The sequence below is a fragment of the Lysinibacillus sp. NPDC056959 genome (assembly GCF_042674095.1).
GTDB lineage: Bacteria > Bacillota > Bacilli > Bacillales_A > Planococcaceae > Lysinibacillus > Lysinibacillus zambalensis.
Map to the genome: position 1 here is coordinate 176,054 of NZ_JBHURE010000004.1, position 115,343 is coordinate 291,396.

Genomic DNA, 115,343 nt, shown 5'->3' on the forward strand with positions numbered 1-115,343 from the left:
CTGAATAGTGTAAAAGTAAATATAAGTACGATAAAAAAATAAAATAACAGCTTGGATTTCTTAATTTTATTTTTCATCATTCAATCTTTCTCCTATCTCAATCCCTTTCTTCAGTCATTTGTAAGGATGCTGATGAAAAGTTAAGTAGAGTGCTGTAAAAATAGAGTGTTATGTAAATATATCACACTTTATTCTATATTTAGGATTTTTAAGTGCGGAATAAAGGTTTAAAATAAAAAATTACATGAATTGGTACCGAAGGAAGATAGATTGGTTAGGATTCCTTGATTATCAAAGACCATAAGAGCAAGAATGAACACGAAAAATTCAGGAATTCAATGAACTACATTCAGCTGAAGAGCTATTATATATAGGTAATACGTGGGATTTAGTTATGCTGCTAAGCCATTAAAAGCAATTTATTATATATGATTCACTAGCATTCCTTTTGTTTGTAGCCTGCTATGCACTTTGTATAAAACAACGGTTATTGCTAAAAATAAGACCGTCAAAATGAGCGTTTTAATTACAATAAGTATTTGTTGTTTTCTCGCTTGTTATGACAGTTTTTTTGCAATGACGACGCTTTTCATACATGTGAAGAATGAACTTCAAGTGTATAACTGGCTTCGTATTTACAAATAAGGGAGGTGTAAACGTGAGCGTAGTATATAGAGTCGCTCTAGTGTTAGTCATAATTGGAGCAATCAACTGGGGACTTATAGGATTCTTTAGAATTGATTTAGTTGCCTATTTATTCGGTGGACAAACAGCAGTTTTGTCTCGATGGATTTATGCTATTGTCGGGTTAGCAGGGCTAATATCTATTCCGATTCTAATTATGCGATTTGATGAGGATGAAGACCTTGATCCTCATACGCGCATAGACAGGAATCCAAGCTATGGCATGGAGATTGGTGATGAAGAAGATTTTACTGCATTCAAAACAATGGATGTGCTAAAAGAAGAAAAAAAGGATTCACATAGCAAAAATAAACACCATAACAGAAAATAACTCCTAGTTTAATGATATTACTCCAAAAAACTTATGAACAATGTGAACTGCCCGTAAAAGTTAGACATCAATCTAAATTTTACGGGGGTTTTTTGTTCGTGGCTATGAAGGATAGTGAAGTGGATATTAGCTATTACTTAGAAAGGCGAAGGATTGGGCGATGGATTGCTCAAAAAGGAAGTCTTATGCTGACTATTTATTGGTGTGCCAATATATCTTCAATCAAAAATGCGATATAGAGATTTGTTTTTGTAAATGGATTACTTAGGTCCATATCTAAAAGAGTCTCTATTTTTTTTAGTTTATAAAGTACTGTGTTGCGATGAATAAATTGTCGTTCACTTATCCTACGAGTACTACCATTCTCCTCGAGAAAAATGCGTAAAAATTGTACGTAATCTGTGTTATGCAATTCATCATAGCGATAAAGCTGACCTAAAATATCTTGGCTATATGATTTGATCAATGTTTGATTTTGCACAGCCATAATAATTTTATAGGCACCAATTTCTTTATATTTATATAGGAAGCGGTTGTTATGAAGCTTTGCTAATTGGATTACTGTTAATGACTCATCATAGCTTTTGCGAACATTTTCAAGCTCTTTATGAAAATTTCCTTTACCAATAATAATATCTAAGTAACCATTTTTTTGTGTAATTTTGTCGTAAATTTCTTCAACAATTTTTGAGAAGGGAGTATTAGGTGTATTGATTTGTGCTTTGTCGATTAAAAAGATGAGGTGATTTTTATGCTTTAGTTTTAAGAAGCGTTTATATCTATTTTGAAATGCAAATTGGATCATGACCTCGTAACGGTCAATGTTAGCTTGTACACTATGTGTTGTACATGAAATGATGGCTAGTTCTCTACTTTGTGGAAATCCTAGTAGTGCTAATTGATCCTTAATATAGTTGGCGTTTTGTTTGTAGTGAAAAAGTAAGTTATAAAGAACCTTTTCTTCGATAGACAGCTCTTGATGGTGATTGGCAATAAATTGAAATGTTGTTTTTAATAGATCGGCTATTCGATAATTCCATGGCATGAGAAAAATAGGGAAATCATATTCGTTAGCAAAAGAGATGACTGAATCTGGTATTTTTGGAATATATGGACCAGTATTAATGATAAAACCTGCTACCTTTTTAGAGAACGCTAGTTTTACAAGCTGCTCTAAGGAATCTCCTCCAGAAGATAAATTAATACCTGTAGTAACGACTAATTCATTAGGTCTACAAAACATAATTAAATCGATGCTTTCTACTACGTTAATCCCTGTAACTCTTCGATACGTTCCGTTATGTCCAGCTACTAATGTTAGCATTGGGAATTGAACTCCCTCTACAATTTTGCGAATTGTCCCCATTTCTTCCCCCCTTATTATGAACATAACTTACCATATATTATGTGCAGATGCACATATTTTTTTAGTTTGCTAGCTATATCTCATAATTTTTATCTTTTATAGAATGTGAATAACTACTGTGAAAGAGAGGAATTGCATATGTATAAGTGTAATAGTAGACGATTGCAAGAGTTAATTGAACAATTTAGTCAATTTGGAGCTACCGAAAATGGTGGCGTAACTCGTTTGTCTCTTTCGAATGAGGATGTACTCGCAAGAAACTATTTTTGTGAGTGTTGTGATGAATTAGGAATGGACATCAAAGTCGATGATATGGGTAATATTTATGCTATTCTCCCTGGGAAAAAGGATGTCGCTCCAATTGTTATGGGGTCGCATTTAGATTCCGTTGAAAAGGGTGGGAAATTTGATGGTGTATTAGGCGTTTTAACGGCTATAGAAGCCATTAGAACGTTAAAGGAAAACGAGATTGAACTAGATATCCCAATAATGATTGTTAATTTTACGAATGAAGAAGGCGCTCGTTTTGATCCAGCAATGATGAGCTCTGGTGTCATTTCATCTAAATTTGAAAAAGAAAAAATGCTGCAATCTGTCGACAAGAATGGCACTAGTTTCAAAGAAGCGCTGCGAGCGAGTGGGTATGAAGGAGATCAAGAAAATCGTTTAAAGGATGCTCTTGCTTATATCGAATTGCATATTGAGCAAGGACCTGTTCTAGAGGCGAAGCAACTTGAAATAGGAGTTGTTGAAGGTGTATTAGGAATGGTTTGCTATGAAATTACGGTTACAGGGCAGTCCAATCATGCTGGAACGACACCGATGACAATGCGTCAAGATCCGATGATCGTAACTTCAAAAATCATTACGTATTTACATGAAGAACTCGGAAAAATTGATGAACAGTTAGTATTTACTTTTGGTCGAATGAATGTATCTCCAAATATCCATACCGTTATACCGAACAAAGTGACGTTTACGATTGATTCACGTCATCAAAAACCAGAGATTATGCAAAAAGTTGAAGATATACTGAAACATCTTCCTACAGAGGATATGGGCTGTAACATTAAGCCAGTTAAGCTTTGGGGGAGAGATACAGTTTATTTTGATACTCATATTTGTAATGAAGTGGCAATGGCTTGTCAGAGCTTCGGCTATACTGCTCATCGAATGTTTAGCGGAGCGGGACATGATGCGCAATATATGGCAAGTATTGTTCCATCAGCGATGATTTTCGTACCTAGTATTAATGGTAAGAGTCATTGTGAGGAAGAGGAAACAACGTTTGAGGATTGTGCGAAAGGAGCAGATGTATTACTTGAAACAGTGTTGACACTGCAAACAAAGTTCAGTATGGGGGAGACCTACACGTTACATTAAGGTAGGTTTTATGAATTAATTGAGCATTCTCCATTATTTTACGAAGGGTGAGGGGCAGAATGAAAAAAATTATTAAAGGTGGACGAGTAGCAACAGCTGCAGATGTTTTTGAGGCAGATATTTTAATTGAAAACGGAAAAATTGTTCAAATGGGTAAAGATTTATCCGAAGTGGGCGCAGAAATTATTGATGCTACTGGTAAAATCGTGATGCCAGGTGGGATTGATCCTCATACTCATTTAGATATGCCATTTAACAATACTGTGACTGATGATGATTGGAAATCTGGTACCATTGCAGCGGCATTTGGTGGGACGACTACTATTTTGGACTTCTGCTTAACGGCTGGCGAAGAAAAACTTTCAGTTGCAGTTGAAAAGTGGCATGACAAGGCGAAGGGGAAATCAGCTATCGACTATGGATTCCACTTAATGATTGGTGATTTAACTCCTGAAACAGAAGCTGAATTGCCGCAAATTTTAGAGCAGGAGGGCATTACTTCTGTAAAGGTGTTTATGGCTTATGCGAAAGAATTTCAAGCAACCGATCGCACCCTTTTTAAAGCTTTTAAAATAGCAAAGGACCTCGGTGCTGTTGTTATGGTGCACTGTGAAAATGGTTCTGTTATTGATGAGCTTGTGGAAGAGGCGCGACGTGCAGGTCATAAAGAGCCGATTTATCATGCGCTCACTCGCCCAGCAGAATTAGAAGGCGAAGCGACAAAACGTGCAATCGAGTTAGCCCATATTGCTGGCGCTACCCTTTATGTAGTACATGTAACTTGTAAAGAGGCAGTAGATGAGATTATTGCTGCGCGTGAAAAGGGTTATAACGTCTACGGTGAAACATGTCCACCATATTTAACTTTGGATCAATCTGCTTTGGCACAACCTGGTTTTGAGGGGGCAAAATATGTTTGGTCCCCACCACTTCGCCCGAAATACCATCAGGATCATTTATGGAATGCTCTAAAAGCAAAACAACTACAAACAATTGGCTCTGATCAATGCTCGTTTAGTTTCAAAGGTAAAAAACAGTTAGGATTAAATGATTTTTCAAAAATTCCTAACGGAGGGCCTTTTATCGAAGACCGTTTCAGCATTTTATATTCAGAAGGTGTAGTAAAAGGGAAAATTTCTATCAATGAGTTTGTCGATATGATTTCCACAAGTGCAGCAAAAATATTTGGCTTATTCCCACAAAAAGGAACGATTGCAATCGGTTCCGATGCCGATATCGTTATTTTTGATCCAGAGGTAAAACGAGAAATTTCGGCTAAAACCCATCATATGAACGTTGATTACAACCCATATGAAGGATGGGAAGTAACAGGTGAACCAGTAAGTGTACTAGTTCGTGGGGAATATGTCATTAAAAATAAAGAATTTGTTGGTGTACTAGGTAGTGGGCAATATATAAAACGCCCATTAAAAACAACTGCTGCAGAAGCACTTAATATTTAGCTTATGACCGATTGCTTTGGTGGAGAACAGAGCAATCGGTCTCGTAATATCTTCATTTAGCTACTGAAGACTATCTTCCTTTATTAATGGTGGGGTGAATGTTGAATGTAGCTCTTTATTCAATAGTGTAATTAATAAAGCTCATCACCAAAAGTTATGGATGACATATGTTCAAGCTTATGCCATGTATATAGGTTGATTGAAGTGAAGGCTGGCGACTCCTTGGGGATCAGCGAAAGAGGAACAAAGGCTAAAACCATCACGTCCTGTGAAAACGCCTTCGTGACCAACATCGTGCTGTTGCTGTCGCTGCGCTTTCGCACAATCAAAATCCTCTGCTGTCGCTACGTTAGCAATACGCTTTCGCGCAAAAAACATCTGTTGGCCCGAGACCCTGCAGCGCAGCGGATATTTTCTGTGCGAAAGCGTAGCGACAGCAAATGTTTTATCTGTGCGAAAGCGTAGCGACAGCAACAACAACAAAGCGCCTAGCCGGAACAGAAATCAACCACTCGTTTTGGTGACGAGCCATTATATGAAGGAAAAATGAACACATGAGGGGGATGTGGAAATGGTTCTGAATCAAGAAAATACAATGTCCCAACAGTTAAAACGTAATTTTATGGAATTGACTAGCAGGATGACAAAGAATGAGGCAATTGAGGAATCAAATCGCTGCCTTTATTGCTACGATGCACCATGTATTAAAGCTTGTCCAACGAGTATTCAAATACCGAATTTCATAAAAAAAATTGCTTCTGGTAATATGAAGGGCTCTGCTACGACTATATTAGAAGCAAATCCAATTGGTGCAAGCTGTGCAAGGGTTTGTCCAACGGAGGAACTATGTGAAGGGGCGTGTGTGTTAAATTCCTCAACAAAGCCAATTAAAATTGGAGAGCTACAGCGCTATGCAACAGATTGGGCAATGGAAACGAATGCTCAGCTATTTAAGCAAGGGCAAAGTAATGGGCAGAAGGTAGCGATAATTGGTGCAGGTCCCGCTGGTTTATCGGCTGCTCGAGAACTTAGTCGTTTTGGCTATCATGTCACAATCTATGAGGCTGAAGCAAAAGCTGGCGGTTTAGGTAACTATGGTATAGTGTCGTTCCGTTTACCGAATGAAGTCGTTGATTGGGAAATTGAACAGATTGAAAAGCTTGGCGTAGAAATCAAAACAAACACAACTGTCGGCGTTGATATTTCTGCTGAAGAAACCTTGGAGCAATTTGACAGTATTATTTTAGCAGTTGGTATGGGAGCTGTTCCAAATCTAGGCATTGAAGGAGAAGGCTTAGAAGGTGTACATGATGCGATAGAGTTTATCAGAAAGACAAAAATGGGACCGCTTACAAAAGATGTTGTTGGGAAGCGAGTGGCTGTCATTGGTGCTGGTAATACCGCGATTGATGGTGCTACATGTGCAATGCGCTTAGGTGCTGACAATGTTCAAATTCTTTACAGAAGAACCCAAAAAGAAATGACTGCGTACAAATTTGAATATGAATTTGCCAAGCAGGATGGTGTGGAGTTTAAGTGGCTGACAGCACCGAAAAAAATTGTCGGTAATGAGTCAGGTGAGGTTGTAGGTATTGAATGTGTAAAAATGAAGCTCGGTGAAGCGGGTGCTGATGGTCGACAAAGGCCTGAAGAGGTGGAAGGCTCCAATTTTATTATTGAAGTGGATACTGTTATTAAGGCAATTGGGCAAACACGTTTTGTGTCACTGATTGAAGCTTTTGGGCTCCAGCATACAAATGGCGTTGTCGATATTGATGAAACGACAATGCAAACTTCGAATGACAAAGTATTTGCATGTGGAGATGTCGTCTTCGGAAATGGCCAGGGCGAGGCGATGGTCGTAACAGCTGTACAGCAAGGAAAAGAAGCAGCATACAAGATCCATGAACGTTTAACTTCTTTCAGCGGAAGTCTCCCACATCTATAGTTGGTGAGATGAATGCAGATTTTATGAAATCCAAGTGAGATTGCATAAGGGAGGAACTAATATGGCAGACTTACGCATTGACTTAGCAGGCATCAAATCGCCGAACCCATTTTGGCTAGCATCAGCACCACCAACGAATTCAGGCTATCAAGTACAACGCGCATTTGAAGAGGGATGGGGTGGTGCTGTTTGGAAAACGTTGGGAGATCCGATTCTAAATGTTTCTTCACGCTTTGCAGCTGTTAGCTTTAACGGACAAAGAGTAGCGGGCTTCAATAATATTGAACTGATTACGGATCGTCCGCTAGAGGTAAATTTAAAAGAAATTTATGAAACGAAAAAAAGGTTTCCAGATCACGCGATAATCGCTTCCTTAATGGTGGAGCCTAAGCAAGAAAAATGGCATGAGATTGTTAAACGAGTCGAAGATGTGGGTGTTGATGGTCTTGAGCTTAACTTTGGGTGTCCACATGGGATGGCAGAACGAGGAATGGGCTCTGCCTCTGGTCAAGTACCTGAATTGGTGGAAAAGCAAACGCATTGGGTGAAAGAGGCAGCAAAAACACCAGTAATAGTGAAGCTAACGCCAAATATTACCGACATAACGGTAACAGCAGAAGCGGCCACAAGAGGCGGAGCAGATGCGATTAGTATGATTAATACGATTAACAGCTTAGCGGGTGTTGACTTAGATACATGGAATACAGTGCCTCATGTAGCAGGAAAGGGTGCGCATGGTGGCTATTGTGGTCCGGCCGTTAAACCAATTGCACTCAATATGGTTGCAGAATGTGCTCGTAATCCATTAATCAATGTTCCGATTTCGGGTATTGGTGGTATTTCCAACTGGCAAGATGCTGCTGAGTTTATATTAATGGGAGCAACGGGCGTACAAGTTTGTACAGCAGCGATGCATCACGGTTTTAGTATCGTTGAGGATATGATTGATGGACTCAATAACTATTTAGACGATAAAGGGATTGCCTCTGTTATGGATTTAGTAGGTCGCTCAGTTTCCAGATATTCTAATTGGGGTGACTTAGATTTAAATTATAAAATCGTAGCTGAAATTAATAATGATGTTTGCATTAACTGTAACAAGTGCCATATTGCATGTGAGGACACATCGCATCAATGTATCGACTTATATACAGAAAATGGTCGCCAAATGCTGAAAGTTCGAGAAGAGGACTGTGTAGGCTGTAATTTATGCTCAATCGTTTGTCCGGCAGAGGGTGCTATTACAATGGTTGAACGTCCATCTACAGTTCCACCTATGACTTGGAATGAACGTCAAACTCTGATTAGTAGTCTATCTAAGTAATCCTCTAAAATCAATTTCGACTTTACGTAATTGTGTTCGGAGGCTAAATCTTCATTCGTATGTGCTGGGACACTAACTAAATGGAGCCATATCTGTATTCATCTCATTACCTTCTAAGGTGGGTGTACTTTGCCGAATGAAGATAACTGAAATTCCAACTTCCTTTAGCAACGTTGAAGGAAGGAATAACCTCATGTAAGTTGTCACGGAAATTTGATAAAAGAAGGAGAGATTAGATGGAACGTGAAGGGAATTATTTAAAATCCCCAGATTTACTTCCAGTGACACATCAACAAAGAAATATTGGAACATTTGGTTTTGCAGTAATTTGGATAGGTATGGCAATTGTATTAGCTGCTTTTGCAATTGGTGGCTCGGCAATCATAAACTTGCCGTTGCCGATGGTGATTTTAGCAACGTTGATTGGCTCTTGTTTAATCGGTGTATTTATGACGTTAATCGGTGATATAGGCATTGAACATGGCTTATCATTCCCGGTTTATATGCGTGCTCCATTCGGTACATTTGGCACACATATCCCGTCACTTGTCCGCGGTGTAACGGCTGCATGTTGGTTCGGTCTGAACACTTATTTCGGTGCATTAGCTATAAACGGTATTTTAAATTTACTTTTTAATTTTGATAATTGGTTTATTTGTTTCATTGTCTTTGCAGCACTTCAGTTATTTAATACATCACTAGGTATTAAATCTATTGAACGCTTTGCAGATTTGGCAGCACCAGTAATTATTTTAATTTCTTGCTGGATGTATTATACACTGGCAGATACTGCGGTAGCACAAGGGAAAAATATTTGGACATGGGTGGAAGCGCCAACAACAGGTTTCACGGCCTTCACTGCATTTATGGTAGTGATCATGGCAAATATGGGCTTTTGGTCGACGCTAGCAGCCGACATGCCTTCACTTTCACGCTTCTTTAAAGCACCAAAAAATGAACGCAATTGGTTCAAACGCAATAAAACACAGCTTGTTGGTTCATTAATCGTTATGCCGATTACAAATACTTTCATTGTGACAATTGGTGCTGTTTGCTATATGGCTGTTGCCTCAGCTGATCCAATCAATGCATTACAGCAAAGTGCAAGTGGCTTTATTTTAGGCATTTTACTGTTAATGATTGTGTTAGCACAATGGTCAACTAACACCTCTGCAAATGTTATTCCAGCCGCAACAATCTTCTCAAATGTTGGTGGTCCAAAAGTGCCGTTTTGGGTTGGAGTTGTTATTGCAGGAATCATTGGTATCCTAGCACAGCCTTGGAGTTTATTTGATGTATTAGTCAATGCACTTTTAATTATCGGAGGAATTCTAACAGCCATCGTTGGTATTTTATATGCTGATTATTATTTAATACGTAAGCGCCGCGTGTATGTAAAAGCACTGTATGAATTAGATGGTCAATTTAAATATTGGAACGGCTTTAACTTAGCTGGTTTAATTGCTTGGATTATTGGTGGTGCAATAGCAAATATATTCTCCACTTATTCTTCATTAGTAGGGTTCTTTGTAGGGGCACTTGTATATTATGTACTAGCGAAATATTGGTGGTTTAAAAAATACCCTCAAGCTGAGCTTGAAGATCCAAGCGATGCAAAATATTTAGGAATTACAGTTGGTCACAATTTGGATGAACTATTTGGGCAGCAACAAATGCCAACTCCAACTGTTGTTCCAGATGAGGATGACAGCGTTGAACAACCAGATCCACTGTTAGAAATAAAAGGTGCTGAATAAAAATTAAACACCAAGATATTCACAAAAAAAGTGAGGTGATTGCATGTCAGAACATCAACAAAGCACAGAGGAAATAAAAAAAGTAGATCAATATTTAGATAGTGGCTATAAAATCAAATATGTTTATGAAAATCTAAGTGGAATGTTTGTAGAATTTGCCCGTCAAGAAGAAGTTATTCTGATGCAAATTCTAACAGCAGATGCACGCAAATACTTCTCTGCAAAGCTCCAAGAACAGACGTTATTGCAATAACAAAATTAACTCTATTCCATTCACCGTCTTTCATGAAGGAATAGAGTTTTTTACGTTATAAAATAGGTTTTTACATAAAGTTTGATTCCAAGATGACAGTGTTGCTAAAAGTGATGGATAGAGCAGCAAAAGCGGATAAAACCGCTGAGGCGACGGATAGAACAGCCAAAGTCGTGGATAGAACCGTCAAAATCGTGGATAGAACCGTCAAAGTGATGGATAGAACAGTCAAGGCGACGGAAAGAACCGTCAAAGCGACGGATGGAACAGCAAAAGCGGAAAGAACAGCCGAAGCGACGGATGGAACAGCCAAAGCGGAAGAATTGTCGAAGCGACGGAAAGAACGGTCAAAAGGTGGATAGAACAGCCGAAGCGACGGAAAGAACGGTCAAAAGGTGGATGGAACAGCCGAAGCGACGGAAAGTACCTTCAAAATGCCCTCCAGATCTCTTGTTGTATTGCCGTAATTTATGTTTTTCCTAAAAATACAATTGTGTTTTTCTACAGAATTTATTATTATTATTAAATAATTCATTGTAGAAAGAACTTCGAAAAGAGGCGTAATTTGTGGCAAATAAAGAGTTAAATAGGGGATTAGATGCACGTCATATCCAAATGATTGCTCTTGGAGGTACTATTGGCGTAGGTTTGTTTATGGGGTCTGCTAATGCCATTCAGTGGACAGGGCCTTCCGTGCTCCTTGCATATGGTATAGCAGGAATATTTATTTTCTTCATTATGCGAGCAATGGGAGAAATGCTTTATATGGAGCCAAGTACAGGTTCCTTTGCAACATTTGGCTATAAATATATCCACCCATTAGCTGGTTATTTAACGGCGTGGAGTAACTGGTTTCAGTGGGTTATTGTTGGGATGTCAGAGATTATAGCAGTAGGGACTTATATGCAATACTGGTATCCTGATTTGCCAGCATGGATTCCGGGATTAATTGCAATGATTATTTTAGGTGTTGCCAACTTTATTTCTGTTAAAACTTTTGGAGAATTTGAGTTTTGGTTTGCCATGATTAAAATTGTAACGATTGTTTTAATGATTGTTGCAGGCTTTGGGCTTATTTTCTTTGGGATTGGTAATGAAGGCGTGGCAATCGGATTATCGAACCTTTGGAATCATGGAGGTTTCTTTACAGGCGGCTGGACAGGTTTCTTCTTTGCGTTATCATTAGTAGTTGCAGCCTATCAAGGTGTTGAGCTCATTGGGATTACAGCAGGAGAAGCGAAAAATCCTCAAAAAACTATAACGAGTGCGATTCAAAGTATTATTTGGCGTATTTTAATATTTTATATCGGTGCAATCTTTGTCATTGTAACAGTTTATCCGTGGGATGAATTAGGTACGATCGGTAGCCCGTTTGTTGCAACTTTTGCAAAGGTTGGAATTACCGCTGCGGCAGGTATTATTAATTTTGTGGTCATTACAGCAGCGATGTCAGGCTGTAATAGTGGAATTTATAGTGCTGGACGTATGCTATATACACTTGCCATGAATGGACAAGCACCTAAATTTTTTGCGAAGCTTTCTAAAAATGGTGTTCCCATTTTCGGTACAGCAGGTGTGCTATTTGGTTTGGTTATCGGTGTTATTTTAAGTTATGTTGCACCAGGAAATTTATTTGTCTATGTATATAGTGCTAGTGTATTACCAGGGATGGTTCCATGGTTTATTATTTTAATCAGTCAAATACGATTTAGAAAAATAAAAGGTGAACAACTCTCTAAGCACCCATTCAAAATGCCTTTAACACCATTTACAAACTATTTAACGATTGCCTTTTTAATAATGGTGCTAATCGGTATGTGGATTAATGATGATACGAGAGTTTCACTAATTGTGGGAATTGTTTTCTTAGTTCTTGTGATCATGAGCTATTATGTTTTTAGAATTGGAAAAGATCGTCCCGTTAATAAATAATGAAATGTTAAAAGGGTGTATTTCTCTACTATGAGATACATCCTTTTTCCTTTTTTGATAGAGATATAGTTTTTCAATACAACAAAAGGGACGCTCCATTAATAATTGGATTGTCCCTTTCAATTATTTTTCTTTTCGCATAATAAAGCTTAAATGTCTGCCTGCCTGTTTATCTTGGCGGTAGGAAAACCCATCTGGGCTGAGAAATGTGCACGTTGAATCAATCAATATTTGCTTTGAAGGAATACCTACAAGCTCACATTGTTTTTTGACAGTTTGTTGATTATCGATATGATATTTATTTGTTTCTGCATTGTAATACATAAAGTCTTCAGCATAGCCTAGATTGTGGAATTTTTCATAAACATCTGTATCCACCTCAAACTTCTGCTGACTGAGTGCCATACCGATTTGAACGTGAAAATCTTGAGGATTACAATGCTCGTGTTCCATCAAATGTTGGAAAAGCTTTAATGTAACTTCCTTGACAGTTCCTTGCCATCCTGAATGTACCACACCAATAAGACCATTGACTTCATTATAAAAAATGACAGGTACACAATCTGCTGTAAAACTACATAAAAGTAAATTCGATTCTACTGTATAAAGTGCATCGGTATTACTAATGGCATTGTCCATCTTTTCAGCGCCACGTCCTTTATCAGAAGTCGTGACTTTGTGGAAATTAGCACTATGTGTTTGTTGCGTGCAAATAAAATCATGTAAGTCACAATGCAAAGTAGTTGCCAGTTTTTTTCGATTTTCTAGCACATCAGCTTCATGTACACATGTATGCAATGCCATATTGTTTTGTTCTAGTTCGATATCATTTTTTAAAGTAGTGCCTGCGATAAATTGGTCATTATCAAAATAAATTTTAGTTTTCATAACATCACCTCGTTTTACTATATATGATTAGTTCCTGAATGTATAGGCGCTTACTCTGAGATTTTTAAGAGCCTAGTTGTACAAACCTTTGACATAAATAATAGATTTCTTCACATATAGTATCGAAGAATCATTATTAGGAGGAAGGAGTTTGTATATATGACGCAAGAAAAATTCCTACTGATTTGTCAATTAGGAATGGGGTTATTTTGGATTATTACATACATACTAATCATCAAACAAGGATTACAAGATAAGCGATACGGGATGCCCATGGTTGCAATTTGTGCAAATATTTCATGGGAATTTATTTTTTCATTTATGTATCCACAAAATGACTTGCAACGGATTATTACGTTACTGTGGTTTATTTTAGACATTTTTATTATGATGCAATTTTTACATTATGGTCATAAGGAATATAAAAAAATAGTTCCAAGGAAAATATTTTATTCATCTTTTTTGATCACACTAGTAGTAAGCTTTTTTACGATTTTAGCAATGGTGCATGAATTTAATGATCTAGAAGGCAAGTATGCCGCATTTATACAGAATTTGATGATGTCAGGATTGTTTATTGCTTTGTTTTTACAAAGAGGGAACTTAAGTGGCCAATCAATGGGCATCGCTGTTTGTAAAATGATTGGAACGATGTTTGCTGCAGTTGGTTTCTATATGTATTTTAGAACACCGTTGATTACTATTATTTCGCTTGCGACCCTTATTTATGATTGGCTTTATATCGTATTAATTTATAGATTTTATGTGAAATATGCTAATTCACCTTCATTTCAAAAATAAATAAAAATGATGAAATGAAACACACTATCAACAATACACGAATAAGATGTCTCTGTAGTATGACGATAGGGTGGTGTTTTATTTGAAAAAGAAGTGGATGACCACATTTTGTATTATTTGTACGATTGGGCTAGTGGGCTGTCAGGTGAAATCTGCGGATGAGAAAAAGCAAGAACAACCAATTCAAGAGTCAGAGCAAAAAGCTGAGGATTTAAAAAAGCCTGTTGCCATTGAACAACAACAAACAGAGTCTGTCGTTGTTGAAATTGTAGACCCTTCTACGAAAGCTATCATCCAAACAATTTCACCGAAAGAAATGGGCTATGAGCGTGATAAACAATCGTATACAAAGCAAATTGAGCAATTAGCAAAAGAGTTGGCGAGAGGGAATGAAAAAGCGGCTGGCTATGATAAGCGTATGATACTCGATAAGCTGGACGATCAAGGGAAGCTAATGAAAGGTAGTCCTTTAATTGTTTTAAAAGAAAGTGAATTAGTAGAGAGAATATTAGAAGCATCAGCTACCGGTGGTAAAGTGGAGATGCCTCTTTATATTACTGAAAGCGGATATTATTTTGAAGATATCCCCTATCTAGAAAACGTAGTTGTAGCATCCTATACAACTTACTTCAATACCGATGATGTAGGCAGAAATAAAAATATTGAGCTTTCTGCGAAGGCAATCAATAATGTTATCGTTGGAAGTGGAGATTATTTCTCGTTTAATACAGTAGTTGGCCCTAGAGACGGAGCGAATGGTTATCAGCCTGCACCAGAAATCATCAACAAAAAGGTTGTGATGGGCATTGGTGGAGGTATTTGTCAAACGTCTTCTACCTTGTTTAACGCAGTTGATCAAATACCAGTTAAATTTGTAGAACGGCATCACCATTCTTTAGATGTAGGGTATGTTCCAAAAGGAAGAGACGCTACTGTTTCTTATGGTGGTTTAGATTTTAGATTCCACAATACCAGTGATGTACCATTTTTAATAAAAGCTAACTATAGTAAAAACTCTCTTACAGTTGAGGTAAGAACAGCAGAAAAATTTGTAGAAATCTTGAAAAAGTCATAGTAGTTTTTCAAAGACACTTAAGCTAAAGGTGTCTTTTTTTGGTGTCATGCTATAGTTAAATTAAGAAACTTTAGTATAATCGTGTTATTGGAAAAGGGGAAAATTAATGCATCCAAAGCTACATGCGACAATAGATTCTATCGATTTTTACCAGGTAACATACCCTGAAGATGCTTGTATTATAGTTGCTGATACTGAGAAGGTCATTGCTTACAAGCCAGGTAAACAAGTGGACTTAAAGATTAAAGTTGGTGATCCTGTAGCGAAGTATCGTGGAACAACAACTGAAAAGTCTCTAAGCCTAGGAAAGTTTATGAGGGAAGAGCGAGGTTCTGAAGATTTTGGAATGGCGTATATTGCATCTGCACAGCCTATTTTTGATGGTGGGAAAGTAATCGGTGTGTTAAGTGCCATTATTTCGTATCCAAGTTTTCAGAATCAATGACTGGCGATATTCAACAAATCAATACGATTGTTATTTAGTAAAAGATTTAGCTATGAAATCTAAAATTCTTGGATTAAATGCATCCATAGAGGCTGCTCGCTCAGGTGAGCATGGACGAGGCTTTGCTGTAGTAGCATCTGAAATACAGAAAATGTCGCAAAGTAGTACGGATAGTGCCGAAAGCATTACAAACCAATTAGAAAGCATTAAACAATCTATTGATCAAGTCAATGAATTTGCGAATCAAATCGCAATGTTTACCCAGCAATTTTCTGTGAGTATGCATGAATTAACCGATGCATATAAAGGAATTAATAGCACAGCAGAAAAATTAATGCATATAAGCGAAGTAAAGGCCTAATAACTTCAAGCAATTATGCCTCAGCATAATTGAATAGGATAATAGCAAATTAATCGCTATTATCCTCATTGTCTAAATAATAGTCAAAATTTCTTGTGGTGTAGCAACTTTGTAATCGGGTTCTTCTTGTTGCACAACTTCAAAAGAGTCATATCCCCAACCAACCCAAATAATAGGCACTCCCGCTTTTTTGCAGGCTGCGATATCTCTTTGTTCATCACCAATGTATAAAACTTCTGATGGTGTAATGCTTGTGTCCTTTAAAAATTTCTTGATCACTTTATCCTTTCCAAAAATTCGGTTTGAACAAAGAACATCCGACACACAATGAATGCCGTTCATTTTTAGAAATTCTAAAATATTCTCCTGTGAATTGGAGGAAATGATAAGTATTTTATAGCCTCTTTTATCAATTTCCATTAGGACTTCCTTCATACCGTTATAAAGATGAACATCATTTAATGACTGGCGATATAAGCGATAAAATTGAGGTAAAATCATCGGCAATTTATACATAGGAAAGTCGAATAATTTACTTCGTTCCGCTATAGATAATTTTTTCAACGATTCAATTTCCTTTAACTCTATTCCTTTAAATTTATATTTTTGCGCAATTGTATTCCAAGCTGATGCTAACACTGCCGTAGAATCTGCCAATGTTCCATCAAAATCAAAGATAATATATTTCATGTAAACTAACTCCTTTATAATCTAGTTGTAAAGACGTTTAATTTTTAAAAATGTTACTGCCTATACTTAAAAAAATGACATGATTATACAGGATATGAAACAACGGAGTACAAATAACTCTAGATGAGCAATTTTTTCACTAATAATTATTTTTGGATCATCACCATAATTTGTGGTTGATTCGGGCGCTTTGTTGTTGTTGTTGTTGCTGTCGCTACGCTTTCGCACAGATAAAACATTTGCTGTCGCTACGCTTTCGCACAGAGCAAAGCTTCCTAGAGGCATCCGATGAGCTGCTTAAGGCAATGGATGTTTATTGTGCGAAAGTGAAGTGCTAACGTAACGTCAGCAACAACAGGATGGCCACAAAGGTCAGGACGTGATGTAGTCTAGTCCTACATGTGAATGGGGCATCATGACAGAAACTTACAATTGATTTTGAGATTTATCTGGATAAATTAATTAAGTAGTGGTATCGTAAGAAATAGCTAAATAAAAATATCCTTCAGGGTAGGGTGAAATTCCCAATCGGCGGTGATGAAGCAATTCAAAGTCCGTGAGCGCAAGCTGATTTGGTGCAAATCCAAAACCGACAGTTATAGTCTGGATGGGAGAAGGGTAAAAGTAAGACCTTTTTAAATTCGCTTGAGTTTATAAGGTTTATTTGATTATGCTTTTATGTAAACTACTTCCCATCGTTTAAGTTGGGAAGTTTTTTTATCTTTATTTAGTAGATGTTTGGACACCCACTAAATAAAGATAAAGCCTCCGGTGGATATCACGGACTTTGAAAGGAATGAATTGTGCTGGTACAATTCAAAATCCTGATGCAATTACGCCAAGGCGAAATTGATTTATTATTTAGCTAACAAATTGAATAGCAGTAGTTCTTCGGGGTAGGGTGAAATTCCCAATCGGCGGTGATGAAGTAATTCAAAGTCCGTGAGCGCAAGCTGATTTGGTGCAAATCCAAAACCGACAGTTATAGTCTGGATGGGAGAAGAACGATGAGATGGTAGCCTAAGGAAAAATTTTGTATCCTTAAGGTTTATTTGTTGACGTCTTATTTATATGAACTCCCAAACCCCTTTAATCAAAGGGGTTTTTTATTTGAACAGAAATTTTTGATTGAGGGAGGAGGTACATAGGGCTCCAAAAATGGATAATTAAGCTTAGACCAATGAATGGAAGTGGGTGAAAAAATGTTTACAGGAATTATTGAGGATATTGGTACCGTAAAAACCTTGCAAAGCGATAGAAAAAGTATGGAAATCACTGTTATTTCAAAGAAAATGGTAGAGGATGTAAAGCTTGGGGATAGTATTGCGGTCAATGGTGTTTGTTTAACAGTCATATCTTTTAATGATCAGGAGCTTACGATGGATGTAATGCCTGAAACGGTAAAGGCAACAAATTTACAGCAGCTAGCAATAGGAGATCCAGTAAATTTAGAGCGCGCTATGTCAGCGAATGGGCGATTCGGTGGTCATTTTGTATCTGGGCATGTAGACGGAGTAGGGAAAGTAGTACGAAAGCGGCCGTTAGCAAATGCAGTTTATATTGATATAGAGCTATCAAAGGAGTTAACGAGTTTCTGTATTCCAAAGGGCTCCATCACAATTGACGGAACGAGCTTAACAATCTTTCAAGTTGAGAAAAACGGTGTCACAGTATCATTGATACCCCATACGTACAAGGAAACAATTTTAGGTATGAAGAAAATTGGTGATCTCGTCAATGTCGAAACCGATTTAGTAGGAAAATACATTTTACATCAACTTAAGTATGGTCAGGAACCGCCGGCCATCACAAAAGACTTCTTAGCACAAAACGGATTTTAACCAACAAGGAGGTGGCGAAATTGCTACATTCGATTGAAGAAGCAATTGAGGATTTAAAGCAAGGAAAGATAATTATTGTAGTAGATGACGAGGATCGGGAAAATGAAGGGGACTTACTAGCACTTGCGGAATTTATGACACCTGAAACGATTAACTTTATGGCTACCTATGGAAGAGGCCTTATATGTACGCCAATTTCCCAGCAGCTTGCACAAAAATTAGCATTAAACCCTATGGTTAGTGTGAATACAGATAATCATCAAACAGCATTTACCGTTAGTATTGATCATGCTGACACAACTACTGGAATTAGCGCCTTTGAACGGGCAATGACTATACAGAAAATGCTCGAACCACAAGCTAAAGTTGCGGATTTTCGTAAACCAGGCCATGTATTCCCACTAATAGCAAAGGAAAATGGTGTATTAGAGCGTAGGGGACATACGGAAGCTACAATAGATTTGGCAAAGCTTTGTAATAGCGTTCCAGCAGGAGTTATATGTGAGATTATGGGCGACAATGGCAAAATGCTACGCTTTAATGATCTCGTTAAATATGCAGCACAACATCATCTAAAAATGATTTCAATTGAAGCATTGGCAACATATCGTCAACAAATAATGGAAGAAAACACAATGACTATATAAAAAAGGTTATCACCAAAAGTTGTGGATGATTTTTGTTAAAAACGTATAAAGTTAATCTTCGTTCTGGCTTGTTAACTCCTTGGGAATCAACGAAGGCTAAAAGAATCACGTCCTGTGGTAAGACCTTCGAGACGAACCTCGGTGCCGCTGCACGAAAATCAACCACACGAAATGGTGATGAGCCATAAAAAAGGAGAAAAGAAAAATGGTTAAAACATTTGAAGCACAATTAATTGGTACGGATTTAAAAATAGCAGTAGTAGTAGGTCGTTTCAACGAATTTATTACAAGTAAATTATTAGACGGTGCATTAGATGGTTTAAAGCGTCATGGTGTTGATGAGAATTCTATCGATGTAGCATGGGTTCCTGGAGCATTTGAAGTTCCATTCATCGCTAAACAGTTAGCTGAAACAAAGAAATATGATGCAATTATTGGATTAGGTACGGTTATTCGTGGCTCAACAACACATTATGATTATGTATGTAATGAATCAGCAAAAGGAATTGCAAATGTGTCACTAACTACAAATGTACCTGTTATTTTTGGCATTGTTACTACTGAAAATATTGAACAAGCAATTGAGCGCGCAGGGACTAAATCAGGAAATAAAGGCTATGACGCAGCAATGTCAGCTATTGAAATGGCAAATTTAAAGAAGATGATTGGATAAATCTTTCTAATAATAGGTTGGACATTGCAACGCTAAATTATTCTGACAAAGCATTTTAAACAGTATATATTCTTGAATATTTTTTTAAAGCATGGAGAAAATATCCGTAAGTGTATTTATGTTATTTTTTATAAATGTACTAATTTGGAGCTGGCTCAGTAGGAGATGAGGGATATTTCTTCAATAGAACAAGAATTAAATTTGAAATCTTTGAAGTCACTATTTCAACGCTCTGCTGATGTGGTATTTCAGGAGTATTTCTTTCAGCAACATAAAGTACATTTGATAAAATGCGAAGAGATGATTAATGAACGGTTACTGCAGACCGTTATTGTGCAACGAATACAATCTTTATTTACTGCAACATCGGATGAATTGTTAGCGGAACATATACAAAATCATTTACACATTCCCCATCTTCAGAGAATAACAAGTAAAGATGAGGCCATCACGAGAGTCTATAAAGGGCATGTTTTACTATATTTCGAAGATATGGATTTGCTGTATTCAAGTTATATCGCAAAAAAACCAAATCGAGAGCCTAAAGAAACAACTCTTGAATTGGTTATCAAAGGTCCGAGAGATGATTTTATTGAGGATGTTTTAATTAATATTGCTTTAATACGAAAACGATTACCGACTAATTCATTAAGTGTTGAAACATATGAACTTGGCACACGATCCAAAACAACCGTAGCTGTACTTTATCTAGAAGATGTCGTAAATAAAAAGATGCTTGAGAAAATAAAAATACAGCTCCAGCGAGTTGATGCGGACGTTATATTTAGCGGGGATATATTGATGGAAAGGATTGGGCAGAGCGATAAAATTCTGCCTAAGCATGATTATACTGGACGTCCGGATTTTGCTGTACAAGCTTTAAGTAGAGGGCGTATTATCATCGTAGTTGATGGAGTCCCTTATGCGATTATTACACCTGTTAATGTAATGTTACTTTTTAAATCTGGTGAGGATAATGAGTATCCGATTATTGTAAGTTCTATGGAGCGTTTACTAAGAATAGTTGCAATTTTAATAAGTGTACTTTTACCAGGCTTTTGGTTTGCACTTACAACCTTTCATCAAGAGCAATTGCCATTCATCCTATTGGCAACAGTTGTTGAATCAAGAACGGGGCTCCCATTTCCATCTATTCTTGAAATATTAATGATGCTATTTATGTTTGAATTATTTCGGGAAGCTAATATACATCTACCTAATGTTATCAGTGGTTCCATAAGCGTTGTCGGGGGATTAATTATTGGAGATGCAGCGATTAAATCGGGGGTTACGAGTCCTTCCATGATTATCGTTATAGCTACTTCAAGTATTGCAGCTTTTACACTCGTCAATCAATCCTTTGCATCAGCAATGAGTATTCTCAGGGTAATCATTATTTTAGCATCTGCCTTTTTTGGATTATTTGGATTCTTCATTTCGGTGTTTTTCATACTTCTATATATTGCAAATTTACGAGTATTAGGCGTTCCGTACTTAAATATGGGAGCGAATTTAGATTGGCCGGACATTAAAAAATCTTTAGTTCGCCTTTCTCCTTCAGGTTACAGTAAGCGACCGAAATTTTTAAATGTACAGGATGAGACAAAGACATCGAGTAGGAAAAAATAAATACTTAAAATGAAAAGATCAGGTTTTTATAGGCCTGATCTTTTTTCATTTCCCAACAGACCCCCATTTCAACGATGAGAAGGACATAGCCCAAAAGTAGGGGGCGAAGGTTGAGATAGTCAAAACGGGCTTGAGATGATAAACTAAGAACCAATATTCTTATTTAAGAATCCTGAATCGTATTTCCGAACAGTGTGTTTAGGAAGGATGTACAGGGGGGAGATAGCCATTGTCGTTCAAACTTCTAAAAATCTTACTTCTCTTCATCTGATTATCGACAGGAAGAGCATTTCACTACGCAAATAAATGATTTTTAAACAGCCATAAAAAAAGAAGTATATTGTAGTATAATAGGGTTGTTGGATATGAAATTGTTTTCTAGGATGAAAGTATGAGATGATGTCAACTACGACTAACAATTATTATGGAATGCGAAAGCCAAGCTCAATTAAATTAAGATATTATTCATGTCAATAGATGAGGAAGTACCAGTTTGTATGAAAACACGAAAAATAAAACTAATTTTAATACTATCAACTCTCTTATTAGTATTGTTTACAAGTTTAAACATCTTTACATCCTATGTAAAAATGAAAAAGACAGTAGAAGAGTCAATAGCGAACCAAAGTCTGAAAGCGGCTATTTCTATCGCATCTACTATTGATGTAGAGGCGTACAAACAATTTTTAGAAAACCCCGAGGAAAATGAGTATTATTGGCAAATAAGAAGCTACTTAAACGATGCAAGAGTAAAAATAGGTGCTTTATTTGTTTATACATTAGATATTGAAAATCCGAAGGTATCCAAAGCAATGATCATGGGTTTACCAAGTGAAGTTAAAGGCTTTTATATCGGAATGGACTGTACTGTACCCGAGACACAAGTGCAAAAAGCTTATAATGGAGAAACATTTATAACAGATGTAATACAAGATTCTATATATGGTTCTTACTTAACTGTTGGTGCACCGATTAAGGATGAAACAGGGGAGGTTATTGCATACATAGGTATTGATATTAGTGCAGACACATTAAATGACATTAAGGGAAAAGTGATCGAAGACAATCTTTTAGTATTTATTTTTAACGGTGTACTCATTTTAATGGTTACCGGCTCAGTTTTCTTCTTACAGAGATGGTATCAAAAAGAAGTAGCAGAAGAAGTTGAAGCGACAGAAGATACATATCAAGCGGAAATTAAAACTTTAATCACTTCCGTGTCCTCTTTAAGACATGATTTCACAAATCATATACAAGTATTGCATGGATTCCTACAATTAGATGAACCTGATCAGGCAAAACAATATTTATCTTCATTGTATAAAGAAGTTCATGATATTAAGTCTCTTAATTTAAATATTGATCATCCTGGATTGGCGATTTTATTGCAAACAAAAAAACTAACGGCCCAAAATCATAATATTGATATGGATTTCACAGTCTCTCAGGATACGTTTAATAAAATTAGAACAACGGATCTAATTAAAATCTTATCGAATTTAATAGATAATGCGATTGATGCTGCAAATGAATTATCGGAAGAACAACGTAAAATAACAATTAGCTGTGAAGCTGATGACACGCAATATAAATTACAGGTTACAAATACTGGACCAAATATTGTAGAAGTAGGGCAAATATTCAAGCGGGGATTTTCTACAAAGAAACCGGAAAATGGTAATACAAGAGGGCAAGGCTTGTTTATTGTGAATGAAATAGTCAATAAGTACGACGGTCAAATTTCTATCGATTCATCAAAACATCTAGAGACAACCGCTATAGTAACTATTCCAATAAAGTAAATTTCGAAACTTCCTACAGAAAATTGTAGGAAGTTTTTTTGTGTGCGCCCGGCATGCGTTTGAACTATAGGGTGTAAGTCCCGAACCCCGAAGACAGAAGTAGAGGTTAGCCAAGAGCAAGGGTGTCCGTGGCGACGCGGAATCTGAAGGCAAAACACCGGTCCGAGGAACACGAATCTCATAGAAGGCTAGGTATGATTGGATGAGTGTGCACAACAATACAAAGTCCTTTCTGTCAAAGGTCATATCGAGTAAATGAGGCGGATAGATGGTGTGAAAGTGCATACGCTTACCCGGGGAGGTCTGATGGAAACGCAAAGCACACTTTGTAACCTACTTAGCGATAGGTAGCTGAACCATCAGAAGTCAGCAGAGGTCATAGTACCGTTTACATGGGAAGGACCGAACCATGAAGGAATGTGGAATAAACTCGAATTTCACTTGTTCAATGAAGCAGACAATCCAAAGATGGACTTACTTAGTGGAAGAAATGGTGAATCCCATAGGAGACATTAAGAGGGCTGAGAATACAAGTGGCAAGGAGAGACAGAAAAGCGTAACGAACAGGGAGATACAAAATCGCTGTTCGTCAGACTTCATGGAACCGCCGTATACGGATCCGTAAGTACGGTGGTGTGAGAGGTCGGGAGTTAACCACTCCCTCCTACTCGATTTCTTTAAACTAAGTTCGATATAGGCAAAGTGAAATATATGCCAGTGGAATGGCTCCTTCTCTATTCGAAAAGCAGTTTCAACTTTTAGTTTTACATTTTTTGAGTAATTCATTTCATATAGTACTAATAATCGATGGTATTCTATTAGGGGGGAGTTGAAATATTTGGATAAATCAATCCTTGATCTATTGAGAAAGGGTGGATTTGTTTTGTATGCAAGTCATGGTCAAGCAACTGTCGGAGTAGATTAGCCATATTTAAATTTCCAAGATTTTGTTACGCAAAGAAATTTGTCTGAATTTGGGCGGAGGCAGGCCGTTTACTTTGGACAACTAGTTACGTCATTTACAAATTCCGATTAGTTCACCAGTAGTCGTAAGTCCTTTTTGTCGTACAGTTGAAACGGCACAGCTCGCATTTCCTTATTCTTATATTCAAATTGACCCAATTGGTTATGAAATTTATAAATTGGGTTGGGCTATTCCTTTTGTTGAAAAAAGTAATATTTTATCAAATGTGCAATCAGTGTTAGAAAGAAAGCCATCGCAAGGAATGAATCAAGTGATCGTTGCCCATAGTTTTCCTGAAGATGTTGGACTAGGGGAGATTTCGGACATGGGAATGGTTATTGTTAAGCCAAATGGTCCTGGAAATGGTTATGAAATAATAAAAAAATTAACTTTAGAAGGTTTATCACTTTTAAATTAACGTAGGGATGGGAGAAAAATATGAAAATAAAAACAGTCTCACAGTGCACGTTAAATGAAACTTTAAAAGCTTGGAATAAAGGCTTTGAGGGGTATTTTGTACAAATAGAAATGAATGAAGAGGTGTTTTTAAACCGACTAGTTGGGGAAGGACTATCGCCAGAGCTTTCAATCGTCGCATTTGATCAAAATAATCCTGTCGGTATTGTATTAAATGGCTTTAGACAAATAGATGGTACGAAAACCTCTTGGAATGGAGGAACAGGTATCTCTCCAGACTTTCGCGGTAAAGGTGTTTCTCGTGTTTTAATGGAAGAAACCATCGCCATCTATGAAAGAGAGAATGTGGAAGTTGCAACGCTGGAAGCTATTAAAGAGAATAAGGTAGCAATTTCGCTATATGAGAAGTATGGCTATACCGTTACAAATCAATTGCTCTTTTTAAGTGGCGAATATGAAGAAAAAGTAGAGAAGCCAGTCGACATTCATGTGGAAACTATTCGGCCAGAACAGCTACCGCATTTATCTTTTTATCAGGAAGATGTTCCTTGGCAATGTAGCTGGCAAAGCAATAAACACGGAGAAGCTAAAGTTTTTTATAATGAGAATAATGAAGCAATTGGCTATATGTTATATAAAACTGTATGGAATCAGGAGGCAGCCATCGACAGCATAGTGCTGTATCAATTAGAGCTATTAGGGAATGGTAATGTTGAGCATATTCCACACTTTATCGCAAGCATTACAAAACACAAGGTAAAACTGGCAACAGTTAACTTTTTAGCAAGTAATCCAGCTACGAGTTATTTGATGGAAAATGGGCTAGAAGTGAAGACGGAGCAAGTGCAGATGAAGAAGAAAATGGGTTCGTAGTTTGCGAGATAAGAAGAGTCAATTTCGATGTGAAGCTATGTAAAATGATGTTGCTTAAATTTGGGGAGTTATAGATGAAGAATTTAAATTGAACCTTAATTGTTCCAAGTAGTAAAAAAAAGAAGGTGTTATTAGTTATGAGGAAAATACTCATATGTAATTTACTAATATTGGTGTTGGTAGGTTGTACACCGACTATAAATACCACTCCCACTGCAAAATCTATTCTTACAGAACATTCTCAAGCGGATATTCTTCAATATAATAATTTGATTTACATTAATACTACAAGCTTGGAATCGATGAAACAATTAGAATATACGAAATATGAGATTATAGGGGAAATTATTAAAACTACAAATTCCTCTAAAAATTTCAATGATTTTTATGCTACTAAATTGGAAAGTGGAACAAAGATTTTCTCTACAAATGATAATAATACTGATACTATCATTGCGGATATAAATGGGCAATATATACTTTATACGGTTTTGCTTGAGGGCTAGGTTGTAAACAATTGAGAATTACAGTATACTAATCCGATAAAGAATGTAAATAAAGGATGAATTTAAATGACGTTTGAAGAAATTTTACCTCGCTTAAAGGCTGGCGAAAAAGTAATTCGTAAAGGTTGGGGCGGTGCCGAATTATATGTGAAGCTTGTTGGACAAAGCGAACATGATGGCGAGACTTTGAATCCTTATTTTTTAATTAATGTACGCGGTGAGGGCTATACAATGTTTACGCCGACTGTCTGTGATTTATTAGCGGAAGATTGGATAATTGTCAATTAATAGGAAGAGCCATCTCAAATGAGGTGGTTTCTTTATTTTTAGAGGAGAGAGATCGATGACGTTTGAAGAATATAAGGGCAAGACGGTATTTGTGACGGGGGCTGGTTCAGGTATTGGTCAAGCTCAAGCTATTGCATTTTTAGAAAATGGGGCAAACGTATTCGGGCTTGATTTACATGAGCAAGGGTTAGGAAAACTATATCACCAATACCCTGAACAATTTGCCTATAAAGTAGGTAGTGTATGTAATAAGGACGATGTAGAGCAAGCATTTGAAGCTGCAATTTCAAAATTTAAGCAGGTAGATATTTTATTAAATACCGCGGGCGTTTTAGATGGTTTTGCAAAAACACTGGATACAGATGAGGCGCTTTGGGATAAAATTATGAATACCAATGTTAAGGGTACTTTTTTTGTAACGAATACGGTATTACCTCATATGGTAAAACGAAAATCAGGCGTCATTGTTAATATGGCATCTATTGCAGGACTTGTTGCTGGCGGTGGTGGTGCAGCGTATACAGCATCTAAACATGCGATTGTCGGCTATACGAAACAGTTAGACTTAGATTATTGTCGTGAAGGAATTCGTGCCAATGCCATTGCACCTGGGGCCATTCAAACACCGATGAATAAGGCAGATTTTGAAGGTGATGGGGAAATGGCCAAATGGGTCGCTAATGAAACGCCTGCTGGACGCTGGGCACAACCACATGAAGTAGCGAATTTAACACTTTACTTAGCAAGTGCGGCTGCTGATTATATTCATGGAGCTATTATGCCAATCGATGGTGGCTGGCTAACGAAATAAGATTGTTCAATCGTAAATTCTTCTGATATAATACGCAGGTAAGCAAAAATCTGCTTGCACTACGGCACTTCAGATAGGGCGAAAAGCTCTCTTCCTTTGGCCGTAGTTATTACTAAAATAGCGGATGTGCTATTTTACAAAGGAGAATAAAATTGAATACATCTATTGTAAAAGATTCAAGCCGTACTTCTGTAACCGAGCTTACAAAGACGGCACTTGTTGCAGCTTTATATGTGGCTGTAACTGTTTTATTGTCAGTCATCAGTTTTGGGGCAGTTCAATTACGTCTATCGGAGATGTTTAACTACCTGGCCCTCTACAACAAACGCTATGTAGTAGCCGTGACTCTAGGAGTAGTACTCGCTAATTTCATGTCACCAACGTGGATATTAGATGTACCCATTGGTGGAATTGCGACATTCCTCGTTTTAGTTCTTTGCCGAAGAGTAACGAAAAATATAACAAATGATCTTGTGAAAATGGTTATAACTGCATTGATTTTTGCTATTTCAATGTTCACCGTTGCAGGACAATTAACAATTCTCTATGATCTTCCGTTTTGGGCAACATGGTTTACGGTTGGAATCGGAGAGCTATTGTCAATGACTGTTGGTGGTATGACTATTTATTTATTAAATAAAAAAATTGATTTATCGAAATAGTTTAATGCATAAAAAAGCGAGTCTCTTTTATGAAGTAAGGGTGCTCAATATTGACCACAATCTTACCTAGTACACCTTGGGCAAAGTTCATCAGCTCAAATACTTCAGCCTGAATCAGACAATATAAACCTCATCGCCCGGATTCTTACTGGTATATTCCAGCATAAGATCCGGGCGATGATTCTTTTCGAAGAGGATCAAGACTCCCAGTTCTTTAGCAATATTCCGCAGCGGTTCGGTAAACACTTTTGGACCCTGCGCCTCCACAAATTGTATTTTACTCATCACTAAACCACCTTTTTCATAAATCTATGCCCACATTTCCCTAGATTTTAGTACTATTGTTTGCCTTATTATTGTCCATCAACTGATTATCTAAGTCAGTATAGACCAGACATTCCTAGAAACAGTCGGAGGGCACATGAGCTGTGCACAACAAGAAGGGACTCCTCTGATGGCCCATGAAGCACCACCTGAGGAGTCCCTTTTTGTGAAAAAGTATTGCTTATCTCTTAAGATGGAGTGTCAGATGGGGCAGGCTTTACCTCTTCTGGCGGAGTATCATCTTTTTTAGCCTGAAGTTTGAACTGAGGAGACGGTTCAGATAATATATTATAACTATCTCCCATTTTGGCTAAGGTCATTACTACGGCATGATAATAAGTAGATGTATTGATTTCTTTACCGTACACATCATTCATTAAATCCAATGAATATTCACTGATTGTATTTATGCCTAACGAGATTGAAGTGTAATTCTCTAAAGAGACTTTATTCGCAAAAGAAACCTTGAAGTCTTCTACTTTATCTGTAGGAACCAAGAATACTCGATATCCTGTTACGTTATTTTCATTGCTTCCTTTATTAAAGCTAATCCGGATATCTTTATATGTGCCAGTATTCCCCACGTTTGAGAGTCTTACTTTAGTTACTGCTTCTACCGCGGCAGAATTGGTTAACGTAATTTCATTCGAAGCACCAGACAATGCAAATGTGCCGGTTGCACTGTTTCCAACTGACAATACGTAGACGTTATACGACGTACTATTAGTGATAGAATTCCCATCTATATCCGTTGCCTTAATGTTAAGAACCTGGTTAGTACTGCTACCAGAAGTACTTACGGCTGTATAATTTTGAGTCTGAATGTTGCTTGCTATTGAAACATTGAATGGTTTATTTTTAGGTACAACCATAATTCGATATTCACTTATATTCGATGCATCAGATGCATGATTGAACGATACCCGTAAATCACGGCCATCTCCAAAATCACTTACATCGCTGGCATTAACATTGCTGACCGCTTGAACGGCTTTGTTCTTAGTAAGCGTAATCACCGACGAATCAGAAGATAAAGCATTGACGCTTGAAGAATTTCCATTCGCTACAGTCACTACATAAACACGGTAGCCTGTGCCCTCCGTAATGTAATTACCGCGAACATCTCGAGCTCTATCTAATGTTCTAGTTAACGACTTGTTTCCGCCTTTGCTCTCTGTGATGTAATAAGAGCTGCTATTGGCTTGTGATAAGTTGAAGCTGCTGTAATAAGCTGTCGGTACGACAAAAATCCGATAATGATTGACATTTGTTTCATCGGAGGGCTTCGTGAACGTTACCTGCAAATCACTACCATTCCCATAATCATTTACATCAGCAACATTTAGATTGGTTACAGCCTGCACATTGATGTTCTTACCGAGCGTAATCGTAGACGTTGGCGAGGACAGCGCATTGCTGCCGGAATAATTGCCATAGCCTACCGAGAGAACATAGACACGGTAGCTAGTTCTATCCGTAATATAATTGCCGCGCACATCCCGAGCATTTCCTGAGAGCGTCATCCCGTACTTGTTATTTCCTGACTTGTTCACCGTTGTATAATTACTGCTGGATACATTATTAGCATCCGACAGACTGAAGCTACTGTAATAAGTTGTTGGCACAACCATGATGCGATAGTGACTAATATTAGACTCATCTGCCGCTTTAGTGAAAGATACATTGAGATCACGACCGTCGCCATAATCATATTCATCGCTGGCGTTGAGATTCGATACTGCACCTACACTGCTACTATATAGCGTAATCGCATTGGAAGCCGATGATAATACGTTTTTCCCTGAGTTTTTAGCTACGGCCATAACGAATACACGATAGCTGACCCCATTCTGAATGGCATAACCGTCTGTATCTCGAGTCCCAGAAGAGAGTACTTGAGAAATATTGTAGCCCGTCTTGTTCACTTGTGTGTAATTAGAGCTGGACAGACTGTTCGCTTTGGTCAATGTAAAGTTCGAATAGTTGTTTGCTCTTACAACAAAGATCCGGTATGCGCTAATGTTAGACTCATCGGATATTTTGTTGAAGCTCACTCTCAGATCGCGTCCATCTCCATAGTCGTTGACATCATCAACTTGAGTAATAACAGGAGTAGCCGCTGTATTTGGACGAAGTGTTACGGATAAAGAAGGGAATGACAGCATATTAACAGCTGAATCAGTGCTGCTAACTAACAAGACGAATGCTGTATAAGGTACGCCGTTCTTAATGAAATCACCGGCAGAGTCACGTGCTGTGGAAGACAGAGTTCCTGTCACTGTACCGCCGTTGCTTCCCGATTTATTCATTGTCGTATAGTAGCTACTGGATAAATTATTCGCAGTAGTAAGACCGAAATTGTCCGCGTCTTTACTCTTTACGATAATTACACGGTAACTCGAAACATTGTTGTCATTCTTCGGACGAGTGAAGCTAATCGAGAGATCGCGTCCGTCGCCGAAATCGCTAATATCGCTAATTTTCAAATTTGTTATTTCTACGATTGGAGACATGCTCGTTAGGGTAATCTTCTGAGAAGATTTCGATAATACGCTGGAATAAGAACCTTTTCCAACTGCAAGTACATACGCTACATAAGGCTGGTCATTTCTAATATAGTCACCGTCCACATCCCGCGAACTTTGATTTAATACGATAGAACGATCCGAGCCGGCAGGTGATACTTTCGTATAATTTGAAGCGGAGACCTTCAGGGCCGACGCCTGATTAAAGCTTTTTGAAGCCTTCACAACGAGAACCCGGTAATGATCCACAAGTGATTCAGTAGACGAATTGGAGTAGGTAACCTCCAGGTCACGCCCATCTCCTTGATTACCAATATCTCTAACCGACACATGGCTCACTGGAGAAATACTGATATTGCTCGGAGTATCAGATTTAATAGATACGGTCTGATTATACGAGTTCCAGTCAACTTCCTGATCAAGCGCTTCACTCACAAAGCGTACTGGTACCATTGTTCTGCCATTTATGATCTGTGCAGGTACATCAAGCGTAACGCTCTTGGCATTAATAGTAGCTACCTTCGATTTAATCTTGAGAACTACCGTTGAATCTCCTTTAATTCCTGTAACGGTTTGATTTTTTTGATCCCAATACACTCTTGCATCCAATGCCTCAAAAATTGCTCTAAGCGGTAGCATAACGCGCCCTTGAACCATCACTGGCGGTTGATCGGTCTTTAATTGAACCCCGTCTACAAAAATCGTGATGGCCTTTGCCGCTTGAGCGGTCGCTGGTTGCAGCAATAACGGTACAATAAGTATCGCTGCAAGAAACAAAGTCCATATTTTCTTCATAAATTCCACTCCTCTCGATGCCTTTATATTAATCTGGCAATGATAAATATCATTGTATAATTAGTACGCACCAATAGGTGAAAAAGTTTCGCATTTTTACCTACTAAAGAAAATTTAACCAGGTTAGTAATGCCACATTAGCCTTATTGGACGTTTTCCTATATGAAATAATAAATATACCTTCGTCGTGACTTTCTTGACGTATTATTCATAGTACGAATGGAGAGGAATACATTTCTATGACTATAAAACGAATAGTCATATAGGGATGATGACTTTCTTCATTAAATGGGGTACAGGTTTACGAGGACAGACTACCGCTGTAGTGAAAGCGCTGGCTATTATTCCGATCAAGCGGGTCGACCAGAACAATAGCAATTCGGCTGCAAATAAAAAGCTTGTCGCAAAGATTAGCGACAAGCATTGCCGAGGAGTACCTTTGTAAAATTTCTCTGTTTTATTCCACCGTCACTGATAGCTCCTTCACAAGGAGGGAAGGGGAGCCATACCCACCTGGTAGGAAGAAAAGCTCTGAGCTAATTTCTTCAATAGTATTTAAGAACATAAAGAAGTTTCCGGCTATTGTCAATTGCTTCACGGGTGATACAATTTTGCCATCTTGAATATGGAAACCTTTTGCTGCGACAGAAAAATCGCCAGAAACCGTATTCGTACCTGAGTGAAGGCCAGATAATTCGGTAATAAGTACACCTTCAGAGACTAAGGCAATTAACTCCTTTTGTGATCGATTACCTGGTGAAATATATAAATTTTGAGGTGCGATTGATAAAGTGCCTTTGTAAGAGTCTTTATGTGCATGTCCGCTCGTTTTGCTGCCTTCCTTCTTTGCTGTTTTTCTATTATGCAATAGTGTTTGCGGTGTTCCATCTAAAATGATTGCCTGCTCCTTTGTTGAAACACCTTCACCGTCAAAGTTTGCTCCTGACAAAGCTTCAGGATGGAATGGGGCATTCAGTATTGTCAAAGCATCTGACGCCACTTTTTGTCCGACTTTACCTTTTAATAAAGATTGATCTTTTTGAGCATTTTCAGCTGACAATATCGGCATAAAAGTACTTAGTAAAGATGCTGTCGCATCAGAGCGTAGGATGATTGGATATTTTCCGGATGGAATCGACTTTTCACCAAGATTCGCAAGTGCTTCCTCGGCTGCTTCTTTAGCAATTTCATCAGCATTGAGAGAATGAAAATCACGAGTCATTTTCAAATAACTACCCGTTTTCAGTTCCTCTCCTTCTTTGACCACTGTGGAAAGGAAAATGACTAGGCCGTTCTCCTTATGTGATAGAGAAAGATTTTTACTATTCGCTAATAAACGTTCAGTAGTATATTCTTGAAGAAAACAGTAATCAAGCGTTACAATGCGCGAATCGTAGGCACGGATTTTTTGTTCAATTAAACGTAGAAGCTCGATTTTTTCAGGAATTCCGATTGACTCTAATTCTTCATTGTAAAATTCATGTGGCGTGTATTCATTACTGCCTTCAAAAATATCTATGCCCTCATTTTCATCTAGAACTTCTGCATTTGCTTTTACACTGTTGATTAAAAAGGACATCGAATCATCATCTAGTTTTTCTGTATAGGCGTATCCCATTTTTCCGTTATGCAGCCCACGAAGACTTAGACCCCCATCCTCAGACGTTTCATAGCTATCAATCTGTCCTTCGTAAAGCATACATTGAAAAGAGCTTTTTCGTTCGAAATAAACTTCAGCCTCTGTAAAACCGGCTTCTATCGCCTGGTCTAGTAGTTTTTCTTGATATTCAGCAATATTCATCTATTATTCCCCCTTTGTTCCTCCAACTGTCATTTCGCTAACACGAATCATCGGCTGACCAACATTGACAGGAAGACTACCACTAATGGATCCGCACATTCTAGCACCGTGCGCAAGATTATTACCAACAAGATCAACTAGCTGCAATGTTTTTGCTCCGTTGCCTATAAGTGTTGCACCACGTACAGGATGATCGATTTTTCCATCCTTCACAATATAAGCTTCCATCGCCGCGAAGTTATAGTCACCTGTTGATGGATTTACTTGCCCGCCACCCATATATTTTGCATAAATACCATATTCGGTAGATGCAATTATTTCATCAGGTGTAGAAGTGCCTGGAGCAATATATGTGTTCGTCATTCGGGATGTTGGATTGAAGCGATAAGATTGGCGACGTGAAGATCCAGTTGGCTCAGCATTCATACGGCGCGCATTAAATTTATCAATCATGTAGCCTTTTAAAATTCCATTTTCAATTAAGATGTTTTTTCGCGTTTTTTCCCCTTCATCATCAATGTTAAGGGAACCCCATTCGTTTGGAAGTGTGCCATCATCAATATATGTAACAATATCAGGGGCAACTTTTTCACCAAGACGATTTGCAAAAACGGAATTGTTTTTCGCGACGGCTGTAGCCTCAAGTCCATGGCCACAAGCTTCATGAAATATAACACCGCCAAATTCATTATCAATGATGACTGGGAATTTTCCGCTAGGACATTCATCGGCATGAAGCATCGTGACCGCAATACGTGCAGCTTCACCAGCATAGTGCTCTAAATCTAGATTTTCGATAAATTCAAAGCCTGCATGTGCACTAGGACCGTAGAAGCCAGTTTGCATTTCTTTGCCCTCAGAGGCAGTTGCTTGGGTGGCAAGTTTGCTATAAATACGCGTATCTTCTACAAATTTTCCTTCTGAGTTGGCGATTAAAACATGCTGCTCTTCGTCAAGATACCGAACTTTAACTTGACTAATACGTTCATCGTAATTTCTAGCAATGTCATTAGCCTTCCGCATGATTGTTGTTTTTCTAGCATGAGCCACACTGTTTGGTAGAATAATAATGTTATGAATAGGCGTAATAATTTCTTTTTTTAATGGATGAATCATTCCGGTAGCACCGCCTTTAATAGCAAGTGCTGCTCGTTTAGCTGCTGCTAGTAAGCCTGCCTCTGAAAAATCGCTTGTGTACGTGTAGATGCTCTGAAGACCGGAAAAAATGCGTATACCAATACCAAAGTCAAGACCTGAAATACTTTGTTCAATCTTTACACTTTGCAATGTACATTCATTGACAAACTTATCCTCGATGAAAACTTCGGAAAAATCGCCACCTGTTGAAAGGGCAGCTTCAAGTACATTTTCAATTACTGATTGTTTTATCATATTTTTTCCTCCTTTTCTTTAGTATGCCGAATAATAGGAAAATTCTAAAAAGTTACTTTTGGTTTTTCTCATAGATTCATATGTATGACAAATGGTGCATTTTATGATACGGAGTGAATAGGTTTGATAAGAGATTTAGAGAAAATAAATTTTGTGAAGCTTCTTACTCTGACCCGGACAATTTTTTTCAGGGTGGGGGTAACAACCAATTTTGCTGTTTTTCTATAATAATAGTTGAATGGGGCATTGGGGGACGCATTAGCTTTTTATGATCCATAAAAAGATTGTATTTCATGGGGACAGTCTATTGAATTACTGGACATAGTGTAACGACACGATTAATTACAAAAATTAAGCATTTTTAAAAATAAGATTGAATTATAAATGCCTTTTTAAACCAAACTAATGGGAAAGATAAGGTAGGTGAGGACATGCGGCAGCAGCAATATAATGCAGGAGATATTGTCTATATTTTTTATCATAACCCACAAATTCTGGATGTAGCAAATATACAGGAAGCGGCAGTTGTGAACAATCCAGATAATCCGAATGAGCTGGCGCTATTTCTCTTTGAGTCATATTATCCGCTAACAAATGATATGTTAATATTTACAAGCGAAATGGCCGCTGAGCAAGCTTATCATCAGTATTTTCATTGATGAAGCTTATATTCAAATGCTTTTCAACACGCTAATGAGAGAAAACAAATTATACTTGTTAAATAAGTTTTCTCTCTAAAGCTTATTTTATCACTAGCTGTGATACATAAGGTTCAATATATCTACTATCGATTCCATTTGGTAAATTTAATAGTGAGAAATATTGCATTGTCTCTGATTCTTTATAATCAATTACTAAATCACCTTTAACATTTCTCGTATAATAGACGGCTGTAACGGAGTAGAATTCATCTCCATTAGAAACTTTAAGGTAATATTCTGGACCAGAAAAAATATCTAATAACTTCATGTCCTCTATTATCAAACCTGTTTCCTCTAACACTTCTCTTTTTGCGGTATCTTCTAAGCTTTCTCCTAATTCCATCAAACCACCTGGAAGCCCCCAACCTCCATCATATCTCTTTTGTAACAATAGCTCATTCTCATTATTTAAGATTAATACAACAGCACCTGGCAAAATAATAGGTTGGTGACCAACATATTGACGTAAAAATTTATAGTATTCCATCGTTTCACTCATTTCTAATTGAATAAATTTATCTGTCCTTGTTTTAATTACACAAATACCAGGGATTTCCTTCATTAAATATTAATCATGCTGATCTTCATTTACACATTGTCTGTATAATCCCAGTTTTGATGGTAACGCTAAGCCGAGATAGTCATTCAAAAAGGGGAGAATCTATTTGTACTCATTTCAACCGAATTGTTGGTCGGAGCATGATGAACTTAAGGTTGTTATGCTTTGTGCACCTTCAAAATTAGATGTAACAGATGTAACAATAGCTGAAAATGTAGGATGGGACGCTACTGTCAATCATGTGAAAGCAATGGAGAATTTCATGGAATTTAAGACAACGCTAGAAAATGCGAGTGTCGAGGTTATAGATTATTCGAAAGAGCTACCAAATGATATGAAAACAGTAAGTGAGCAGCTTATTAATAGGTACTTTGTACGCGATCTTGCTTGTGTTATAGGAAATAGTATTTTCTTTGGTGAGGCAGGTAGTTCACTAAGACGTCCAGAGTATCCACATGCGCACTCATTATTAGAAAAGTGGTTTCCAGAAAAAAATTTGAAAGTTAAACAACCTTCTACTGCATTAGAATGTGGAGACGTGCTCATTTTAAATAAGGATGCTGTACTTATTAATATTGGAATGAGAACAACGTTAGAGGCTGTTGAAAGTATCAAGAATCGTATCTTCCAAGAAGGATTTTCGGAAATTGCAATCATTGATTTGCCAAGACGCGCCGATACACTTCATTTAGATATGAATTGTAATGTAACGAACGCTAATCTGCTAATAGCTAAAAACTTTATGCGTTATTTTCCTGTACAAGTGTTCACGCCTCAAACAAGTCGTTTCGAAATGACCGAGCAATTTTTAAATCATCATGGCTTTAATGTCTACTGGCTTGAAAAATATAATACAATCCCTGATATCAATTTTATCAATCTTAATCCTGAAACACTGTTGATTAGTAAACAAGCAACGAAGCAGCAATGGACGAAGCATCCACTGTTGCAAAAAAAGAACTTAATAGAAATTGAAGTCACAGAACTTGAAAAAGGCGGTGGTGGCATTCGTTGCATGACATTGCCACTGTTAAGAAAGTAAGCAAAAGTCAGGAGGGTTGATCAAAATGACATCGAAAACAAGTAAAGGAAGGTTGTCTTGGTGGCAGCTTTCGCTTCTCGGAATAGGTTGTACATTAGGAACAGGATTTTTCCTTGGGACAAGTATGGCCATTCATAAAAGTGGTCCTGCTGTTTTAATGCCTTTTTTGTTAGCGGCGATTGCTACGTACATTGTCTATGATGCTCTTGTTAAGATGTCAGTTGATAATCCAGATAAGGGATCATTTCGTACTTATGCAAAACAAGCTTTTGGAAATTGGGCAGGATTTAGTAATGGCTGGATTTACTTGATTTCTGAGATGCTTATTATGGGCAGTCAATTGATGGCGCTTGGTATTTTTACAAAGCTTTGGTTTCCAATGCTTCCATTATGGGTTGCTGCATCTATTTATGCAGCACTTGGATTAGTCGTTATTCTTATGGGCATGAAAGGCTTTGAAAAGTTTCAAAATATTTTTGGGGCGTTAAAGGCTGCAGCGGTGGTCATGTTTATAATAGTAGCGGTTGTATTAATAATAAAAGGATTTAATACGGAAACTACTACACTCGATGCGCTGTATGCAAATTACGAAGAATTTTTCTCTCAAGGTGTGAAAGGAATTTGGCTTGGACTGTTATACGCCTTTTATGCATTTGGAGGAATTGAGGTTATGGGTTTAATGGTCATTGACTTGAAAAATCCTAAAGAAGCGCCGAAAGCTGGAAAAGTGATGATTATTACTATTACTGTCATTTTTATACTAGCTATTATGCTTGCCTTGGCACTTATTTCTTGGAAGGACTTTACTATTGAGGAAAGCCCATTTATTACAGCGCTTACTGGTTATCACATACCTTTTTTTGCAGATATTTTTAATGGTGTGTTAATTATTGCAGGTTTTTCAACAATGGTAGCCTCTTTATATGCGGTCATAACGATTCTCATTACACTCGCAGAGGATCATGATGCTCCAGCTTCTCTGGCGAAGAAGGGGAAAATGAAGATTCCATTTCCTGCATTTCTCTTTTTAGCTAGTGGTTTAATCGTAACGATTGTTATAGGCTTCCTCATGCCAGAAAAGATATTTGAATATTTGGTTACAGCTGCAGGCTTAATGCTAATTTATAATTGGCTCTTTATATTAGTGACCTATATGAAGCTAATGGAGCTGTCAAAGTGGGAGCATGTGAAGAATGGAATAGGGATGTTACTCATTGCGGTGACAGTGTCTGGAACGTTAGGGGAAAAAACAAGCAGACTCGGTTTTTTCGTGAGCCTGCTTTTTATCATCTTAATTGGGATTGCGACTTGGATTGTAATGAAAAGGCAAAAACAAAGTAAGAAAGCTTAATGTTCTTTGTTCTGTGGAAAAATCAGAGAATTTTGCATACGTAAAAAAGGACATTTCGATGGACTATCATTATCATCGCTTAAAAAATACTGCTTCCATTCATTACTCCCTTTTTGCCCATACCATTTTAAATCAGGATGAGCAGGAATTTCATCGTATTCGTTAATGCGTTGCCGAATAAGTTTCTTTAATTTTCGACCAAATGCAGTAGAGTGGTTTATTTCTTCAAATATCCAGCGTGGCTGGAATGCCATTAATAAAGTAGAGAAATGCCGACTCTTTCTTATTTTGTGTGCGGGCGTTGCACAAGATACAAAATAAGGCTCGCCGTTAAAACAAAATTCCCATTCATTATGTGATGAATCGGTTGGAATTTCCATTGGCCAATCAATATCATCGAATTTAGTTAAATTGTTTAAAACTGACCAAAATAAATTATTATAATCCGCAACTTCGAATTTATGCATATCATCGGGCGTTTTAAAGAAAATGGTATGTGTTGTATAGTTTCCGAATGTTTGACAGTGCTTATTGTATTCCTTAATGCAAAGTGCTAATGTCTTTATCGATTGTTCCTCTCGTGGATCTCCGATAAAACTGTAGCGAAGATGGTTCGATAAAAAACCTTTTCTAGCTGGAATACAGGGGAACGTATTTGCTTCATCTGCAACCATGGCAGCGAAGTCGGTATATGCTGACTGTTGCCATAATGGAAGTGTTTCAAAATGTTCTTCTATCCACTTCTTGTCTAACACTGCTACTTCCACTTGAGTCTCCTCCTTCTATACATCTTTATATTATTAAATAAAGTGCAGATGAGTGACGATGTATTTGCATACTAAATAGGCTCATTACCATAATGTGTGGTTGTTTTCTGTTCCGACTGGGCGCTTTGCCGCTGCCGCTTCGCTTTCGCACAGTTAAAACATTTGCCGCTGCCGCTTCGCTTTCGCACAGAGCAAAGCTTCCTGAGGGCGTCCGATGAGCGCCCTGCCACTCCAACCAACCTTCGTTTTTTAACAAATATCATGCCTGATTTTCGGTGAAAAGTAAATAAATGGTCTAGGTTTTATTTATCATAAAAAACATGATTAATGATATGATATAGTCCTAATATTTCAATTGTTTAACGTGAAGATTATTTATTAAGTGTTATATATTAAGAAGTTGAAAAGAATCCAAGAAAGGGTGGTCAGGCATTTGATTTCAACTAATATAAAATTAACAAATCGTATGTTAAGGATTATAAAGAATGCAGAAGAAGAAGCTTCCTCCTCACAACAAAAATTGTTACGACCTATTCATTTCCTGCTTGCTTGTTTCAAAGAAAAAGAGGGAGCACTTGGTGAATTAGTATTAAAATGCACTATGGATGAAGCGTCCTTAAGAAACTTGGTGAATGAATTTGATCAAAAAACAGAAATGAAAGCTACAAGCCATAGCTTATTTTCTGTTCCAATATCAAATGATGTTTTAGCAGTATTGGAGCAAGCAATTTGCTATATGCAAAACTATAACCAGGTTTATTTAAATGAAGGTCACTTTCTTAAAGCACTTATAAAGACGAAAATGCTTGAGGAATTCGTTTCAGAAGAGGATACGAAACTGATTTTAAAGCTTGCTACGACTTCGCGGGATATGGTTACTCATCTTCGCCATTACAATTTCCCAGATGCGATTTCTACTAATATTCGTAGAGTCAATCGAGATGATAAGAACAAGCTCATTCATTTTGTAGAAAGTCATTTTTCGCAAGAGTGGTCAGAAACGATTAAGCGTGCATTTTTAAATACTACACCTTCCATATATGTAGCTTTTGATAATAAGGGAGATCTTGTCGGATTTGCTGGATTTGACATTTATCAAAATAAAAAATGTTATTTTGGCCCAATGGGTGTAGCGAAAACTAATCGAGTGAAGGGGATAGGATATTCCCTCCTCCATTATTGTTTAAAAGATATGAATGAGATGGGATATGAATATGCAATTATCGGAGGAGCGGGGCCAATCGAGTTTTATGAAAACGCTTGTCATGCTGTTGTCACTCCTGCTACCAATTTTTAAGGAGATAAGAGATGAATATAGTTCAAGCAAGCACTATTTCTCCAGCTATTAGAAAACTACTTTCATTTGCAACTTCGGATAAAAAAGTTCAACAAGAGTATGAAAAATATATACTTTTATCGAATAGGACTTTATATAGCTTCGTAGTTGAGGGTGAAATAGTCGGTTGTATTGGGATAGAACATATCAGTTTATCAGAGTGTGAGATTAAACATATCGCCGTTTTAGTTGATCAAAGAGAAAAAGGTATTGGCAGTAAAATGATAAATTTTATGGCAAGTAAGTACTCATCAATTGTTGCTGAAACGGATTATGAGGCTGTAGATTTTTATCGTCGCTATGGTTTTTTCATAACTAGCCTTGGGGAGAAATACCCTGGTGTGGAACGCTTTCTATGTCAATATAATAAATAATGAAAAAACCTGCAATGCTTGTCTTATAGTGAAAAGCAATGCAGGTTCTTTTTATAATTTTGGATTAAAGACCTTTTCGTCAAGAATGTTTAATGCATGATGAATATCCTCTAAATCATTTGTAGATGCATGTTGAATAAGTTGATGAAAGCGTTCTTCAATACAGGCGAATGCTTCCTCCATTATTTTTTCTCCATCCTCTGTAAGGCAAATATAGTGCTTTCTTCGATCCTCAGTATCGCTAATTTTTTCAATAAACTTTCTTTCCTGTAGTTTTCGTAATTCACGACTTGTATTAGGTAAGGACATATGCAGACAATCACTAATTTCAGTAGGTGTAACTGGCTGGCTTACTTTTATATATTCTAAAATTTTATATTGTACAGGTGTAATATTATCGATTTTAACGTTTTGAGTTAGTTCGTGCGTTACTTGGTGTACCGCTGCTGTAAATGCCACGAACTGATGAAATAATTGTTTTTTGTCCAAATGGGTTCACCTCTTACTGACAAGATAACAAAAAACTTATCTTAAAACAATTATCATTTGACAACTAAAATTAGGTAGTTTACTATTTTGTTATCAAATGATAACTAATGGAGGCGCTTAATGAATACATTAATTATTTATACATATCCCAATCATAAAAGTTTGAATTATGCTTTTTTGCAGGAGGTTATTAAGGGTTGTCATGACAATCCTTCCATAAAGGAGACTCAAGTTTTAGATTTATACGAGGAACAATTTAACCCGATTTTAGAATTTCATGAACATAAACGTCGTCGTGATATGTTTCGTGATCCAAAGCTTGAGAAATATCGTGAACAAATTAAGTGGGCTGATAAAATCATTTTTGTTTATCCGATATGGTGGGGAAGACCACCTGCAATGCTTTTAGGGTATATTGATCAATTGTTTGCGGCCAATTTTGCTTATAAAGATAAAAAGGGGCTATTTCCTGAGGGGCTTTTAAAGGGAAAATCAGTAGTGTGTATTTCAACAATGAAGGGGCCAACAAAATATCCACTCTTATGGCTGAATAATGCGCATAAAATATTAATGAAAAGAGCGTTATTTAATTTTGTTGGCATTAAACAAGTGAAGTTTTTTGAGTTTGGCAATATGGAAAGTAAGAAGGGGAGACAAAGAAAAAAACTCGAAAAAGTTTATCAATATTTTAGAAAAGTAGCTTACTAGTTCATCTGCCTAATAGACTCGTGCAAACGAAGTAGGAATCTCCTATTCGTTTGCACGAGTCATATTAATTTCTAGTGGCAGTGTTACAAAAAATGTTGTAAATTCAGCAAGCTTGCTTTCAACAGTAATTGTACCGTTATGCATATCGACGATTTTCTTGACAATAGATAGTCCTAAGCCACTTCCACCATTCTCAGCTGTCCTCGATGGATCCGCCTTATAAAATCGTTCGAATATATGATTTTGTTGTTCTTCTGTTAAACCAATTCCATTATCATGAATGGCAATAGTAATCGTATCTATTTGCTTCGTCATAGATATTGTAATAATGCCAGCAGCTGGCGTGAATTTAATGCTGTTGCTTAATAAATTCATCCATACTTGATTCATTAAGTCCTCATCCGCCATTACCGAAATGTTTTCTAGTTGAAGATCCATGTCGATGTTTTTAGCTAGCCAATTTGGCTCAAGCGTTAATACGACGTTGCGCAGTTGCTTATCGAGCCGGTAATGACTTGGCTCGAAGGGGTGATGTTGTGATTCTAATGAAGTAAGCTTTAGTAAATTGTCACTTATTTTTGATAGTCGATTACTTTCCATCTCAATGATTGCTAAATAATGCTGTCGCTTATCCTCTGGTAGGTCAATGTTTTTCAATGCTTTAGCAAAGCCATTAATAGAAGTTAGAGGTGACTGAATTTCATGCGATACATTCGAGATAAATTCTTGGCGCATTCTTTCCATTTCACCTAACTCAACCGCCATATGGTTGATGCCATGTATTAATTGACCAAATTGATCTTCGTCATCTGCTTTAAGATCTAATTTGACAGTAAAATCACCTTTAGCAATACGACTTAATGCATCTACAATCGTATTCCAATAGTTCCGTTGTTTTTTTAGCCCAATTAAAAAGGTGATGATAACAGTGCAAGAAAAAAGAACAAAAACACCGACTACGGTCCATAATTGGAGCAAGAAACCTTGTGGATGCTTGCCTAACCAATCATAAAGCCAGGACGTTATGTGGTAGGAAATAAAAGCAAATACGATGCTAATGGTAAGAAGAAGCATTAAAATTAAAAAAAGCTTTAAACTATTTTTTAATCTTTTCATGAAACAAGTTCCAATCGATAGCCTAGGCCTCTAATTGTACGAATAACAAATCCACTTGTATCTTGTGGGAAACGTTGACGAAGTCTTTTAATGTGAACATCAACAGTACGTTCATCACCTTCATAGTCATAACCCCAAATTTCTTCGATTAACTGTTCACGGGAAAAAGTTTTTCCAGCATAGCTTGCTAATGTAAATAATAGTTCAAATTCCTTTAAACGAAGTGTTAAAGATTTACCGTTATACAAGACTTCATGTGTATTACGATTTAACTTAATATTGCCGGCCTCCACAAGTTGAGAAAGGGAGATTTGGTATCTTTTAAGTATTGATTTCACACGAACAATCAGCTCTGCTGGCTCAAATGGTTTAACAAGATAATCATCTGTTCCAAGATTAAAACCTTTTACCTTTTGTGAAGTTTCTCCCTTTGCAGTTAACATCAAAATCGGTAGATTATCATTAAATGAACGTATTTCTTCGCATAATTCCCAGCCATCCATATTTGGCATCATAATATCCATAATAATCATATCCACCTTATCAGAATCCAATTTGGACAGTGCATCCACACCGTCCGTAGCTTCAATTACTTCTAAACCTTCATTTTGTAAAAATATCTTTATCAATTCTCGAATATGGGCGTCATCATCTACAACTAATAATTTTGTCATGCTAACAAATCCCTTCATCATTCCTCTTTAATACGTAATTGTTGTTTTGCAAACTCTCGGTACATATCATGCGTCTCAAATAAAGTCTCATGTGTGCCACTGCCTGTAATATGTCCTCTCTCTACAAAAAGGATTTGGTCTGCATCTACTACTGTTGAAAGGCGGTGTGCAATGACAAGCGTTGTTCTACCTTGCATTAAATTATCCAATGCTTTTTGAACATAAATTTCCGAATTACTATCTAGACTAGATGTTGCTTCATCTAGCATTAATATTTGAGGGTCGCGTAAAAGTGCTCTGGCGATCGAAATTCGTTGTCGTTGACCGCCAGAAAGCTTAATGCCGCGTTCTCCAACTTCTGTATCGAATTGTTCTGGTAGTTCATTAATAAATTGATCGGCATAGGCCATTTTGGCAACTTTTTCAAGCTCTTCATCCTGCACCTCTCTGTCAATACCGTAGCAAATATTTTCGCGAATCGTACCTGACAGCAGTGCACTCTCCTGAGCAACATAACCGATTTGGCTTCTCCAAGAATGTAGGGAGTACGTGTTGATAGGGGTTTCTCCAAGTGTAATACTTCCGTTAGTAGGTTGATAATATCTTTCTAACAGAGAAAATGTTGTTGTTTTTCCTCCACCACTAGGCCCGACGATAGCCGTAACTTTACCAGGTTCAATTGTAAAATTAATATTCGATAAAATCAGTTCTTCTCCATAAGCAAAGTCAACGTTTTTTACATAAATCGGCTGATTTACTTTTTCTAATGTTTTTCCTTCGAAAATATTCTCTTCTTCATGCTCAAGTAAAGCACTGATTCGCTCTGTAGCACCCATTGCTTTTTGAAGCTGTGTAAAGAACATCGTTAATTGGGTCATCGGCATAATAATTTGGATTAAATATAAAATAAATGCTACCATGTCGCCAGCTGTAAGTTCTCCTGAAGAAACTCGTACACCACCATAACCAATAATGGCTACAAGGACTGACATTAATACAAACGAAATTAATGGTGAAATAAGTGCATGGATTTTTGCTTCTTTTAAGCCAAACGTAAAGAGGTTTGTAATGCCCTTTTTGCCACGCTCATATTCAATATTTTCGGCATTTGAAGCTTTTACTAATCGTGTTTCAGGTAAAACTTGATTGAGCACGGACGTAAATTTTGCTGTCTCATCTTGCATTCCTTTTGAAATGACAAACATACGTCTTCCTAGAAGCATTAAAATAACCATAGCAAGCGGAACAGCAATTAGCATCACTAATGTCATTTTCCAATCTAAGATTAATAGAATGATGATGGAGCCAATAATGGAAATAACACCAGATAAACAGTTTGCAAGGTGTTCTGTAATAAGCTCCTTAACGACAGCTGTGTCATTCGTAACACGACTTAATGTTTCACCTGTATCGTTCTCATCATAATAAGGGATAGGTAAATGAAGAAGCTTTCTCCAAAGTTGATCGCGTAATTTTGCGACAACATGATGTCCGACACGATTTAAATAATAGATTGAAAGTCCACTCGCGATAGCTTGCGCGATAAAAGCAATGCCTAATATAATAATTTGCCAATAATCAAGTGATTCTAATGAAAAGCCATCGACTAATTTTTTTGTAAATAACGGAACGATAAAGCCAACGCCTGTAGTCGCTAAGCTCATAATTAATGAAATAATTAAAAGCCACATCGGTGGCTCAGCCTGTCTGACTAAGCGAACAAAGCGTCGCCAATCCTTCGTTTTAGTAGTATCTTTTAATGTCTCTTGCAACGTTAAAATCTCCCTTCATTTTCATCAACTAAAATATGAATCCTTTATGTTTCTTACTATAACATGACTTTATGAACTGAATATGAAATGAGAATGTAATGAGGATAGGTAGCAGGAACAAAAAACTCCACATCAGAAAAACGCGAGAAATCAATGTTTAAAATTGATTCCTCGCGCTTTTAAAAGTTTCGACTAGCTAAGTCCTAGCCTCTTTTTAATAATTAGACTCTTCGATAGAACTAAGTACAAACCCTAGCATTCCAAATAAGACTATAAATACTACATATATACCGACTGAAATCAGCGCCCATATTAAAGCGGATTTAGCGGCTTTAGGCTTATCATCTTTCCATACAAAGTACATAATAATTCCTAAGAGCGGTATACAACAAAAAGTAAGGATATTAATAGCTATATTTGGTTTATCCTCTTGGTATGTATTATGTACACGAACACCACATTTTGGACAAATTTCTGCTTGTGCCGCAATTTCTTCACTACAGTGGGGACAAAACATATTAAATTATACCTCCTGAAATTAAAAGAATTCCCATTTTCCTACTGCCTTTCCTTCACAGCATTTTTTCCCGATTAAATAAGCATCAATTAAAATAGGTAAACCAACAATTATGAATCCAATTATTATATTATTTAAAATATAAACAGCAATCATTATAAATATAAATAAGCAAAGAAATCCCTTACCCACTTGATTATTTATGATTTGGCCTACACCGGGTATTAGAAATGTAAGTAATGCAGGAGCTAGTGGATGAGTACCCTTTGGAGATTTTCTTAAAATAATACCACATGAAGTACACATATCTTGAAAAGGATTTAAATCATTCCCGCAATTATGGCAGTAATTAAGTACTTTGAAATTTCTAACGCCGCAATTTAGGCAAATTTCTGCATGCTCTGATAGATTAGATGCACAATATGTACAAAACATTTTCAGTCTCCTTAGTTAAAAATTAATGAACCAATATATTCCCCTTTTTTATAGAGATATATAGTTAGATTCCAAAATAAGAGAGCAGTGTATAAAAACATAAAAACTATGCCTATTCCACCTAGTATTCCTGTTACTAATCGCCGATAGTTTGTACTAAGCCATTTATTAAATAATTGTCCCGTTCCGTCTATAATCATAGGAATTGTTAAAATAAAAGCATAAAAAAAAGGTAAAACTTTAAATAACGCCAATATAATGCCAATTACATATCCAAGACATATTCCTGTGCAACGTGCGCAAATCGGAAATTGAACACCTCTATAAAAAAAAGATCGGCTTGGTAATCTATGGCAAAGGAACAAAAATTGAAAATATCGATTCACGAAATCACCTATTTAATCAAATTTTTCAATAAAAGGAAACAACGACTATAATATACTAAAAAAATGAATATTGGTAGTACCTTCAATGATAAAATTAATTTTTACATAATTTAATATAAAATGATTAAATGGATAGGTACTTATTTCTACGAGGAATTTTTCGGCTTTTTTAAGAAGAATGTTTAAAATAAGTTCCTTTTTTGGAGAAGTATCATATTATATTATAAACCGACGGTCGGTCGAATAAATGCAATATCGCACCCTATTCACGAAATAAAAAATAGTCACCATGTTAACTTTTAGAAAACTGTTATGTATTATTTGGTAAAACATGGTGACTGAATAGAGAAGTGTTCCATATGGATTTAAATCAATTATTAAAAGAATTGCATTTCATGCAGCAAAGTTATGCGACATTGTTTTTTAGTTGTCAATAAAGTTCAAATAAAAGGAGATGAATATTTAGAGATATTAACTTTGAGACAGCATATGGCTCTTATTGCCATTGCCCATTTACCAGTAGAAAATACAACACTCGTAAATATCGCTAAAAAGCTTGGTACTACTAAGCAGACTGCGAATAAATTAATAACGAGTCTTGCGAAAAAAGGATATGTCCAAACGATACCAAGTAAATTAGATAAACGATCAATCAATGTCGAGATTACTTCAGAGGGAAAAATAGCATTAATTGCTTGTTCGGAGAAGTCTACTTACTTTTTAGCAGATATCTTTAAAGACTTTACAACTGAGGAAATTGAAACATTAAGGAAGCTATTGCAAAAGCTTTATCGTTTTGATGGTGAGGAACTAGATGGATATGAAAAAACAGTAAATATGGAGGTAGAGGAACCAGAACAGATTTCGGACTTCCAAGAGAGAGTATTAGCGGAGTTATTCAAACGACGATATGGAGATGAAGAACGCCATGATTAAAGAAGACACACCATTTTTTTATACTCAAAAAAAAAGATGCTGAGCAAAAGTTAAAAGAAAAAGTCCATCTTATGAAACGGAAAATAAAGAAATCTGTGTATGACATTAAGGAAAAACTTCGTCGGAAATCAAAAATTAGTCGTACAGGAAATTATGTCTCCATTATTATGGGGTGCTTATTGCTAATAATGTCTTGGAGTTCGCAAATTGAGTGGCTCATTTGGTTAAGTTCGATAAGTATTGTTAGTAATGTCTTTCTTCTTACAATATAAAACTATTCTACACTTTCAAAAAGGTCATGAATGTTAAAGAAAGGGGGCTAATGAATGGAATCTCAGATAAAAAGAAAAGGCTTTTCAAAAGATTTTAACCTGATGGTGATTGGGCAAATTATTTCTATTTTAGGTTCTGCGCTTTTAAGGTTTGCCTTATCACTTTATGTACTGGATATTACAGGACGTGCAGATCTTTTTGCAGTACTGTTTGCGATATCGAGCGTTCCAATATTACTAGCACCGCTGGGAGGAGCCATTGCTGACAGGTTCAATCGACGCAACTTAATGGTGATTTTCGATTTTACGAGTAGCATAATTGTGTTTGTTTACTTTGCTATGCTAGCGATTGGTAATAGTTCAGTTTTGCTTATTGGTGTTGTGATGGTACTGCTTTCCCTTGTTAGTGCTATGTATGCACCTGCAGTGATGGCCAGTATTCCGGTTCTTGTAGAAGAGGAAAAGCTTGAGCAAGCTAATGGAATTGTTAATGGTATTCAAGCATTGTCTAATGTAGCTGCTCCTGTATTAGGTGGAATACTATACGGTATGATTGGCTTAAAAGTACTAGTTGTGGTGAGTGGTGTGTTCTTTTTCCTTTCGGCCATATTAGAGATGTTTATTCTTATTCCATTTATGCAACGAGAGCAGAACGGTCATATTATTCCGACGCTGGTAAATGATTTAAAAGAGGGCTTTAGTTATGTTGTGAAGCAATCTTTTATCTTTAAATGTATGATTTTAGCGGCATTATTAAATTTATTATTAACACCGCTGTTTGTCGTAGGTGTACCGATTATTCTCCGTGTTACAATGCAAAGTAGTGATACATTGTACGGAGTAGGGATGGGGTTAATCGATTTTGCTACGATCTTAGGAGCTTTATCTATGGGGTATTTTGCAAAAAAAATGGGTATCACTAATTTGTATAGTTGGATTTTCATTACTGCTTTATTGATTGTCCCGATGGCTATAGCCGTTACGCCTCTGCTGCTGAATATGGGCTATTATCCATCATATATTTTATTTGTTTTGAGCGCACTTTTAATCGCTATGATTATGACAATCATCTCCATTTATGTTATTACGCTTGTACAAAAAGAAACCCCAAATGAAAACTTAGGGAAGGTCATGGCTATTATCATTGCCGTTTCACAATGTATGGCACCAATTGGGCAAATAGTGTATGGCTTATTATTCGAAGCATTTAGTGTTAAAGTCTATGTTCCTATTGTAATGATATGTATTGCCATGGTAGTGATGGCAATTGCCACAAAAAGGATTTTGCGATTTGAAAAGAGCGAGGTAGCAAATTGATTCTCGCTATCCACTTTTTCTCTGAGATTTTTAATAGGTATTCCTTATTAAGGAGCTTCACTTGAACAAGCGATGAATGATATAGGGGAGCAAATGGAAAGGGAATTGATGAATAAAAAAATCGCAGTAAAATCAAATTTATATATCTTGATTTACTGCGGTTTTATTTTGTACAATTCTTACTAAAAAAATAGTTTTCGACTTATGCCTCGGCTTTAGATTTGCAGCATTAAAACCATCTTCTCCGATGCCTAGGTGATATTCTTTGTCGTGTTTGAAACTCAGCAGACGAGTGGGGTGGCTGAGGGATACTTTCAATATTAGAAACTTTATGATGTTCTGAGTGTTCTTCTTTTGAAAAAATGATATTTTGAGTATTGTTCAAAAATGGTGTAGATAGCTGATTATATTCCACATTGTCTTCTATATAAGCTGATTCAGTAGAGTGAGTAATATTTTGAGTACTAGTTAAGAAAGGAATAGTTTGCGGATTAAATTCTATATCGTCTTCTAAATATGTTGTTTGTAAAGAAGAGTAAGAGTTTTCTACTATTTCTTCTGTCGGAGTATTGTTTTGAATGGTATTAAGGAGCGGTACGGTGTGTTCATTATTACCTGTAACAATAGGAGAGTCGTTTTGACTTTGTTCTGATGAATGCTCTATTTCATGTGGGATTTCAGCATGTGGCTGTTGTACAGGGTGAACGTCCTTCATAACGAGTATTGGTCTCATCATATCATGATCTTCATGCTCTAGGAAATGGCAATGCCACATATAGTGGCCCACATGATCTTTCCAATGCATAATAATTTTTGTCATCTTCCCTGCTTCCGCTTTTACAGTATCCTTCCAACCTTGCTCATAGTCATGCGGTTCTTCAGGTGGACCTATAAATGTAAGTTTGCCTTCATTTTGATATAGCTCCATATCGAAAGGGCGTCGTTCTAGTATTTTAAATCGAATTAAATGTAGATGAATAGGGTGATCAAACGGTGTGGCGTTAATAAAATTCCATATTTCTATACTATCAAGTGCAGGCTTTTCAGTAGCAGGGTCATGATACATACGATTATTTAATAATAACATTGGTCGACCAAAATTATCTGTTGTAGCTGTTAATGGTAAATGTCTTTCGATATGTGCATCGTGTGCATGTAAATCCATTGATGCAGCAAGTCTTTCTGGAATTTCACTAGTATCCTCACACATTAGAGGAAGACACACTTTAAACTGCATGATGACGCTTGTATGTTCATCAATAAAATCCTCATCAGAGTTAACTAACGTTATTTCTTGACCTTCGCATTTTGAAAAATCAACAATGACATCTGTTCGTTCTGCCGGCAATAACTCAACAGATTGAATTTCATGAGGGGCTGATAAAAAACCTCCATCTGTTCCGATTTGTATCATATGATCTCCATTTGAAAGGCTAATGAGATAACCTCTTCTATTGGAGCCATTGAGAAAACGAAATCTATATTTACGAGGTTCGACATTTAAATAAGGCCAAACCTTCCCATTTACGACGATGGTATTACCAACAAATCCAGGTGTAATAGATGGATGTACAGGGACTGGGAATGGTGGTTCATCAGGATAGAATAGAGAGCCATCTTCATTAAACGATTTATCTTGAATTAAGATGGGATACTCATAGTCACCACAAGGTAAGTTAGAACGTTCTTCTAGTGAATCCCGAAGTAAATAAAAGCCCGCTAATCCCGCATACACATTTAAACGAGTAAGCGCCATTGCATGATCATGATACCACAGTGTTGTGCCAGGTTGATGATTCGTGTATTCGTGTATTTCTTTATTGAACTTTGGGCCTGTTTGCGCATAATCTCTTGTATACCATGCCTCGGGATGTCCGTCACTTTCCCAATCGACATTTGCGCCATGTAAATGTGTAACAGTTCTTACTTCCTGGGAATCGTTTGCCGCATGAAGTGTAAAATCGACTGGTAAAAAGTGCTTTAAGGGCAATTGATTTTTATATCTAACATAAATGCTCTTGTCTTTTTTAGCTTCAATAGTTGGTCCGGGATAAAGCCCGTTATAGCCCCATATAATTGATTTTGGGAAATCGTTGTGGAAACAATGCTCTGCTTGCATCATTTTAAGTTCATAATAATCTTTTCTTTGTTGTCCTTTATAGTATTTTGGTTTAGCGGTCACCGGTTTTGGTAGTTCATTCACAAATTTTGGTATTGTTGTTGGATCTGTAGGATTAACTTCTTTAGTCAAAACATCACGTCCCTTTATTAATTCTTAAAATTGCTAATTACCTCATAATATGGGTAAAAATAATGGGCGACAAGGACAATAATGGAGATAATTTTGCGAATAAAAAATACTGATATTTAAGCATCAGCAGGAGTTCGATATTCCAAGCAAAGTAAGAGTGTTTGAGCAACTATAAAAAATTTCATAAAAAAATCCAGTTGAGCAAGTAGATTGGAAGTGGTATGCGCTAAATCTGGATGCAGTGCGAACTGTGTTATATATGAATTAGCGATGGTTCAAAGCTATAATTTTACTTTCTATTTGCAATGGTGAATAGGAATTTTTACTTTAAAAAGGTTCCCTTTTTTTAAGGCTGAACGAAAAAGAGAAAAATTGCTACCCGAATCATTTGAAAACGGTATGTTATCAACGTACAATATATGAAATTAAGAAACACGACAGCACAAAATTGTTGTATAATGTTGTGGTATGAGGAAAGAAAGCAGGTTGACAAAAATGGAAAGCAAAATGAATGTATACGCAGTTATAAACATGCAAAAGCATCAGGCATTCGTGTTAAAGAATAAGCTAGATGTGAAACATAAGGTGAATATATGAAAAACTGGTTGATTTTCATTGCTGTCTTTATGGTTTCGTTGTCACTTGTCATTAGTATTTTAGTACTCTGGAAAGCCGAGGCTCCATTCGATTCAATTGAAGAACAGGCTGAACAGTTGGCACTAGATGCCAAAGCCCTTGCAATTGTCTCGGAGTCCTACACATATAATGGCAAACATTCGTATGTCACTGTGTTCGGGGTAGATGAATATGGTGATAAAAAAGCTGTCTTTGTTCCGACGAATCTAAAAGCTGATTCGATTAAGGATGTATATTTAAAAGATGGTATTACGGAAAAGGAAGCATTATCGGTTTTAAAAAAGGAAGGAAATGTACAAAAAGTCCTCAATGTGAAATTAGGCTATGAGGAGCCAGGTGCTGTTTGGGAAATTTCATATCTAAACGATCACGATAAGCTCAACTATGTCTATATTATGTTTAAGGACGGCGACTGGTGGAAGCGCATTACGAATTTATAAGAGGAGTAGATCCCGAATGAAAAATTTATTAGCAAACCGTGTAAAAACTTTAACACCATCTTCAACTTTAGCCATTACTGCGAAAGCGAAGGAGTTAAAAGAGCAAGGTATTGATGTTATTGGCCTAGGCGCTGGTGAACCAGACTTCAACACGCCACAAAATATTTTAAATGCTGCCATTGACTCAATGGAAAAAGGCTTAACAAAATATACACCTGCTGGCGGTCTTCCGGTACTCAAGAAAGCTATTATCGATAAACTTCAACGCGACAACAATCTTACATACAAGCCGAATGAAGTAATTGTAGGTGTTGGGGCAAAACATATTCTTTACACTTTATTCCAAGTTATTTTAAACGAGGGCGATGAAGTTATTATTCCGATTCCTTATTGGGTATCTTATCCAGAGCAAGTTAAATTAGCAGGCGGTGTACCCGTTTATGTGGAAGGCACACGTGAGCAAGGCTATAAAATTACTGCTGATCAATTAAGAGCTGCTGTGACAGATAAAACAAAAGCAGTAATTATAAACTCTCCTAGCAATCCAACAGGTATGATTTATTCCCGCGAAGAGCTAGCTGAAATTGCTGCAGTTGCAGAAGAAAAAGATATTTTAATCGTGTCAGATGAAATTTATGAAAAGCTTGTATACAATGGTATTGAGCATTTTTCAATTGCACAGCTATCTGATGCAGTGAAAGCACGTACAATCGTTGTAAACGGTGTTGCCAAATCTCACTCTATGACAGGCTGGCGTATCGGGTATGCTGCAGGGGATGCGGACATTATTAAACCAATGACTGACCTTGCATCACACTCTACTTCGAACGCAACAACAACTGCACAATATGCAACAGTGGAAGCCTATAATGGATCACAAGACGCTGTAGAAGAAATGCGTCAAGCATTCGAAGCACGTCTTGAAAAAATTTATCCACAGTTAAGTGCAATTCCTGGCTTCAACGTATTAAAACCACAAGGTGCATTCTACTTATTACCAGATGTAGCAGAAGCTATGGCTCATACTGGCTATGATTCTGTAGATGCATTCGCTGCGGATATTTTAACAGAAGCAAACGTAGCAGTGATCCCAGGTTCTGGCTTTGGTGCACCAACTACAATGCGATTATCTTATGCTACATCTTTAGACTTATTAGAAGAGGCAGTCCGTCGAATTGATACATTTGTAAAATCAAAATGGCAAGACTAATCCTTTTAACCAATTTTGGAGGATTTCTATGAAAAAAATTATGATTCAAGATATGCCAAAGCATATCGGCGAAACAATCAAGCTAGGTGCTTGGTTATCTAACAAACGTTCAAGTGGTAAAATTGCCTTTTTACAACTTCGTGATGGTTCTGGCTTTGTACAGGGCGTTGTTGTAAAAGAAGAAGTAGGCGAAGAAATTTTTGCAATTGCAAAAGGTATGTCTCAAGAAACTTCCATGTACATTACAGGTGAGGTTAAAGCAGATGAGCGTTCAAGCTTTGGTTGTGAGCTTGTTGTAACGGGTATTGAAGTACTACATGCTGCAACTGATTTTCCGATTACGCCAAAAGAGCACGGTCCTGAGTTTTTAATGGATAACCGTCACTTATGGTTACGTTCTCGTAAGCAACATGCGATCATGAAAATTCGTAATGAAATTATTCGCGCAACTTATGAGTTCCTTAACAACAAAGGCTTTACAAAAATGGATCCACCAATTTTAACGGGTTCAGCACCTGAAGGTACATCTGAGCTATTCCATACAAAATATTTTGATGAAGATGCATTCCTTTCTCAATCTGGTCAACTTTACTTGGAAGCGGCTGCGATGGCTTTAGGTAAAGTATTCTCATTCGGTCCAACATTCCGTGCTGAAAAATCTAAAACACGCCGTCACTTAATCGAGTTTTGGATGATTGAGTTGGAAATGGCATTTGCTGAATTTGAAGAAAACTTAGAAGTACAAGAACAATACGTGGAGCATATTGTGCAATCTGTTCTGGCAAATTGCAAATTAGATTTAGAGCGACTTGGTCGTGATACGTCTAAACTTGAAAATATTAAAGCGCCATTCCCGCGTATTTCTTATGACGATGCTGTAAAATTATTGCATGAACAAGGATTTGATGATATTAAATGGGGCGATGATTTCGGTGCACCACATGAAACGGCAATTGCTAATTCATTTGACAAACCTGTATTCATCACTTGCTACCCAGTAGGCATTAAACCATTCTACATGCAACCACATCCTGACAGAGATGATGTAGTATTATGTGCAGATTTAATTGCACCTGAAGGTTATGGTGAAATCATTGGTGGTTCTGAGCGTATCCATGACTTTGATTTATTACAATCTCGTCTTGAAGAACATCATTTATCTTTAGACGCTTATGCATGGTATTTAGAGTTACGTAAACAAGGTTCTGTACCACATTCAGGCTTCGGTCTAGGGTTAGAACGTACAGTAGCATGGATTTCTGGCACGGAGCACATTCGTGAAACAATCCCATTCCCACGTTTACTAAACCGCTTATATCCATAAGCTATAACTAGTTTGTTTTAGGTTTTGAAAGTGTAAAATTAAAAAAAGTCGCGTAGTGATATGTCTACGCGGCTTTTCTACTTACGATGGAAAAGGAGTCAAGTATCATATGAGCGCAAATAATAATCGACTCCGTACATGGACTGAGCAGAGAATGATTCATATTCCTCAGCTTTTTTTTCAGTTTTATAAGGAGTTAAAAATTGAGGATGATGAGGCATTGATTGTTATGCATTTACTTGCATTCTACACGGAGGGTAATGATTTTCCAACGCCTAATGATCTAATGAATCGTCTAACAATGCCTAGCAGTGATATTACTTCACATCTACAGCGATTAATGCAAAAGGGTTTCCTTGAAATAACAAGTGACGTCGACGCAAATGGCAAACTATATGAAAAATACTCGGTATACCCACTTTGGGAGCGTATTATGCAGATTATTGAAATGAAGGAACAGCAAAAATCAGCAGCATCACTCCGACAAGAAGAGGGTGAGATTTTTCGATTATTTGAAGAGGAAATGGGACGTCTTTTATCTCCTTTAGAACTAGAAAAAATAGGGTCTTGGTTAGATGACGATAAGCATAGTCCTGCGCTTATTAAAGAGGCGTTGAAGGAGGCTGTATTTGCTGGCAAGTTAAGTATTCGTTATATTGATCGAATACTACTGGAGTGGAAAAAGAAAAATATTACGACACCACAGGCTGCGCAGAAACAAAGCGAGCAGTTCCGTGAAAAGCAAACATTTAAAAGACCGTCAGTTCGTACAATGCAGCAAGAATCGCAGTCGACAAATAAGGTACCATTTTATAATTGGTTAGAAGAAAGAGAATAGGGGGGCTTCCGACATGTTAACAAAAAAACAATGGGAACATTGTCTAGCGGAAATGGATCGTATGTTCCCTGATGCACATTGTGAGCTGGTGCATGACAATCCGTTTGAACTTACTATTGCTACGCTATTATCTGCACAGTGTACGGATGTACTTGTAAACAAAGTAACGAAAACGTTGTTTCAAAAATATAAAAAGCCTGAAGATTATTTAGCTGTATCTTTAGAGGAGCTGCAACAGGATATTCGCTCCATCGGCTTGTATCGAAATAAGGCGAAGAACATTCAAGCATTATGTCAACGACTATTAGAGGAATACGGGGGAGAAATACCAGCAAATCGTGAAGGACTAGTTACGTTGCCAGGTGTTGGTCGTAAGACGGCTAATGTCGTGTTGTCTGTAGCTTTTGATATTCCTGCACTTGCAGTGGATACACATGTGGAGCGCGTGTCTAAACGATTAGGCCTTTGTCGCTGGAAGGATTCAGTATTAGAAGTCGAAGAAACAATTATGAAAAAAACACCGATGGACAAGTGGTCGAAAACACATCATCAGCTAATTTTCTTCGGTCGTTACCATTGTAAGGCTCAAAATCCTGGCTGTCACACATGCCCTTTATTTGATGATTGTAGAGAAGGGCAAAAGCGTTTGAAAAAAGGGCTGGTGAAGGAATCGTGAATGTAGAGGCAATCGCAAAAGAAAAAATAGATGCTTGGTTTGCAGAATGGATGGAACTTGAAGCCAAAATTCATGCAGCACATGATGCAAGGAATGGTGAAGCAAAAGGATTGATGGAAGAGGCCATTGTATTGTTTGAGCGTTTAGTGCAGGAAGCAGGGGATGAAGTATTACCCATTAACGGTGTCGAACGACTAAACTTTATAAAAGCAAAGCCTAGCCAATATGCTTGTTATCGTCAGCTTGATGAATTATATAAGGAAACAAAAAAACGAACAGCGCGACTACGTTTGCAGGCTACCAAAATTGATAGAAACTAAAATTGTTCCGATAAAACGCGATAATATTCCGATGAAAGTTAAAATTGTTCCGATAAAATCATATTATGTTCCGATAAATTTTCAAAGTATTCCTATAAAACTGAGCTCATCAGCATGAGTAATAAAAGTTTTGCCGAATAATCATACTTTATTTAATCTCTAACAACAATAAAGCAGAGTAGCGTTAAGCTACTCTGCTTTATTTTATTCAGTACTACCGGTACCATCATCCGGAGCGGTTGGGTCAGTTGGCGTTGTTGGTGGCTGGCTACCATTATTGTTGCCATTGTTACCTGGCGGTGTACCGCCATTTCCTGCATTGCCGTTGTTACCATTTTCACCTGCATTGCCGTTGCCATTCCCATTCCCGTTGCCGTTGTTGCCATTGTTATCATTTCCGTTACCATTGTGGTTACCGTTGTCCTCGGTATTGCCATTTTCGTCCGGTTCCGTTGGTTCCTCAATATCAGGTTCCTCAGGAGTATCTGGCTCTTTATCTTCTTCAGCCGTACCTGTTACTTGGAAAGTAGTTGTACCTGGTTTACTGCGTGTACCATCTACAACTGCTACGACAGAAATCGTGTAGTTGCCATCTTCCAATTTGTTGCTAACTGTTAAACCTTTGCTATCCGCTGTACCAAGAGAAATAGTCTCTCCACCTTCTTTTTTAGCGGATACTTCGAAGGTTGTTGGTAGCGGTTCATTTGAATCCGGATTAAGCATTGCATCATGCTCCCAAGAAATATTGATAGATTGACCTTCTAAATCTAGGCTTGCACTTACATTGTAAGGTGTAGAAAGCTCTGGTGCAGCATATTCATTTGAAACTTCATTAGGCTCTGAACCACGTACAAATAGCTCTGTTCGACGTAACTCATTCGGAGTAAAACTACTTGCTAATTTAAGTGGCTTTGATCCTACTTCAATTGTAGCTTCAACAACTGAATTTGGCTTTTTGAAACGTGGTGTTTCAACGTTCTCCGAAATATCTTGCATAATTTGTTTAAATAAAGTTTGTGGTAAACGACGCTCATCCCAAGTTGTAATTGGATCAAAGTGTTCTTCATAACCACTCCAAATAGCGATTGAATAGTTTGTAGTGTACCCAGCAAACCATGAATCCGGTACACTTGTATCCGGTAAATTATGCTTGCTAAAATCTGCAGCTGCGTAGTTTGTTGTACCTGTTTTACCTGCGATATCTAATCCAGGTACATTGGCGTAAGTACCTGATGCATCCGGCTTATTGCCGACAACATCACGTAACATATCTGTCACCATATAAGCTGTATAATCGCTCATCGCTACATTAGACTCTGGTGTGTAGTCTTTTGTTGTTTTACCGTCACGGTAAACGATTTTTGTAATTGAATAAGGATCAGTGTAAACACCATTATTTCCAAATGCTGCAAAGGAAGCAGCCATTTGAGTAGGAGACATTGTAATATCCCCACCACCGATCGCATCAGATTCATAAATATTTTTAGCATTAATACCTAAACGACCAATAAATTCTTTAGCTTTATCAATACCAACTTCTTGTAATGCTTTAACAGCTGGAACGTTACGTGAAGCATATAAAGCTTTACGTGCTGTTATAGCACCCATATATTTATTATCCCAGTTTGTAATCGTTTGACGCGTACCAGTGTAGTTCATTGGTTCGTCCACAAGTGTTTGACCTGTTGACCATTTTAAATTTTCGATTGCTGGACCATAATCTATTAATGGTTTCATAGTTGAACCTGGTTGATGATGTAAGTCATATGCATAGTTCCAACCACGTTCAGCCCCGTAATTGCGTCCGCCACCGATTGCTTGAATTTGACCAGTTTTCGTATCAATGACAGCTACACCCGATTGGATTTCTTCTGTTGGGAAGTTACTTTCATCATTCATAGTATTTTCAACAATTTGCTGAGCATTAGGATCAAGTGTTGTGTAAACTTTAATACCTTCTGCCATTGCACTACCATCACCGTTATCCTCTAGTTCATTAATAACGACATCAAGGAAGGCATCGTATTTAGAGCCAGCAAATTTTTGGCGTGTCGCATCGTCAGCTAGACCAGCCTGAACGTTTACTTTCTTTGCTTCTTCCATCTCGGCTTTTGTAATTTTTTTATGTTGATACATTAATCCTAGAACGGTATTACGGCGTTTTTCCGCAAGTTCAGGATTTTTTAATGGATTGTAAGCATTTGGGCGCTGTACTAAACCTGCAAGTAATGCTTCTTCAGCTAAATCTAAATCTTTTAGTTCTTTCCCATAGAAATATTGGGCTGCTGTTCCGAAGCCATAAACACGACCTGACATCAGCATTTTGTTAAAGTACATTTCAAAAATTTCTTCTTTTGAATATTTACGTTCTAATTGGAAGGCTAACCAAGCTTCCTGCGCTTTACGTTTTAATTTTTTCTCATTTTGTAAAAATGAGTTTTTAACAACTTGCTGTGTTAATGTAGAGGCCCCTTGTGCCCCGAAGCCATCACGGAAGTTAGCGAGTATTGCTCCACCAAGGCGATAAAAATCCATACCACCGTGCTCGAAAAAGCGTACATCTTCCGTTGCAAGGATTGCATTAACCATATCCTTAGGTATATCTTCATATTTTACATATTTACGGTTTTCTGCACCGATTGTGGCAAATAATTCACCGTTTTTATCATAGAACTCAGAAGAAACGGGGTCCTTCAGTAAGTTTTCATCTAATTCAGGTGCGGTACTTGCGTAATAGGCGAATAACCCAGCACCACCAATAAAACATGCAGCCATAATTGCTACAAGTGTTAGCGTAATGCGCTTAAACCATTTTTTCTTCGATGGTTTCGGAGCGCTTTTTTTATTTTTTTGAGCGAGAGCCTTTTGATGCTCACCGCGTGTTGGACGACGTTCAGTCATTCTACTATCTCCTCACTTTCAGAACCATGACTTTGTAATTCAATGAGCTGTTGGATAATCGGTAAATAATCGATACGTGGATAATAGCTTGTAGGAACTTCAAAAGCTTCCTTTTCTATAGTTGAAAAGGGAATCGATTTACGTTCACCGTTTTCCATCGCTAGCCAGGCCTTTTGTAAAACATCGTATGGCACGATAAAATATCGTTCAAAAGCCGAGAAACGAACGATAATAAAGGCCACACCATTTTGTTCCGTCACTTGCTGCATATGTGTCATTTGATGTAAGTGAATATTCTTTAGGGGAAAACTGGTCTTTGAAGCGGTTTCCTTTGCATCAAAATCAATATAACGCCCGTTCCAAACACCGTTGTAATCTGTTGTTGACGGTGTTCGAAAATAAGCCTCACGAATAACTGCAGCACTTCGTGATGGGTACTCTACTTTGACGATTTGCACGGGAACAGGTTTCTTATGAATGATAGCAAGTCGTCTTTTTACATAATAATCGTTTGCTTCATCAATTTCATCTTCTAGTGTTTTACCTCGATTACTAAAAGAAAAATCTTTTTCTTTCCCCATTTTTACCGTTTTTTGAACAGTAGGATTTGGGGAATACAATTTCCCATTCGGATAACGAATTGTCATTTAGTTCACCCTCTATAATACTGCTATTATACAATAGTTTACCACGATTAAGTAGCAGTTCTCTACTTCCATTAATAGTATGATTGACGCTAGATTTTTTATAGTTAAATTTACCTGCAGATGATCAATCTTTGGGCAATTTTCGCCTCTTAAAGTCGAAAAATAGCAAGTAATTTAATTAGCTCTTTCACGCGAATCGCCAAAATAACTGATGAAATTTTCAAGCGGATTTTATAGAAAACACGGTATGCCACGCTAACTTCTCTACTTGATTCCAAGTTTCAAGACAAGAGAATTTACTAGACTAGGTCAACTAATCTTTATCGAAATACTTCTTCTTTCAGCTAACTTACGCTTATTTTGTCACGCATGAAGGTAATTTTATACATACGAGGAATACATAAATTAAAGCAAAGGAGGCGTTATTTTGAACAAGTTAAAACAATTAGTTGCGCAGTTGGATCTGGTCAATCAATTACTGTTAACAAGAGTGTCTTTGGAAAACAATGCACAGAGTATGCATTTTTTTGAACAGCTCAAATCTGTTAGCCAGAAAGTAAGCTTAGCAGAAAAGAACTGGCAAGTAAAGAATGCTTGTTCGCCTATTAGTAGTGAAAAATGATAGACTTTGGTACACTTATCTCATATGCAGTGTAACTAACTCAATATGAGCATTTTTCATACAGTATTTGTCACCTAGAGTGATATGTTTGATTAGACATTTACTGAAACAGGGGACTCCTTGGTCAAAGATGTGAGTGGGACGAGGGCTAAAAAGCATACGTTTTGTGATAAAGGCTTCGGGATTGTGGAACGAAAATCAATCCCGCGTTATGGTGATGAGGCATAAATAAAGACTTCTATCTATTGTTGGGAGAAATTACTCATATAGCATAAATTATTTTGTAGATGAATTTTAAGATAGCAGGTTCGAAACTAGCTTATAATGAGATTATGCGTTTATATTAATGTAGTTCAATCTGTATTTTAAGTAGTACTAACCTAATAATAAAAATATATTTTAACGCTCATCGCCAAAAATTTTGGGAGACATTTTTTTAAATGTATGCCGTGTTATAAGGCTTGGAGCACCTATAGAGGAACAAAGTGTGACTAATGCCCAAACGGCTTATCAAATGTCCTTAGCAAGTGCCCAGTTGGAACGGAAATCCACCCATTTTGGTGATGAGCCTTAATTGAATAAGAAGAGGTGCGAAATTTGTTATTATTACAGCAAACTTCCAAATTAATAGATGAATGTGAAAAATGTGTTTCACGCTTCTGGCAAATGCGTGAGGAGGATCGTACTCCCGACTTTTTTGAGGAGGTTAAGCCACACGCAGATATCATTCACCAACTTTTAAAAGAATGGAAACAAGAGGCGAATGAGTGGATTCAAAAAAATCGACCAAAATATATGCATACACAACAAATTGCTTCAGCGGCAGAATCGATGGAGCAATTTGTTGTGCAATCCTTTTATAAGGAAACAAGTAAAAAGCGTTTTTTAGATGCGATTCATTCAACCTCGTATACGTTGGAAATTTTAGAACGGGTAGTGAAGGAGACACAATCAGATGTTATCGAAAAAAAGGACCATTAGTGAACTGTTAAGCGAGTGGAGATATGATGAGGAATTGAAGGAACGCATAGTACACTGGCAAACGCTTGAAGGGCGAGAGGCTAAATATGCACCTTTCCCTGCAAACTTACATCCTTCACTTGTAAAGGCTCTTCAATCAAGAGGAATTGAACAACTGTATACTCATCAACGTCAGGCATTTGATTATGCAATGGAAGATGTTTCATTTACTGCTGTAACACCAACTGCGTCTGGAAAATCATACTGCTACCATTTACCGGTACTTCAAAAAATATTAGAAGATAAAAATTCACGTGCTATTTATTTATTTCCAACGAAAGCTTTAGCGCAGGATCAAAAAAATGATTTAAATGAATTAATCGAACAAAGCGGTGAAGAAATATTAAGCTATACGTATGATGGGGATACTGCGCCAGGCATTCGTCAAAAAGTACGTAAGGCAGGGCATATTGTGATGACAAACCCGGATATGCTTCATTCGGGGATATTGCCACATCATACGAAATGGGTTTCACTATTTGAAAATTTACAGTATATCGTCATTGATGAGTTGCATACATATAAAGGTGTGTTTGGCTCACATGTTGCGCATGTTATTCGAAGGTTGAAGCGTATTTGTGAGTTTTATGGTAGTAAGCCGATTTTCATTTGTACATCAGCAACCATTAAAAATCCAAAGGAGCTGGCGGAAGCTTTAACAAATGAGAGTCATGCCTTAATTAGTGATTCTGGAGCGCCTGTTGGGAAAAAGACTTTTCTTTTTTATAACCCACCGATCGTCCATAAAACATTTGGCGTACGTCGAAGTGCTGTTTTGGAGGTGAGTGACCTCGCTAGAAGATTATATACAGCAGGTATTCAAACCATTATTTTTGCGAAAAGTCGTGTGCGAGTAGAAATGATTGTGACGTATTTAAAGGAGCTTACACGCAATAAGCTTTTAGATGAATCAGTGCGAGGTTATCGTGGTGGTTATTTACCCTCTGAGCGACGTGTTATTGAACGAGGGCTTCGCGACGGTACTATTCAAACCGTAGTGAGTACAAATGCGCTAGAATTAGGCGTCGATATTGGCCAATTACAAGCATGTATTATGACAGGGTATCCGGGAAATATCGCAAGTGCGTGGCAGCAAGCGGGTCGTGCTGGCCGTCGTCAGGACGAGGCGCTAATTATTTATGTAGCACAATCAGCCGCACTTGATCAATATGTAGTGAACCATCCACTCTTTTTACTTGGTAGTGCACCTGAGGAAGCGCGTATTTATCCTGAAAATATGTTAATTTTAATGGATCATTTGAAATGTGCAGCGTTTGAGCTACCATTTTCCACGCATGATACGTATGGTGAATATGAGATTCAGGAGTTACTTGACTATTTAGCGGAGGAAGGCGTTGTTTTTAAAACGAGTGAGAAGTGGCATTGGATGAGTGAGCGTTTTCCAGCACATGATATTAGTCTTCGATCTGCTTCGCAAGAAAATGTTGTGATCATTGATATGACTGTCCCTGCACAAACAAAGGTTATTGGTGAAATGGATCGTCATAGTGCGATGACATTACTACATGAAGAGGCTATTTATTTGCATCAGGGCATTCAATTTCAAGTAGAAAAGCTTGATTGGGACGAAAAGAAAGCCTTTGTACGAGAAGTAGATGTTGATTATTATACTGACGCTAATCTAGCAGTTGAGATGAAGGTGCTAGAAGAAGATCGGAGCCGAGAATATAAAGGTGGCATTATTAGCTTCGGTGATGTTGGCTTAGTCGCACAGGCAACGATATTTAAAAAAATACGCTTCGGTACACACGATAATATCGGTTCTGGTCCTATTCACTTACCACCAGATGAAATGCATACGAATTCATCGTGGCTATCATTCAACAGAGTAGACCAGTGGTCCGAAGCTGAATTAACAGATGCGATGACTGGAGCAGCTTATGCAATGAACGCCTTTATTCCGATATTTATCCAATGTGACAGCAGCGATGTAGCTGTCGTACCTCAGGTAAAGGCATCTCACAATGAAATGCCAACATTCTTTGTTTATGATAAGTATCCTGGTGGTATCGGCTTAAGTGAAAAGGTTTATGACTTATGGGAAAGTCTTTTAGTCAAAACCTTAGAGCATGTTTCGAATTGTCCTTGTGATTCTGGGTGTCCATCATGCATTGGAGCACAAGACAGTTTGCAGGAAGGGAAGAAGAGGATAATAGAACTTCTTCGGATCTTAAATCAAATTAATCAAAATTAAAAAGAGGGCTTAAGGAATAACTAAGTTATTTCCTCAAGCCCTCTTTATTTATCAGTTTTAAGATCATCTTACGGTTACGAGATTGCGATGTTGAATAAGACTTACTAGAAAGGTATATAAAATCAGCACGAAATAATAGGCTGCCTACCCTAGCAATTCATACTAATTATTTTGTTGTAATATATACAGCGCCATCAAACGTAATACCTGCACCTAGTGTTTCGCTTACAAAACGTAAAGGCACCATAGTTGTACCTTTATAAATTTCAGCTGCATGATTTAAATTAATTGCAGTTGTAACGCCGTTTGAATTAACGTAAGCTTTTTTATTTCCAATGCCAATGACAATTTTTTTATTATCTTTGTGTGCAGTCACTTTTTTTGTTGCGTTGTCATAAGTAACAGTTGCCCCAAGTGATACAAAAATAGCTTTCATAGGAACTAAAGTTGTTCCGTTTTTAATATAAGCACTTGGGTTGTAATATTGCTTAACGTTATTGATATATACATCTACAGTTGTAAGCACAGGTTCTGGTTTGCTTTGAGGTGTTGGCGTTTTTTGATTTATATTGGTAGAAGCCTTTACCTCGTTGCCTTTATTATGATAGTGATAACCTGAGCAAAGACCTTTTGCTTTAGACTTTTCAGAACAGTTATGACCACCATTACTATCAAGACGACCTGGGTGTGCATCAGCCGTTAAGGATGTCGCCATAAACAAAGACAACATTGTAATAAATAAAACTAATTTCTTCATAAATATCCTCCTGTTAACAAAATATGTAATTATTATACTATTAAACGGGTTATATTTACAATATTTTGCTGCGAATATTAGTTTTCATATGGAAGAAATCTATTAAGCGATGATCTAATCAAAGTTAACGTTCTCGTATTTGATAAAAGAAAATAGACAACAATAATATTTATCTATTTGGTTGAATGGGGTGAATATCATTTCTCTACAGAAGATTTTGGCGTATGTGTATCATTTAAAAATGACGGCACAGTATGGTATAAATCTGAAAACCTCTTTAATTTCCCCATTTCTTATTTATTTTTTCTTTTCCTATGCATGTGTGCAGATAATTTGAATATCTTGTTTTTATGTTCCTTAATCCGGTTGTGCTAATTAAGTGTCAATTTCACTATTTTCAATTATTCATTGTATTCTAAAACATCCTAACTGTACCGTATAATCACATCATCCACTTGGTTTCATATTGTATAACCATTTAAATCTACACGCGGAAAGCTGCTATGAAACGAAAGAAAAGTGATAAGAACACTCGTCTAGCCTTACTACTTTTACCTTCTTTTTGTGCAGAAGCTAAAAGATGAGTTATGATTGCAATAAGTGAAGAAAAAATACTATAAGTTAAAGCAATATAAAATGCAGAAAATGAGTGAATGTAATGTCTTACGAAAATAAAATTTTACAAATGAAAAAAATGCTCGGTAAAAAAACGACAACAACTATAAAAAAAGAGGCTAAACCTGCTTTTCAAAAACCTGTATCTCCAAGCTATACAGAGCAGTGGGAAAAAGCGGGACTGACAGTTGTAGAAAATGAATTCGGTATTGTATTTAAACGGCAAGTGCGTTATCCATTTAGTTATCAGCACGGTCATTATAAATTGCAGTCATTTTTTGACGCGTTAGTAAAATGGAAAGAGGCAAAGTTCGAACATCCATATGCGTTAGAAAAAAATGAAAAAGTATTATTTTTTGATACGGAAACGACTGGCTTAAAGGGTGTAGGCACACAAATTTTTCTTCTAGGTTTTTTAGAAGTGTCAGAGGAAGATGAAAGTTTTATTTTAACTCAATATCTTTTAGCGGATCCTGCTCATGAAGCAGCGTTACTTTTTGAATCAAAGCTTTGGCAAAAAACTGCGACGATTATTACTTACAATGGAAAAAGCTTTGACTGGCCACAACTTGAAACACGTTGGACGCTCCACCAAAAAGAATTACCTAAGCTACGTACACAACGTCAAATCGATTTATTGCATAGTTCGAAGCGTTTATGGAAAAATGATATGGAACGAATGAAATTAAAATCTGTGGAAGAAGAGAAGCTTGGTTTTTCCCGCATTGGAGATATACCTGGATATCTTGCACCTATAATATATTTAGATGCCATTAAAAGCGGTGTTCCAGATGCACTGATGAAAGTCCTTCTTCATAATGAATGGGATTTACTTTCACTGATTACGCTTTATGTCCATTCTACAAATTTGCTATTTGAAGGGACAAGCGAAGAATCGGCTAAAACGTTTACAAATATCGGTAAGTGGTATGCCGATTTAAAAGAGAGTTCGCAGAGTGTAAAGATTTTAGAGAAAGTTACGACCCAATTTGATGCACTTGAAGCGGGAAATGCACAATATTATTTGGCCATACAGCATAAAAGAAATAAAAAGTTTAGTGAAGCAATCGATGCATTTGTGGCTTCTCTACATTTTGTTGATCAACGAAAAAAGTTGCACGTATTAGAACAGCTAGCTATGATATATGAGCATCAAATGAAAGATTATGACCAAGCCCTTTATTATACGCAAGAGGGTATAAATTTAATAAAGAAGAATGAGCAATGGAGAGTAGATCAAAAGCAAAAATGGGAAATTTCTTGGGAGAAGAGGTTGCTCAGGTTAGGAAATAAGAAATAATTTCCTGGGCAAGCGCAAGAAACGACAAGTTTTGCCTTACATTTGATGTTTTCAGACGATATAATGTGATGAAGTATGCTATAATTAAACGACGTAGTGTGAGGAAGGGCGATGTGAATGGATATTAAATTAACGTCAAAAATGATCCTTGAAAAGGAATTTAAGAAAAACTTTAAAGGCTACAATGTAGAAGAAGTCGATTCATTTCTTGATGAGATAATACAAGACTATGAAACGTTCGAAAAAGCGGTGGCCCAACTTCGTGAAGAAAATAAACAGTTAAAAGAAGAAATTGATAATACACCTAAGAGACAACCTGTCGCATCGACAGCTGGTACGACTAACTTTGATATTTTAAAACGTCTTTCTAATTTAGAGAAACACGTCTTTGGTAGTAAGTTGTACGAATAAATTTTTATCAATAATGTTGTATTTATCATAAAACTCTAGTATAATCTTTTTATCATCATGAAATTCTGGTAATCGCTGCGGCGCTAGACGTCGTAGAGGAAAGTCCATGCTCGCACGGTTCTGAGATGACCGTAGTGTTCGTGCTTACTGAAAAAATAAGGTAAGGCAGCTGTAAAAGCTGACGGCGGAAGGAAAACCTAAGTCTTTATGATATGGTTGAAACTTCCTGAAAGTGCCACAGTGACGTAGCTTGTTTGGAAACATGCAAGGTGGAACGAGGTAAACCCCACGAGTGAGAAACCCAAATTATGGTAGGGGCACTCTCTAAAAGGAATTGAACGGATAGAGGGACAGAGTTCGCTCTGTAGATAGATGATTACTACCCGGTCGTACGAGGCGATAGCTGTTTGAGTACTCGGGAACAAAACATGGCTTATGGAATTTTTTGATGCTTATTATGAAATGACAAGCGCTCTCCAATTTGGTGGAGAGCTTTTCTTTTGACTATAGTAAGAAAAAATTACTTGTGAAGCATGTCTAAACATGCGCGATATACGTTTGAGAATAAGGCTGTACACTGTTGGTCATGCCTCTGTCACTACGATTCGAAACAAAAACATCTAGATCAATTATGTCTTGGCATAATTGTGTCCGGAATCGGTTTTGTGCTTAGGCCTGCACGAGGGCCGACACGATGTCGGTCATTTCGATAATGCCACAGGATGTGGCGTTTTTACCGATGCAGGTCAGTTAGCCGTTATCGCATGGATGCGATGATTTTAGGCTAACATCCCCTAAGAACTCCTTACCGATTCTGTGACATCCGCCGGAGGCTTCAGGCCAACATGAAGTTGGTCACTCAGTCGTGTGTTGCTGTCGCTTCGCTTTCGCACAGATAAATTGCCACAGGACGTGGCGTTCTTAGACTGAGTTCCTCTATTTCAGCGGGTGTTTGGACACACGCTGAAAAGTAGCTTAAATTAGCATACATCTCACCACCTATAGAGGTGGGAGACTTCTGTAACGGACGTTTCGCGTACTAGCTGAAGCTTTGCTTTCGCTACAGAAAATATTTGCTGAAAGAAGTTAAACTGTTATCGCAACGATGTACATATTGTCTACATACGAGTAGACTGGCGCAAAAGCGCTTTTCTAAAAAATGAGGGTAGTATAGAGAGATAGGATGGAGCGGAATCATGAGCGGAGTGAACGATAGTCTGGAGAAGCTAAATTCGATTTCCAAATATCCTACTGCCTTATTGACAAAAATCTTCGAAAATGTATCTGAAGGGATTATGATCACGGATAAACACAAAAGAATAGAATTGGTTAATCCTGCATTTGAATTTGTAACTGGCTATAAACGTGATGAAGTGATGGGTAAAACACCAGCCGTTCTACAGTCAGGTGTACATGAATTACAATTTTATTTAGATATGTGGCAAATGATACGACAAGAAGGCATTTGGCAGGGGGAAATATGGAATCGTCGTAAAACCGGAGATGTATATCCAGAATGGTTAACAATTGTCGGTGTAGCTGACGATGAGGGTGAGATTACAAATTACTGTGGCATTTTCTCGGATTTGTCTGAAAGAAAGATCGTAGAAAATGAACTAGAAAAGCGTTTGTTAACGGACTCATTAACGGAAGTATCAAATCGATTTGCTTATATTGAAAGAATGGATAATTTATTAGAATCAACTTCTACTATCTCTCATTCAGTACAGCATGCAGTCTATTTTTTAGACTTAGATCGATTTAAACAAATTAATGATACGTTAGGTCATGCTGTTGGAGATACGATGCTAGTAGAAGTAGCAAAACGCTTAAAAACATTGTTGAAAAATAAAGATATTATCGCTAGATATGGCGGTGATGAGTTTATTATAACGTTGACAAACGTAAAAAGTGCTAAAGAAGCTGCAAATTTTGCTGAACAAATTATAGGTATTATTGAACAGCCTTTAGATATTAATGGCCAAGATATTTTTATTTCTACAAGTATTGGCATCAGTATGTATCCAATTGATGGTGAAACAACAGAGCAATTGATTCATTGTGCTGACAAGGCGATGACGTATTCTAAAAAGAATGGTCTTAACGACTATGCATTTTATTTTGATGAATTGAAGACGGACTCTCAGCGTGTTTTATTATTAGATTCGGAACTACGGAGAGCCATTGAAAGCCGGGAATTTGAGCTGCACTTTCAACCTAAAATATCTATGGAAAATGAAAAGATACAAGGGGTAGAGGCACTTATTCGCTGGAAAAGTGAAAGTCTAGGATTTGTCTCTCCAGCAGAATTTATTCCTTATGCGGAGGAAACAGGATTAATCATACCTTTAAGCGAAGTAATTATAGAAAAAGCTTGTGAAGCAGTTATAGAGATGCGTCAATCTGGCTATAAGACCCCTGTTGCCATCAATATTTCCAGCATTCACTTTAAGCAACAAAACTTTTTAGACTCTGTTCAAGCGATATTAGAGCGTTACAACACACCTGCTAACAATTTTGAAATCGAAGTTACAGAACGAACAGTGATGAACAGCGCAAATGAAACGGTTAGCAAGCTTGTGCGACTGAAGAAAATGGGCTTTAAAATTTCTATTGACGATTTTGGGACAGGCTATTCGTCTCTTAGTTATTTAGTTCGTTTTCCCCTCGATTATTTAAAAATCGATCGAAGTTTCATTCAGCATATTGGCTCACTCGATGAAAAACAAGCAGTAGTGGATGCGATTATTCAAATGTCGCATCGTTTAAAAATGAAAGTTGTTGCTGAAGGTGTAGAACAAGCACAACAAGTGGATATACTACGTAAAATGAACTGTGATATAATCCAAGGCTATTATTACAGTAAACCTTTACCACTTCATGAACTTATGGAGTTTCTGGAGTATTGGGAAATTGAACATCAAGGAAGGAATTAGTGTATGGCAAACTATAAATTAGTAGCAACTGCTGCAATGGGATTAGAGTCGATTGTGGCACAAGAGGTAAAGGCACTAGGCTATGAAACAACAGTCGATAACGGTAAAGTGTATTTTGAAGGTGACGAGACGGCCATTGCACGAACAAACTTATGGCTACGTGTAGCAGACCGAGTAAAAATTGTTGTAGGCCAGTTTCCTGCTAAATCTTTTGAACAATTGTTTGAAAGTGTAAAAGCGTTACCTTGGGAAAAATATTTACCCGTTGATGCAGCTTTCCCAGTATCGGGGAAGTCTGTAAAATCAAAATTATTTAGTGTACCAGATTGTCAGGCTATTACCAAAAAAGCTATAGTAGAGCGCATGAAACAGCATTATAAGCGTTTAGGATTTTTAGATGAATCTGGTGCAACTTATAAAATTGAAGTTTCAATCTTAAAAGATGTGGCTACACTTACTATTGATACATCGGGTGTTGGCTTGCATAAGCGTGGGTATCGTCAAGCACAGGGTGAAGCACCATTAAAAGAAACATTAGCAGCCGCACTCGTACAAATTTCAAAGTGGAATCCAAATCGACCATTCGTTGATCCATTTTGTGGTTCAGGCACAATTGCTTTAGAAGCAGCAATGCTTGGACAAAATATTGCACCGGGCTATAATCGTGAATTTATTTCAGAGGAATGGCCATGGATGAAGGCAAAAATTTGGGATGCAGTGCGAGATGAAGCTGATAGCTTAGCGAACTATGATCAACCATTAGAAATTTTTGGGTCAGATATCGATCATCGCATGGTGAGTATTGCACAAGAAAATGCACTAGAAGCGGGCTTTGGTGATATGATTACGTTCAAGCAAATGCAAGCACGTGATTTTACAACACAGCTAACAGATGGTGTTATGATTGGTAATCCACCATATGGGGAGCGAATTGGGGACATTGAGATCGTGGAGCAGGTAATTCGTGATTTAGGAAAAGTCATGAAAAACTATCCGACTTGGTCTGTGTACATGTTATCCTCAATGAAAAACTTTGAGGAACTGTACGGTCATCAATCGACAAAGAAACGTAAATTATTCAATGGCTTTATTGAAACGAATTATTACCAGTTCTGGGGACAAAAGTCTAAAAGAGATTAACGAATGATAACGGAAGATAAGATTTTTTCTTATCTTCCGTTTCGTCGCGTATAATAGGACCAGATAGTTAGAGGGGGAGCGTCAATTGCGTAAATCTTTACCATTTGTATTAACGAAGGACCGCTCATTTTTTGAGTCATTAGGTGACTGGATGGGGGACGTCCTTTACGATGAATTACCTGAAAAGGGCTTTGAATGCCGTGATGAGCAAATCTTTATGGCTTATCAAATCGAGCAGGCCTTAAAAGAGAAAAACGTGCTTTTTGCAGAGGCAGGGGTAGGGACTGGTAAAACAATTGCCTATTTACTACCGGCTGTATCTTATGCACGCTATACTGGTAAACCAGCCCTTATCGCATGTGCTGATGAAACCTTAATTGACCAGTTAGTAAAAGAGGGCGGCGATATTTATAAGCTACAAAAAACGTTAGGTCTTGAAATCGATGTCCGCCTAGCAAAGTCACGTGACCAATATTTATGCTTAAAGCGTTTTGAGGAAGCTGAGAAAGTCGAAACTGATGAATGGATTGATGATATTTCGTTTTCTATACCTGATGGAGTGTATGCACAGGGCTCGATGATTGCAATACAACCCTATGGTGAACGAAGCGATTATCCAACAGTCAGTGATGAAGATTGGCAAAAAGTAAATTACAACTCGATTATGCAGTGTTCAGTATGTGACCTACGTAATCGATGTGGTCAAACATTACATCGTGCACATTATCGTAAATCAGCGGATCTCATTATTTGTTCACAAGACTTTTTGATGGAACATTTAGCTACAAAGGAGTCACGTGAACGTGAAGGGCAATTAGCTTTATTGCCGGATGTATCAATGATCGTGCTAGACGAAGGTCATTTATTAGAATATGCTGCACAAAAAGCAATGACGTATAAAGTACAGGCGACAACTATTGTTCAATTGTTAGAGCGTTTAATGGTAGATGGTGTGCGAGAACGTACATTATATGCGATGGAAAAATTACAAGATGACCATGAGCTATTTTTTGACCAACTGCGAGACGATCTAGTCGCTTCTGAAGAAGAGCGTAAACGTATTAACAAATCGCCAAATCTATTGAAATACGGGAAACAACTTATTCAAGATGTCGAAACATTACTTGAGGAATTTGTTTTTGAATCTGAAATGTATATGATTCCGGAGTATGAATTAAATATGGCAGAGGAGTATTTAGAACAATACGAGGCTTCTTTACGTATTTTTATAGCACAGGGAGATGCAGTAGATTGGTTAGAGGAAACTGATGGGGAAGAAACGCTTGTCATTATGCCGCGTCTTATCACAGAAGTTTTAGCAGAAAAACTATTCTCTAAAAAACTTCCAATCATATTTTCTTCAGCAACTTTATCAGTGAAAAAAGATTTTTCATATATTGCCTATAGTTTAGGAATTCGTGATTATCAATCGTTTTCTGTTCCTTCTCCATTTGATTATGAAGAAGTTATGCGAATTTATTTACATGAACTTTCTCAAAAGGAGAAAACGTCGCGGGTTCAACAACTATTACGTGACGGTGAAAAAACTTTAATTTTATTTAAATCCAAACAAGCAATGTTAGATTTCAAAGCGGAACTACCTCTTATGGAACGAATGTATGTAGCGTTTGAAGGGGATCGTGAACTGTCAGGAATTGTTCGTGATTTCCAAGAAGGCACGATTAAAACATTATGCTCCTATCATTTATGGGAAGGTCTAGATTTGCCGGAGGAGGCATTAACACGGGTTATTATTTTTGATTTACCGTTCCCTCCACACGATCCATTATTTGATGCGAAACGTACATTTGCAGAAAATCCATATGAAGAAGTGGAATTACCATTTATGCAACTTCGTTTACAGCAAGGAATGGGGCGTTTAATTCGTACTTCAAACGACCGCGGAGATATCCATATTTTAATGAATGAAGAAGAGGCAAAGCAGCGTGAAACATTTGAAGATATATTAGCTGTTACCCCAGAAATAAAGTAGGAAAAAGCGAGTTTGCACCTGTTGCATTCTCGCTTTTTTTTATATATTAAAATAACTTTTTTATCGTGGGATAATGTTGGGTTTGAAAAAAGTGTTGAATATTTCTCTTTTAAGCTATATAGTTCTTTGTAATGCAATGAAATTTAATAAAATAAATTATTTTTTTTATTGAAAATAATTTTGCAAAAGGTTTATAATGATGACAAGAAATTTTAGAATAATCAAATTTAATATTTAATTATTCTGTGATAGGGGGCATGAACCTGTCGAACATTCAATCATTGTGTCGAAAATATACGAGCTTATCTGCAACAGATGTAGAGAAGTTAATAGAACTTGAAATTACATTATCGTATTACGCTGAGTTGACAGATTGTTATATGTTCATAGATTGTATGCTGGAAAACTTGCCGCATGCAATTGTTGTGGCAGAGGCATTCCCAAAAACAGAAAGAGGCTTATACGAAAAATCTGTAATTGGCAAATTTGTCTTTGAAAGCTTTGAGCCAGCAGTATTTGCTGCTTTTAAAAATAAAGAAAAATCGTCAATGACTAGAGCAATCACTCAGGAAGGCATAACGGTTGAACAAAACGTTGTCCCTCTCTTTAATGACCAACAACAAGTTATTGCTGTGTTAATCCAGGAAAAAAAGGTGGAAATGAAAACAACACCTAAAGATGATTTCAGGCAAATGCCTTTTGCATTAATTGAGCATATTGTTGAGCCGAACTCTCAACCGATTCCAGTTGTTTCTGATTTGCTAGTGGAATCGATTATTCTTACGAATCATGAAAACAAGGTCATCTATAGCAATCCTGCAGGCTACCGATTTATATTGGAGCTATCCGGACTTGAGCGTTTTGACAACGTTGCTTTGGATGAAATTTTACCTTTTTTACAGGAAATCTATGATAAAGGCGATGATGTCTTTTTCTTAGAAATTACGATTGATCGTAAATCCTTTATTGTAAAGAAAATTCCTATTCGTGATCAACTTAATAAAGTGACACTTCTCATAATTCATGATCTTACAGAGCTTAAGCTGAAAGAAAATGAATTAATGATGAAAACATTCGCTATAAGAGAGATCCACCACAGAGTGAAAAATAATTTACAAACAGTTACGAGTCTATTGCGCTTGCAAATGCGAAATGACTTGTCAGCTTCCAGTGCGAGTGCTTTTCAAGAGGCATTAAATCGTATATATAGTATTTCATCTGTTTATGAACTTATTTTAGAAAATGAGGATAACGCTGAAGAGAAAGTAGATGTTATCGCGTTATCTAAAAAGATTGGTCATAAAATGATTGGCACATTCAACACATCATCTATTCAATTAACCTTTCATCACGATAATATACAGTTATTTTGTCATTCTAAAAAAGCTGTTTCGCTCGCATTAATCATTTGTGAGCTACTGCAAAATGCACTGAAATATGCTTTTATTGGTCGTGAAGAGGGAACAATCGATATCCAATTTGAAAAAGATGCATCTTCTATTTCACTTCATATTTCTGACAACGGCGTTGGAATGCAAGAGGTGAAGGCATCGTTTGGAATGGAGATTATAACGAGGCTTGTTGAACATGATTTAGCTGGCATATTTTCAATTATCCCTAGTGAACAAGGTACACATACTCAAATCCAGTTCCCTGTAAGTGAGGAGGTATTTATCCTAAATGACTAGGAAAGTTATGATTGTCGAAGATGAGTCCCTTATTGCAATTGATTTAAAGTTTATGTTAGAGGATAATGGCTACGAAGTGGTAGCACAAGCGAATAATGGAGAATCAGCAATTGAGTTGGCTTTTACACATAAGCCGCAGTTAATCTTAATGGACATTAAAATGCCAAAGCTAGATGGTTTAAAGGCAAGTAAAATTATTGAACAGCAGCTCGGTATACCAGTGCTATTTATATCAGCTTATAGTGAAAAAGAATTGTTACTGTATATGAAGCAGGATAATATTTTAGGCTATGTAATGAAACCGTTTTCTGAGAAGAATGTCCTTCCGGCGTTGGAAGTGGCATTTCACCAGATTGATAAGTTCAACCGTTTAAACGGGGAATTGCTGCATAAACAGACAGAATTAGAAAAGCGAAAAATAATCGAACGAGCAAAAGGTTTGCTCATGAAGTCAGAGAACCTTAGTGAGGACGAAGCTTATAAAAAAATTCGAAGTGAAAGTATGCAGACTCAACAGGAAATGGCGCTTATTGCAAGGCGCATTATCAATACTTTACAAGTAAATAGTTAAAGCAAAGACGCTTTAAAGGGATTTCCTCTTTAAATGCGTCTTTTTTTTATAAATAGAAAAATATAAGGGGTGATGAGAAGGATGGCAATGATAGGAACGGTTATCGTTTATATTATTATGATTTGTGCAGTTTTAGGAGCAATTGGGGCAATTCGAGATGCTGAATATGGAATCGGTAAAGAGTTTATGAATGGTATTCATACGGTTGGACATATTTTTGTACCTGCTGCAGGGATTATGGCAGCTATACCTTACTTAACGTGGTTTATAAGTCATTTTATTAGTCCGATTTTTGAATGGATTGGTGCTGATCCAGCGATTGCGGCAACGACAATTTTAGCGTCGGACATGGGAGGCTATCAATTAGCAAATGCGTTAAAAGAGTCTTATGAAGGATGGGTCATGGCTCTAGTTGTCGGATTTATGTCAGGTGCAACAATTGTGTTCTCTATTCCAATGGGGCTTGCCATGTTAGATAAGCGAGATCATAAATATATGGCTTTAGGTATTATGGCGGGTGTTTTAACAATTCCGATTGGAGCATTTATTTCTTCTATTTTGATCGTGATGTTCAATACGGAGGTTCGTGAAGTTATTAGTACAACGGCGGCACCAACATATGTTTTTGCCATTTCTGTTTTACAAATATTAATTAATTTATTGCCTTTATTTATTTTTGTCGTGTTAATTGCGTTAGGTCTAAAACTAATTCCAAATGGCATGATCAAAGGCTTCATGATTTTTGGACGTGTGATGGATGCTGCAATCAAGCTTGTGCTAGTGTTCTCGATTGTAGAAATTTTCACAGGTATTTTTACGAAGGTTTTTGGTGCATGGGGCTTTGATCCGATCATGGCAGATAAAGTCGATCAATTCCGGGCACTTGAAACAGCTGGATACATCGGTATTATGTTAGCGGGTGCATTCCCAATGGTGTACTTAATAAGAAAATATGCATCGAAGCCTCTAGAAGCGGCAGGTGAAAAATTAGGCCTATCGTCAGTAGGGAGCGCTGGTATTTTAGCGACAATTGCTAATATTTTAGCCATGTTTACACTTGTTCGACATATGCCACCGAAAGATAAGGTCATTAACATTGCCTTTGGAGTTTGTTCAGCATTCCTTCTCGGAGATCATTTATCGTTTACAGCTAACTTCCAACCGACTATTATTTTACCGGTTATTGCTGGTAAGTTTTTAGCGGGTGTTATCGCAATTATATTTGCCTATAAGCTATCTGTTCCAACAGCTCTAAGGCTAGAACAAGAGGACCGCAAGGCGGGCATTATTAAAGAAGGAGAATATTTAGAGCAAAAGTCTTGATTAAATGAACGATGAACTTGAAAGAGGTGATGACGTGTGAGTGAAGAAAAGAAACGGTTTATTCAGGAGTTTGTGCCAGGAAAGCAGCTAACATTAAGTCATCTAATCGCAAACCCTGACCCTGATATGTTTCAAAAGCTAGGTATCCAAGAAGCAGGTGCACTTGGCATCATGACATGTACACCAAGTGAGACAGTTATTATCGCAGGGGATTTAGCAACAAAGTCAGCGAACGTAAAACTTGGGTTTTTAGATCGCTTTACCGGCAGTCTCGTAATTGTTGGCAGTGTCTCCGAGGTTGAAATGGCGATGTTAGAGATTAATCGTTTTCTATCAGAGAAGCTTGGCTATACGCCATCAAAAATAACGAAGTCATAGGATGTGCCGTATGAAAAATCGAGTAATGATCATAGGTGGTGTGCAAGCAGGGAAGTCGACATTGATGAATGCGTTATTAGGAAAAGATAGACAAGCCAATAAAACACAAGCGCTCGTTTATGATGACTGGATTGTTGATACACCCGGAGAATATATAGAAAATCCAATGTATTACAAAAACATCATGGCAACATCGCTTGAAGTCACACATGTGATTTATTTGCAGGATGCCACGTCATCAAGGAGTGTTTTTCCTCCGCAATTTAGCTTAGGAATTCCCAAAATACAAATTGGTGTTATTACAAAAATTGATGCACCTCTTGCAGATGTAGAAAGAGCGACAGCGTTATTACAAAATGTCATGACGCATGGTCCTATTGTGAAAACTTCTTCGTGGCAAAAGCTTGGTATTGAGTTTATTGCGCCACTTATTCAGCTCAATTCTGAAGAAGAAATTCGTCAGTTTGTGAAGGATCGTGATAGTCCTTATCTCATGTATTGCCAGTAGTGGCGAGAGGGGGGAGTAAGTTGAAGACAGAAAAAATTTATAGTGCAGGCATTGATATTGGAACAAGTACAACAAAAATGGTCGTCAGTAGTTTTCTGTTGAAAAACGTTGCAGGTGTAACGCATGTGCCTCGCATAGAAATTATTGAAAAAACGGTTTTACATCAAAGCCCGATTATTAAAACACCATTTATCAATAAAGAAATTATCGATATGGAAAAAATCGAGCAATTTATTTTTCAGCAATATCAATTGGCCCAAATTGCACCAGCAGATATTGCAACAGGTGCCATTATTATTACAGGCGAATCTGCAACAAAGGAAAATGCTAGCGAGGTGGTTCATGCGATTGCGGATACAGCTGGACACTTTTTAGTTGCTACCGCCGGACCCGATTTGGAAGGAATCATTGCAGCAAAGGGCGCGGGTACTTTACAACAATCAAAAAATATGGCCAAAGTTATCGCTAATATCGATATCGGTGGTGGTACAGCAAATATTGCGGTAATGCACTACGGAGAAGTAATTGGTACGTGTACATTGCATGTCGGAGGGAGACTCATAGAATTTCAGAATGGCATTGTCCAATCGATTTCACCACCCATTATGAAACTGATGGAAAAATGGTCAAAGCCATTAAAGGTGGGTGATGCAGCAGAGGATGTACGTGTCACACAACTAATCCAAGAAATGGCGGATATAGTCGCGATGACACTCAGCGGACAATTGACAGATGAACAGCATCCGTTATTGTTAGGACATTTGCCAACTTGGAATAAACCAGTTGAAGCAGTCGTTTTTTCCGGTGGTGTAGCGGCTTGTATTTATGAACAGGCATGTACAAACCGTCAATATGATGATATCGGCGAAAAATTGGCGACATACCTTTTGCAGCACGAACAGTTACAATCCTTTTTATGGCTAAAACCAGAGGAAACAGCACGGGCAACGGTGACTGGTGCAGGTACCCAAACAACTGAGATTAGTGGTGCAACGATTCAAGTAGACGCGGAAGTATTGCCTTTAAAAAATGTGCCTGTTTTCGATTGCCATATGGATACGAACAGCCAAGAATTCGACTATGCGGTAAAAACAGCGGTTGAACGAGCCAATGCTCTATTTTCTATACAGGAGAATCGCTCACCGTTTGCACTCTATTTTAGTCAGTTACCCTATTTAAGCTTCCAGGATGTCCGTGCTTTATGTGAAGCTATTTTGAAACACTTAGCGACGATAAGCTCCAAGGAACTACCAATTATCATAGTCATTCAATCAGATTATGCAAAAGTTATTGGGCAAACGATACAAGCGATTAATCAAACAGTTCCCATCATTTGCATCGATCAAATCAAAGTGGAAACAGGCGATTACATTGACATTGGAGAAGTACTGCCATCTGGAGTTGTCCCAGTCGTTGTAAAAACACTTGCTTTTCACTCAAAGTAAGGAGGATGAATGTGAATCTATCGGTGATATTTGGTGGAGAAAAATATAATTTTAAATCATTGAAGGATGTAATGGCCAAGGCCAATGAAGAAAAATCAGGAGATCAGTTAGCTGGAATTGCTGCTGAATCTGTACAACAACGAATTGCGGCAAAGGCCGTTCTAAGTGAGCTGTTAGTGAAAGATATAAGAGAAAACCCATTAGTTCCTCCCGAAGAGGATGAAGTGACACGCATTATTGAAGGAGATATTAATGAGCAAATTTATGGAGAAATTAAAAACTGGAGTATCGAGCAACTACGAGAATATATTTTATCCAATGACACAGGCGATCGGGAATTAAAACGCTTAAGCAAGGGTATGAATTCAGAAATTATTGCGTCCGTTACAAAGCTAATGTCCAACTTAGATCTCGTCCATGCTGCCAATAAAGTGGAAATACTGTCAACTTGTAATAGTACGATTGGACAAAAGGGCACACTTTCTTCAAGATTACAGCCGAATCATCCAACAGACAATATTGACGGTATTATTGCTTCATTAAAAGAGGGCCTGTCCTATGGTATAGGTGATGCGGTCATTGGGATTAACCCAGTAGATGATTCAGTTGAAAGTGTGAAAAAAGTATTGCAAGCAACAAAGGAGTTTATCAATGATTGGTCGATTCCTACACAAAACTGTGTATTAGCACATATTACAACACAGATGAAGGCTATTAAACAAGGTGCACCTGCCGATATGATTTTCCAAAGTATTGCAGGAACAGAAATTGCTAATCGCTCGTTTGGTATTTCTGCTGACCTAATAAGAGAAGCAGAGGAGCTTGTGAAAAAGCAAGGAACAGGAACTGGACCGAACTTATTCTATTTTGAAACTGGACAAGGCTCGGAGCTATCTGCTGAGGCACATATGGGTATTGACCAAGTAACACTTGAATCGCGCAATTACGGATTTGCTAGACATTTTAATCCGTATATTGTGAACACGGTAGTTGGCTTTATTGGACCTGAGTATTTATACAATAACAAACAAGTTATACGTGCAGGACTAGAAGATCACTTTATGGGCAAAATGCACGGAATTCCAATGGGCGTTGATATTTGTTACACAAACCATATTAAAGCAGACCAAAATGATGTTGAAGATTTAAGTGTTTTACTAACAGCTGCTGGTGTCAACTTTATTATAGCTGCACCAATGGGCGACGATGTCATGTTGAACTATCAGTCAATGAGCTTCCATGATGTCGCTACATTACTTCAAACGTTTGGTAAAAAACCAGCACCTGAATATCTAGCGTGGTTAGAAAAAATGGGCATTTATGAAAATGGTCGTCTATCTGCAATAGCTGGCGATTTATCTATATTTGAAAGGTAGGTGAGTCCATTGAATGAACAATTAGTATCGATGATTACACAGCTCGTAATAGAAAAGATGGGCAATCAAACGCCCGACGAACCTTCCCATGAGACGGCTGTACCAATAGAAGACCAAAAGGAAATACTTATTAAACTTCAAGCTAAGGAAACTAGTGAAGCTGATATAGTAGCAAGTCCGAGCGCAATAGAACGGTCAAATGAACCATTAATTAAACTTTATCATTCTGAATCACATAACCATGAACAATTGTACTACAGCGCAAGTAATAATGAACCAACTGACACTACGGCACCTATTACAGCTTTTAAATTTGAAGAGGATGAAGTGTCTGAAAGTGTTCAAGCTGCTAAAAAGCATACACCTGCAAGAATAGGTGTTGGGAGAGCTGGGACAAGGCCAAAAACAAAAACGTGGCTAAAGTTCCGACTCGATCATGCGGCGGCAGTAGATGCGGTGTATGGGGAAGTGACAGAAGGGCTCCTACAAAAGCTTGACGTCTTTCAAGTAACAACAAGAGTGACAGATAAGGAAGAATATATTACTAGACCTGATTTAGGTCGTCGTTTATCAGATGAATCAAAAACACTTATCCAATCGAAGTGTGCAAAAAATCCAAAGGTACAAATCATTCTATCTAACGGATTAAGTGCAAGTGCGATAGAAGAAAATGTGCAAGATGTTTATTTAGCGTTACAGCAAAGTCTCAATAATTTAAATATAGAAATAGGAACGACTTTCTATATTGATAAAGGGCGTGTAGCTCTTATGGATGAAATTGGCGAGCTTTTACAAGCAGAAGTGATTGTTTATCTAATCGGTGAGCGTCCGGGACTTGTATCAGCCGAGTCAATGAGTGCCTATATATGCTATCAACCTAGAATTGGCACAGTAGAAGCTGATCGAATGGTCGTTTCGAACATTCATAAAGGTGGTATCCCACCGTTAGAGGCTGGAGCCTATTTAGGAACAGTCGTGCAAAAAATATTGCATTACAAGGCAAGTGGAGTTGGTCTTGTGGCAAAAGAAGGTTAGGGGGACAAACAATGAATCCTCAAAAAATTATGGCAGAAATTTTGGCAATGCAAATCATTCCAAGAGTGAATAATGAATTAGCAGAGCAATTAGATTTAAAGCCATATCACAATAGCATTGGACTCGTAACTCTAACAATAGATGATGTTGGATATGTAGCGTTGGACGAAGCTACGAAAAAAGCAGATGTTGACGTTGTTTATGCAAAAAGCTTTTATGCTGGAGCTGCACACGCATCTGGGCCATTATCTGGTGAAGTCATTGGCATCATTGCTGGTAGCTCGCCTGATGAAATACGCAGTGGTTTCGATGCAATTCAGCAAAAAATCCAGTTTGATACGTATTTTGAAGCCATTCTTCAAAATGAAAACCACGCTCTTTTTGCACATACTGTAGCAAGCTGTGGTACGTATCTGGCTGAGCTAGCAAACGTTAAAGTTGGAACAGCCCTTGCTTATTTAATAGCACCGCCCCTTGAGGCTGTCGTTGGTTTAGATGCGGCATTAAAGGCGGCAGATGTAGAACTAAAGGTCTTCTTTGGTCCACCATCTGAAACCAATTTCGGTGGCGGTTTACTAAGTGGTAGCCAATCATCCTGCCAAGCTGCTGCAAATGCATTTAGAGAGGCTATTGAGAATTTAGCGAGAAATCCAGTTGTTTAGAAAGGAGGGGCTTTATGGCCACACTAGATAAAGATTTATTAGCAATTCAAGAAATGAGAGACGCCGTGAGACGTGCCAATATTGCACAGGCTGCTTACATGCAGTATTCACAGCAACAAGTAGATCATATCGTCAAGGCTGTTGCGGATGCCGCATTTAAAGAGGCAGAACGTTTGGCAAATATGGCCGTTCAGGAAACAGGAATGGGCATACCTAATCATAAAAAAATGAAAAATGAGGTAGCCTCTAGAGATGTCTATGAAGATATTAAAGATTTGAAGACTGTTGGTGTCGTTGGATTCGATCGAATGAAGAAAGTTACAGAGATTGCTAGTCCGTTTGGCGTAATCGCGGGCATTGTACCAACGACAAATCCAACATCAACAGCAATCTTTAAAACACTTATCTCATTGAAAACTAGAAATGGTCTCGTTCTAAGCCCACACCCATATGCGGTTGATTGTACAAAGGAAGCTTTAGATATTTGTAGAATAGCTGCAGAAAAAGCAGGCGCACCAGAAGGATTGCTACAATGTTTAACAATGTCTTCTATGGAAGCTACGCAGCAATTAATGAAGCACCCAGATATTCACTTAATTTTAGCGACTGGTGGCGGTGCTCTAGTAAAAGCAGCCTATAGTTCAGGCAAACCTGCATATGGTGTAGGACCAGGAAATGTCCCAGCTTACATTGAAAAATCTGCGAATATATCTAAATCTGTTCGCCAGCTTGTACAAAGTAAGTCTTTTGATAACGGCACAATTTGTGCTACAGAGCAATCAATAATCGTAGATAAAGTCATTGCAGAGCAAGTTTTAACAGAGTTAAAGAAAAACAATGCGTATATTTTGAGCGATGAAGAGAAGGTGAAGATGGAGAAGCTTATTTCTCCTGTACCAGGGAAGGTAAATCCTCAAATTGTAGGTAAGTCAGCAGCTTGCTTAGCAGATTCTATCGGAATTACCGTGCCGGAAGATACAAAAGTACTTGTTGGCATGGAAACGATGATCGGCAAGAACATTCCATTTTCACTTGAAAAACTATCACCGATATTTGCGTTATATACAGTTGAGGACAGTACAGAGGCAAAACAGGTGATGATTGATTTACTAAACATAGGTGGACGCGGACATACGTGCTCGATTCATACAGAGAATACAGCTTTAGCTGAACAGTTTTCAGTCGATTTACCAGTGTCCAGAATTGTTGTCAATACATTATCATCTATTGGCGCAGTTGGTGGAACTACTGGATTGGCACCATCCTTTACATTAGGGTGTGGTACGTTTGGTGGCAATATTACGTCCGATAACATTACAGCGAGACATTTATTAAATATTAAACGTATGGCTTATGGCATTAAAGATGTAGAAGTGCCAAAACCAGAATTTTTAGCAAAACCAGTAGTAGAGAATATCAAGGCACAAGATCCATCTTTGGATACAGCCGTAGTTCAACAAATTGTTGATCAAGTATTAAAACAAATAACATTACAAAATAAATAATTTGGAGGAATGACAAATGAGTACAGCATTAGGAATGGTAGAAACAAAAGGATTAGTAGGAGCAATTGAAGCGGCGGATGCAATGGTGAAGGCTGCTAGCGTAAATTTAGTAGGAAAAGTACATGTTGGTGGCGGTATTGTCACTGTATTAGTTCGTGGTGATGTAGGAGCAGTAAAAGCAGCTACTGATGCAGGTGCAGCAGCGGCACAACGTGTTGGAGAACTTCTATCAGTTCATGTAATCCCACGCCCACACCATGAAATAGAATTAATTTTACCAAAAGCAGAAGCTTAATTTTATTTCAGTCCGAAAAAGGCGACGGAAAGAAGAGACGAAGTGACGGAAAGAGAAGCCGAAGCGAAGGATAGAAGCCAGAGCGAAGGAATGAAGGTCCGAACCGACGGATAGAACATCATAAACGGAAGGGCAGGATGCTAGACATTGCTCGTCATCCTGCTTTATTCCCTATAACAATATAGCTAAAAAGATATAGAGGTGGCTAACTTGAATACAGCGACAAAAACATTTCCTGTGGCCATTTCAGCTCGGCATATACATGTCAGTGAAGAGGATTTACAGGCACTTTTTGGTCCGAATGCAGCGTTAACGAAGGATTTTGATCTTTCGCAGCCAGGACAGTTTGCAGCTAAAGAGCGTGTCTCTATTGAGGGACCAAAAGGTGTTCTTCACAATGTACGTGTACTAGGTCCAGTAAGAGCGGCAACACAGGTGGAAATTAGTCGAACAGATGCAATGAAATTGGGATTAACCCCTCCGTTGAGACAATCGGGTGATATCGAAAGTTCAGCTGGCATCAAATTAATCAATCAAGAAAAAGAAATAATCATCAAGCAGGGAGTTATTATTGCACAGGCACATATTCATATGACGGAAGAAGACGCATCAGTATTGGACGTACAAAATAATGAATTAGTATCTGTTGAAGTTGATAGTGAGCGACCTGTGACATTTCGTGGGGTTGTAGTACGTGTATCAAACGATTTTAGTCTAGAGATGCATATTGATACAGATGAAGCGAATGCGGGCTTTATTGAACAGCAAGCACAAGGAAGAATTATCAGATCATTGACATAAGGAGGAGGTTAGATGCAGGAAAATTTAATCCAAAAAATTGTTGAAGAAGTATTACAGCAAGTTTTAAAAGATCAGCCTTCCTCTCAACATGACGGAAAAATCCCTATTGGTGTATCAGCACGACATGTACATCTTGCTCAAGCGGAAGTGGAGCAGCTTTTTGGTGAGAATTATCAATTAACACCGAAGTTTGAGCTTTCACAGCCAGGACAGTTTGCTGCTGAGGAAACAGTTGTTATTGCTGGTCCAAAGGGTTCTATCGAGCGGGTACGCATTTTAGGTCCAGCACGTTCATTATCTCAAGTAGAAATTAGCTGGACAGACGCGATGAAATTAGGGGTTAAGCCACCTTTAAGGGTATCAGGAGATATAAAAGGCTCTAGCCCCGTTACACTTATTGGTCCAAAGGGCAGTGTCGTGCTAAATGAGGGACTGATTATTGCACAAGCACATATTCATATGTCGCCGACTGACAGTGCTCGGTTCCAAGTAGTGGACGGACAATCGGTACAAATTAAAGTAGAAGGTATAAGACCGATTATTTTATCAAATGTAATGATTCGCGTTTCAGAGCGTTATCGATTGGAGATGCATATCGATACAGATGAGGCAAATGCCGGTTTAATCCAACAAGGTGCATTTGCGGAAATTGTCAATGCTCAAGCTAAGGAACAAATGAATGTCAAAGAACTTGCACCAGTCGTAAGTCAGGCTGAAAAACCAGTAAGCTATCAATTTGAAAAGAAACTACTTTCCCAAGTAGAAGTGCTTGAAATAGAGGCACAGGAAATTGTGGTTCCTAAAAAAACAATTGTGACAGCATTGGCGTATGACAAAATACGAGAGCTGAATAAGACGTTAACAATTCGCTCTGAGTAATTTTAGTATAATCCATGCAAGATAAAGAGGGTGAAGTTCATGCAGATGGGACGAGTGATAGGTAGTGTATGGGCAACACGCAAAGAAGAAGGTTTGAATGGCTTAAAATTATTAATTATTCAACCTATCGATTCCAATCAACAGCCAATTCGTACAGAAATTGTAGCAGCTGACCGTATCGGGGCAGGAATTGGAGATGATGTACTCATTACAAGTGGTGGATCATCCCGTTATATTATGAAAGAAAATCCGTTACCTATCGATGCGGTCGTTATAGGTATTATTGATTCTACAGAAGTAATGCGAGGTGAAGAGAATGAGTAGCGCTATTGGAATGATTGAAACAAAAGGATTAGTAGGCTCTTACGAAGCTGCTGATGCGATGATTAAGTCATCAGATGTAACTATCGTCAAGCAAGAGTTCGTCGATGGTGGGATTGTGACTGTAGTCGTAAAAGGTGATGTTGGTTCTGTCCAGGCAGCAGTAGAAGCTGGAAAAGCCGCTGCAATGCGTGTTGGAGAACTATTAGGCGCTCACGTAATTCCGCGGCCAGATGAAGATGTTTTTCAAATGATTAAAGGACCAGAAGCACCAAAGAAAAAGCCGGCATCAACTCCAACATCGACGCGTGCTAAAAAAACGACGGAAACAACAGCTACTGAAAATCGAGGTGAGGCTTAATGACATTTCGAAAAAGTAAAATCGCTGTTATTGGAGCTGGTCATACTGGTGCAACTTTAAGCTTATTTTTAGCCCAAAAAGAGCTAGGCGATGTTGTCCTGTTAGATATTCCAGAAGCGGAGAATCCGACAAAAGGAAAGGCGCTGGATTTATTACAAGCAGGACCAATCGAAAAATTTAATGTTTCTATTAAAGGAACGAGCAATTATGAGGATATAGCTGGAGCAAATATTGTCATTATTACAGCTGGTATTCCTCGTAAACCAGGCATGAGCCGAGATGATTTAGTGACGACGAATGCAAAAATTATTCAACAAGTATCTAGACAAATAAAACATTATGCTCCGAACAGCATAGTCCTTATATTAAGCAATCCAGTCGATGCCATGACATATGTTTGCTATAAGGAAACAGGCTTCCCAAAAAATCGTATCATCGGTCAATCAGGTGTGTTAGATACAGCGCGTTTTAATACATTTGTAGCACAAGAACTGCAAATTGCACCAGAGGATGTATCAGGATTCGTCTTAGGTGGACATGGCGACGAAATGGTCCCTTTAATTCGATATTCCTATGCTGGAGGTATCCCATTAGAAAAACTGATTCCTCAAGACAGACTACAGCAAATCGTAGAACGTACACGTAAAGGTGGCGGAGAAATTGTTGGTTTGTTAGGCAATGGTAGTGCTTATTATGCGCCAGCCGCTGCATGTGCACAGATGGTTGAAATCATCATGAAAGATCAACGTAAAATAATTCCTTCTATCGCCCTTTTAGAAGGAGAGTACGGTTACCACGAATTATTTTTAGGTGTACCGACAATATTAGGTGGCAATGGCATTGAATCAGTTATTGAATTGCACCTGACAAATGAAGAAAAAGCGGCGCTCCATCAATCGGCAGAAGCCGTTAAACAAGTAATAACACTTTGTCAAAACATTTAACTTCTTTGATATGTAGGATCCCCAACTATGTATCTGTTGTTATAAAATTTAGCTCGTAAAAATGTTTGATTGGAAACCGAACATTGTACTTAAAAGCTAGTTAAAATTCCCCCGTATTTATATAGAATAAGAAGCTCTCTTTGATCGTGAAAACGACGAGGAGAGCTTCTGTTTGTTAAGGCCCCCCTAGCTAGCTATAAGAATAAATTATGCGGGCACAATTCAAAATCTGGGCGTATTGTTTATCTGAAGCGATAGTTTTAACTTCTTTCAGCAAATGTTTTCTGTAGCGAAAGCTAATTGATTTATCCCAAGGGGAAATTGATCGTTGACTTTGACCTAAGGGGAAGGTGTATAAATGAATTGTAGCAAGTAACAAATCTATAAGTGAGGTGGTTTTGTGCTAACAATTGGAGAATTTTCGAAGATATGTGGTGTCTCGACAAAAACACTTCGATATTACGATGAAATTGGATTAATTAACCCAGATGAGATAAATGCTGAAAGCGGTTATAGGTATTATTCCATCGAACAACTAAAAAGGATGCTCTATATCAATCGGTTAAAATCGTATCATTTTTCTCTTGAAGAAATTAAAACTATGCTGGAAATAGAAGAGGATCAATCCGAAGAAATGCTTTGTTCGGCGCTTAACCATAAGAGAAATGAGATGCAAGAAAAACTAAAGGCTTTTGAATATCTTATAAAACAACTAAGTCATGATATTGCAAACTTAGAAAAGGGGATAGCGATCATGTCGTACCTTGACGCTATCGAAGTACAGTTGGTTGAAACAAAGCCGATGAATATCCTTCATAAGCGACTCATAATGAGCAGTGATGACTATGCATCGGGATATGGTAACCATTTTAGCAAGCTATATGAAAAGATTGCGACGGAGCAGCTCACTTTACTTGGTAAGCCGATGACGATTTACCACAGCCCTGAATTTAATCCTACTGGTAATGATACTGAGTTCGCTATTCCAATAGTTGAGTCTGTCAAAGGAACGAGAGATTTGCCTGGAAGTCTCTGTGCTAAATCTGTTTTAAAGGGGGCATATCCAGAATTAACATCTGTCTATGCTAATTTAATGAAGTGGATCGAAAACGAGGGTTATGAATTGATATTGCCGCCATATGAAATATATGTAACAGATCCACGTCAAGTAAACTCCCCTGAGGATTACATTACGGAGGTATATTTTCCTGTAAAGAAAAAATGACAAAATAACCATTAGGAGGTTCCTATGCAAACAACAATAAATTGGCACACGGTAAAGGCTGAAAGCATATATATGAACAATGAAAAGCTTTCCAAGCTAGAGCACACGATAAAAAGTGATTATAACAATATAAATGGTATTGTAATAATTAGAAATGGTAATTTAGCATATGAAAAATATTTTAATGGGAAAAGTCCTGATGATTGTCACCACGTAGCATCTGTAACCAAAAGTGTACTATCTGCACTTATAGGCATCGCTATCGATAAAGGATATATTAAAAGTGTTGAAGAAAAGGTGATAGATTTTTTCCCTAAATATATTTCTGATGCTAATAAGCAGAAACAACAGATTACTATACGACATCTTCTCACGATGACAGTCCCTTATCCATATGAGGATTGGCATGAGCCGCTAGATATTCTATGTCAACAGCAGGATTGGATAAAATATACACTTGATATTATAGGTGAAAAGGGGGAATTAGGCGCTTTTAAATACTCCACAGCTGGAGCACATTTACTGTCAGCTATTCTTACTAAAAGTACTGGCAAGAGTGCACGAGCGTTCGCTAATGAACATTTGTTTAAACCGCTTGGCATGAAAGAAATTCCTAACAATAAAATGAACGCTTATGGGTTTGATGATTTATTCGGGAAAAACGTTAAGGGGTGGGTACATGATCCAAACGGACAATCGACAGGTGGATGGGGACTCACATTAACTACTCGTGATATGGCACGATTTGGCTACCTTTATTTAAACAATGGCGTTTGGGATAATAAAAGGGTTCTCTCAGAGACATGGATTCGTGATTCAAAAGAGATGAACTCTAATAATTACGGTTATTTATGGTGGCTACGACAAGAAGACGGACTTTCTACATATTCAGCTATAGGGGATGGAGGCAATATGATCTGTTGTATACCAAAAATGAATATGGTTGTGGCAATTAGTTCAGAATTCATCGTGAATCCACGAGATAGATGGCCGTTAATTAAAGAGTATATAATTCCAGCAGTATTATAATATTTATGTTTTACATAAAAGAAGGTAAATGAGTTATCAAAATAACAACTACTTATACCCAATTTTACATTTAAGTTGATCCTCTCCGAGTAGAAATGAAAAGATGGCAAAAGTCTTTTACATTCCTAATTGGGGAGGTTTTTTTATGAGAGAATAAAGTCTTTTTAAGGTACTTCTTTGAAATTACATCTACAAGAGGATAGTAGTTTAAAAAAATGGACTATTATTATTATCTTTTAAAATATACTTTTATTAAGAATTTATTTTTAAATAAAGAGAGGGTAAAAAATGAGTAGCTACTTGGTTATCCTTTTAGTCATTATTCTTCTTATGTTAAGGGAGAAAAAAGTTAGACCAACTCGAATGTGGATAATACCAATTTTGTTAATTTGGATAACGAGTACTTCTATTTTAAGTTCAGATAATTTAACGCCGAAAAGCTTTATCTTGTACTTCATTTGTTTAACAATTGGCATAGGTATCGGGATATGGAGAGGAAAATTAGAAAAAATTCGTGTTAATCATGAAAGAGGAGTCGTAACTACACAAAGTTCTGTCGCTGGAGTTATTTTATTTCTTGGCATTCTTCTTTTACGAGTACTTGCAGCAAAATGGGGGAAAGAGCATGCTGTCATATCATTAACGAATGCTCTTATGTTTATACCGCTTGGTAGTGTATGTGCCCGTCGGATTATTATTTATATGAGATACAAACAACTTACTAGATGAAAAAAATATGGATTTTAAAATGTTTCTTTTCGCAACACCGGTAGCGTGAACTTCTCCAACAAATGGCTATCCAATATACTTCACGTTGTGAAAGCACCGTGAAGACGCTTCTTAATCGCATTCTACAAAAAAATGATGTAGAGGATCGAACGCAAGCAGTTGTACGAAAGGTATAATAAATTATAGAATTTAATCAACTACTATGCGATAAAAAATACTATAAAGTCCATAATATACAAAATATTCGAAAATATGATAAAATAGTAGCGTGAAAAGGAGGATGAAGTATGACTGTTCAACAATTTACTGATTATGTGAAAAAAATGCAGCACTACGGAGAAGCACTTAGTGTGATTTATTGGGATATGCGGACGGGCGCACCTAAGAAGGGGTTAACTCAACGTTCAGAGGTAGTTGGAACATTATCAGCTTCCTTATTTGAAATGCAAACTAGTGAAGAGTTAGGGAAATTACTAACGGATCTAGAGGGACAAAAGGCAGATCTCGATTATGTTACACTGCGTTTAGTAGAGAAAGTACGGAAAGATTATGATCAAAATAAAAAAATTCCAGCTAATGAATATAAGGAATTTGTCATTCTACAATCTAAAGCGGAAACAGCGTGGGAAGAAGCAAAAGCGACGAATAATTTTGCTTTATTCCTACCTTATTTAGAGGAAATAATTAGTTGGCAGAAGAAATTCATTCAATATTGGGGTATTAAAAACGGTTCTCCGTACAATACATTACTAGATTTATATGAACCGGAAATGACGACTGATGTTTTAGATCAAGTTTTTGGTGAATTACGTGAAACAATCGTTTCTCTTGTGCAAAAAATTGCAGATTCACCAAATAAACCAGATACAAGCATATTATTTAAGCATTTCCCTCGTGAATCTCAACGTGCATTATCATTGGAAATGCTAACACAACTTGGCTATGATTTTGATGCAGGTCGCTTAGACGAAAGTGTGCATCCATTTATGATTGGCTTAAATCATGGAGATAATCGTATTACAACGAAATATGATGAAAATGATTTCCGCTCAGCAATTTTTGGAACAATCCATGAGTGTGGACATGCCATGTACGAACAAAATATCGATGTGAAACTTGATGGTTTACCGTTAGCAACGGGTACATCTATGGGAATACATGAATCCCAATCTTTATTTTATGAGAATTTTGTAGGTAGGAACGAAAAGTTCTGGGAGCATAACTACGAGCGACTTCAAAAGTATTCACCTGAGCAATTTGGTGATGTAGCATTAGCTGATTTCCTGCGAGCAATTAATATGGTGGAACCATCGTTTATTCGCATTGAAGCAGATGAGTTAACATATCCACTACATATTATGATTCGTTATGAAATTGAACGTGACTTATTCAACGGTGATCTTCAAGCGAAGGATCTTCCGCAAGTATGGAATGATAAATATGAGGAATATTTAGGCATTCGTCCTGAAACAGATGCAAAAGGGGTACTACAAGATATGCACTGGTCAGGGGGCATGTTTGGTTATTTCCCATCCTATGCTTTAGGAATGATTTACGCTGCACAATGGAAGCATGCAATGGATAAAGATATTCCAAACTTTGATGAGCTGTTAGAAAAAGGAGAGCTTCTTCCAATTCGTGGGTGGTTAACAGACAAAGTCCATCAATACGGTGCGTTGAAGAAGCCGTTCGAATTGTTACAAGAGGCAACAGGGGAAGGCTTAAACGCCAAATATTTAGCAAACTATTTACAAGAAAAATATACGAAGCTGTATCAGCTTTAAAGGTCAAAGCGATTTCTCTACTACTATAGAGAAATCGCTTTTCATATTCAAATGACCCACTTCTTTCCAAAAGAAAATGCTGAATCCTATATCGTATATAAACTTGATTAGAACTGATATAATACAAAATGATTATTTAAACATCCCCTATCAAGATACATATTGATAGTTAAAAATAGTAGGGATTCACAAATACGGAGGTATGAAAGTGGCAAAGAATACAAGTAAAATAGGTGTAGTAATCGCTGGGCTATTATTAGCGATTTTAATGGCTGCAATGGATAATACAATTGTAGCAACGGCAATCAGTACAATTGTCGGAGATCTTGGTGGATATGACAAACTTGTCTGGGTGACATCAGCTTATATGATCGCGTCGGTTGCAGGTATGCCGATTTTCGGGAAATTATCCGATATGTATGGTCGTAAAAGATTTTTTATTTTCGGTTTAGTTGTATTTTTAATCGGTTCGGCGCTAGCCGGTACAGCAAACTCAATCATTCAGCTTAGTATTTACCGTGCAATTCAAGGTATTGGCGGTGGTGCATTAATGCCAATCGCATTCACAATTATGTTTGATGTAGTGTCTCCAGATAAACGCGGTAAAATGGGAGGCTTATTCGGGGCAGTATTTGGTCTATCGAGTATCTTTGGTCCGCTTCTTGGAGCCTATTTAACAGATTATGTTCATTGGTCTTGGATTTTCTATATTAATTTACCACTGGGGCTAATTGCTTTTGTGTTAGTTACAAAATTTTACAATGAATCTGTTGTACATGCGAAGCAAAAAATTGACTACTTTGGCGCAGTTACTTTAGTTAGTGCAGTAGTTAGTTTAATGTTTGCTCTTGAGCTAGGCGGTAAAGAATATGCTTGGGGTTCCGCAATGATTCTTGGATTATTCACTCTATTTGGAGTGCTTCTTATTAGCTTTATCTTAATAGAACTACGTGTAGAAGAGCCTATTATTTCCTTTAAAATGTTCAAAAATCGTCTTTATGCAACGAGTAATGTCATTTCAATATTTGCTGGTGCTGCTTACATTACAGCTGCCATCTACATTCCAATTTTTGTTCAAGGCGTACTTGGAGGCTCGGCAACGAACTCAGGTCTTATTTTACTTCCGATGATGGTCGGTTCGGTTGTAACCGCATCTGGGGGTGGAGCTCTCCTCACGAAATTTAAGTATCGAACGATTATGTTACCGACTTTAACTCTATTCGTTGTTGGAATTACCTTGCTTTCAACATTGACAACTGAAACGTCACACTTTATGGTAACAATCTTTATGATACTCGTTGGTCTTGGCATTGGCTCGTCTTTCTCTGTTTTGAGCAATGCTGTTATTCATGGTCTTAGTATGAGACAACGTGGCTCGGCTAACTCAACGCTAAACTTCAATCGAGAACTTGGAATGACATTAGGAATTACAGTGTTTGGGATTATTCAAAACCATATTTTCTCAAATAAATTAACGTCCGCGTTTAGTGGTCAAGCACATAATGGTATGGATTTAAGTGATCCTAGTGTAATCCTAACATCTGAAACTCGAAACGTCATTCCTGTAGAGGTTCTCGATAAAATGCAAGAAGCACTTACTATTTCAGTTGCTCATACTTTTGCTTGGGCGATAATCCCAGCTGCTATTGCGTTAATTATGGCATTTGCTATGGGTAGAGAGCAATTCGACCCTGCTTCTGAAATGGAAACGTACAATCGCGAGGCATCACATTAATATATGAGCCTGTGTTTCACAAATTATCAAAATGCGGCCTCTCCTCAATTAAAACTGTTATAATACGAAACGTATATTTTAAAACATTTCAAATTCGAAATAACAATAAAAATTGAGGTAGTCATATGAAAAAGCAGTTGAGATTGCGCAATTTACGCATACAAAAATAGAAAAAGAGAGCTCGCTAAAAAATATTTTTTAAAAATGATCGGTAGGCAAAAGAGAGACATTATGCAAATTTTGCAGATACCTTTACTAAGAGGCAAGGACAAACCATTCCTCTGATACCAAAAAAGCTGGTGAAGTTTTACGGAATGTAAAATTTCACCAGCTTTGTATTTTTCGTAATAAAATTTCAAACCGTTTATACGAAGTGCGGGTTGTCCTGCCTATCATCCACGTATGGTGCTTGAACTGATTTTATGCGCCTATACGCAAGTGAAAGAAGCTTTCAGAAGAAATAAAGAACACCATTTATGTCAACGCAAAATTGAAGTGGAACCAGTTTTTGGAGTCTTGAAGGCTAATTTGCATTTCACTCGATTTTCTCTCTGAGGAAAATTGAAAGTAGAAAACGAAATAGGTCTTGCATGTATTTATAGCTGTAAATAATTTGAGAAAATTAACGGCTATTCACTAAGAAGTGTAAGCTAAAATAGAGAGAAATCAAAAAAAGTGAAATTAAGCACACTCAATTTCACTTTTTTAATATTAGAAGCTAGTTTTGTTCCAACCTCTTTTTATGAAGATATAAAACATTATTACCAAAGCTTATAGCCTTTAGAGCCAGGTGGAGAATTAGAAATAATATCGATAATTGGAATAGTATAAGCAAATAAAATTAATGCTACTAAAATAATTAGCCATACTTTAAAGTTCTCTAAAATAGCTGGTGTCGTACCACCGTTTTCATGGACCTCACCAACTGGGAATTCTTCTTCGCCTTTTGGTGCAAACCATGCTAATTTCACCACAATATAAATAATGATTAAAATAGCGATGAACAGAATTGTACCACCAACAGCTTGAGCGATTTGATATGGAATCCAGTCATAGGCTTGTTGAGCACCGCCATACTCGGAATAATCAGAGCGACGAGGTGCACCAATCAGACCAGCGATATGCATAGCAGAAGACATAATCGTCATACCGACCGCCCATAAAATAGCTGTAAAATTACCAAGATTGTTTAAAGATTTAGTCAGTGTACGACCTGTTAAATGTGGAATTAACCAAAACGCCGCACTGAAATAAGTTAAAACGACTGCTGTTGCAATTGTTAAATGGAAATGCCCTGTAACCCAAATAGTATTATGGATTAATTGGTTCATTTGGTAAGAAGCATTGACGATACCGCCTGCACCACCAGGAATAAATGCTACCATACCGATAAATGGAATGAAGAAACGAGAATCTTTCCATGGTAATTTTTTAAACCAGCCGAAAAGGCCTTTCCCCCCTAATTCACGCCCTCGTAATTCAAACATTGAAAACATCGAGAAGGCAGTCATTAAGGATGGTACGATTACAGCAAATGTTAAAATGACTTGAATGAATTTCCATGTACTAGCAATACCAGGCTCTGTTAATTGGTGATGGATCCCAACTGGTACAGAGAAAATTAAGAACAGCATAAATGATAATCTTGCTAAAGAATCAGAGAAAATTTTTCCGCCAATAACCTTTGGAATAACGACATACCAAACCATGTAAGCTGGTAATAACCAGAAGTACACAAGAGCATGACCGAAATACCAGAATAATGTACGTGATAGTGCAACGTCAACGCGTTCGATGAAACCTAAGGACCACGGAAGTAGCTGGAATAAAACGGAGACAGCTACACCTAAAGTTGCTACAAACCACATTAAATTATTGACAACAACCATAAATGATAATAATGGGCTACGCTCTCCGCTTCCTTTGTTTTCTTTACGCCACTGTGCATATCGTAAAATTTGACCTGCGCCGCCAACCCAAGAACCAACCACGACTAGTGTAAGGCCTAAATAGAATATCCAGTGAGCTTGCAGTGGAGCATAGAACGTATATAAAACAGTTGCTTTGTTCAGTAGAACCATTACTGCAGCTGCTGCCGTACCGATAGTCATTAACCAGAAGCCGATCCAACCAAGGCGACGTTGTCCGCCTGAGAAAGTCCCCGATGTACGGCTAACACTGGCAATTTGGAAACCAAAAATAAAGAACGTTGTTAAAATAAGACCGAGTAATACACCGTGTACAGTTAAAACTTGATAATAACCAATGCCTGCTGGTAATGTAAATTGACCAGAACGAACGAAAACCTGTAATAAACCTGCAAGACCCCCTAATAATAATGCGATGAATGCCACGTATATATGTGCCATTGCTAGCTTCGCATCACGACGATCCACTTTTGTCAAATTATTGTTGAGACTCATTTGGATCCACCACCTTTAGCATAGAGTGCATCATCGTATGTCCTGTACCACAGTATTCATTACATACAATTAAAAACTCTCCTACTTTATTTACTTCTGTCACATATTCAGAAATGTATCCAGGTTCAAGCATCATATTAATATTTGTACCTGCAACTTCAAAACCGTGCATGACATCCGCACTTGTTGCGATAAATTTCACCTTAGCTCCTAGAGGGACCTCTATTTCTGGCGGATTGTAATTAAATGCTGATGCTAAAACAACCACTTCATAGTCCCAATCCTTACCTTCAACTTTGTGAACACCAGGATTATCGAAGGGAGGGAATTCATTTACTTTCTCATAATCTAGTGTTTTTTTACCATTGTTCGGATGTGAGCCTTGATGAAATGCACCGATGCCGAGAATGATAAGGAATGCTACTAAAGTAGTAACTCCAAACACAAGCCAGTATTTCTCATACTTATGTAAGTGCATATGTCTCTGTCCTTTCTTATTCTTAATAGAATCAATTATGCCTCGGCATAATTGCGTCCGGAATCAGCTTTGTGCTTAGGCCTGCACGAGGGCCGACACGATGTCGGTCATTTCGGTAATGCCACAGGACGTGGCGTTTTTACCGATGCAGGTCAGTTAGCCGTTATCGCATGGATGCGATGATCTTAGGCTAACATCCTGTATTGAACTCCTTTCTGATTCCATGACATCCGCCGGAGGCTTTAGGCCAACATAAAGTTGGTCACTCAGTCGTTGCCACAGGACGTGGCGTTATTAGACTGAGTTCCTCTATTTCAGTGGGTGTTTGGACACCCGTTGAAAGAAGTTAAAAACGATTGATGAACAAATCGAAGCAGTACACCCAAAGTAAGATAATAATGATTCCTACTCCAAATACCGCATAGAGTGAACCATTTAAATTTTCATCTGACTTTTTTTTATTTGCCATTTTTGCTCCTCCTTCGCTTTTAGTTTGTCTTTCTTATTGCCATGATATATAAATAAAATTCTTTTTGATGTGAAAAAAATCACACATCTTGACGAATAATGTGAAAAAAATGTGAAAAATTGAGGGTGGAATAAAAAAAAGCCACCTCTATAGTCATTGAGATGGCCGCATTTTGGTTGAAAATGAAGTGATTATTATTGAAATCTATTATTTTTCAAGAAATTTTACTATATGAAATTTAGACTTGAGCCTTAGGGGGCATTCACCGTTTATTAAAGAGAATGATAAGGCGTAATCATAAATGTTTGATGTGTAGGCATAGGATGTATAAATTGAACCAGTTCGATATTCTAGAACTTTATTCTTCTTCAATTGTTAAAAGAACTGTCAGTGGACCGACGCTTGGAATTGTGACAGGGAGTATAAAGGCCTTTTCAAAGCCGTATAATTTTGTGTTACCAACCATCACCGTTGGCGGTGTGATATCAATTTCTAAGCTTTCTTGTCCGACGGTAGTACATAGATTTCCGGCAATCATATTGCCAAATTCCCCTGTAAAGGATTCCAACATTTCCCCTTCGAGAGGCATACCAAACATCGTATTGCCGATGCCACTAAATGTTTCTGGAGACGAATCAATGATTACTCGGCCCTTTAAATCACCTATTAAACCAATTAAAACACCCATTTGCTGTTGTTGAAATGGTTCAGAAATAATACTCGGCGTTTTCACGTCTATCTCCATAGGTAGGATCGATTTTAAAGCGTGGATTGTCCCATTTAAAATAGTTTGAAAGTACTTCGAATTACTCATTTTTACCGCATCCTTTTTCCGACTTTTCTACATCTTACCATGTTAAATGGGTAAGATGAAAGTATGTCTTGACGAATTAATGGGAAATTTATATTATATTATTGAGAATGATTTTCAAAATCATTGAATGGACGATTTTATAAAAAAAGGAGCGGTCAGCGATGACATTCGTATTGATTGGAACGGCAGTGGTTATCTATATTGGAGTAGGGAAACACGTTATGAAACAGGCGACTGCGCATTTAAAATAAGAGAATAAACAATAACGACAATATTTTTACAAGTAGAGCATGGTCTAAGCAATTTAAAGATCATGCTTTTTTTTACGAAAATATTTATCTTACATACTTTCGAGGGAATAAAGAGGATAATTATTTGTTTTTTTCTGAAAAATGTTGAAAATGAGAATTGGTTTTTTATAGACTGGTTACGAGGCTATTAATAAGACATTAACATCATACAATGTTTATTAGTTGCTAATGATCGTTCTGGCTACTGTAGTATCAAAAAATAAAAATGGATAGGCAATCAAGCGATGTCCTATAGAAAATTAGGTGAAGAAAATGACGAAGATATTATTAACAGGGTTTGTGCCATTTCTTGACTATAAAATAAATCCAACGATGCAAATTGTAGAAAAATTAAATGGGGAAAAGATGGATGGCTATGAAATTGTAGGACGCATTTTGTCTGTAGATTTTCAGCAATCCGCTCAGCAGCTGAAACAATATATTGCTGAGATTAAGCCACAAATCATTATTTCATTAGGATTAGCTGGAGGCCGATTTAAAATAACGCCAGAGCGAATTGCGATTAATATTAAAGATGGGGAAGCAGATAATGAAGGTTATACACCAGTAGATGAGAGCATTTATGATGATGGTGTAGATGCCTATATCACGAATCTACCTATTAGAAATATGGTAAATCGATTATGCAAAGAAGGATATCCAGCGGAGATTTCAAATACGGCAGGTACCTATTTATGTAATAACATTATGTATGAAGGGGTTGTTTACGCGAAGCAACATAAAGAGGTACGTGCTGGATTTATTCATATTCCTGCGTCATTTGATTTGGCGATTCAACATGGAAAAATACCGGGATGGAATATCCAAGATTTAATCACGTGTATTAGGCTCTGTATCGAGGAGACAGTTCGTTCAGAAAATGATTGATTTTCCTCAAACGATGAGGATAAATCCATGACGGTATTGATATAAAGATTAACGTAGCCACTAGGATTAAAAATGATAAATTCGGTTGCTTGGTTCCCATTATCATTCCAAAATTGGCTAGCTGATAGAGTCGCCCCAATAGTCAAATCAATATCCAATGTAACAATATTGAAATATCTATTTACTGTTGGAATAATATTTCTACTAGGTTCAACGACTGGGGGAGGGTCTTTCAAAGGAATGTTTCTAGCTTTTATACGTGGCCAAATAAACCGATCTTCACATTCACATTCTTGCTCGATTTTTCGGTGGTTCCTAAAGTTCACCATAAGTTTATCACTCCATTTAACTACGTACTTATCTATTCACTTTTATATTTACAATCGCACACCAATCTTTTTTTCTTACTTTAAAATATGAAGAAAACTATTAGTTGAATAGTTTCACATCCATTTTTGCAATAGAAATTAGTAGTTAGAAAAATAATGACCATAACGTGTGATTAATTTCTGTTCAGGCTGGGCGTTATCCTGGTATAAGGTTTTAAGAAACATCATTACCTAGTAATAATGAGCCTATAATGCTTTAATTTAATAAATAAACAGGACGATATGGATGAATATGGCGTCTAAAATCCTGATATATATGCTTTTAATAGTAAATTAGTGTTATACTTTGCTTGTCGAATAAGGTAGAATATTAATTATGACTATCTTCATTCATAAAAACTGCTTCCTCTGAAGTGGTAAGATGAATGCGCATATAGTTCCTTTCCAAACATCACTGAATGAAGATATTGCCTCCGGCGGATGTCACGGATTTTTAAAGGAGTGAATTGTGCTCGCACAATTCGAAATCCGGACGCAATTACGCCAAGGCGAAATTGATTAATATGAATAAAGGGGTTACTGGTTTTTATGAAAGATTTTGAACAACAATTGGAGGCGCTTTTAAAGCAAGCTTCGTTACAATACATAATTTATCAGCATAATGGTGATACAGAGCGTATGGATAAGACATCACTTTTTGCACGTAAAATACAGCAAAAAGAATATGTTATTGGCTTTGCAGGCCATTTCTCTGCTGGTAAATCGAGTATGATTAACGCACTATCTGGTGAAGATTTACTTGCGGCAAGCCCTATTCCAACGAGTGCAAATATCGTCAAAGTCCATAAATCTGAAGAAGACTTTGCAATTGTCTATATGCATAATGAAAAGCCTGTAAAATTCGAAGTGGGCTATGATTTTAAAACAGTTAAAGAGCTAAGTAAAAATGGGGACCTAGTGTCACAAATTGAAATTGGTCATAGTACATCGACATTACCACTAGGTGTCACTGTTATGGATACGCCAGGAGTTGACTCGACAGATGATGCACACCGTATGTCAACAGAGTCTGCTCTTCATATTGCTGATATCGTATTTTATACAATGGACTACAATCACGTGCAATCGGAATTGAATTTTCAATTTACAAAGCAATTAATGAAGTACAATCCAAACGTTTATTTAATCGTTAACATGATTGATAAGCATAAGGAAAATGAATTAAGCTTCGAGGAATTTAAAGCAACTGTTCACAATTCCTTTGCAGCTTGGGGCGTAGTACCAAAAGGCGTATTTTTTACTTCATTAAGAGAGCCGGAGCACCCTAATAACGATTTTACGGTCGTAAAGAAAATCGTTATGGATAGTATGAATGATTGGCAGGAGCAGCTTGTACAAACTGCATCAAATACATTGCGTTTATTACAAAGTGAGCATGACAATTATTTAACGGAAGAAAGACAGGATCGTTTAGACATTGATGAAGATGTATTAAGTGCCGATGACTGGGCAAACCATAAGGATATTTTAGAGCAGTACAATAAGCTAAATCGTCAAGTTGAACTGTTCTCAGTTGAGGCATGGAATGAAATGTTCGAAGAGCAACGTAAAGAACTTCTTGCGAATGCAGCTATTATGCCAGCAGATTTACGCGATAAATTACGTCTTTATTTAGAAAGTCAGCAGGAAGGTTTCAAGGTAGGGGGCTTATTTACTGCTAAGAAAAAAACAGAGGAAGAGCGTAACCGCCGTAAAGAGGATGCCTATAGTGCCTATCAAAATGTTGTTCATGCACAGATTACTGGACATTTAAAAGGGCTAATGAAAAAGGTGATAAAGGATGTTGGTGCGTTAAATGAAGAACGTGCTACAGCTATTGATGCCTACGCCTTTGATTTACCGTTCTCCCTTATTGAGCAGCAAGTACAAGTTGGCGCAATTTTAACAGGAGATGCTGTGTTGAATTTTGCCAACCGTGTGGCAGAAGCGACTAAGCGCTACTACATCCAGGAAACTGATAAGTGGAAAGATGCGCAAGCAACAACTTTAGAAGCAGTAGCTACAGAAACGGCTGCTCCATCTAAATTAAAAATGGCTGGGATGCAAGAGAAGGTTGATGCCATTCAAGCAGTGCTTGAAATCGAGGGCTATCAGCAATATAGTGCAAGTATTATGCATCAGGCAAGCAATGAAATACGTAAAATAGCAAATCAACAGCTGACAAATTGGGAGCATGCATTTAAGCAAGATTTAGCAGATATTCGATTATTTGACGAATCGATGTTAAAGCCAAAAGAGGAAGCGTTAATGGAGGAAGAGGCACAGCAAGCAGTTAGTGCAACAAGTCTTCCTATTGAAGGTGTAGTGAAGCGTGCACTTCACACGGCAACTGCTGTAAAAGATGTACAAGGCTTTGCGGAAGTAGCAACTTACTTAGAAAATAAAGTAGAACGCTTACAGAAAAAGGATTTCACAATCGCGCTTTTCGGTGCATTTAGTGCAGGGAAATCTTCGTTCTCTAATGCGTTAATGGGTGCCAAGGTTTTACCTGTGTCACCAAACCCGACAACAGCGGCTATTAATAAAATTCGTCCTGTTTCACCAGATCATCCGCATGAAACAGCAGATGTCCAATTAAAAACAGCTGACCAAATGCTAGAAGATATTCAAGCTTCATATGCAGCGATTGGTTTATCGGTTTCTTCTTTAGAAGAAGCATTCAATCGTGCAGATGAGGGACTTGCGGTGCAACTATCTGACGAACGCTTAAATGTGCATAAATCATTTATTCGCGCATATAAAGAAGGGTTCCCAACATTTAAGTCTGAGCTTGGAAAAGTATTACGTGTAAACCGTGAAGAGTTCGAAAAATTTGTTGCGCAGGAAAATAAATCATGCTTTGTCGATAATATTGATTTCTATTATGACAGTCCGTTAACACGCATGGGTGTAACACTTGTTGACACACCAGGAGCAGATTCTATTAATGCGCGTCATACAGGTGTGGCATTTGAATATATTCGTAATGCTGATGCAATCTTGTTTATTACTTATTATAATCATGCTTTTGCAAAAGCGGACCGTGAGTTTTTAATCCAGCTTGGTCGTGTGAAGGATGCCTTCGAGCTTGATAAGATGTTCTTTATCGTCAATGCGATTGATTTAGCGACAACAGAAGAAGAACAGGAAGATGTAAAGGGTTATGTGCGTTCAGAATTACAACGCTTTGGCATTCGCTTCCCACGACTTTACGGTGTGTCTAGCTTATTAGCATTAAAGGAAAAAGTAGAGGGTGCGGAGTTAACATCTGGTATGCCTCCTTTCGAAGATTCTTTCCACACATTCTTAAATGATGAATTAAGTGCATTGGCGGTTCAGGCACTTGCAGAGGAAGTCGATAAAACGGAGCAACGTTTAGGTGACTTAATTGCGCAAACAGAAGAGAACTTAAAGCGTAAGGATGAGCGTTTAGAGGAATTAACAACTCTTGAACAACATGTGAAATCGAAATTCAATTCGCTTAATACAAGTATGGTAGAAAGTGAAACGAAGCAAGAACTTGATGAATTACTGTATTATGTTCTTCAGCGTGTGTACTATCGTTACCCAGAGTTCTTTAAGGAAGGCTACAATCCGTCAACATTTGCAGCAATGCCGGTTCAGCAAGCATTAGAGCATGCTTTAAAGGAAGTAATGCAAAGTTTACGATTTGATTTTACACAAGAAATGCGTGTAACAAACTTCCGTTTATCACAGTTTATTAGTAAAAAAATGCAACTGCGCTTTAAAGATGAAGTACGTGAGCTTAAAGAATTAAATCGAAGCTTCTCGTTTTTAGCGTTTGAATCTTCTGAGCCAGATTTACTTGATTTTGAAGGGCCATTTACAGATATCACTAAATATTCAGGTGTGAAATCACACTTCCGTAATCAAAAGGCATTCTTTGAGAAAAATGAAAAAGTGAAGTTAAGTGAGGCGCTAGAGGTCTTAACAAAACCAGATGCGCAAGATTATTTAGATTCACAAAAAGTATCTCTCATGGCATGGGCGATTACTTATATTGCGGAGGAAGCAGAGAAATTACGTCTGCATATTTATCATCAGGCACTTGAACAAATTGCAACAGAAAGACTTGCCCTTCAGGAAGAAAGTCGTTTAGCTTCTTGGAAAGCAATCTATGCTCAATTACAATACGCATGAGGTGATTCATTTGGGAAAAGTATTCAAATCAGTTGAGGAAATTCAGTTTGATGAAGTCCGTTTCGTAGATGCTCGCTTTGATTTACAAAAGAAAGAGGCGGGTAGCAAAGCATTTGAAGAAGGACATGCACCAGGAGCGATTTATATCGATCTAGAGCAGGATTTATCAGATATGGGGTCCAGCGATGGTCGCCATCCCATGCCGAATAAGGAAAAGTTATCAGCGGTATTTCAAGGATTGGGATTAAACTATGAGGATCAAATTGTCGTTTACGATCAAGGAGCGGCTCCATTTGCACCACGTGCTTGGTGGATGCTGACTTATGCAGGCTTTCCGAATGTAGTAATTGTGAATGGTGGCGCACCGGCTCTTGAGAAGAAAATACCTTTCACAAAAGACATTATCAAATATCCACCAACTACGATCGAATTTGTTTGGCGAGATGAACTATATGCTCCACGTGAAGCAGTGAAAGCAATTGTGGATGGAGAAGTTAATGCTACGTTGTTAGATGCACGTGCCGCAGCTCGCTATCGTGGTGAGATGGAGCCTCTTGATAATGTAGCTGGGCATATTCCAACTGCGAAAAACTTTGACTGGGAACAGTTAAAGTCAGACGGTCATTTGCAAGCGAATGATGCGTTACGTAGCAAGGTTACTCGTGACGAGCATGTTGTGGTGTACTGCGGAAGCGGTGTTACAGCATCACCATTGTATGCAGTGCTAGCAGATGAAGGCTACGAAAATATTCAACTGTACGTAGGTAGCTATAGTGACTGGATTACACAATATGACGTTGAAAAAGGAACAAATGAATAAAAGATTATAGAAGAAACGCTCACTTTGGTGGGCGTTTTTTTGCTTTTATTGGAGTGGAAAAGGTGGAAAGCGGTCGAAGTGCGGAAAGAAAAGCCGAAGCGACGGAAAGAAAGGCAAGAGTGAGGGAAAGAAGAGCGGAGGTGACGGATAGAAATCAGAGCGACGGAAAGAAGGGCGGAGGTGACGGAAAGAAAAGCAAGAGCAACGGAAAGAAAAGTCAGAGTCGTGGATAGAACCGTCAAAATGATGGAAAGCCCCGCCCAAATCGTGGATAGAACCGTCAAAATGATGGAAAGCCCCGCCCAAATCGTGGATAGGACCGTCAAAATGATGGAAAGCCCCGCTCAAATCGTGGATAGAACCGTCAAAATGATGGAAAGCCCCGCTCAAATCGTGGATAGAACCGTCAGAATGATGGAAAGCCCCGCCCAAATCGTGGATAGAACCGTCAAAATGATGGAAAGCCCCGCTCAAATCGTGGATAGCCCCTTCAAAATGACGGATATACCCGCCCAAATCGTGGATAGAACCATCAAAGTCATGGATAACCCCGCTAGGGCGAAATTATACCAACGAACCGATTTTTGACGTATTGATAAAATGACTGAATATTCTTTTTGTGCTAAACTCTTTTTACAAAGGGGGAGAAAGGATGTTTGAACGAGAGAAAAGTATAGAAATTCAACGGAATCGTGATGTGCAATGTGCTCAAGGGAAAGTGGCGGTTCAGGGTATTGGCATGAGTGTATATAGCTTTTTTGTGGATGGGTTATTAATTGATACAGGCTCATACTCACTTTCTCAGGAGTTCCAATCTTTTTTTAAAGAATTACCGATTGAACAATTGGCGCTCACTCATTCTCATGAGGATCATTCAGGAAATGCAGCATGGATTCAGCAGCATACGGGTGTACCTATCTATGTTCACCGTGATTCGGTGGGCCTTTGTGCAAAAGATGGGGAGTATCCTTTTTATCGACAGGCATTATGGGGTGAGCGGCCAGCGTTTATGGCTCAACCGTTTGGCGATACGTTACAAACGAATTTAGCTACTTGGGATGTTATTGAAACGCCAGGACATACGACAGATCATGTATCATTTTATAATCGGGAAACAGGTGCTATGTTTACAGGTGATTTGTATATACAAACGAAAACTAAGGTTGTCCTTGATGAAGAAAATATCGTACATACCTTAGCGTCTTTGAAAAAAATAGTAAACTATGATTTTGAGGTAGTATATTGTTGTCATGCAGGCTTTATAGCGGATGGTCGAGCGAAAATACAAGAAAAAATTGCTTATTTAGAAGAGATGGAGGAGAATATAAGGCAACTGTTTCATAAAGGTTATTCGGTAGACGAAATGACAAAATCAATTTTTTCTCGAGAATACCCGATTACAAAAGTATCAGGGGAACAATGGTCTTCCAAGCATATTATCACGGCATTTATAAATCAGTTTACGCAAGAGTCCTTGAAATAAGGGCTCTTTTTTGTTGATTAATGTAACACTGTTAAGGAATGAATATAATAAAAAACTATGTGAAAAAATGTGGAGGAAATGTGACGAAACTAGATAGGGTAATGGATGCGCTTACATAAGTTTGTGAAAAAAATCTCAATTACATAAGAAAAATACTATGTGAAAAGTTGAGCAGGTTTAATGCCGGTAGTTATACATTTATTGAAAGGCTAATAGTTGTAAATTTTATATTGAAATAATTGATTGTGAAGGGGATAACAAGACGAAAAATAGGAGTGTGTGATTGAAAATAGCGCTATTTCAAAGAAAAAATAAAATTGACAGAAAATTCATTGACTTTACTTTCACAAAGTATTATGATTCTGAAATATATAATAATTCGAAAAGAAAAGGATGGGATTGAATGGACATTATGAAAAAGGCTTTAGAAATGCATGAGTATTATAGTGGGAAATTAGAGGTGATTTCTAAAGTACCTGTGCAAGATTCATATGATCTAAGTCTTGCGTACTCTCCGGGGGTAGCTGCGCCTTGCGTAGAGATTGAAAGAAATCCATCGCTTGTTTACGACTATACAATGAAGGGGAATATGGTGGCTGTTGTTTCGGATGGTACAGCGGTGTTAGGATTAGGAGATATCGGTCCGAAGGCGGCGTTACCGGTAATGGAGGGGAAGGCGATTTTATTAAAGCGATTTGCTAATGTTGATGCTTTTCCTATTTGCTTAGATACGAAGAGTACAGATGAAATCGTCAGCATTGTGAAGGCGCTTGCTCCAACTTTCGGTGCTGTAAACTTAGAGGATATTTCTGCGCCAAGATGCTTTGAAATTGAAGATCGTCTGCGCCAAGAATGTGATATTCCTGTATTTCATGATGATCAGCATGGAACAGCGATTGTAGTAGGTGCAGGGATGATTAATGCCAATCGTATTGTGAAGAAAGATGTGGCAACAATGAAGGTTGTCATTAATGGTGCAGGAGCAGCGGGTATTGCTATTTTGCGTATTCTTGTGCAAATGGGTTATAAAAATATTTTTATGTGCGATACAAAGGGACTCATCTATGAAGGCCGCGCTGAAGGTATGAATCCGATTAAAGAAACGGTTGCCCATTTAACAAATCCAGAAAAAATACAGGGTACATTGGAGGATGCCATTAAAGGGGCTGATGTCTTTATCGGCGTATCTGTTGCCAATTTATTAACAGAAGCACATATTGCTTCAATGAATGAAGATCCGGTCGTGTTTGCACTTGCGAATCCTAATCCTGAAATCACTTATGAAAACGCTAAGGCATGGGGTGTGCGTGTTATGGGGACAGGACGCTCAGATTATCCGAACCAAATTAACAATGTACTCGCTTTCCCTGGTATTTTCCGTGGGGCATTGGATGTTCGAGCGACAGATATTAACGAAGCGATGAAGATAGCTGCAGTGGAAGCGATAGCGGCTCTTGTTAGTGATGAGGAATTAACCGAAGAATATATTGTACCTAAATCATTAGATGAGCGGGTTGTTGAAATTGTTTCGCAAGCTGTAAGTGGTGCAGCTGTTGAGTCAGGTGTGTCAGAGCTCTTCCAACAAAATACAGTGCTTTCAGTTTAACATTTATGTATACAAGTGAACCTAAAAAAGCTCCCACTCTCATAGAGAAGGGAGATTTTTTTACATCATTCCGAATAAAATGCCGAAAATGAAAAATAGAACAATAATAAGAATAATGAATAGTATAACGAAAATAATGGTTGGAATTAAGAGCGTTAAGAAGGCCATCCAATTTGGAATTTGATGTGCTTCGGCTACAATTCCTACTGTAATAACGAGGGACCAAATTACAACCACAAGGGTTAATAAAAGTGCTGGCCAAATAACCCAAGGATAAGTTCCAGCGAAGTCAGAATTCATTAAAGACTCAGGTGATGTAAATAACCAAATTAAATAAAAAGGAATTAGTACTATAAATGGGATAGAAGTTAAACTTAGCCCTTTGAATAAGTGTAAGTACGTACCTGTTCCTTTTAAAAGTTTACCGAACAGCCAAGTGATTAGTGCAGAAAAAGCCGTACCAATTATCCCTAAAATCGGTGCTGCAATAACACAAAAAATGACGATAAACCAAGGAGACACGTCTGACAAAAATGTACTATCAATAAGGTCTGAAAGTGTAACACCTAGATAACCAATTGACATGAGAAGAATCGCAAAACCTATTGATTTTTCTTCTATCATGTAACGGGTTGTTTTCTTTGGATGCAACCAAATAGACAAAAATGGATTAACCTTTGGCCTTTCTTGTGATGATTCATTATAGTTATCCATCAAATTACCTCCAAAATAATAGTAAAAATTTATGCGTATAATGAGTATACGGAATGACCTAGTGAAAAGTTTCGAAAGAAATCATTTTAGTAACAAAAAGAGCCGCAAAAAAGCGACTCTTTTGATTACTCGTAACTACTCTTACATAGCATATTAATAGAATGGTTTTTTTATTCAGCTAACATAATTTTTTCAAGCTCTAATGGCTCTATGTATTGTTCGCCTTTGTAAGCGCGCATATTACCACCTGAAATTTCATCTATTAATAAAATTTCATTTGTTTGAGCATCACGGCCAAATTCTAATTTAATATCATAAAGGGTTAACCCTTTTTTGGCAAGTTCTGCAGCAACAAATTTAGCAATTTCAATCGTACGTTGTTTTAAAATTGCATATTCTTCGTGTGTTAACAGGTCTAACATTGCTAAAGCATCTTCAGAAATAGGTGGATCTAGTCGATCATCATCTTTGATGGTAACTTCTACGAAAGAATCTAAGTCTTGTCCTTCTTTCACGTAAGCACCATAGCGACGTAAGAAAGATCCTACTGCCTTGAAACGGCAAATGACCTCTAACCCTTTACCGAAAACAGTTGCAGGTTTTACCGTCATTGTTGCATCGTTGAAGTTTGCATCAACATAGTGAGTAGGAACACCTTGTTCGTTTAGTTTTGAGTAGAAATAAGAAGTTAAGCGAAGACCAGCCAAACCAGCACCGTCGATTGTTAATCCAACAGTATTAGCACCTGGATCGAATACGCCGTTTTCACCAGTTACATCATCTTTAAATTTTAATAAGTAATGACCATCTTCTAACTTGAACACATTTTTCGTTTTACCTGTATACAATAATTCCACAAAAAACCCTCCAATATGTCGTAGTACTCCAATATTATAACACGAATGTTTTTATTGTTTAATAGTAAAATTGTTCGTTTTAATGTAAATTTAACGTGTGTTCCAACGCTCTTTTTATTAAAAAATAAGATGATAACGAATATTCGTTATCATCTTAGAGTGGGCTAAAGTTATTAATATACGCCTTCAGCAAGCATACCATCAGCAACTTTTACGAAGCCAGCGATGTTCGCGCCAATTACAAGGTTCCCGGGGTAACCATATTTTTCAGCAGCAGCTTTACTATCTGCGTAAATATTTTTCATAATTTCGTGTAATTTAGCATCTACTTTTTCAAATGACCAGAATACGCGACTTGAATCTTGCGCCATTTCAAGAGCAGATACTGCAACACCTCCGGCATTAGCCGCTTTTGCAGGACCGAATAATACGCCCGCATTTAAAAATTCGTTAATTGCTTCTAAATCTGATGGCATGTTTGCACCTTCACCAATAGCTTTTACGCCGTTTTCAATTAAAGTACGAGCCGAATCGCCATTAATTTCATTTTGAGTAGCACATGGAAGCGCGATATCACAAGGAATCGTCCAGATACCCGTGCAGCCTTCTTTAAATGTAGCATTTGGACGATAGTTTAAGTAAGTGGAAATACGATCGCCTTTTACTTCTTTAATTTCTTTAATTGCATCAAGGTCTAAACCTTCTGGATCGTAAATATAGCCTGAAGAGTCAGAGCAAGCAACAACTTTTGCACCATAGGATTGTGCTTTTTCAATTGCATATGTTGAAACGTTACCAGAGCCAGAAACTACAACTGTTTTACCCTCGAATGAATCGTTAGCATCTTGTAGCATTTCATTTACAAAATAAACAGTACCATAACCAGTTGCCTCTTTACGTGCTAAAGAGCCACCATAGCCAGGAATTTTTCCTGTTAATACACCAGATTCACTTGCTTTTGTTATACGCTTATATTGACCCCATAAATAGCCAACTTCACGAGCGCCAACACCGATATCACCTGCTGGAACATCGACATCAGGACCAATATGGCGGTATAATTCAGTCATGAATGCTTGACAGAAACGCATGATTTCTGAATCTGACTTACCTTTAGGGTCAAAGTTTGAGCCACCTTTACCACCACCGATTGGTTGGCCTGTTAAAGCATTTTTAAAAATTTGTTCAAAGCCTAAGAATTTGATAATGGATTCATTTACGGAAGGGTGGAAGCGAAGGCCGCCTTTGTATGGCCCCATAACGTTATTGTATTGCACACGGTAACCACGGTTTACTTGAACTTGATTGTTATCATCTTGCCAAGCAACACGGAAGGAAATGATTCGATCTGGCTCAACGATACGAGATAAGATATTGGCTTTTATATATTCAGGGTGTTGTGCAAATACAGGCACTAATGAAATAAAAATTTCTTCAGCTGCTTGTAAGAACTCTGCTTGATAACTATTTTGGTTTTTTAGTTGCTCAAATACGCCATCAACGTATTCTTTTGCTAATTGTTCGTTGCTTACAGTTACAGTTGTCATAGTAAAAAACCTCCAGTTAGTTGATAGGTGTATCGTATATCTATTTTTCACACTATTCAATAAAATACTTTTTTTAACAGTCTTAAGTTTGTGAAAAACTGAACAAATGGGAGCGGGAATTTATTATATTAAAATAATAATAATGTGATTGATCTATCTAATTATGAGAAAGGAATGATGCTTTATTGTAAAGGTTTTAATTGACGCTGATGCTTGTCCAGTCGTGGATTTAGCACTATCCATATCATCTGAGTTTGAGATTGAAACAATCTTGTTTTGCGATACATCCCATCGTGTTGAACGTGATAATGTAATAACAATTATTGTTCCTAAGGGGCCAGATTCGGTTGATTTTACGCTAGTGAATGCGCTTTCAAAACATGATATTGTCATTACACAGGATTACGGGTTAGCAGCAATGGTTTTGGCAAGAGGTGGTTATCCAATCGATCAAAATGGACGAGAGATGTCCGATGAAAACATCGAACGTTTGCTCGATATGCGCCATGTTGGACAAAAAATTAGACGTGCAGGTGGTCGTACGAGAGGACCGAAAAAACGAACACAAGAAAACAATATTTCGTTCGAATTGAAATTTCGACAAATTTGTGAACGAGCGATTTCAGCTCAAAAAGTGGAGGAATCTAAAGGTGAAAAATGAACTAAAACACGAACTATTTAACCGATTTTCGAGATTAGAAGAGCTAGCGAATCATGAAACTGTGCTATGGGAAAATACAAATCGAAAAAAAAGGGGGGAAACCAATCTTTTTTCAATGAAAGAGGTTGAGGAAGCAGAAGAAACACTTAAACGTTTTTCTTCCTATTTAACTATTGCATTTCCTGAGCTTTTGAAAAGTAAAGGACTTATTGAATCATCAATACAAGACATAGCTTTGATAAAGAAAGCTCTTGAAAAGGAATTTGACGTTTTAATACCAGGTCAGTTGATCTTAAAATGTGATCATACCTTGCCAATTTCAGGCTCTATTAAAGCTCGTGGGGGTATTTTTGAAGTATTAAGGCATGCAGAGCGCCTTGCCATCGCTAGTGGCAAACTAACAAAAGAGGACAATTATGCAGTGTTGGCAACAGATGATTTTCAATCATTCTTCCAGCAATACACAATTGCTGTAGGTTCTACAGGTAATTTAGGATTAAGTATCGGCATTATGGGCAAAAAACTCGGCTTTAATGTCGTTGTACATATGTCGAGTGATGCAAAAGAGTGGAAAAAAGCATTGCTGCGTGAAAAAGGTGCGACAGTGATTGAATATGTAGCTGATTATAGCGTTGCTGTGGAACAAGGGCGTCGAGAAGCTGAACTAGACCCTAAGTGCCATTTCATTGATGATGAGAATTCGAAGGACTTATTTGCTGGCTATGCAGTGGCGGCGAAGCGTTTAAAAGCCCAGTTTGAAAAGACGAATGTTACAGTGGATGAAACCCATCCATTGTTCGTGTATTTGCCGTGTGGTGTAGGTGGTGGACCAGGCGGTGTTGCATACGGCGTACGTGAAATTTTTGGAGAACATGCCCATATTTTCTTCGCTGAGCCCGTAGCTTCTCCTTGTATGACAATTGGTTTAATGACAGGTTTACATGACGCCATCAGTGTAGAAGATATTGGTCTTGATAATAAAACTGAAGCAGATGGCCTTGCTGTTGGCCGCGCGTCTAAGTTCGTTGGGAAAGTAATGGAAACTTATATTAGTGGCTGCTACACGGTAAAAGATGAGGAATTATTTAAATCGCTTGCAATAACTATGGAAGTTGAAGAGTTATTTTTAGAGCCATCTGCACATGCAGGGATGTTCGGACCAATTCAGTTAATGAAAAATGGACAAAGTTATTTAGAAAAGCATGATTTAGTTAATAAGATGGAGCAAGCTACCCATCTTGTTTGGGCAACAGGTGGAAGTATGGTGCCGGTGGAAATGCGTGAGGAATACATGGCAAAGATAGTGCAAGCAGCAAGAATTGATGATTAAGGTATTTAATAAGAAAACGCAAGAATGCGATCGGAATTAACATTCTTGCGTTTATTACTTTTAAAAAATTGATCTCAAATATTTATTCATTAATGGCAATTATTAAAAGTGTTTTTGCTCATTGAGAGTTATTTATATAAATAGTCCAACGCTTGATAATCTTGCTGATAGCGTCCACCGTCCGCTACTTCAGCGTGATATAGCGCTTTTAAAGCATAATTTTTTTGCAAATCCATTTCGGCCATTAACTCTTTTAGGCGATCATGTAATTCACGGTTTTCTTTCACAAGTTGCTGCATTTGTGGTTTAAAATATTTCATACTGTCTAACTCCTCAATTTATAACGTGCTTATTAGTATAACACTTTTAGCTTTTGAAAATGCACTTATATTCATAATTCTAGCTTTAAAAGATTATTCAGTCGATCATACAATGAAATATTGGCCTAAATTGAAATTTTACTTAGGTTTATCGTTCTCTTACACAGTTAAATCAGTCAGTAGGGGAGAGGGCTTCATTTGAAGTTTAGGGCTATTCGATATTAAGAATAAAGAGCGCGTGCCATAGCATCTAAATAATTCTGACTAGCTCGTTGACTTACTTCCGCATCTGGCACAAAGACTTCAAAGCAATGGAAGCTACCAGGGTAGAGGTGGAATTCAACATCTACTCCTGCTTGGGCAAGACGTGTCACGTATTCAATGGTTTCATCTCGGAATAAATCGAGTTGACCTATACATGTATAAGTTGGAGGTAATCCTGCTAAATTATCTGCTCTTGAAGGGACCGCATACGGAGATAGCTCATGGGTGTCCTTTTCCTCGCCTAAATACATACGCCAAGCGATCAAATTATTAATTCTACTCCACGTTGCATGATCCGCGGTAATCTCGTAGCTGGAAGGTGCTTCATTTCGGTTATCAAGCATTGGATACAGTGGCATCTGGAATATAATTGAGGGTCCTTCTTTATCGCGAGCCATTAATGCTAGAGCTGCTGTTAGCCCTCCGCCACCACTTGCGCCTGCAATCGCCACCCGTTTGACATCGATGCCAAGTGCAGATGCCTCAGTTGTCATCCATACTAACCCTGCATAACAATCTTCTATAGCTGCCGGGTAGGGATGCTCAGGAGCGAGTCGATAATCTACCGAAACGACAACGCAATTAGCAGTCTGAACAAAGCGTTCACATAAAATATCATCCATATCAGGGTGTCCCATAACGAAACCACCGCCATGAATCCAAAGCATCGCTGGAAGCTGGTTGATATTTCGTTCAACAGGTTCATAAATTTTAACCAACATCTCGTTTCCATCACCTCTGGGAATCATACGATTTGATGTGTGTACAAGTTCTGACTTCTTCGAAGGTGGGGTGGACAAGAAATTTCGACTCCATGCTAAATCTTTCTCCAACCGAAACCCTGGAAATTGGGAGTAAGCCTGTCTTAATTCTGGTAAGACTCGGTTGTTTATCGTCATATAAATTCCTCCTGTTAAAAAAGATATCTTAAAGAAATGGAAGCCCTTCTAGTGCCATTTTCGCCTCCCATTTGGCAACTTCCTCACGTACACGAGGAGCAACTTTTGTTCCGAGCAATTCTATAGCTTGCATAACTTGATCATGTGGCATTGTACTTAATGGTACATACAGCATAAAACGTGTAATCCCTACGTGTTTACGAAGATGGATGATTTTTTCAGCAACTGTATCTGGATCACCTACATATAACGCCCCTTCAAAACTGCGTGCAGCATCATAGCTAGAGCGATCATAATATCGCCAACCTCTTTCTTTGCCCAATTTATTCATGCCCGCCTTCGTTGATGGGAAAAATGTATCCGCTGCCCAGTCAGTATTCGGGCCGACGAAACCTATTGAATGAGATCCAACCTGAAGTTTTGATAGATCATGCCCTGCTTGAGCAGCTGCCTTTTTATAGAGCTGTACGATAGGTGCAAACTGCATTGGACTGCCACCGATGATTGCTAGCATAAGTGGTAATCCTAAAAGTCCTGCACAGATGGCAGATTGTTGATTTCCTCCACTGCCAACCCATATTGGTAAGGAGTTTTGAACAGGTCTTGGATACACACCTAAATTATTGATTGCTGGTCGATGTCTACCTTCCCATACTACTTTTTCTGACTCGCGAATTTTGAGGAGTAAGTCCAAATGTTCCT

104 protein-coding genes, 1 other RNA gene, 2 pseudogenes and 2 riboswitches (2 of these 109 running past the window's edge) are annotated in these 115,343 nt (G+C 37.6%); of the genes and pseudogenes, 75 read left to right on the plus strand and 32 right to left on the minus strand.

The window, feature by feature from the left end:
- Window positions 1-80, minus strand: the 5' end (the start) of a protein-coding gene (locus ACFTQ7_RS07075; RefSeq protein WP_386827897.1) for a sensor domain-containing diguanylate cyclase. It extends 1,729 nt beyond the left edge of the window; only the first 80 of its 1,809 coding nucleotides appear in the window; the start codon lies at window positions 78-80; the stop codon falls past the left edge of the window.
- Window positions 81-658: 578 nt separating this feature from the next.
- Here ACFTQ7_RS07075 and ACFTQ7_RS07080 point away from each other — a divergent pair.
- Complete coding sequence (locus ACFTQ7_RS07080) at window positions 659-1,015, plus strand: DUF378 domain-containing protein (RefSeq protein WP_386827898.1); 357 nt, start codon at window positions 659-661, stop codon at window positions 1,013-1,015.
- 196 nt (window positions 1,016-1,211) lie between these two features.
- Here the strand turns inward: ACFTQ7_RS07080 and ACFTQ7_RS07085 are convergent, their stop codons facing one another.
- Window positions 1,212-2,381 carry a PucR family transcriptional regulator gene (locus tag ACFTQ7_RS07085; RefSeq protein WP_386827899.1) on the minus strand — a complete coding sequence of 390 codons (1,170 nt, stop codon included), beginning with the start codon at window positions 2,379-2,381 and terminating at the stop codon, window positions 1,212-1,214.
- A 138-nt stretch (window positions 2,382-2,519) separates the two neighbouring features.
- On the opposite strand from ACFTQ7_RS07085, the gene ACFTQ7_RS07090 reads away from it, so the two are divergent.
- Together ACFTQ7_RS07090 and hydA are read left to right on the plus strand one after the other, a co-directional pair.
- On the plus strand, window positions 2,520-3,764 hold the full coding sequence (locus ACFTQ7_RS07090; protein ID WP_386827900.1) for a Zn-dependent hydrolase: 1,245 nt from the start codon (window positions 2,520-2,522) through the stop codon (window positions 3,762-3,764).
- Window positions 3,765-3,823: 59 nt separating this feature from the next.
- Window positions 3,824-5,227, plus strand: coding sequence for a dihydropyrimidinase (gene hydA, locus ACFTQ7_RS07095; RefSeq protein ID WP_386827901.1), 1,404 nt, complete (start codon window positions 3,824-3,826; stop codon window positions 5,225-5,227).
- Between the two features lie 177 nt (window positions 5,228-5,404).
- Here the strand turns inward: hydA and ACFTQ7_RS07100 are convergent, their stop codons facing one another.
- The gene (locus ACFTQ7_RS07100; protein ID WP_386827902.1) at window positions 5,405-5,605 is read right to left on the minus strand and encodes a hypothetical protein; all 201 of its coding nucleotides are present in this window, start codon (window positions 5,603-5,605) and stop codon (window positions 5,405-5,407) included.
- A gap of 193 nt (window positions 5,606-5,798) precedes the next feature.
- Here ACFTQ7_RS07100 and ACFTQ7_RS07105 point away from each other — a divergent pair, with 193 nt between their 5' ends.
- The 6 genes from ACFTQ7_RS07105 to ACFTQ7_RS07130 all read left to right on the plus strand — a co-directional run bounded on the left by ACFTQ7_RS07105 (window position 5,799) and on the right by ACFTQ7_RS07130 (window position 12,441).
- Window positions 5,799-7,175: an NAD(P)-dependent oxidoreductase gene (locus ACFTQ7_RS07105; RefSeq protein ID WP_386827903.1), complete on the plus strand. Its 1,377-nt coding sequence runs from the start codon at window positions 5,799-5,801 to the stop codon at window positions 7,173-7,175.
- Between the two features lie 61 nt (window positions 7,176-7,236).
- A complete protein-coding gene (gene preA / locus ACFTQ7_RS07110) occupies window positions 7,237-8,499 on the plus strand; it encodes an NAD-dependent dihydropyrimidine dehydrogenase subunit PreA (protein ID WP_386827904.1) in 1,263 nt (420 codons plus the stop codon).
- A gap of 236 nt (window positions 8,500-8,735) precedes the next feature.
- Window positions 8,736-10,256, plus strand: coding sequence for an NCS1 family transporter (locus ACFTQ7_RS07115; protein ID WP_386827905.1), 1,521 nt, complete (start codon window positions 8,736-8,738; stop codon window positions 10,254-10,256).
- A gap of 43 nt (window positions 10,257-10,299) precedes the next feature.
- Complete coding sequence (locus tag ACFTQ7_RS07120; protein WP_132359178.1) at window positions 10,300-10,509, plus strand: hypothetical protein; 210 nt, start codon at window positions 10,300-10,302, stop codon at window positions 10,507-10,509.
- Between the two features lie 173 nt (window positions 10,510-10,682).
- A complete protein-coding gene (locus tag ACFTQ7_RS07125; RefSeq protein WP_386827906.1) occupies window positions 10,683-10,871 on the plus strand; it encodes a hypothetical protein in 189 nt (62 codons plus the stop codon).
- 205 nt (window positions 10,872-11,076) lie between these two features.
- Complete coding sequence (locus ACFTQ7_RS07130; protein WP_349660796.1) at window positions 11,077-12,441, plus strand: amino acid permease; 1,365 nt, start codon at window positions 11,077-11,079, stop codon at window positions 12,439-12,441.
- Between the two features lie 123 nt (window positions 12,442-12,564).
- Here ACFTQ7_RS07130 and pgeF read toward each other — a convergent pair whose 3' ends face one another.
- A complete protein-coding gene (gene pgeF / locus ACFTQ7_RS07135) occupies window positions 12,565-13,329 on the minus strand; it encodes a peptidoglycan editing factor PgeF (RefSeq protein WP_386827907.1) in 765 nt (254 codons plus the stop codon).
- A gap of 159 nt (window positions 13,330-13,488) precedes the next feature.
- Between pgeF and ACFTQ7_RS07140 the strand changes: the two genes are divergently transcribed.
- From ACFTQ7_RS07140 to ACFTQ7_RS24875, 3 genes and pseudogenes are all read left to right on the plus strand, one after another.
- Window positions 13,489-14,130, plus strand: a complete 642-nt coding sequence (locus ACFTQ7_RS07140) for a transmembrane-type terpene cyclase (protein ID WP_386827908.1) — start codon at window positions 13,489-13,491, stop codon at window positions 14,128-14,130.
- A gap of 82 nt (window positions 14,131-14,212) precedes the next feature.
- Window positions 14,213-15,205 carry a VanW family protein gene (locus ACFTQ7_RS07145; RefSeq protein ID WP_386827909.1) on the plus strand — a complete coding sequence of 331 codons (993 nt, stop codon included), beginning with the start codon at window positions 14,213-14,215 and terminating at the stop codon, window positions 15,203-15,205.
- A gap of 106 nt (window positions 15,206-15,311) precedes the next feature.
- Window positions 15,312-16,011: pseudogene (locus tag ACFTQ7_RS24875) on the plus strand (methyl-accepting chemotaxis protein).
- Window positions 16,012-16,083: 72 nt separating this feature from the next.
- On the opposite strand, the gene ACFTQ7_RS07160 reads toward ACFTQ7_RS24875, so the two are convergent.
- Window positions 16,084-16,701, minus strand: coding sequence for an HAD-IA family hydrolase (locus tag ACFTQ7_RS07160; RefSeq protein ID WP_386827912.1), 618 nt, complete (start codon window positions 16,699-16,701; stop codon window positions 16,084-16,086).
- Window positions 16,702-17,198: 497 nt separating this feature from the next.
- A riboswitch (FMN riboswitch) is annotated at window positions 17,199-17,324 on the plus strand.
- A 260-nt stretch (window positions 17,325-17,584) separates the two neighbouring features.
- Window positions 17,585-17,710: riboswitch (FMN riboswitch) on the plus strand.
- Between the two features lie 193 nt (window positions 17,711-17,903).
- Here ACFTQ7_RS07160 and ribE point away from each other — a divergent pair.
- The 11 genes from ribE to ACFTQ7_RS07215 all read left to right on the plus strand — a co-directional run bounded on the left by ribE (window position 17,904) and on the right by ACFTQ7_RS07215 (window position 27,814).
- The gene (gene ribE / locus ACFTQ7_RS07165) at window positions 17,904-18,542 is read left to right on the plus strand and encodes a riboflavin synthase (protein ID WP_386827913.1); all 639 of its coding nucleotides are present in this window, start codon (window positions 17,904-17,906) and stop codon (window positions 18,540-18,542) included.
- A 20-nt stretch (window positions 18,543-18,562) separates the two neighbouring features.
- Window positions 18,563-19,189: a 3,4-dihydroxy-2-butanone-4-phosphate synthase gene (ribB, locus tag ACFTQ7_RS07170; RefSeq protein WP_483869433.1), complete on the plus strand. Its 627-nt coding sequence runs from the start codon at window positions 18,563-18,565 to the stop codon at window positions 19,187-19,189.
- 205 nt (window positions 19,190-19,394) lie between these two features.
- A complete protein-coding gene (gene ribH / locus ACFTQ7_RS07175) occupies window positions 19,395-19,862 on the plus strand; it encodes a 6,7-dimethyl-8-ribityllumazine synthase (RefSeq protein WP_370082743.1) in 468 nt (155 codons plus the stop codon).
- 165 nt (window positions 19,863-20,027) lie between these two features.
- A complete protein-coding gene (locus ACFTQ7_RS07180) occupies window positions 20,028-21,491 on the plus strand; it encodes a spore germination protein (protein WP_386827914.1) in 1,464 nt (487 codons plus the stop codon).
- A gap of 497 nt (window positions 21,492-21,988) precedes the next feature.
- Complete coding sequence (locus tag ACFTQ7_RS07185) at window positions 21,989-23,293, plus strand: ATP-binding protein (protein WP_386827915.1); 1,305 nt, start codon at window positions 21,989-21,991, stop codon at window positions 23,291-23,293.
- A 1,142-nt stretch (window positions 23,294-24,435) separates the two neighbouring features.
- Entirely contained in the window at window positions 24,436-24,675 is a 240-nt protein-coding gene (locus ACFTQ7_RS07190) for a hypothetical protein (protein ID WP_386827916.1), read from the plus strand.
- Between the two features lie 20 nt (window positions 24,676-24,695).
- A complete protein-coding gene (locus ACFTQ7_RS07195; RefSeq protein ID WP_386827917.1) occupies window positions 24,696-25,547 on the plus strand; it encodes a GNAT family N-acetyltransferase in 852 nt (283 codons plus the stop codon).
- Between the two features lie 137 nt (window positions 25,548-25,684).
- Window positions 25,685-26,053, plus strand: a complete 369-nt coding sequence (locus ACFTQ7_RS07200; protein ID WP_386827918.1) for a hypothetical protein — start codon at window positions 25,685-25,687, stop codon at window positions 26,051-26,053.
- Window positions 26,054-26,119: 66 nt separating this feature from the next.
- Window positions 26,120-26,341, plus strand: a complete 222-nt coding sequence (locus ACFTQ7_RS07205; RefSeq protein WP_323646632.1) for a DUF2829 domain-containing protein — start codon at window positions 26,120-26,122, stop codon at window positions 26,339-26,341.
- 55 nt (window positions 26,342-26,396) lie between these two features.
- Window positions 26,397-27,152, plus strand: coding sequence for a 3-oxoacyl-ACP reductase (locus tag ACFTQ7_RS07210; protein WP_386827919.1), 756 nt, complete (start codon window positions 26,397-26,399; stop codon window positions 27,150-27,152).
- A gap of 152 nt (window positions 27,153-27,304) precedes the next feature.
- Window positions 27,305-27,814 carry a QueT transporter family protein gene (locus ACFTQ7_RS07215; RefSeq protein WP_079559973.1) on the plus strand — a complete coding sequence of 170 codons (510 nt, stop codon included), beginning with the start codon at window positions 27,305-27,307 and terminating at the stop codon, window positions 27,812-27,814.
- Between the two features lie 114 nt (window positions 27,815-27,928).
- Here ACFTQ7_RS07215 and ACFTQ7_RS07220 read toward each other — a convergent pair whose 3' ends face one another.
- From ACFTQ7_RS07220 to ACFTQ7_RS07235, 4 genes are all read right to left on the minus strand, one after another.
- Window positions 27,929-28,099 (minus strand): hypothetical protein, encoded by a 171-nt coding sequence (locus ACFTQ7_RS07220; protein ID WP_386827920.1) that lies wholly within the window; start codon window positions 28,097-28,099, stop codon window positions 27,929-27,931.
- A 227-nt stretch (window positions 28,100-28,326) separates the two neighbouring features.
- Window positions 28,327-31,458 (minus strand): stalk domain-containing protein, encoded by a 3,132-nt coding sequence (locus ACFTQ7_RS07225; protein ID WP_386827921.1) that lies wholly within the window; start codon window positions 31,456-31,458, stop codon window positions 28,327-28,329.
- Between the two features lie 457 nt (window positions 31,459-31,915).
- Complete coding sequence (locus ACFTQ7_RS07230) at window positions 31,916-33,259, minus strand: TldD/PmbA family protein (RefSeq protein WP_386827922.1); 1,344 nt, start codon at window positions 33,257-33,259, stop codon at window positions 31,916-31,918.
- Between the two features lie 3 nt (window positions 33,260-33,262).
- Entirely contained in the window at window positions 33,263-34,651 is a 1,389-nt protein-coding gene (locus ACFTQ7_RS07235) for a TldD/PmbA family protein (RefSeq protein WP_386827923.1), read from the minus strand.
- Window positions 34,652-35,082: 431 nt separating this feature from the next.
- Here ACFTQ7_RS07235 and ACFTQ7_RS07240 point away from each other — a divergent pair, with 431 nt between their 5' ends.
- On the plus strand, window positions 35,083-35,310 hold the full coding sequence (locus tag ACFTQ7_RS07240; RefSeq protein WP_386827924.1) for a transcriptional regulator SplA domain-containing protein: 228 nt from the start codon (window positions 35,083-35,085) through the stop codon (window positions 35,308-35,310).
- A gap of 82 nt (window positions 35,311-35,392) precedes the next feature.
- Here the strand turns inward: ACFTQ7_RS07240 and ACFTQ7_RS07245 are convergent, their stop codons facing one another.
- Window positions 35,393-35,914 (minus strand): NUDIX hydrolase, encoded by a 522-nt coding sequence (locus ACFTQ7_RS07245; protein WP_386827925.1) that lies wholly within the window; start codon window positions 35,912-35,914, stop codon window positions 35,393-35,395.
- Between the two features lie 103 nt (window positions 35,915-36,017).
- Between ACFTQ7_RS07245 and ACFTQ7_RS07250 the strand changes: the two genes are divergently transcribed.
- Both ACFTQ7_RS07250 and ACFTQ7_RS07255 read left to right on the plus strand, forming a co-directional pair.
- On the plus strand, window positions 36,018-36,953 hold the full coding sequence (locus ACFTQ7_RS07250; protein WP_386827926.1) for an arginine deiminase family protein: 936 nt from the start codon (window positions 36,018-36,020) through the stop codon (window positions 36,951-36,953).
- A 25-nt stretch (window positions 36,954-36,978) separates the two neighbouring features.
- Window positions 36,979-38,304 (plus strand): amino acid permease, encoded by a 1,326-nt coding sequence (locus tag ACFTQ7_RS07255; RefSeq protein WP_386827927.1) that lies wholly within the window; start codon window positions 36,979-36,981, stop codon window positions 38,302-38,304.
- Here the strand turns inward: ACFTQ7_RS07255 and ACFTQ7_RS07260 are convergent.
- A complete protein-coding gene (locus ACFTQ7_RS07260) occupies window positions 38,301-39,071 on the minus strand; it encodes a YqcI/YcgG family protein (RefSeq protein WP_386827928.1) in 771 nt (256 codons plus the stop codon). The two genes, ACFTQ7_RS07255 and ACFTQ7_RS07260, sit on opposite strands and share 4 nt — an antisense overlap.
- Window positions 39,072-39,504: 433 nt before the next feature.
- Between ACFTQ7_RS07260 and ACFTQ7_RS07265 the strand changes: the two genes are divergently transcribed.
- On the plus strand, window positions 39,505-40,368 hold the full coding sequence (locus ACFTQ7_RS07265; protein WP_386827929.1) for a GNAT family N-acetyltransferase: 864 nt from the start codon (window positions 39,505-39,507) through the stop codon (window positions 40,366-40,368).
- An 11-nt stretch (window positions 40,369-40,379) separates the two neighbouring features.
- Complete coding sequence (locus ACFTQ7_RS07270; RefSeq protein ID WP_386827930.1) at window positions 40,380-40,781, plus strand: GNAT family N-acetyltransferase; 402 nt, start codon at window positions 40,380-40,382, stop codon at window positions 40,779-40,781.
- A 51-nt stretch (window positions 40,782-40,832) separates the two neighbouring features.
- On the opposite strand, the gene ACFTQ7_RS07275 is transcribed toward ACFTQ7_RS07270, so the two are convergent.
- A complete protein-coding gene (locus tag ACFTQ7_RS07275; RefSeq protein ID WP_349660772.1) occupies window positions 40,833-41,270 on the minus strand; it encodes a MarR family winged helix-turn-helix transcriptional regulator in 438 nt (145 codons plus the stop codon).
- A gap of 120 nt (window positions 41,271-41,390) precedes the next feature.
- Here ACFTQ7_RS07275 and ACFTQ7_RS07280 point away from each other — a divergent pair, with 120 nt between their 5' ends.
- Complete coding sequence (locus ACFTQ7_RS07280; RefSeq protein WP_386827931.1) at window positions 41,391-41,978, plus strand: NAD(P)H-dependent oxidoreductase; 588 nt, start codon at window positions 41,391-41,393, stop codon at window positions 41,976-41,978.
- 42 nt (window positions 41,979-42,020) lie between these two features.
- Here ACFTQ7_RS07280 and ACFTQ7_RS07285 read toward each other — a convergent pair whose 3' ends face one another.
- The 6 genes from ACFTQ7_RS07285 to ACFTQ7_RS07310 all read right to left on the minus strand — a co-directional run bounded on the left by ACFTQ7_RS07285 (window position 42,021) and on the right by ACFTQ7_RS07310 (window position 46,878).
- Window positions 42,021-43,094 carry a HAMP domain-containing sensor histidine kinase gene (locus tag ACFTQ7_RS07285; RefSeq protein WP_386827932.1) on the minus strand — a complete coding sequence of 358 codons (1,074 nt, stop codon included), beginning with the start codon at window positions 43,092-43,094 and terminating at the stop codon, window positions 42,021-42,023.
- Window positions 43,091-43,768, minus strand: a complete 678-nt coding sequence (locus tag ACFTQ7_RS07290; RefSeq protein ID WP_349660769.1) for a response regulator transcription factor — start codon at window positions 43,766-43,768, stop codon at window positions 43,091-43,093. The genes ACFTQ7_RS07285 and ACFTQ7_RS07290 overlap by 4 nt, the downstream gene beginning before the upstream one ends.
- A 17-nt stretch (window positions 43,769-43,785) precedes the next feature.
- On the minus strand, window positions 43,786-45,540 hold the full coding sequence (locus tag ACFTQ7_RS07295; protein ID WP_386827933.1) for an ABC transporter ATP-binding protein: 1,755 nt from the start codon (window positions 45,538-45,540) through the stop codon (window positions 43,786-43,788).
- Between the two features lie 214 nt (window positions 45,541-45,754).
- A complete protein-coding gene (locus ACFTQ7_RS07300) occupies window positions 45,755-46,057 on the minus strand; it encodes a zinc ribbon domain-containing protein (protein WP_386827934.1) in 303 nt (100 codons plus the stop codon).
- A 21-nt stretch (window positions 46,058-46,078) separates the two neighbouring features.
- Window positions 46,079-46,492 carry a zinc ribbon domain-containing protein gene (locus tag ACFTQ7_RS07305; protein ID WP_386827935.1) on the minus strand — a complete coding sequence of 138 codons (414 nt, stop codon included), beginning with the start codon at window positions 46,490-46,492 and terminating at the stop codon, window positions 46,079-46,081.
- A gap of 11 nt (window positions 46,493-46,503) precedes the next feature.
- Window positions 46,504-46,878, minus strand: coding sequence for a DUF2085 domain-containing protein (locus tag ACFTQ7_RS07310; protein WP_386827936.1), 375 nt, complete (start codon window positions 46,876-46,878; stop codon window positions 46,504-46,506).
- A 359-nt stretch (window positions 46,879-47,237) separates the two neighbouring features.
- Here ACFTQ7_RS07310 and ACFTQ7_RS07315 point away from each other — a divergent pair.
- Together ACFTQ7_RS07315 and ACFTQ7_RS07320 are read left to right on the plus strand one after the other, a co-directional pair.
- Window positions 47,238-47,814, plus strand: a pseudogene (locus tag ACFTQ7_RS07315) (MarR family winged helix-turn-helix transcriptional regulator).
- A gap of 326 nt (window positions 47,815-48,140) precedes the next feature.
- Window positions 48,141-49,403: an MFS transporter gene (locus ACFTQ7_RS07320; protein ID WP_386827937.1), complete on the plus strand. Its 1,263-nt coding sequence runs from the start codon at window positions 48,141-48,143 to the stop codon at window positions 49,401-49,403.
- 229 nt (window positions 49,404-49,632) lie between these two features.
- On the opposite strand, the gene ACFTQ7_RS07325 is transcribed toward ACFTQ7_RS07320, so the two are convergent.
- Entirely contained in the window at window positions 49,633-51,654 is a 2,022-nt protein-coding gene (locus ACFTQ7_RS07325; RefSeq protein WP_386827938.1) for a multicopper oxidase family protein, read from the minus strand.
- Window positions 51,655-52,247: 593 nt separating this feature from the next.
- Between ACFTQ7_RS07325 and ACFTQ7_RS07330 the strand changes: the two genes are divergently transcribed.
- From ACFTQ7_RS07330 to ACFTQ7_RS07355, 6 genes are all read left to right on the plus strand, one after another.
- Window positions 52,248-52,730 carry a cell wall elongation regulator TseB-like domain-containing protein gene (locus ACFTQ7_RS07330; protein WP_349660762.1) on the plus strand — a complete coding sequence of 161 codons (483 nt, stop codon included), beginning with the start codon at window positions 52,248-52,250 and terminating at the stop codon, window positions 52,728-52,730.
- 16 nt (window positions 52,731-52,746) lie between these two features.
- A complete protein-coding gene (locus tag ACFTQ7_RS07335; protein WP_349660761.1) occupies window positions 52,747-53,940 on the plus strand; it encodes a pyridoxal phosphate-dependent aminotransferase in 1,194 nt (397 codons plus the stop codon).
- A 28-nt stretch (window positions 53,941-53,968) separates the two neighbouring features.
- Window positions 53,969-55,264, plus strand: coding sequence for an asparagine--tRNA ligase (gene asnS, locus ACFTQ7_RS07340; protein ID WP_349660760.1), 1,296 nt, complete (start codon window positions 53,969-53,971; stop codon window positions 55,262-55,264).
- A gap of 109 nt (window positions 55,265-55,373) precedes the next feature.
- Window positions 55,374-56,102 (plus strand): DnaD domain-containing protein, encoded by a 729-nt coding sequence (locus ACFTQ7_RS07345; RefSeq protein WP_386827939.1) that lies wholly within the window; start codon window positions 55,374-55,376, stop codon window positions 56,100-56,102.
- 13 nt (window positions 56,103-56,115) lie between these two features.
- Complete coding sequence (nth, locus tag ACFTQ7_RS07350; protein WP_386827940.1) at window positions 56,116-56,778, plus strand: endonuclease III; 663 nt, start codon at window positions 56,116-56,118, stop codon at window positions 56,776-56,778.
- The gene (locus tag ACFTQ7_RS07355) at window positions 56,775-57,098 is read left to right on the plus strand and encodes a YpoC family protein (RefSeq protein ID WP_349660757.1); all 324 of its coding nucleotides are present in this window, start codon (window positions 56,775-56,777) and stop codon (window positions 57,096-57,098) included. The genes nth and ACFTQ7_RS07355 overlap by 4 nt, the downstream gene beginning before the upstream one ends.
- Before the next feature lie 204 nt (window positions 57,099-57,302).
- Here ACFTQ7_RS07355 and ACFTQ7_RS07360 read toward each other — a convergent pair whose 3' ends face one another.
- The gene (locus ACFTQ7_RS07360; RefSeq protein WP_386827941.1) at window positions 57,303-59,999 is read right to left on the minus strand and encodes a PBP1A family penicillin-binding protein; all 2,697 of its coding nucleotides are present in this window, start codon (window positions 59,997-59,999) and stop codon (window positions 57,303-57,305) included.
- Window positions 59,996-60,646, minus strand: a complete 651-nt coding sequence (recU, locus tag ACFTQ7_RS07365; RefSeq protein ID WP_386827942.1) for a Holliday junction resolvase RecU — start codon at window positions 60,644-60,646, stop codon at window positions 59,996-59,998. The genes ACFTQ7_RS07360 and recU overlap by 4 nt, the downstream gene beginning before the upstream one ends.
- A gap of 427 nt (window positions 60,647-61,073) precedes the next feature.
- Between recU and ACFTQ7_RS07370 the strand changes: the two genes are divergently transcribed.
- From ACFTQ7_RS07370 to ACFTQ7_RS07380, 3 genes are all read left to right on the plus strand, one after another.
- Window positions 61,074-61,268, plus strand: a complete 195-nt coding sequence (locus tag ACFTQ7_RS07370) for an endonuclease (protein ID WP_079560000.1) — start codon at window positions 61,074-61,076, stop codon at window positions 61,266-61,268.
- Window positions 61,269-61,865: 597 nt separating this feature from the next.
- Window positions 61,866-62,249: a YppE family protein gene (locus ACFTQ7_RS07375; protein ID WP_386827943.1), complete on the plus strand. Its 384-nt coding sequence runs from the start codon at window positions 61,866-61,868 to the stop codon at window positions 62,247-62,249.
- Entirely contained in the window at window positions 62,224-64,503 is a 2,280-nt protein-coding gene (locus ACFTQ7_RS07380; RefSeq protein ID WP_386827944.1) for a DEAD/DEAH box helicase, read from the plus strand. Before ACFTQ7_RS07375 ends, ACFTQ7_RS07380 begins: the two co-directional genes overlap by 26 nt.
- A gap of 166 nt (window positions 64,504-64,669) precedes the next feature.
- Here ACFTQ7_RS07380 and ACFTQ7_RS07385 read toward each other — a convergent pair whose 3' ends face one another.
- Window positions 64,670-65,260, minus strand: a complete 591-nt coding sequence (locus ACFTQ7_RS07385; protein ID WP_386827945.1) for a copper amine oxidase N-terminal domain-containing protein — start codon at window positions 65,258-65,260, stop codon at window positions 64,670-64,672.
- 658 nt (window positions 65,261-65,918) lie between these two features.
- Between ACFTQ7_RS07385 and ACFTQ7_RS07390 the strand changes: the two genes are divergently transcribed.
- The 27 genes from ACFTQ7_RS07390 (at window position 65,919) to ACFTQ7_RS07520 (ending at window position 94,249) form a co-directional block, all read left to right on the plus strand.
- Window positions 65,919-67,175 carry a ribonuclease H-like domain-containing protein gene (locus ACFTQ7_RS07390; RefSeq protein ID WP_386827946.1) on the plus strand — a complete coding sequence of 419 codons (1,257 nt, stop codon included), beginning with the start codon at window positions 65,919-65,921 and terminating at the stop codon, window positions 67,173-67,175.
- Between the two features lie 117 nt (window positions 67,176-67,292).
- Window positions 67,293-67,586 (plus strand): cell division regulator GpsB, encoded by a 294-nt coding sequence (gene gpsB, locus ACFTQ7_RS07395; protein ID WP_386827947.1) that lies wholly within the window; start codon window positions 67,293-67,295, stop codon window positions 67,584-67,586.
- 60 nt (window positions 67,587-67,646) lie between these two features.
- An RNA gene (gene rnpB, locus ACFTQ7_RS07400) (RNase P RNA component class B) lies at window positions 67,647-68,027 on the plus strand.
- A 755-nt stretch (window positions 68,028-68,782) separates the two neighbouring features.
- On the plus strand, window positions 68,783-70,522 hold the full coding sequence (locus ACFTQ7_RS07405) for a putative bifunctional diguanylate cyclase/phosphodiesterase (RefSeq protein WP_386827948.1): 1,740 nt from the start codon (window positions 68,783-68,785) through the stop codon (window positions 70,520-70,522).
- Between the two features lie 3 nt (window positions 70,523-70,525).
- Entirely contained in the window at window positions 70,526-71,662 is a 1,137-nt protein-coding gene (locus tag ACFTQ7_RS07410) for a THUMP domain-containing class I SAM-dependent RNA methyltransferase (RefSeq protein ID WP_386827949.1), read from the plus strand.
- An 85-nt stretch (window positions 71,663-71,747) separates the two neighbouring features.
- Entirely contained in the window at window positions 71,748-73,655 is a 1,908-nt protein-coding gene (locus ACFTQ7_RS07415) for an ATP-dependent DNA helicase (RefSeq protein ID WP_386827950.1), read from the plus strand.
- 257 nt (window positions 73,656-73,912) lie between these two features.
- Window positions 73,913-75,343 (plus strand): sensor histidine kinase, encoded by a 1,431-nt coding sequence (locus ACFTQ7_RS07420; protein WP_386827951.1) that lies wholly within the window; start codon window positions 73,913-73,915, stop codon window positions 75,341-75,343.
- On the plus strand, window positions 75,336-75,914 hold the full coding sequence (locus tag ACFTQ7_RS07425) for an ANTAR domain-containing response regulator (RefSeq protein WP_241747145.1): 579 nt from the start codon (window positions 75,336-75,338) through the stop codon (window positions 75,912-75,914). The genes ACFTQ7_RS07420 and ACFTQ7_RS07425 overlap by 8 nt, the downstream gene beginning before the upstream one ends.
- 81 nt (window positions 75,915-75,995) lie before the next feature.
- Window positions 75,996-77,237: an ethanolamine utilization protein EutH gene (eutH, locus tag ACFTQ7_RS07430; RefSeq protein WP_386827952.1), complete on the plus strand. Its 1,242-nt coding sequence runs from the start codon at window positions 75,996-75,998 to the stop codon at window positions 77,235-77,237.
- 36 nt (window positions 77,238-77,273) lie between these two features.
- Entirely contained in the window at window positions 77,274-77,615 is a 342-nt protein-coding gene (gene eutS / locus ACFTQ7_RS07435; protein ID WP_283871719.1) for an ethanolamine utilization microcompartment protein EutS, read from the plus strand.
- A gap of 10 nt (window positions 77,616-77,625) precedes the next feature.
- Window positions 77,626-78,123, plus strand: a complete 498-nt coding sequence (locus ACFTQ7_RS07440; protein ID WP_386827953.1) for a EutP/PduV family microcompartment system protein — start codon at window positions 77,626-77,628, stop codon at window positions 78,121-78,123.
- 20 nt (window positions 78,124-78,143) lie between these two features.
- A complete protein-coding gene (locus tag ACFTQ7_RS07445) occupies window positions 78,144-79,568 on the plus strand; it encodes an ethanolamine ammonia-lyase reactivating factor EutA (protein WP_386827954.1) in 1,425 nt (474 codons plus the stop codon).
- Window positions 79,569-79,573: 5 nt separating this feature from the next.
- Complete coding sequence (locus tag ACFTQ7_RS07450) at window positions 79,574-80,944, plus strand: ethanolamine ammonia-lyase subunit EutB (RefSeq protein ID WP_386827955.1); 1,371 nt, start codon at window positions 79,574-79,576, stop codon at window positions 80,942-80,944.
- Between the two features lie 9 nt (window positions 80,945-80,953).
- Complete coding sequence (eutC, locus tag ACFTQ7_RS07455) at window positions 80,954-81,979, plus strand: ethanolamine ammonia-lyase subunit EutC (RefSeq protein WP_386827956.1); 1,026 nt, start codon at window positions 80,954-80,956, stop codon at window positions 81,977-81,979.
- Window positions 81,980-81,990: 11 nt separating this feature from the next.
- On the plus strand, window positions 81,991-82,641 hold the full coding sequence (gene eutL, locus ACFTQ7_RS07460; RefSeq protein WP_386827957.1) for an ethanolamine utilization microcompartment protein EutL: 651 nt from the start codon (window positions 81,991-81,993) through the stop codon (window positions 82,639-82,641).
- 14 nt (window positions 82,642-82,655) lie between these two features.
- Window positions 82,656-84,146: an aldehyde dehydrogenase family protein gene (locus tag ACFTQ7_RS07465; RefSeq protein WP_386827958.1), complete on the plus strand. Its 1,491-nt coding sequence runs from the start codon at window positions 82,656-82,658 to the stop codon at window positions 84,144-84,146.
- Between the two features lie 16 nt (window positions 84,147-84,162).
- Window positions 84,163-84,441 carry a BMC domain-containing protein gene (locus ACFTQ7_RS07470; RefSeq protein ID WP_049666569.1) on the plus strand — a complete coding sequence of 93 codons (279 nt, stop codon included), beginning with the start codon at window positions 84,163-84,165 and terminating at the stop codon, window positions 84,439-84,441.
- A gap of 210 nt (window positions 84,442-84,651) precedes the next feature.
- A complete protein-coding gene (locus ACFTQ7_RS07475) occupies window positions 84,652-85,242 on the plus strand; it encodes a phosphate propanoyltransferase (RefSeq protein WP_386827959.1) in 591 nt (196 codons plus the stop codon).
- Between the two features lie 12 nt (window positions 85,243-85,254).
- Window positions 85,255-86,121, plus strand: a complete 867-nt coding sequence (locus ACFTQ7_RS07480; protein ID WP_386827960.1) for a phosphate propanoyltransferase — start codon at window positions 85,255-85,257, stop codon at window positions 86,119-86,121.
- 39 nt (window positions 86,122-86,160) lie between these two features.
- A complete protein-coding gene (locus ACFTQ7_RS07485) occupies window positions 86,161-86,445 on the plus strand; it encodes a EutN/CcmL family microcompartment protein (protein ID WP_053593749.1) in 285 nt (94 codons plus the stop codon).
- Window positions 86,438-86,803, plus strand: a complete 366-nt coding sequence (locus ACFTQ7_RS07490) for a BMC domain-containing protein (RefSeq protein WP_337990913.1) — start codon at window positions 86,438-86,440, stop codon at window positions 86,801-86,803. Before ACFTQ7_RS07485 ends, ACFTQ7_RS07490 begins: the two co-directional genes overlap by 8 nt.
- Window positions 86,803-87,747: a malate dehydrogenase gene (gene mdh, locus ACFTQ7_RS07495; protein ID WP_386827961.1), complete on the plus strand. Its 945-nt coding sequence runs from the start codon at window positions 86,803-86,805 to the stop codon at window positions 87,745-87,747. Before ACFTQ7_RS07490 ends, mdh begins: the two co-directional genes overlap by 1 nt.
- Window positions 87,748-88,147: 400 nt before the next feature.
- Window positions 88,148-88,972 carry a MerR family transcriptional regulator gene (locus tag ACFTQ7_RS07500; RefSeq protein ID WP_386827962.1) on the plus strand — a complete coding sequence of 275 codons (825 nt, stop codon included), beginning with the start codon at window positions 88,148-88,150 and terminating at the stop codon, window positions 88,970-88,972.
- A gap of 24 nt (window positions 88,973-88,996) precedes the next feature.
- Window positions 88,997-90,001: a serine hydrolase domain-containing protein gene (locus tag ACFTQ7_RS07505; protein WP_386827963.1), complete on the plus strand. Its 1,005-nt coding sequence runs from the start codon at window positions 88,997-88,999 to the stop codon at window positions 89,999-90,001.
- Between the two features lie 288 nt (window positions 90,002-90,289).
- Complete coding sequence (locus ACFTQ7_RS07510) at window positions 90,290-90,730, plus strand: CcdC protein domain-containing protein (protein WP_386827964.1); 441 nt, start codon at window positions 90,290-90,292, stop codon at window positions 90,728-90,730.
- A 287-nt stretch (window positions 90,731-91,017) separates the two neighbouring features.
- A complete protein-coding gene (locus ACFTQ7_RS07515; protein ID WP_386827965.1) occupies window positions 91,018-92,514 on the plus strand; it encodes a carboxypeptidase M32 in 1,497 nt (498 codons plus the stop codon).
- 208 nt (window positions 92,515-92,722) lie between these two features.
- A complete protein-coding gene (locus tag ACFTQ7_RS07520) occupies window positions 92,723-94,249 on the plus strand; it encodes an MDR family MFS transporter (protein ID WP_386827966.1) in 1,527 nt (508 codons plus the stop codon).
- Window positions 94,250-95,010: 761 nt separating this feature from the next.
- On the opposite strand, the gene ACFTQ7_RS07525 is transcribed toward ACFTQ7_RS07520, so the two are convergent.
- The 4 genes from ACFTQ7_RS07525 to ACFTQ7_RS07540 form a co-directional block, all read right to left on the minus strand.
- Window positions 95,011-96,672: a b(o/a)3-type cytochrome-c oxidase subunit 1 gene (locus tag ACFTQ7_RS07525; protein ID WP_386827967.1), complete on the minus strand. Its 1,662-nt coding sequence runs from the start codon at window positions 96,670-96,672 to the stop codon at window positions 95,011-95,013.
- Window positions 96,656-97,150 carry a cupredoxin domain-containing protein gene (locus ACFTQ7_RS07530; protein ID WP_349658835.1) on the minus strand — a complete coding sequence of 165 codons (495 nt, stop codon included), beginning with the start codon at window positions 97,148-97,150 and terminating at the stop codon, window positions 96,656-96,658. Before ACFTQ7_RS07530 ends, ACFTQ7_RS07525 begins: the two co-directional genes overlap by 17 nt.
- Before the next feature lie 346 nt (window positions 97,151-97,496).
- Window positions 97,497-97,619: a hypothetical protein gene (locus tag ACFTQ7_RS07535; protein WP_386827968.1), complete on the minus strand. Its 123-nt coding sequence runs from the start codon at window positions 97,617-97,619 to the stop codon at window positions 97,497-97,499.
- A 358-nt stretch (window positions 97,620-97,977) separates the two neighbouring features.
- Window positions 97,978-98,433: a chemotaxis protein CheX gene (locus ACFTQ7_RS07540; RefSeq protein ID WP_079560033.1), complete on the minus strand. Its 456-nt coding sequence runs from the start codon at window positions 98,431-98,433 to the stop codon at window positions 97,978-97,980.
- A 563-nt stretch (window positions 98,434-98,996) separates the two neighbouring features.
- Here ACFTQ7_RS07540 and ACFTQ7_RS07545 point away from each other — a divergent pair.
- The 6 genes from ACFTQ7_RS07545 (at window position 98,997) to ACFTQ7_RS07570 (ending at window position 108,049) form a co-directional block, all read left to right on the plus strand.
- Window positions 98,997-99,611 (plus strand): pyroglutamyl-peptidase I, encoded by a 615-nt coding sequence (locus ACFTQ7_RS07545; protein WP_386827969.1) that lies wholly within the window; start codon window positions 98,997-98,999, stop codon window positions 99,609-99,611.
- Between the two features lie 917 nt (window positions 99,612-100,528).
- A complete protein-coding gene (locus ACFTQ7_RS07550; protein WP_386827970.1) occupies window positions 100,529-104,140 on the plus strand; it encodes a dynamin family protein in 3,612 nt (1,203 codons plus the stop codon).
- Window positions 104,141-104,150: 10 nt separating this feature from the next.
- Window positions 104,151-104,960, plus strand: coding sequence for a sulfurtransferase (locus tag ACFTQ7_RS07555; RefSeq protein ID WP_386827971.1), 810 nt, complete (start codon window positions 104,151-104,153; stop codon window positions 104,958-104,960).
- Window positions 104,961-105,140: 180 nt separating this feature from the next.
- Window positions 105,141-105,548, plus strand: a complete 408-nt coding sequence (locus ACFTQ7_RS07560; RefSeq protein WP_386827972.1) for a hypothetical protein — start codon at window positions 105,141-105,143, stop codon at window positions 105,546-105,548.
- Window positions 105,549-105,612: 64 nt separating this feature from the next.
- Window positions 105,613-106,443: an MBL fold metallo-hydrolase gene (locus ACFTQ7_RS07565; protein WP_386827973.1), complete on the plus strand. Its 831-nt coding sequence runs from the start codon at window positions 105,613-105,615 to the stop codon at window positions 106,441-106,443.
- Between the two features lie 403 nt (window positions 106,444-106,846).
- Window positions 106,847-108,049, plus strand: coding sequence for an NAD(P)-dependent malic enzyme (locus ACFTQ7_RS07570; protein ID WP_386827974.1), 1,203 nt, complete (start codon window positions 106,847-106,849; stop codon window positions 108,047-108,049).
- A 60-nt stretch (window positions 108,050-108,109) separates the two neighbouring features.
- Here ACFTQ7_RS07570 and ACFTQ7_RS07575 read toward each other — a convergent pair whose 3' ends face one another.
- The 3 genes from ACFTQ7_RS07575 to gdhA all read right to left on the minus strand — a co-directional run bounded on the left by ACFTQ7_RS07575 (window position 108,110) and on the right by gdhA (window position 111,167).
- Complete coding sequence (locus ACFTQ7_RS07575; RefSeq protein WP_386827975.1) at window positions 108,110-108,763, minus strand: Yip1 family protein; 654 nt, start codon at window positions 108,761-108,763, stop codon at window positions 108,110-108,112.
- A 170-nt stretch (window positions 108,764-108,933) separates the two neighbouring features.
- Complete coding sequence (locus ACFTQ7_RS07580) at window positions 108,934-109,620, minus strand: phosphoribosylaminoimidazolesuccinocarboxamide synthase (RefSeq protein ID WP_197144151.1); 687 nt, start codon at window positions 109,618-109,620, stop codon at window positions 108,934-108,936.
- 173 nt (window positions 109,621-109,793) lie between these two features.
- On the minus strand, window positions 109,794-111,167 hold the full coding sequence (gene gdhA, locus ACFTQ7_RS07585; protein ID WP_386827976.1) for an NADP-specific glutamate dehydrogenase: 1,374 nt from the start codon (window positions 111,165-111,167) through the stop codon (window positions 109,794-109,796).
- Window positions 111,168-111,351: 184 nt separating this feature from the next.
- Here gdhA and ACFTQ7_RS07590 point away from each other — a divergent pair, with 184 nt between their 5' ends.
- Both ACFTQ7_RS07590 and ACFTQ7_RS07595 read left to right on the plus strand, forming a co-directional pair.
- Window positions 111,352-111,828: a YaiI/YqxD family protein gene (locus ACFTQ7_RS07590; RefSeq protein WP_386828011.1), complete on the plus strand. Its 477-nt coding sequence runs from the start codon at window positions 111,352-111,354 to the stop codon at window positions 111,826-111,828.
- Window positions 111,818-113,158 carry a D-serine ammonia-lyase gene (locus tag ACFTQ7_RS07595; protein WP_386827977.1) on the plus strand — a complete coding sequence of 447 codons (1,341 nt, stop codon included), beginning with the start codon at window positions 111,818-111,820 and terminating at the stop codon, window positions 113,156-113,158. Before ACFTQ7_RS07590 ends, ACFTQ7_RS07595 begins: the two co-directional genes overlap by 11 nt.
- A gap of 128 nt (window positions 113,159-113,286) precedes the next feature.
- Here the strand turns inward: ACFTQ7_RS07595 and ACFTQ7_RS07600 are convergent, their stop codons facing one another.
- The 3 genes from ACFTQ7_RS07600 to ACFTQ7_RS07610 form a co-directional block, all read right to left on the minus strand.
- Entirely contained in the window at window positions 113,287-113,478 is a 192-nt protein-coding gene (locus ACFTQ7_RS07600) for a hypothetical protein (protein WP_053482024.1), read from the minus strand.
- A gap of 221 nt (window positions 113,479-113,699) precedes the next feature.
- The gene (locus tag ACFTQ7_RS07605) at window positions 113,700-114,641 is read right to left on the minus strand and encodes an alpha/beta hydrolase (RefSeq protein ID WP_386827978.1); all 942 of its coding nucleotides are present in this window, start codon (window positions 114,639-114,641) and stop codon (window positions 113,700-113,702) included.
- Between the two features lie 28 nt (window positions 114,642-114,669).
- Window positions 114,670-115,343, minus strand: the 3' portion of a protein-coding gene (locus ACFTQ7_RS07610) for an LLM class flavin-dependent oxidoreductase (protein ID WP_386827979.1). It continues 400 nt past the right edge of the window; only the last 674 of its 1,074 coding nucleotides appear in the window; its start codon lies off the right edge, out of view; its stop codon occupies window positions 114,670-114,672.

What these genes read in the sequence shown, in the direction of transcription:
- ACFTQ7_RS07085 (WP_386827899.1), bottom strand. Translation starts at nt 2,381, where the DNA reads ATGGGGACAATTCGCAAAATTGTAGAGGGAGTTCAATTCCCAATGCTA.
- ACFTQ7_RS07090 (WP_386827900.1), top strand. Translation starts at nt 2,520, where the DNA reads ATGTATAAGTGTAATAGTAGACGATTGCAAGAGTTAATTGAACAATTT.
- hydA (WP_386827901.1), top strand. Translation starts at nt 3,824, where the DNA reads ATGAAAAAAATTATTAAAGGTGGACGAGTAGCAACAGCTGCAGATGTT.
- ACFTQ7_RS07100 (WP_386827902.1), bottom strand. Translation starts at nt 5,605, where the DNA reads ATGTTTTTTGCGCGAAAGCGTATTGCTAACGTAGCGACAGCAGAGGAT.
- ACFTQ7_RS07105 (WP_386827903.1), top strand. Translation starts at nt 5,799, where the DNA reads ATGGTTCTGAATCAAGAAAATACAATGTCCCAACAGTTAAAACGTAAT.
- preA (WP_386827904.1), top strand. Translation starts at nt 7,237, where the DNA reads ATGGCAGACTTACGCATTGACTTAGCAGGCATCAAATCGCCGAACCCA.
- ACFTQ7_RS07115 (WP_386827905.1), top strand. Translation starts at nt 8,736, where the DNA reads ATGGAACGTGAAGGGAATTATTTAAAATCCCCAGATTTACTTCCAGTG.
- ACFTQ7_RS07120 (WP_132359178.1), top strand. Translation starts at nt 10,300, where the DNA reads ATGTCAGAACATCAACAAAGCACAGAGGAAATAAAAAAAGTAGATCAA.
- pgeF (WP_386827907.1), bottom strand. Translation starts at nt 13,329, where the DNA reads ATGAAAACTAAAATTTATTTTGATAATGACCAATTTATCGCAGGCACT.
- ACFTQ7_RS07140 (WP_386827908.1), top strand. Translation starts at nt 13,489, where the DNA reads ATGACGCAAGAAAAATTCCTACTGATTTGTCAATTAGGAATGGGGTTA.
- ACFTQ7_RS07160 (WP_386827912.1), bottom strand. Translation starts at nt 16,701, where the DNA reads ATGAAATATATTATCTTTGATTTTGATGGAACATTGGCAGATTCTACG.
- ribE (WP_386827913.1), top strand. Translation starts at nt 17,904, where the DNA reads ATGTTTACAGGAATTATTGAGGATATTGGTACCGTAAAAACCTTGCAA.
- ribH (WP_370082743.1), top strand. Translation starts at nt 19,395, where the DNA reads ATGGTTAAAACATTTGAAGCACAATTAATTGGTACGGATTTAAAAATA.
- ACFTQ7_RS07180 (WP_386827914.1), top strand. Translation starts at nt 20,028, where the DNA reads ATGAGGGATATTTCTTCAATAGAACAAGAATTAAATTTGAAATCTTTG.
- ACFTQ7_RS07185 (WP_386827915.1), top strand. Translation starts at nt 21,989, where the DNA reads ATGAAAACACGAAAAATAAAACTAATTTTAATACTATCAACTCTCTTA.
- ACFTQ7_RS07195 (WP_386827917.1), top strand. Translation starts at nt 24,696, where the DNA reads ATGAAAATAAAAACAGTCTCACAGTGCACGTTAAATGAAACTTTAAAA.
- ACFTQ7_RS07200 (WP_386827918.1), top strand. Translation starts at nt 25,685, where the DNA reads ATGAGGAAAATACTCATATGTAATTTACTAATATTGGTGTTGGTAGGT.
- ACFTQ7_RS07205 (WP_323646632.1), top strand. Translation starts at nt 26,120, where the DNA reads ATGACGTTTGAAGAAATTTTACCTCGCTTAAAGGCTGGCGAAAAAGTA.
- ACFTQ7_RS07210 (WP_386827919.1), top strand. Translation starts at nt 26,397, where the DNA reads ATGACGTTTGAAGAATATAAGGGCAAGACGGTATTTGTGACGGGGGCT.
- ACFTQ7_RS07220 (WP_386827920.1), bottom strand. Translation starts at nt 28,099, where the DNA reads ATGAGTAAAATACAATTTGTGGAGGCGCAGGGTCCAAAAGTGTTTACC.
- ACFTQ7_RS07225 (WP_386827921.1), bottom strand. Translation starts at nt 31,458, where the DNA reads ATGAAGAAAATATGGACTTTGTTTCTTGCAGCGATACTTATTGTACCG.
- ACFTQ7_RS07230 (WP_386827922.1), bottom strand. Translation starts at nt 33,259, where the DNA reads ATGAATATTGCTGAATATCAAGAAAAACTACTAGACCAGGCGATAGAA.
- ACFTQ7_RS07235 (WP_386827923.1), bottom strand. Translation starts at nt 34,651, where the DNA reads ATGATAAAACAATCAGTAATTGAAAATGTACTTGAAGCTGCCCTTTCA.
- ACFTQ7_RS07240 (WP_386827924.1), top strand. Translation starts at nt 35,083, where the DNA reads ATGCGGCAGCAGCAATATAATGCAGGAGATATTGTCTATATTTTTTAT.
- ACFTQ7_RS07245 (WP_386827925.1), bottom strand. Translation starts at nt 35,914, where the DNA reads ATGAAGGAAATCCCTGGTATTTGTGTAATTAAAACAAGGACAGATAAA.
- ACFTQ7_RS07255 (WP_386827927.1), top strand. Translation starts at nt 36,979, where the DNA reads ATGACATCGAAAACAAGTAAAGGAAGGTTGTCTTGGTGGCAGCTTTCG.
- ACFTQ7_RS07270 (WP_386827930.1), top strand. Translation starts at nt 40,380, where the DNA reads ATGAATATAGTTCAAGCAAGCACTATTTCTCCAGCTATTAGAAAACTA.
- ACFTQ7_RS07280 (WP_386827931.1), top strand. Translation starts at nt 41,391, where the DNA reads ATGAATACATTAATTATTTATACATATCCCAATCATAAAAGTTTGAAT.
- ACFTQ7_RS07285 (WP_386827932.1), bottom strand. Translation starts at nt 43,094, where the DNA reads ATGAAAAGATTAAAAAATAGTTTAAAGCTTTTTTTAATTTTAATGCTT.
- ACFTQ7_RS07290 (WP_349660769.1), bottom strand. Translation starts at nt 43,768, where the DNA reads ATGACAAAATTATTAGTTGTAGATGATGACGCCCATATTCGAGAATTG.
- ACFTQ7_RS07300 (WP_386827934.1), bottom strand. Translation starts at nt 46,057, where the DNA reads ATGTTTTGTCCCCACTGTAGTGAAGAAATTGCGGCACAAGCAGAAATT.
- ACFTQ7_RS07305 (WP_386827935.1), bottom strand. Translation starts at nt 46,492, where the DNA reads ATGTTTTGTACATATTGTGCATCTAATCTATCAGAGCATGCAGAAATT.
- ACFTQ7_RS07320 (WP_386827937.1), top strand. Translation starts at nt 48,141, where the DNA reads ATGGAATCTCAGATAAAAAGAAAAGGCTTTTCAAAAGATTTTAACCTG.
- ACFTQ7_RS07330 (WP_349660762.1), top strand. Translation starts at nt 52,248, where the DNA reads ATGAAAAACTGGTTGATTTTCATTGCTGTCTTTATGGTTTCGTTGTCA.
- ACFTQ7_RS07335 (WP_349660761.1), top strand. Translation starts at nt 52,747, where the DNA reads ATGAAAAATTTATTAGCAAACCGTGTAAAAACTTTAACACCATCTTCA.
- asnS (WP_349660760.1), top strand. Translation starts at nt 53,969, where the DNA reads ATGAAAAAAATTATGATTCAAGATATGCCAAAGCATATCGGCGAAACA.
- ACFTQ7_RS07345 (WP_386827939.1), top strand. Translation starts at nt 55,374, where the DNA reads ATGAGCGCAAATAATAATCGACTCCGTACATGGACTGAGCAGAGAATG.
- nth (WP_386827940.1), top strand. Translation starts at nt 56,116, where the DNA reads ATGTTAACAAAAAAACAATGGGAACATTGTCTAGCGGAAATGGATCGT.
- ACFTQ7_RS07360 (WP_386827941.1), bottom strand. Translation starts at nt 59,999, where the DNA reads ATGACTGAACGTCGTCCAACACGCGGTGAGCATCAAAAGGCTCTCGCT.
- recU (WP_386827942.1), bottom strand. Translation starts at nt 60,646, where the DNA reads ATGACAATTCGTTATCCGAATGGGAAATTGTATTCCCCAAATCCTACT.
- ACFTQ7_RS07380 (WP_386827944.1), top strand. Translation starts at nt 62,224, where the DNA reads ATGTTATCGAAAAAAAGGACCATTAGTGAACTGTTAAGCGAGTGGAGA.
- ACFTQ7_RS07385 (WP_386827945.1), bottom strand. Translation starts at nt 65,260, where the DNA reads ATGAAGAAATTAGTTTTATTTATTACAATGTTGTCTTTGTTTATGGCG.
- ACFTQ7_RS07390 (WP_386827946.1), top strand. Translation starts at nt 65,919, where the DNA reads ATGTCTTACGAAAATAAAATTTTACAAATGAAAAAAATGCTCGGTAAA.
- gpsB (WP_386827947.1), top strand. Translation starts at nt 67,293, where the DNA reads ATGGATATTAAATTAACGTCAAAAATGATCCTTGAAAAGGAATTTAAG.
- ACFTQ7_RS07405 (WP_386827948.1), top strand. Translation starts at nt 68,783, where the DNA reads ATGAGCGGAGTGAACGATAGTCTGGAGAAGCTAAATTCGATTTCCAAA.
- ACFTQ7_RS07410 (WP_386827949.1), top strand. Translation starts at nt 70,526, where the DNA reads ATGGCAAACTATAAATTAGTAGCAACTGCTGCAATGGGATTAGAGTCG.
- ACFTQ7_RS07420 (WP_386827951.1), top strand. Translation starts at nt 73,913, where the DNA reads ATGAACCTGTCGAACATTCAATCATTGTGTCGAAAATATACGAGCTTA.
- ACFTQ7_RS07425 (WP_241747145.1), top strand. Translation starts at nt 75,336, where the DNA reads ATGACTAGGAAAGTTATGATTGTCGAAGATGAGTCCCTTATTGCAATT.
- eutH (WP_386827952.1), top strand. Translation starts at nt 75,996, where the DNA reads ATGGCAATGATAGGAACGGTTATCGTTTATATTATTATGATTTGTGCA.
- ACFTQ7_RS07440 (WP_386827953.1), top strand. Translation starts at nt 77,626, where the DNA reads ATGAAAAATCGAGTAATGATCATAGGTGGTGTGCAAGCAGGGAAGTCG.
- ACFTQ7_RS07450 (WP_386827955.1), top strand. Translation starts at nt 79,574, where the DNA reads ATGAATGTGAATCTATCGGTGATATTTGGTGGAGAAAAATATAATTTT.
- eutL (WP_386827957.1), top strand. Translation starts at nt 81,991, where the DNA reads ATGAATCCTCAAAAAATTATGGCAGAAATTTTGGCAATGCAAATCATT.
- ACFTQ7_RS07465 (WP_386827958.1), top strand. Translation starts at nt 82,656, where the DNA reads ATGGCCACACTAGATAAAGATTTATTAGCAATTCAAGAAATGAGAGAC.
- ACFTQ7_RS07470 (WP_049666569.1), top strand. Translation starts at nt 84,163, where the DNA reads ATGAGTACAGCATTAGGAATGGTAGAAACAAAAGGATTAGTAGGAGCA.
- ACFTQ7_RS07480 (WP_386827960.1), top strand. Translation starts at nt 85,255, where the DNA reads ATGCAGGAAAATTTAATCCAAAAAATTGTTGAAGAAGTATTACAGCAA.
- ACFTQ7_RS07485 (WP_053593749.1), top strand. Translation starts at nt 86,161, where the DNA reads ATGCAGATGGGACGAGTGATAGGTAGTGTATGGGCAACACGCAAAGAA.
- ACFTQ7_RS07490 (WP_337990913.1), top strand. Translation starts at nt 86,438, where the DNA reads ATGAGTAGCGCTATTGGAATGATTGAAACAAAAGGATTAGTAGGCTCT.
- mdh (WP_386827961.1), top strand. Translation starts at nt 86,803, where the DNA reads ATGACATTTCGAAAAAGTAAAATCGCTGTTATTGGAGCTGGTCATACT.
- ACFTQ7_RS07505 (WP_386827963.1), top strand. Translation starts at nt 88,997, where the DNA reads ATGCAAACAACAATAAATTGGCACACGGTAAAGGCTGAAAGCATATAT.
- ACFTQ7_RS07510 (WP_386827964.1), top strand. Translation starts at nt 90,290, where the DNA reads ATGAGTAGCTACTTGGTTATCCTTTTAGTCATTATTCTTCTTATGTTA.
- ACFTQ7_RS07515 (WP_386827965.1), top strand. Translation starts at nt 91,018, where the DNA reads ATGACTGTTCAACAATTTACTGATTATGTGAAAAAAATGCAGCACTAC.
- ACFTQ7_RS07525 (WP_386827967.1), bottom strand. Translation starts at nt 96,672, where the DNA reads ATGAGTCTCAACAATAATTTGACAAAAGTGGATCGTCGTGATGCGAAG.
- ACFTQ7_RS07530 (WP_349658835.1), bottom strand. Translation starts at nt 97,150, where the DNA reads ATGCACTTACATAAGTATGAGAAATACTGGCTTGTGTTTGGAGTTACT.
- ACFTQ7_RS07535 (WP_386827968.1), bottom strand. Translation starts at nt 97,619, where the DNA reads ATGGCAAATAAAAAAAAGTCAGATGAAAATTTAAATGGTTCACTCTAT.
- ACFTQ7_RS07540 (WP_079560033.1), bottom strand. Translation starts at nt 98,433, where the DNA reads ATGAGTAATTCGAAGTACTTTCAAACTATTTTAAATGGGACAATCCAC.
- ACFTQ7_RS07545 (WP_386827969.1), top strand. Translation starts at nt 98,997, where the DNA reads ATGACGAAGATATTATTAACAGGGTTTGTGCCATTTCTTGACTATAAA.
- ACFTQ7_RS07550 (WP_386827970.1), top strand. Translation starts at nt 100,529, where the DNA reads ATGAAAGATTTTGAACAACAATTGGAGGCGCTTTTAAAGCAAGCTTCG.
- ACFTQ7_RS07565 (WP_386827973.1), top strand. Translation starts at nt 105,613, where the DNA reads ATGTTTGAACGAGAGAAAAGTATAGAAATTCAACGGAATCGTGATGTG.
- ACFTQ7_RS07570 (WP_386827974.1), top strand. Translation starts at nt 106,847, where the DNA reads ATGGACATTATGAAAAAGGCTTTAGAAATGCATGAGTATTATAGTGGG.
- ACFTQ7_RS07575 (WP_386827975.1), bottom strand. Translation starts at nt 108,763, where the DNA reads ATGGATAACTATAATGAATCATCACAAGAAAGGCCAAAGGTTAATCCA.
- gdhA (WP_386827976.1), bottom strand. Translation starts at nt 111,167, where the DNA reads ATGACAACTGTAACTGTAAGCAACGAACAATTAGCAAAAGAATACGTT.
- ACFTQ7_RS07600 (WP_053482024.1), bottom strand. Translation starts at nt 113,478, where the DNA reads ATGAAATATTTTAAACCACAAATGCAGCAACTTGTGAAAGAAAACCGT.
- ACFTQ7_RS07605 (WP_386827978.1), bottom strand. Translation starts at nt 114,641, where the DNA reads ATGACGATAAACAACCGAGTCTTACCAGAATTAAGACAGGCTTACTCC.